The organism is Photobacterium jeanii (assembly GCF_001650345.1).
Classification (GTDB): Bacteria; Pseudomonadota; Gammaproteobacteria; order Enterobacterales; family Vibrionaceae; genus Photobacterium; species Photobacterium jeanii.
Map to the genome: position 1 here is coordinate 173,015 of NZ_LVHF01000025.1, position 115,343 is coordinate 288,357.

The window sequence follows — 115,343 nt, forward strand, 5'->3', positions numbered from 1 at the left end:
TGATGTATGACGTGTATTACAACCGTAGGATGGGCACCGAAATACACTTGTTAACGCCTGCTGAGCTGCAAGCTAAGTACTAGCCGTAGGCTGGGTTTGGTTACGCTTACTGACAATTTTGCACGGTAAGCGTATTCCGAACCCGAGTTCGCTTGGTATACTAGTTCGCTAGAACAAAGTGCCTACAATGAGGTTTACATGTCCAGCAATACTGAAACACCGGAGTTTACCGAGTGGCAACAGGTGATTGATCTGCTTCGTCAGGCATCACAACAACAAAAAGATGATGTACTGCTTAAATTACTGCTGACTCCCGATGAACGTGATTCGCTGCTATCACGAGTTAATATTCTGCATGAGTTGCTTAACGGTGATCGTAGCCAACGTAAAATCAGTGAACTGTTGGGCGTAGGGGTGGCAACCATCACCCGTGGCTCGAACGAGCTAAAACACCACGATCAAGATGTGAAAGTGTGGTTAGCGGATTTGCTGCAAAAACAGCTACCGTAAATTATTGTTGCTGTAACTCAGCGTAGAGACAGCAACATCGTTTTGCTTGCCAAGGTGCGGAACGATACAGAAGGCTAAACAATAAAGCCCATCGCTAAGGTTGAATAATCAATTTTAGCGATGGGCTTTTTACTTCTATGGAAACAGCGGCGCATTCATAAATGGGATCAAGGCTAAGATCAGTGCTTGCTCATACACCGAACTGCGGCTCAGTTTATGGTTGGTGAGCATCGCAATCGCGCCGCCTTTTTGCTTGATGTTGTGCTCGTTAAACATCTCATCCATCACATCACCGAGCTCGGCCCCTTGATGTAATTGTGCCAATGCTGCTGGTGGTAGTGGCAGTGATGCAGAGCGTGCTTCGCCACGTTTGCTTTGATCGTCACTGTTTTCTATTACCATCCACGCGAACGTGTGGTCGCCATCAATTCCCGCCTCTAATCCGACATAGAATGCCGCGTTCGCAACTTGTGCTTTGGCATTTTTTACCCGATTACGCGCACCTAACAAGGTTTCATCAGCCGTCATAGGCTGATCGCGCACTTCGCTGGCAACGCTGATCCCTTCAAAGACATAGTTGTGGTGAGGAAAGGCTTGGTTGAAGGCGTTTTCAACCGCAGAGATTTTGGCTGGGTTAGTTGAAGCGACAATAACAGTAGACATAGCGACCTATTTACAGATAACGCTCGTATCCGAGCTAGCAACAAGAGTACCGAGAGAGATAAGTTACGGTTTAGAAACCTATTCAACTGGGTATATGAGAGGCTCTATTGTACAAACTGGCACCGTGAAGTCACGTGTGCCAGTGAAAGTCTGTTGCTAGTGCGATGGTCGAGGGGCGAACATCGCGATGACCAGCTAGAGAGTGAGATGCACTCCAGCTTTAATTAACGGTCGTAAGCCCAGTCTGACTGAATGATGTAACCGTGAATTTGGAACTCATCGTTGTTCACAAACAGGTTAGGGAAGTCAGGTTGTGAGGTTGAGAACACCACACCGTCTGCCAGTTGGGTCATGTGGTAGAAATCAGGTTCGCTGCCACGTACCGATGCAAATACAGGTTGCTTAGGACGGTAGCTTGCCGTGCGGGTTGCTAGTGCGTAGCTACCGACAGGCGCACATTGCGAGATGTTTTCGTTATCTACGTATAGGCCTAGGCACTCTTCACGATCTAGGTGTGCTGGAATGGCGCGTTTGCTTACGACATCAACAGTGGCGCCTTGGCGAAAGGAAGTGAAGTCTTTACGGTGGATCACAGGAATGTAAGTTGCCGTTGAGCTTTGGTTCGCTTCACCATTAATCGTCGTAGTTGCTTGAGTACTTGTATCAACTTGGCCAGTTAATAGGTAGCTGATAGAAGTGTTCAGCGTGCTGGCAATGGTTTCAAGTTCGCGAACTTCGATACCATACTTACCAGATAGTTTACGGCTCATAGTACCTTGCTGAAGGCCTAATGCTTCACCGAGTTGCTTTTGGCTAATGCCTTGGATTTTAGCTAAGCGCTTAATTCTTTCTAAATATTCCATAATTTAGCTTCCTGCTCACAGTAAATATGAATGCAAAAGGCATTCTTAAAAGTCATAACTTATTTTACTGATAACAAAATCAAAGGAATTATTGACGCATGAAAAGTGCGATGGGTTTCGTTAAAGGAATATATTTGGAAAAACTTATGGGTAAAAAAAGGGACAAAATTCGAGTTGGCAAAAAAGCCTCGGTCAAAAAGGACTCAAAATCCGCATAATTTTTGGGACGAAAGTCATGCTTTGAGGGTGTTGTGGCACTTGAAAAACCAAACTAACGTGACTTATAACCAATAGGGTGCAAGCGAGTGAATACCTAACAGCTGCGGGTGTCTTGGCACTATAACAAAATCAACTTTCTTATAACGTATAAAAATGTAAGTTAAGAAAAAATACGTTTCTGGATGTGCAGTTAATTGGTTATTTAAGAGGCATTAATCGCGGTGATAACTAAGGCGTTATAAGATGAGTTACACATAATTGGTGTGACATTATACATCTTGATTGCCACTGCATGACCACTCCTTTATGATGCGACGAGCTTAATCACATTTTCTTCCTTATGTCTGCCACTCGCAATTTTTACGAACAACATGCTCATACCCTTTGTGAGCAATACAACGCCTTGGATTTTCAATCAGTTCACCGTAGTTGGCAGCCGTATTGGCCACATCAAGGTGATCGGGTATTGGATGTGGGGGCAGGAAGTGGGCGTGATGCTAAATGGATGGCAGAGCAAGAGTGTGAAGTGATTGCACTTGAGCCGTGCCAAGCCTTGCGTGATGCTGGACGTGAGTACACCGGTGCTAGCGTCAATTGGTTGGATGATAGTTTACCTGCGCTAAGTAAGACCGAGAACCTCGGTATGCGCTTTGATCTTATTTTAGTTAGTGCCGTATGGATGCACCTCGCGCCGAGTCACCGAGAGCGCGCTTTTCGTAAATTGTCTAATTTACTGGCTTCTAACGGCCGCTTGGTGATCACCTTACGTCATGGTGGTTTCGACGATGGACGCCAAGATTACGGTGTTTCTGTCGATGAAATTGAGCAGTTTGCTAAAAATAGCGCCCTGTTAGTTAAGCACATCAGCAATAGCACAGACTCTCTTAATCGGGGGGAAGTGCATTGGCAAACCGTGGTATTAAGCCTACCAGATGATGGTTCGGGTGATTTGAATCGTGTGCGCCATATCATTGTCAACGACAGCAAATCAGCCACCTATAAACTTGCCCTATTGCGTACTTTACTTCGGATCGCGGATGCTCATGCTGGGGCTGTTATCGACCGTAGCGATGGTAAAGTAGCGATCCCTGCTGGGCTGGTGGCGCTGTATTGGATGCGCCAATTTAAGCGTTTGATTGATATCGACATTGAAGGTTGTGGTGGTATTCAACAAAACTCAAATACCAGCAAAGGATTAGGTTTTGTCAAAGAGGACGGTTGGCAACAACTGAGACATCTGGCTGCGGATGATCTCACAGTGGGGGCTATGTTTCTTAGTGATGATGCGAAAGCGCTTCAAAAAGCATTAACACACGCGTTGGCGACGATAAAAAGTGGCCCAGTGACCTTCATTTATCAAGGCGATAAAACGAACCGTTTATTTGATATTCAGTCGCCTTCTCAACGTCGTAAGACCTTATCATCGTTTGTGATAGATACTGATTTTCTTACTAGCTACGGCAGCTTTGTGCTCGATGAAAGCTTGTGGGAATGTTTTCGTTTATATAACGCATGGATCGAACCTTTGGTGGTTAACCAATGGATTCTAGAAATGCAGCGCTTCGAGTTAAATAAAGCACGCAATATTGATTTGCAAACTTACCACAACTGTCTTGTGTGGATTGATGAAAAACATGATACCGCCGATATACGCAAGCGTGTGGCGCAACTTCAGCGGGAACATATCGATCTACACAGTGTGTGGAGCGGAAGTAAGCTCAAAGATGAATATCATATCGATCACTGCCTGCCCTTTGCTTATTGGCCGAACAACGATAAGTGGAATTTGCTACCCACAACGGCAAAAGAAAACTTGAACAAGAAAGATCGAGTGCCAACCGCTTATCGACTGCAAGCCTCAAAAAGCCGCATCCTAGACTGGTGGCAATTAGCCTGGGGTGAAGAAGTTCAGCAAAACCGCTTCTTCTCCGAAGCGGCGATGTCACTCCCCAACATTCCCCCACAATGCCACGATTTTGAACAAGTCTTCGAAGCCATGGGGCTCCAAGTACGCGGTGTGAAAAGCCGATTGTTGGTGGGGGAGTGGTAGTGGTGTTATTTGGACTAATCACTAACAATGTTTGAGTTTAGCTGTTCTGATTTGAACCATCAGTTAGGCGAGTAGTCGTTTTGCAAGAGTGGATATACACTAAATTGGGAATTAAAAGTAGAGTATCTAAAAAGCAAGGATATCTGAGGGGACGTTATTTTTAACAAGGTAAGTCTTTGGTTTATTGCAGATACAAAAACGGGACATCCGAAGATGTCCCGTTTCCAAACGTTTGGGCTGGCGTAAGTTGATCTGAGCTTTTAACTATATGTTTTAATTTGAATTATATTGATTTGATTTTTATTGATGTACCTTCCGGTGTACCCATTCGTTACGGTTACCCCCATTTTTCACCCAAATAGGGCGCAATTCCTCAGAATCTAACTCTCCCATCTATCTTAATGGTACAACTCCTGAGTTGTTCATAACATGATATACAATCTTAAAGTTGTTAGGTGGGCTTTTTACAACTAATATGTTGTAAAAAGTGGCTGGTACAACGATAGAGTTGTTTGAGGTGTGTGGTGAAGAATATTGATGAAATTGCAGCGCTGCTCATTGAGCAACGTAAAAAGCTGGGTATCGAGCAAAAAGATATGTACATGCGAATCGGCATGAAGCAGCAACAGTATCAACGCATTGAAGCGGGTAGTGACGTAAAACTGTCGACCTTGCTCAGAGTGCTGGAAGGGCTGGATTTAGAGCTTTCTATTGTTCCTAAGGGAGGTAAAGCGACCCCTTCCCTCGTCGAGAGGGAACCAGATAGCCAAAGTGAACTTGGCAAAGGTAAAGGTGCGCTAGAAGATGACTCTGATGATCTTGGTTTTTGGTTCAACTCAGAGGATAACTCATGAGCAAGCAAATCGAGAAAGTTGAAGGCTTAAACATCCAACTACACGGTATCGATGTCGCTGTCATTGCGCATTATGCTGGTGGGAAAAACATACTGACCTTCAATCCCGAATTTGTTGCGATGCCAGCTGAGAAACGGCCTGTTTTTACCTTGAGGCAACTGCGCGATCCTGGCTATTTAAGTAAGCCCCAGATTCGGACCGATAAGATCCCGCCTGTATTATCCAACCTGTTGCCAGAGGGGGCATTGAGAGAGCTGACAGCCAAAGCGCTCCAATGCCACGTAAACAATGAATTCTCAATCCTTGCCTATTTAGGCGCTAACTTGCCAGGAGCAGTAATCGCTAAGCCGATAAAAGCGGGTGATGTGCCCAACTGGGCGCTAGAGCAGCGATTATCGACAGAACCTCAACAAATCAATGTTAGACATGCTGATACCAAGTTTTCATTGGCAGGCGTACAGATGAAGTTTTCCTCGTCACATCTAGATGGCCGATACCATATCGACCAAGAGATTTCTGAGGATATGTGGATTATTAAGACCCCATCCACTGTTCACAAAGGTGTACCTGTCAATGAATATACCTGCATGAAACTGGCTGAGGCTGCGGGAGCAGATATTCCGGAAGTTCGGCTAATCGAGCTTAAAGAACTTGAGGGGCTACCCAGTATTAAATTACCGGATGAGCAATACGCCTATGGCATCAAGCGATTCGATCGTAGTGACGAAGGGCGTATTCATACTGAAGATTTTGCTCAAGTATTTGGCCTTTACCCTTCGGACAAATATCAACGGGTTAACTATGAGCAACTAGGTAACGTGCTCTATCAATCTAGCTCTGAACGATTGAAAGACATTCAGCAGATGGCAAGAAGGTTACTGATTAACATCTTGCTAGGAAACGGCGATGCACACCTTAAAAACTGGACGTTGATTTATAGCGATGCTTACTCCCCGCGCTTATCGCCCCTTTATGACGTGGTATTTACTTCTCCGTATATAGAAAATGACAGCCTTGCGCTAAACATGGTAGGAACCAAGCAATGGTTTGAAATCACCATGAAACACTTTGAAGTGTGGGCTGAGAAAGCCGGAGCACCGTGGGTTGCGATTAAGCCGCACCTGATTGACGTTATGAACTTAGCTAGAAAAAACTGGCCTGAACTGCTAAGAGAGCTTCCCATGGATGCTGAGCAAAAAGCGGCATTGAAGCAGCATTGGCAATCGCTACATGCGGACTTTTCAGTTTAGAGACTATAGAAAATATTAATGAGTAAGTTATTAAAATTGAGGGGCTTTGTTTCAGTAAATGAAGCTCAAGATTATTTGAGTAAAGCCATTGGAGAGAACGTATCGCTTGCGGAGATTTACCAGCTTGTTCTGAACCGAGATTTGGTGATTTCAGCTAGGTTCGATGCACATGAGCCTGCCTTACTGGGAAAATATATTCCTTTTACACCTGAACAGCACTCAGAGTGGTTGAAAAAAAGTCAGATTCCTGAAGAGTGGGATTGGGTTGATGCTGATTACATTTACTACGATGAATACAAAGAGCAACACTATGCGCTCAAACCGTCTTTAACAAATATAACAGGCTGTTGGGACTTCACTATGCTTGGTTCTGAGGCGAAAGTTATTGACCATAACTACCGTATGCAAGCAGCCAATAGTCTGGAAGGTGGCTTATTTGGGGTTGAGTTAAAGATACCAAGAGAGGACATTTTACTAACGGATGGAAAGCAACTAGCAAGATTGCAGCCAGAAAATGAATCTAAAAAGCATCTTATTTTCGACTATTTCCTGAATAAACTTGTAGTTAGAAAGCAAGAGTTGAATCGTTTGATTCAGGCTCTAGAAGATGAGTCCCCCGTACAAGAACAAGAAAAGCCATTGGCATCTAAGGAGCGTAACACGTTGTACAAGCTAATCGGAGCCTTGTGCAAACACGCAGATATTGATCCTTTGGCTAGAGGAGCAGCAACACCGTTAGAGAAAATCACTGAACTTGCGGGTACTCCTTTATCAAATGAAACTATCCGACAAATTCTCATTAAGATGAAGAAGTAGCGATGAAGTAAAATCCAATATTGGAATTCGCTTTTCCCTGACTGGAATATCGCTGTTCTCAGCTCTTTAACCTCTTGGTCATCTAATAAGTAACTAGGAGGTTTTTTTATGTCTCATCAAATTGTTCGTTTACCTGAAGTAATGAAGATGACTGGCCTATCTCGCAGCACTATCTACTTGCGTATGTCTAAGGGCAATTTTCCGCAGTCCATCTCACTCGGAGAACGTGCTGTTGGTTGGTTAGAAGCCGATGTTGAGCTGTGGCTTGATGCGTGCGTTGCTGCATCTAAGGCGGTTGACAATGACTAGGCGTAATTCCGCTAATCGCATAAAAAGAAATCGTAACTATACCGTTATTGATATTAGTGAAACGCTGGGAGTTCATCCTAAAACAGTGCGTAATTGGATTCGAGTGGGATTACCAGTTGTGGATAAAAAACGTCCACTTCTAATAAATGGTGCAGATTTGAAGGTTCACTTTAAACACAAACGTAAAGCGATTATGTTCGATTGTGATGAGCATGAGATGTGCTGTTTTCGATGTAAACAACCAATGAAACCAAGTATTGAGTCAGTGCTCTTTATTGCTAAACCCGCAGGAATGGCTCACATGAAAGGCGTGTGTGAAGAGTGCGGATGCCGAATGAATAAGTATGTTTCGTGGCGCAATGTGAATGACATCTGGCTAGAACTCAAGGGTAAATTACCGATAGCTGAAAAACACATAATCCTAAGAGGACAAAACCTCTTAAATTGTCCTTTCGGTGGAGTTTTTAGTGATGAAAAATAACAGTACAAATAATGCACGAATTATTTATGAATACACAACGTATTTGAAGGATGCTAAGCGTCAAGATGACTCGACCATTGATGGTGCGTTGAAGTCAATTAATCGCTATGAAGAGTGTACAGGGTATATCGATTTTAAGAAGTTTCGAGCAAAGCATGCTATCGCGTTTAAGAAGCACCTTATGGGGAAAAAGTCAGCTGTGACTGGGGATAAGCTGAGTAAGGCAACAGTGCTGACAGCAACTCGTCACTTGAAGGCGTTCTTCCAATATTTGGTTACGCAGAAGGGATACCGAGCAAAAATCAATTACAGTGATATTGAGTATTTTAACTTGTCAGAAAAAGATACTCGCATCGCCAATACAAAGCGCAAAAGAAATGTGGCCACGGTTGAACAGGTCATGCAAACCTTGGAAGGTATGCCTTGCTCGACGGTCATTGAAATGCGCGATAGAGCTTTAATAGCTTTCGTGATCTTAACTGGCGCACGAGACGGAGCGGTTGCCTCTGCAAAGATAAAGCATATTGATCTTGTTGAACAAAGCTTTTATCAGGATGCAAGGGATGTTAATACAAAATTCAGCAAAACATTCACAACATACTTTTTTCCTGTCGGTGAGCTGCCACTAAGGATTTTGACTGAGTGGATTGATTACTTGGTACAGGAGCTAGGTTTCAAGCAGAACTCGCCGTTGTTCCCTAAAACCAAACTGGCACATAACGCCAACCAACAGTTTGAAGCTGTCGGTCTGCTTGGAGAGCACTGGAGCAATGCTAATCCAATACGCAAAGCTTTTGCACAAGCCTTTGAAGCTGCGGGGTTACCTTATTTTAACCCTCACAGTTTTCGAAATACTTTAGTGCGATTGGGGGAACGACTTTGCCGAACACCTGAAGAGTTCAAAGCATGGAGCCAAAACCTAGGGCATGAAAGTGTACTGACCAGCTTTTATAGTTATGGTGATGTGCCTGATTACAAGCAAGCCGAGTTATTGCGGAAACTAGCCAAACCAGCAGAGGGGACATCTCCGGATATGGAAGAGCAGTTCAGGCAATTCATGCAGTTTCAACAAATGATGGGAAACAAGTAATACTCATCAAGTTGTTCTAACCAAGCTGGTATCAAAAAACATTCGTATATTGATACCAGCTTTTTTATATCACAACTGGTATCACAAACTTAGGGTTGCAAGTTTATGATACTATTAAGGTGTGATACCACTATTTTTGATACCAATTATAACCAGAGTAACCAATGCGTATTTTTTCCTATTGCCGTGTATCTACTACGGAGCAAACAACAGAAAACCAAATTATCGCCATACGCCAGAAAGGCTACGAGGTAAGTGACTCTCGAGTAATCAGCGAAACTGTCTCGGGCTCGGTTGAGGCTATGAAGCGTCAAAAGTTCAAGATGCTAATCAACCACCAGCTCGAAGCTGGGGACATGCTGGTGGTACTAAAGCTAGACCGTTTAGGCCGAGATAACATCGACGTACAAAATACAATCAATTTTCTTACTGACAAGGGTATCAAAGTTGTTTGTCTGGATTTGCCTGTCGTTGACCTGTCGAGTGCTGAGGGAAAATTAATGCTGCAAATGTTCTCGGCCTTTGCGGAATTTGAGCGCAATAGGATTCGCGAGCGCACGAAAGAGGGGATTGAGCGAGCCAAGGCTCAAGGGAAAAAACTAGGTAGGCCCGAAGCACACGGCACTACTCTTTCAGTTCAAGTAAAAAAGGCTGAAGGGTTATCTCAATCTCAAACGGCAGATGAGCTTGGCTTGGGAATCGCTACGGTAAAAAGGCACTGGAACAAGTCTAGCTGCAGTAATAAATAACACATTGTTTGAGATTGCAGAACATAATCAGTTCTAATTGTTATGCTTTGATCTGGCCTAATGAGCTAACGCAGATTATCCCAATAGTTTCATTCGAAATTCACCAGTAGACACCAATTGATGGCTATTCATCGATATGGAAAGTTGATTAAAGGCCATGAACGTAAGCCCAATGACCCATACTGTTTACTTGGAGAGCTGTGAAGGGTGTATACGTTTAGAAAAGAGATTGTTGTGGAGAAGAAGCCATAGATAATTTGTTCCATACCCAAGAATCAAATGCCCGTCTTGATATTGAAAGCAGATCTGCAGCTGAGCAAAAGACATTTCTCAGAAAATCATAGTCGTGATGCTCTAGTCCTGCTTCTTTTGCAAACGTTTTGATGTGACGATCCACAGCTATAGAGTCTATACCTACTAGGCACTTCATGTAATCAACAGTCTTTGGCCCAATGCCATCTATTCGTTGCAGTGATGTACAAAAACTGTCGTCCAGCAATCGTTCTTTTAACTCGCTTGCAGTTATGACTTGATTCTTCATCATGAAAGTTACAAGCTCTTCAAATCGGCTAAGCTTAGTTTGGTGCGACCAATTTAGAAGTTTTTCCAAGCCTTCTGAAGCAATCAAGTCAACTAGATCACTAACAGATTTTTTATCTGCATAACTAACAAGAATTGCTTCGACTCTTGGTTTGACTACGTTTCTGTAATTCATCCCTGCTTGCAATATGGAATCAGCTAGAATAGCCCCCATATGATCATATGTGGGGCGAGCATTATGAGACTCTGCCTCAAAGCCTTGCTCCTGAGCATAATTTGCGAGAATGCGAGCTGATTTGAGAATCTTAAAAGTTGCTTCTAATTCGGTATTTGCGTAGTTCATAACTAGTTAAGTTTTTCGAGTGCATTTAGTCGCTCAACACAGTTTGGGCAAGCACCACATGGAAAATTACTAGACGCCTGACAGGAATAAGTCCTGCCGATCGGTACTTTTAGTTTAACTGCGCTTTCTGCAACATCAGACTTGCTAGAAAAACGGAAAGGTGAATGAAACCTAACTGGGCCAATTGATTCAGTAAGTCCATCCAACTTGTTCATAAACTCTGAAGTACAATCAATCTCTTTAGCATGATTGCTGTTAATGAATCCAGTGAAGACATCTAGGATGCCTATAGTTTGTGCTCTTGCTGCTGCGGCCGCGAAAAATAGCATGGTTCTATAGGGAATGTACAGATCTTCATCAACAATATCGTCTTCCCAAAGGTTGGCCTCATCTATTAGTCTAGACTTAGAACCATTAAAAATGGAGCTTATATTAAGTCGTTCTGGAGGGTTACACTCTTTTGGAAGCACTTCATTCAACCTTGCCCATTCCATTTCGACACAATGTTGTCCGTAGTCAAAAAAAATAGGATATACATCCACTTTGTCTTCTAGTAATTGATAAACCACTGTTGTGGAGTCTAATCCGCCTGATGTTAGGACGATTGCCTTTTTCATTTAGTTGCTCCAAGTTTTGAAACTAAAGAGAAGAGCCCATTCAAGCATTCATCAATGTCTGATGAGTAAATGTTGCTACCTTGAATGACCATATTGTTGTCATTTTCACAATATGGATCATAAGTAATTACTGGCTTACCTTTCGCGATGGCAATTCCGATTTCGACTAATGTTCCAGGATCTTTGTTCAATGGGACTGCAATCATTAATTCACATTCATCGATCATTGCGCAGTCTTTTGAATAGACTAGTCGTCGTTCGAAATCAGTAGAATTTTCATTAAGTTCGCCATTTTCTATGATTGGTCGCCTTAATTTAAAGTTATGGTATTCCAAGCTTTTTATTAGTTTGTCTAATGCTTGTCTCTCTACATACGAAAAATCAGGTGCTGCAAGATATATGCTGTAACTAGGCCTGTCATGCCAAGTTAATGTTGCACCGCCAATGAGCTTATGATGTTGAAGGGGGACATCATTATTTCTTTTGACATCCCTCTTAAAATCATCAGGAAATGTTGTTTGAGAGTAAGCTGTGGCTGAGAGAGCCCCAAGCCATGCGGAGTCTTCCCAATCCATATGCAGTGATGATTTTTTTGAAACAGTAACGGCGCTATAGACATCTCCCACACCCACCGAGTTTACGGTTTTAGATAGGATTGCAGGAATGCATACTTCTTTGTCGCTAGTGAAGTCAAATACTCGACTACCACCTCTATTTTCTTTAAAAATCAGAGCTTCTGCTGATATAGAGGCTATTTGTTCAAGCAAAGGAGTTAGATCATTTTTTCCAAAAGTTAAAAAGAGCTCAGAAGAAGTAGATAGAAAGATTGCCCTTAACTGTCCCTTAAATGGGATTATTTCATTAACACTATCAATGTCATATGCAATATCTAAGCTGAATCTGGTGTCTAACCCAAACAACGCTTTGATACAAACTAGATCAAAGCCCCCAGGAAAGATAACAACTTCTTTATACCCTTTCAGTTTGTCACTTATATTGTCGTATAGGGATATTTGCTTCCTGTCTCTGAGAAGCTCTTCATAGCCTTGGTGCCCAATTTCTTTAGGGTCAGAAAAAGAAATTACATTGGGAGCACCAACAACTTCACCAATAAAAATGATTTCACTGCATCCGTGTGTTTCTAAATACTGCGTTATCTCCTTTTGAAGGTAGGTCGGGCAGATTACAGCAGCAGAATACTTAGTATCGTTTGCCCATAGCCCTCGAGCCGCATGTATAATCCCTCCCAATCTTAGCTTACAAGGTATCTCTTGGGTTGCGAGAGTGTAGTCTACTAATACTTCACCTAATATTAGCATTTAGTCACTTCCTTTATGATTTAGAAGGGCTTACATCAATTTCAACCAAAGGGTGGGGACCATCGTTCGAGTTAGTCACGATTCCAAAGTAGTTGTAATTGTCATTTAGACACTTTAGGAGGTAGTTATATTTTGTAGGTAAAGCTCCACAAGATAGATTTGTAGATATATCTACAGCGACAATTCTCGGAGCTTCAAACTGAATGATGACTTGTGCACCGACTTGCGGAACTTTGCCATGTGTGGAGTAGTAAGCGGATTGGGCTACCTCCTCTAAGATACAAGAAAATGCAAGCTCACATTGATCCTGCTGACTTGAGCCCCCTGTTTGAGCTCCTTCGTCACGATTACCTGTATAATCTGTAAATTTACCTGAGCCAGTACTACCCATAAATGCCTCCTAAGAAGAGTAGAATTTGAATTGCGGGTAGGATATGCAAGTGTGAGGGTGTGTTCCAGTGTGCATATGTGGTTTTGTGGTTCAAGTAAACTATTTGATAACCCTACATTAGAAGAGTGCTATGTCGCTCACTAATTGTGCCAGAGAGTTTAGTTTTGAAGAAGGCAGTCGCCATGACCATCATAGGTGGACAGCTTTTGTTTTAGGTGTGACAAATTGCAGTTGTTAATGAAGTGGCTTGTGAATGATTGTTTTTCGTATTCAATCAAAGTAGTGCTTTTATAGGCTGTTAGAGTGTTAGCTAGTAGCGTCGCTGCTTTGGGACCTAAAGAGGCAGCTTGCTTTCCATATATAGCTCTTAAGACTCTTACGAGAGAGCCTACTTTATTAGGATTTTCCTCTAAAATTATGTCAAGTTTGCGAGATATCAAGTTATCTAAGTAATTCTCTCTGACTATAAGTTTATTATCATTTATGCAATAAAGCACTGAATCCCATGTCATAAGAGTTGTATTTAACAAGCTACTAATATCATCAAATTGTACATGGCCTTTCTTTATGGCCCACGTGTCCTGCGCGCACCAGACATCTAATTCCCAGTGAAGACCCTGAATACGATACCCACCAAATTTGTTCTCATGGTAGTTAAGGCAATCTACTTTTCGTATCGCTTTAGCTAAAGAAGCTTTATTTCCGGAAAAGACAAGATCAATATCTGACTCGAATCCTTTGGTTCCAAATAAACCAATATCACGCAGCATACCACCAAAGACATAGGTATACGCGCTCTCGGTCAGTGAGGATATGACCTCACTGACTTCGGTTTGCTGATTTATCTCATTTCCGAAAAAATTCTCTATTCGGTCTTTAAGTTCAGTTTGAGTTCTTGCAGTTTGCATCGTGATAAAGTGCGTTCAGCTCATCATACAAAGAGATTAGATAACTATCGGTCATTCCTGAAACAGCGTCTGTTAGCAGTTGAGCTTCTCGGTAAGGTATTGGCATTTTATTGTTTTTATCTTCAAAAACTCTGCGATAGTTTTCTGATATTTTTTGGTACGCATATTTGCCAAACGGAGTCATGGAGTTTTCTGATTCAGACAGTCTACCATGAATACCCACCCACAACATACTCATTAGCCTGTGTATGTAATTGAAGCCTTCAAGTTCCAATTTTAGTACAGACTTATGTTGATATCCTCTAGTCTTATCAAACTTTTTAAGTGCTTTGCAAAGTTGAGCACCTTCACTAACCTTCATCAGAGATGTTATTTCGGTGTTTGGTGACTTTAACTCTGTAATTTTCTCTTTAAATGCGGATACAACTCCGTTGACTAGGTTGGCAATAGCATAAACTCTAAACATCTGCATGCTCATATCATTTAGCTCTGCAGGGGACAGCTTCTCTTTTTTATACTCAGCGTTTTTGTTTTTCGCGCTAGCCACCACGTTAGCGATTACATTGTCTTCCGGGCAGTGTTCTGCTTGCCAACACTCCAAGTGATCTAACAAGTCATAAAAGGATGCTAGCCCTTTTTTGACTGTATCTTCAGCATCTAGTACAGAATAAGCAATATCATCACAGGCCTCCATTACATAAGTTAGAGGGTGCCTTACACCTTTTTGTAACCCAGTCTGCTCCCATATATCATGAACTATTTCCTCTTCAGATAAGAAATATCCATGCTTATCCCAAATCGCATCATCTTTAGACTTAGAACAGACTGGGTACTTAAGTAAGGAAGCTAATGTAGCATACGTTAAATTTAAGCCAAATGAGTCGTTTAGAATCTGTAGCTTGGTTAATAGTCGGAATGTCTGAGAGTTTCCATCAAACTCGGTAAAGTCCTTAACATAGTCAGCATTTTTCTCAGTAAACACCTTATCACTATTGGTTTTAAACCAATGTCCTATTGCAGACTCACCTTGATGTCCAAATGGAGGATTACCAAGGTCATGGGCAAGGCCTATTGCAGCCAGTAATGCGGGCACATCCCTTTCAACACAAATATCTTTTGCTTCATCACCGAAGATATCCTCTTTGTACTCAAAAGCCAGCCGCATACCAATTCCACGGGCTAGATTGGCTACTTCATGTGAATGAGTAAGCCTTGTACGGACACTATCATTTTGTTCTAGAGGGAAAACCTGTGTTTTGTCAGCGAGCCTACGGGTCGGAGTAGCAAATAGTATGCGATCATAATCTCGTTCAATTTCCACACGACCAAAAGCGGTGTTGGTCGTTTGTTTTTGGCTTTCGGTACCCCACACTTCTTTTCTTCGCAGGGAGTTCAATAAATTGTTCCAGTTACTCATATCTCATCTCTGAATTATACTAAGTTCGTCTTATTGTCTCGTTTGTGAGGGGGTATGATATGCAACTTTGCGTTGTTTGTATTGTTTTATATTGAGGTGTTAGGATAATATGAAGTTGAGTCTTGTCGAGCAACTTAGCGGTACATGGTCTAGTTCTCGAGTCGTTTTCTAGATAGCGTGTGCAAAAAAGACGGCTCGCTAAAAGCTGGGAGCTGAGCTAGCAGAGCATCTCTACTTCAGCTAACTCAGTCATTATCAATTTAACAAAATGGGTAACACAGATATATTCCTAAATGTGTTAACTGTATTTGTCGCTAGCAGTAGTTAGTCTGGTGGCCCCACTCAACTAGATTGCTGACTTTAATGCTAGAGTACCTGTAACAGAGAGTTTTCCTTGGCTGGCTTCTTCAATATGCCCGCTCCACCAATACATCATCGGGCGGCGTCGTTCCAGGTAGTCGGTTCGGTTATAGGCGCTACGAACCTGATTATCATCAACGTGAGCTAAAGCTGATTCGATTAAGTCAGACTCAAAACCCTGCTCATTGAGTGTAGTACTTGCGAGGGAACGCAGACCATGGCTAACGAGTCTTCCGGCGAAACCCATACGCTTTAGTGCCATATTTGCTGTTTGGCTATTACATGGTTTCTTAGGATCTCTGTCAGAAGGGAATATAAATTCTCGATGTCCACTTATAGGTTTTATTACCTCAAGTAATTCAAGCATCTGTTCTGTTAGTGGGATACGGTGTTCTCTTCTTTTTTTCATTCGTTCAGCAGGGATGGTCCATACCTTCTCATGCCAATCAATTTCTACCCACTTAGCTCCAGATGCTTCACTTGGCCTTGTCATGGTATGAAGTTGCCACTCGATTAAGCATCGTGTCGTGCGCTTAATGCTGGCGTTAGCTATGGCACCCATAAGCTCTGGTAGCTCAGCTGGTTTGAGTGCTGCCATGTTCTCTTTTTTGGGTTTCTTGAAAGCGGCCTTGATACCAGTTAATGGGTTAGCCTGAACCAAGCCACAATTAGTTGCGAAGCTCATTATTTCATTGAGACGTTGAGCTAGGCGTTTTACGGTTTCTAGGCTGCCTTTGGCATCGATAGGCTTTAATAGTTCGATAACAAGGGGAGCACTGATTTCTTTGACTGGTGTATTGGATAGAGTCGGAAAGATATGCAGCTCAAGGGAACGCCAGATATCAACGGCGTAATCAGGGGGAATTAAATTTGTGTACTTTTCAGCGTACTCTAAAACGTTAAGTCTTTGGTTTGAATAGCAGATACAAAAACGGGACATCCGAAGATGTCCCGTTTCCAAACGTTTGGTGGAGCTGGCGGGAGTTGAACCCGCGTCCAAAACCAGTCTAACCAGAGGCGCTACATGCTTAGTCTGTCTTTATTCTCGTAAGTACACTGCGAACAGACACGCTATGCAAATACATACCAGAATTCATATTTCGCGGTTCATCTCTCTAGTCAAAGATTCCCTCGCTATCTTGTTTGGGTTTGAACCCCTGTGAGTCCCCGTCTTACAAGCGGAAGCTAGGGCAGGAGCGCTCTTAGCAGGTTATTAAGCTGCTAGTGCGTAGTTTTCGTCGTTTGCGACTATTTTTTTGCGGCTTTTTAACGAGGCCAACCGCACCTCGGCATGCTCCCAAAGCCTTCGTGATCCTGTCGAATCCTAAATCAGCCCCAGAGTTCGATCGATGTTATCAGAAAAACCGTAAGCGTCAATATAAAACCCTACCTCAGCTGCACTTATGGATGAAAATCCACCACTTAGCGAGGTAGAGTGATTAAATTAGCGCATGCTGTTCTTCATGATACGCGCTTTATCGCGCTGCCAATCACGATCTTTTGAATCGGCACGTTTGTCGTGCAGCTTCTTACCTTTTGCAGTACCTACTTTCAGTTTAACCCATGAACCTTTCCAGTACATGGTTAGTGCCACAATGGTTTCACCGTCGCGGTTAACTGCGCCAAGCAGTTTGTCGATTTCACGGCGGTTTAACAGTAGCTTACGGGTACGCGTTGGGTCAGCGACAACGTGGGTAGACGCTGCGTTTAGCGGGGTGATTTGAACCCCAGAAATAAAGGCTTCGCCGTTACGCAGGAAAACATAGCTCTCAGAGATGTTCACTTTGCCCGAACGGATGGCTTTTACTTCCCAACCTTGTAGCTCTAGGCCTGCTTCGTATTCGTCTGAAATCGCGAACTCAAAGCGCGCGGTTTTGTTTTTGGCAATGGTATTGCTACCTTGCTTGCTTGGTTTTTTCTTGGCCATAAATACTCTTTTTTTCTAGTGTCCCACCCTTGGGTGGTCGAAAGGTCTTAAGCCGATTTGCCTGTTAGTACCAGTGGTACTAGGGTTTCGTGCTTAATCCTCAATTTTGGCTGTTAGCGCACTAATGGTATCATTACTTTTGTCTACGGGTTAAGGAGAAACTATGCCTCAGATTACTCGCTCTGCGTTAGTTCCATTTAGCGCCAAGCAAATGTTTGATTTAGTTAATGATGTTGAGTCGTATCCTGCCTTTTTACCGGGCTGTGCGGGTTCGAAAATTATCGAGAGTTCCGATCAGCACATGATGGCAGCGGTGGATGTTGCGAAAGCCGGGATCAAGAAAACATTTGTGACCCGTAATCAGTTAACCAGCTTTCAAAATATTGAAATGCAGCTGGTGGAAGGTCCGTTTCAAAAGTTAGTGGGCGGCTGGAAATTTATTGAGTTGGATGCAGAGGCCTGTAAGGTTGAGCTGAATCTTGATTTTGAGTTTACCAATGCAATTGTTGAAATGGCATTTGGCAAAGTGTTTAAAGAGCTGACCAATAATATGGTGTCGGCTTTTACCCAACGAGCAAAAGAAATTTATGGCTTCTGATGAAAAGTTGATCCACGTTGAGGTGGTGTACGCGCTGCCTAGTGCTCAGCGTGTTATTAAGCTTGCGATTACGCCAGAGACTCAAGTTCAAGCCATTATTGAACAGTCGGGCGTGTTGGAGATGTACCCAGAAATCGATCTTAAAAAGAATAAGGTTGGGGTATATAGCCGCAATGTGAAGTTAGAGGCGACCGTGCGTGATGGTGATCGTATCGAGATCTACCGTCCGTTACTGGCTGATCCGAAAGAAATTCGTCGTAAGCGCGCTGAACAAGCCAAGCTTGATGCTGAAGCTAAAAAGACGGCAGAGGCGAAATAAGTTACTGACTGGTTTCAGTATTGCAGATACTAAAAAGCTCGCGATGTGCGAGCTTTTTTGATCGTGCGGTGTGGAAGAGGCTTAGTTAATGCCTTCCATAAATTTAGGGCCAGCTTGGTAGTCACCAGAGAGGCTGATCAAGCGGTTGTTCTGGTCGAAGCCCAATACCAAGTTTTTCTGTTCGGCTTTGTCGTGCCCTGGCTTGTGGTAGTAAACATAGTACCAAGTGTCAGGATGCCCTTGCTCAACCAGCATTGGCGAGCCCAGTACGTAGCGCACTTGTTCTTTGTTCATTCCAAATCGTAGCGTGTCGACATCTTTGGCTTCCAAGAAGTTTCCTTGGTTAATATCGATACGGTAAACCAAACGTTCTATTACTGAACAGCCACTTAGTAGACTCAGTGCTAACGTAACAGCGGCAATGTTTTTCCAACTCATAGCATCCCGGCGTATTCGCTTTAATTGCAGCGATAATAAACAAGCTCACTGCAGAAGTAAAAAGGTGATCAACAAAGCATCAAGCTTTTGATCTTGTAGCTAATAGCTATTGGTACTTGTGTCAGTTCAGAACGGACACGTGATAAGAGCGTGTTGCTCTAGCATAAAGACTGCCAATGCGCCGATAAGTTGCATGGCAGTCTGATTATTTTATCACGTTGTCGCGATGGCGTGAGATTTGATTTGTACTATTAGGCAGCGATCAACAACTCTTTGGCATTTGCCAAGGTGCGTTCGGTGATTTCACTGCCGCCAAGCAGGCGAGCCAACTCGGCAACGCGGTCGTCTTGGTTGAGCGGGCGCATGCTGGTTTCGGTTTGACCTTTGGTCGCACTCTTAGCAACAAACATCTGTTGATGACCACACCCTGCTACTTGCGGTAAGTGAGTCACACACATCACTTGGGTCGATTCGCCCAAGGTACGTAGCATTTTGCCTACAATCGCAGCGGTTGGACCACTGATACCCACATCGACTTCATCAAAAATCAGGCTTGGGGTTTCGACTTTCTGCGCGGTGATCACCTGAATGGCCAATGAGATACGAGATAACTCACCACCCGATGCAACCTTACCTAGCGGTTGCAGTGGTTGACCCGGGTTGGTTGATACCAAGAAAGTAATGGTATCGAAACCCAACGGGCTTAGCATACCGTTAGCATCGCTTTGGATATCAATTTTGAAGATACCGTGCTCCATGCTCAGTTGATGCATGCTGTCGGAGATCTTCTTATCAAGCTCTTTGGCGTAGCGCTGACGGCTCTTGCTGAGTTTCTCGGCGGCAGCCAAGAACAGTTGGCGCTTGGCTTCTACTTCTTCCGCTAGTCCTTCAAGGCGCTCATCACTGCAATCGAGATCCTCTAACTCTTTCAATAAGTCTTGGTGCTTTTGGAAAAGCTCGTTGGGCATCACGTAGTGTTTGCGTGCTAGCGACATGATTTTTGCTAACCGCTCTTCTAAATACACCAAACGTTGAGGGTCCATATCTAAACCATCAAGGTAGCCGCGGAGTTCTTGGCTTGTTTCTTGAACTTGGATAATGGCTTCTTCAAGCATTTGCGGCACAACACTGAGTTGGCTGTCGATTTCGCCCAAGGTACACACTTGATGACACGCCATTTGTAGCAGTTGCAAGGCATTGGCTTCATCGTTGTCGTACAGAATATCGAGCGCACTTTGGCTCGACATCGCGAGCTCACCTGAGTTCGATAAGCGTTTGTGCTCTTCTTCGATCTCTTGGTATTCGTCTTCACCAATGGCTAATTCATCCAACTCTTTTACTTGGTATTGGATCAATTGTTTTTGTGCTTCGTTTTCATCGCGGCTTTGGCTCAAGCGTTTTAGTTCATTACTGGCCTGACGCCATACTTGGTAGGCTTGGCGTGTTTTATCCATCAACAAATGGTGACCTGCGTATTGATCGAGCATTTGCTGTTGATGATCGGCACGCATCAGTTGTTGGTGTGCATGTTGACCGTGAATGTTGATCAGCAGTTGCCCTAATGCTTTTTGCTGTGAAGCGGGAACAGGGCTGCCGTTAATAAAGCCGCGAGAGCGACCTTCTTTGGTGATCACACGACGCAAAATACACTCGTCGCCATCGATCAGTTCATTGTCTTCTAACCAACGACGAGCCGCTTGGTTATTGGTTAATGAGAAAGCGGCTGAGATCTCGGCTTTATCTTCGTTTGGGCGCACCATGCAAGCTTCTGCACGATCGCCTAAGCATAAGCCCAGCGCATCAATAGCAATGGATTTACCGGCACCAGTTTCACCCGTGATGGTGGTCATTCCCGGTTTAAGTTCAAATTCAAGACTTTTGACAATAGCAAAGTTAGAGATCGTCATATGAGCGAGCATGTGTTCACCTGTTTAAATCAACACCTGTGTTTTCATACAGTATATACTGTATCTACATACAGTAAAGATAACTGTGCATATTTTTGTGATGAAAGTGCAGTGATGCTGCTTTTTTAGATAACTTGATGATAATTAGCGAAATATTTAATCGGTGACAGGGCTGTTGTTGGTCGGTTAGGAAAGCTGGAGTAATAAAAAGCCAGCACGATGGCTGGCTTAGCAATACTGATCATGCCCTGTATACAGGGGTTATTCGAGTGTGAAAAGCGTTGTAATGCGATTAAAACAACTTACTCGACCAACCCAATTTCCCCCGTAGCACTTGGTAGTAGCTGTAGTTTTTCGGGTGGATCAGGCGCAAGCACTCAGGGCTTTGATAAATGTGGATTTCATCACCAGGGCTGACGGGCAGAGAAACTTGACCGTCACAACTGACTTCTAAAGTGCTACCGTTTTCTGGTGAGACCAAGAGTTTGATCCGGCGATTACCATCAACCACCAATGGGCGGCTAGACAGAGTATGCGGGAACATTGGCACCAAAGTAATGGCGTTCAAGCTTGGTGACAAGATAGGACCGCCGCCAGAGAGCGAATAAGCCGTAGAGCCGGTTGGAGTGGCGATGATCAAACCGTCTGAGCGCTGAGAAAAAGCAAATGTCTCATCGATATAAACCTCAAACTCAATCATGTGCGCGACTTTACCCGGGTGAAGTACGGCTTCATTGAGTGAGGCGTTACGGCTTTTTATTTGACCGTGGCGATGCACTTCGGCTTCTAATAGGAAGCGTTCTTCGGTGACAAATTCGCCATTGAGCACAGCTTCAAGCTCGGTATCGAAATCATCTGGGTCAAGATCGGTCAAAAAACCAAGGTTGCCTCGGTTGACGCCAATCACAGAAATATCAAAGCGTGACAACACACGGGCAGCGCCAAGCATGTTGCCATCACCACCCACCACGATAGCCAAGTTGGCTTTATCGCCAATGGCGAGGAGATCGCAAAAACAGTCAGCGGGTAAATCAAGATCCGCCTCGAGGCGATGGTCAACCAGCACTTGGTAATCCTTCGCGGTCAGCCAGTCATACAAAGCTTTGTGAGTTTGTAAGGCATCTGGATTTCTTGGCTTACCGATTAACGCGATTGTTTGAAAAATGCGCTTCATGTCCTTGATCCGACAAATGATAGAGAGGGCAGTATAGCCTTTGGATGCGAAGAATGTCGCGCTTTGTGAGCGATATCGGCTTGAATCATAGAAGTTCATCCCCATAATATGCGCAAGACTGTTTTTTGAGTGAGGCAGATCCTCTCGATCTCACTCATAATTTGAACTCAATATCTTGGCGGAGAAGCGAAAGCATGAGCAACGAAGAGAAGAAAGTACAGGACGAGCAACTGCAACAGGAAGAAACTGTTGAAACAGCTGAGACTGTATCTGCTGAGGAAGAACAAGTTGTTGAAATGACGCTTGAAGAGCAGCAAGCAGCACGCATTGCAGAACTTGAAGCGGCATTGCTAACTAGCGAAGCAAAAGCAAAAGAAGCGGTAGACAACGCACTACGCGCTCGCGCTGAAGGTGAAAACGTACGTCGTCGTAGCGAACAAGAAATCGATAAAGCGCGTAAATTCGCACTGAACAAATTTGCTGAAGAGCTATTGCCAGTGATCGATAACATGGAACGTGCTATCGAAATGTCTGACAAGAACGACGAAGCGATCAAGCCAATGCTTGAAGGTGTTGAACTAACACTGAAAACCATGATGAGCACGGTTGAGAAGTTTGGCGTGAAGCAAATCGACCCAATGGGCGAAGCATTCAACCCTGAATTCCACCAAGCGATGAGCATTCAAGAAAGCACTGAGTTTGAACCAAACACAGTCATGATGGTAATGCAGAAAGGTTACGAGCTAAACGGTCGTGTTGTTCGTCCAGCAATGGTAATGGTTTCTAAAGCCGCTGCGGGTAATATCGATACCCAAGCGTAAGTGTTCGAGCCACGATAAAAAGCTCGCTTCGGCGGGCTTTTTATTTTTTTTGCACTTTTTTTCTTGGCTCCCCCTTGAAAAGCAGTTGGCAGACCTTATTTAGTAGTCATACGACATCGTAAACTAATTTTTCGGGGTGCGTCCCCAAGCTAGCTTCACATAGAGTGACAAGCTAGCTAGTACAACTAAACGAATTTCGGAGAAAGCCTGATGGGTAAAATCATTGGTATTGACTTGGGTACAACTAACTCTTGTGTAGCAGTACTTGATGGTGACAAACCACGTGTAATTGAGAACGCAGAAGGTGAGCGTACAACAGCATCTGTTATCGCTTACACTCAAGACGGTGAAACACTAGTAGGTCAACCTGCTAAGCGTCAGGCGGTAACAAACCCTGAGAACACTCTATTTGCTATCAAGCGTCTAATTGGTCGTCGCTTTGAAGACGAAGAAGTACAGCGTGATATCGAAATCATGCCGTTCAAAATCGTTAAAGCTGACAACGGTGATGCTTGGGTAGAAGCGAAAGGCCAAAAAATGGCTGCGCCACAAATCTCTGCAGAAGTTCTTAAGAAAATGAAGAAAACTGCTGAAGATTACCTAGGTGAAGAAGTAACTGGCGCTGTTGTTACAGTTCCTGCTTACTTCAACGATGCACAACGTCAAGCAACTAAAGATGCTGGCCGTATCGCAGGTCTAGACGTTAAGCGTATCATCAACGAACCAACAGCTGCTGCTCTAGCATACGGTCTAGACAAGCAAGGCGGTGACCGCACTATCGCTGTTTACGACCTTGGTGGTGGTACTTTCGATATTTCTATCATCGAAATCGACGAAGTTGAAGGCGAGAAAACGTTTGAAGTTCTAGCAACTAACGGTGACACACACCTTGGTGGTGAAGACTTCGATAACCGCATGATCAACTACCTAGTAGATGAATTCAATAAAGAGCAAGGCATCAACCTTAAGAACGATCCTCTTGCAATGCAGCGTGTTAAAGAAGCTGCTGAAAAAGCGAAAATCGAACTTTCTTCTGCACAGCAAACTGACGTAAACCTACCATACGTTACAGCTGACGCGACTGGTCCTAAGCACATGAACATCAAAGTGACTCGTGCGAAACTAGAATCTCTAGTTGAAGACCTAGTACAACGTTCTCTTGAGCCACTAAAAGTTGCTCTAGCTGACGCAGACCTATCTGTAGGCGACATCACTGACGTAATCCTAGTAGGTGGTCAGACTCGTATGCCTATGGTACAAGCGAAAGTTGCTGAGTTCTTCGGTAAAGAAGCTCGTAAAGACGTTAACCCTGATGAAGCAGTTGCAGTAGGTGCAGCGGTTCAAGGTGGTGTTCTAGCTGGTGACGTTAAAGACGTTCTACTACTAGACGTTACTCCTCTATCTTTCGGTATCGAAACGATGGGCGGCGTGATGACTAAGCTAATCGAGAAAAACACAACTATCCCAACAAAAGCGGATCAAGTGTTCTCTACAGCTGAAGATAACCAAAGCGCGGTAACTATCCACGTTCTTCAAGGTGAGCGTAAGCAAGCACAATTCAACAAGTCTCTAGGTCAATTCAACCTAGAAGGCATCCAAGCTGCGCCACGTGGTATGCCACAAATCGAAGTTTCTTTCGACCTTGATGCCGACGGTATCCTGAACGTGTCTGCTAAAGACAAGCAAACAGGTAAAGAGCAGAAGATCACTATCCAAGCATCTGGCGGTCTTTCTGAGGAAGAAATCGAGAAGATGGTACAAGAAGCAGAAGCTAACAAAGAAGCGGACAAAAAGTTCGAAGAGCTAGTAACTGCACGTAACCAAGCTGACCAAATGATCCACGGCACTCGCAAGCAAATCGAAGAAGCTGGTGAAGCTCTTCCTGCTGATGAGAAAGAGAAAATCGAAGCTGCAATCAAAGAGCTTGAAGAAGTGAAAACTGGCGAAGATAAAGAAGCTATCGACGCTAAAGTTCAAGCGCTAATGCAAGCTGCTCAGAAGCTAATGGAAATCGCTCAGCAACAAGCTCAAGCACAACAAGCACAAGCTGGTGGCGCTGAGCAAGCTCAACCTCAAGACGACAACGTAGTTGACGCTGAGTTTGAAGAAGTTAAAGACGAAAAAAAATAAGATAGTTAATTCATAATCTTATTTTAGTACGGGCGTTTGGGGATCACTCTTACGCCCGTAGCTGTATTAAAAGGCGGGTGACTTTTAAATATGTCAAAACGTGATTTTTACGAAGTTCTGGGCGTTGGTCGTGATGCTACAGAACGCGAAATTAAAAAGGCGTATAAGCGTCTTGCAATGAAATATCACCCTGACCGTAATCAGGGCGATGCAAATGCTGCTGAGCAATTTAAAGAAGTTAAAACGGCATACGAAGTTTTAACTGATCCTCAGAAGAAAGCAGCATACGATCAATACGGCCATGCAGCCTTTGAACAAGGTGGCATGGGTGGCGGCGGCGGCTTTGGTGGCGGCGCTGATTTTGGTGACATCTTCGGTGATGTGTTTGGCGATATCTTTGGTGGTGGCGGTCGTCGTCAGCAGCAACGTCAACAACGCGGTGCCGATCTTCGTTACAACATGGAACTGACGCTTGAAGAAGCGGTTCGTGGTTGTAGCAAAGAGATCCGTGTTCCTACGCTTGTGGCATGTGATACGTGTGACGGTAGTGGTGCGAAGAAAGGTTCTTCAGCTACTACTTGTGGTACTTGTCATGGTCAAGGCCAAGTACAGATGCGCCAAGGCTTCTTTGCGGTTCAGCAAACCTGTCCGCACTGTAATGGTCGCGGTAAGATCATCAAAGACCCTTGTGGTACTTGTCATGGTCACGGTCGTAAAGAAGAAACCAAGACACTGTCTGTGAAGATCCCGGCAGGCGTTGATACGGGTGACCGTATTCGTCTATCAGGTGAAGGTGAAGCTGGCGAGTTTGGTGCACCAGCAGGTGATTTGTACGTACAAGTACACGTAGCCGAGCACCACATCTTCGAGCGTGACGGTAACAATCTTTACTGCGAAGTACCTGTAAGCTTCACTATGGCTGCCCTTGGCGGTGAAGTAGAAGTACCGACTCTAGATGGTCGCGTAAACTTGAAAGTACCTTCAGAAACACAAACGGGCCGTATGTTCCGTATGCGTGGTAAAGGTGTGAAATCAGTACGTGGCGGCGCAACGGGTGACTTGATTTGTAAGCTAGTGGTTGAAACCCCTGTAAGCCTAAGCTCACGCCAAAAAGAGCTACTTCAAGAACTTGAAGACAGCTTTGGCGGTAAAGCAGCAAGCAAGCACAAGCCAAAATCAGAAGGTTTCTTCAACGGTGTGAAGAAGTTCTTCGATGATCTAACAGGCTAAGGGTTATTTCGTAACTAAGCCAAGTTAGTTGAAAATTCAAAGCCGCGGTGTGATGAGCACCGCGGCTTTTTTGTGTTTGTCGACTGGAAGAGAAGGAGGGATATAAATGACTATTTTTATCTGACGTGTGTATTACCAACAATTACTGCTTCCACTGGCACTACCCATGCCTGCTGCATTTAAAGATAGCGTGCCACAGGTATCTTTGTCTTGCCCTGATTTCTTTTGAGGAATAGCACTAACAATATATACATTCTGGCCTGAGCCTGTTTTATCTACTGAAAGCTGATAACGATTAGGATCTGATTCGCAAAAAGCACAGGTGCCATTTTTTACTATGCTTTTATTGTAATTTCCCGAGTTATTATATTCTTCCTCAAGTGTTAATTGGATCTTCATCATATCGGCCATGGCTTGGTTGCGATGAGACTTGAGTATATGGTCAGTATAAGAAGGGTAGGCAATTGCAGCTATAATTCCGATAACGGCAACAACGATCAATAACTCGATCATGGTCACACCACGTTGTTTGTTCATTTTCATTATTCTCAATTAAAGTTGGATGTGTCTCTAAATTAGCTTTCAATAAAATCTTTACTATTTTGCAATAGTGATAGCATAGCAATCAATGACAGCAATTAAATTTAAAATTTCCAATTATAGGAATGCGTTATGGATCGCGAATTAATGTTTATCTTGAGGTGAGCTATGCAAAATCACAAGCGTAATGTCGGGTTTACATTAATTGAATTGGTTACTGTGACTGCGGTTGTAATTATATTAATTGCTGCGGCAGCACCGTCATTTGCGAGCTTGATTGAAAAAGAAAAGCTGAAAAGATTAGCTGTGGAAATTGAGTGGTTGCTTGTTTTATCTAAATCAGAATCAGTTATGCGCGGTAATGATGTTATTGTGAATATTGAATCTGTTCCATCAAGTTTAGGTAATAATAAAACGTGGTCAATAACTGCAAAAGATAAAGTAACCAACCATATTGTGGCTGAAGTTAATGGACAAGATTTTAGTGGCGTTAATGTGTCGCAAACCTTCACCAAAACAAAAATAGATTTTGATTCACTTACTGGTAGGCCAAATATAAATGGTAGCTTTGTTTTCAATTCAAAGAGCAATAAAAACAATATTAAAGTGACAATTAGTAATATGACAGGTCGAATTTATACATGTTCAGAGCTTGGGGATTATGGTTATGGCAAATGCCCTAACAAAGCATAAGGGGTTTTCTTTAGTTGAGTTGATGGTTGCATCATCAATTAGTTTGATGGCACTCGCTGTCGTCTCTTCGGTTTTCCTCTCTGGCTATAGACTTAACTCACAACGCTCTCTCCAGTTAATGATGGCGCAAGACTTAAATGACGCCTTAAAAATGATGAAAGAAGATATTGTAAGGGCTGGTTACAATGAAGGAAAAGGCTCAAGCTTCGTGATCAGCGGTGCCGCTTCTTCTATGGTTGTACATCTAGAGCCACCGCCACCCGCTGTCGCTAACTGTATCTCATATGGTTATTCAGACGGGACACATAGCTACTATCGCTCTTACTATAAAAGTAATAATCGCCTAAATGTCTATACGACACAAAGTGCGAATGTAAGCGTATCTGATTTGTGTAAGAGTGGTCATTCAATTTTCGATTATGAAAAAATTGATGTTGATAAATTTGATGTGAATACGAATGTTATTAGCAAGGCAGGAGTTACCAGTAATTTAATAACTATAAATATAGGTATATCTAGTAAAGATAATACCTTTACTGATAATAAATCAATTAATGTTCAAACAAGAAATTGGGGTTAATAATGAAACAACGAGGTGCAATAACTTTGCTAGTGACAACAATGGTTGCTGTTGCATCATTATTATTCTCATTGGCTTCTTATAAAAATGTATTCTATCAAATTAAGCGTACGCAAAATGAGGTTTTGACATCACAAGCTCATTGGAAAGCCGAAGGTGGCCTAGAGTGTGGCTACACAACCATGAAAAACTCATCTAACCCTGAAAATGCAGATCTGCCAGTTTTTTTTCCTGCGGGATGTGATTCTGAGCTTGGGATAGATTTAAAAGCAACTAAAGAGCCGACAACAAGTAATATTATTTTGTCATCTTCATTTTCTGATAGAGCAAAAAAAATTATTGAAAGAACTGTGATTGTAAAATCGAATAATAACTCGTCTGGTGTGCTTCAGACTGGATCTAATATGTACACTCACTCTTCAATTGAGATAAAAAAACCCGATCCGGGAAAAGAGCAGTCGGTAGGTTGGGAATGTATTGCAGTTAAATATCGGGGCGTATTTTCACCGACAGGTTCAATTATCAATAAAGGTTTATCTCATATTAATAATGACTCATTTGATCGCAAAGGAAAGGATTGCTTATCAACGCACATGACAAATAGTGGTGGCGGTCAAAATCTTTTAAAGGATATAGTCAAAGATGAAAATATGAGCCCGTTCAAAGATTTCTTTGGTGTTAGTGATGCTGAACATAATAAGGCTCGTGATGATAAGTTCGATATTATTCTGACTGATACCAGTACTGGTGGCAAAGGAGAAAATCCATACAACGGTTTTGCTGGATGTGGACCAAAAATAGTGGAAGCAATGCAAAAAGGGCATGATGCGGTATGGGTGGAAGGTCATTGTGATATCAACGCCGCTGACTTTCAGAAGATAGTGACATTATCTCAAAAATTAGATGGAGCAATGTTGCTTGTTCATGATGGGCTATTTTCCATTTACCCAAACAGCAATGCCAATGCAGATAATAAGTTTCAAGGAATTATTTTTCATTACAATGTTGATTACAAAGTTAATTTTGCCGATTGGAATAAGAGCCAAGCTTATTCTCAGTTAAGTCATATTCCCTCTGTGTTTGGCGATAATGTTAAAGAGGCGAGTTACTTCCAGCGTGGTTCGCTCTGGGTTAGTGGTGGTCTTATTTTGGATGCTAAGCATCAGGAGAGTGGAAAGAATAAAGCGCAAAATGCTTTGTTAGATACATCGTCGGTTATTACCTATAACGGTAAACACTTTAAGAAATTCGGTGGTGGCGGTACTGAAATCAAATGGCTAGAGGGCTCGTGGAATGATTTCTAAGCAGCGAGGCGTGGGCTTGATTGAAGTATTGATGTCATTGCTGGTGATGTCGGTAGCCGTACTCGGTTTGATTAAGATGCAAGCCTATATGGAGGTAAGATCTGAAAATGCTCTGCATACCTTAGATGCCCTTCATTTTGCGGAAGAGAAAATGGAACTCTTCCGTACCCGAGCACAAAGTGCTGCTGGCGGTACTATTGCTTATGACTCCATTACGAATGGTCAAGATGAGGTTAAGCTTGGGAGTAAAACCGCCACTCGCACTGTGACGGTAAAAGACAATATACCTGCAGTAGGCATGAAGAAAGTCGAGGTTAAAGTTGCTTGGAAAGATCGTCGCCAAGCAACACAGGCTGTTAAGTTAGAAACCATTATTTCTCAGTACAGTGAGTTTGACTAACTGGTATCTAGCTAATGCTTCATCTTATGAAGCGCCTACAAAAAAGCTTTTGGGTTCCTGTGCTCCAAAAGCTGTACAGGCTGATCATGTTAATAATATCAAGTGTTTAGCTTTGTGTTGTGGTGTTACTTTTGCTGCCTGAAAATACGTTCAGCTTTTTGCTGGTTTTCGCTTTGTAAGCTGAACGCTATTGTTTCTCTGGTAAAAAGAGAAACGGCGTTAGCACCTAATCATGGTCTTTTGCTGGCTTGTATACCCTCTTGTACGTTTTCTTTACTCACAGCTTCCTTGTATGATTAGCGCTAACGTTCTGATTAGCAAAGCGAAGCCCTGCCATGACTACCACGCCTGTTGAACCGACTCATGTTGATAGCGATCTACTGACTGAGATTGCGATTGCTTATTACCAAGATGGTGCAACCCAAGAAGAGATCTCAAAAAAGTTTGGTATGTCTCGTGCCAAAGTCGGTCGTTTATTGCGTCGTGCTCGTGATGAAGGGGTGGTGGAAATTACCGTTAAATATCACCCGGTCTTTAGTGAAAAACTAGAGCAGCAGTTAGTTGAACGCTTTGGCTTAAAACGCGCTTTAATCGCGCTTGATCAGCCAGACGATGAAAGTCAGCGCCAACAAGTTGCTAGCTTAGTATCGAGTTACCTAGCTTCCATCTTAACGGATGACATGGTGGTGACTGTTGGTCAGGGGCGTAATATTGCCACGATTGCTAATCATGTTGGTGTGGTGCCGCACCGTAAGTGTCGTTTTGTGTGTGGTATTGGCGGTACTCACCGTTCGGGTAATGCGATCAACGCTGACCACATTTGCCGTCAGTTGGCGAAGAAATACGATGGCATCAGTGAAACCCTGTATGCCCCAGCCTATGTTGAAGACATCACGGTTAAAGAAGCCTTTATGAAAAACGGCACGGTTAAAGAAACCCTTGATCGTGCCCGTCGTGCTGATGTGGCTTTGGTGGGGGTCGGTGATATGAACGAGAATAGCCACATGGTGAAGTTGGGCTGGTTTACCCCACAAGAAATCGTCGAAGCGCGAATTCGTAAAGGCGTGGTTGGTGATATTGCTGGTTATGACTTTTTTGATAGCCAAGGTAACAAAGCTGACACCATGATGAGCGATCGCGTGATCGGCCTCAGTATGGAGGAGTTACGTCATATTCCTATTGTGGTGGTGACGGCTGCTGAGAACAGTAAAGCGTTAGCCCTTTTAGGGGCGCTGCGTTCTGGCGTGGTTGATGTGTTGGCAACGAGTGTGAGTAACGCGCTGACCATTTTGAACCTCGACCAACAAATGAAGTAACCCAATTTTCTTGCGTTGATATTTTTGAAGCTGCCTCGTGCAGCTTTTTTCTTCTCACTTTTTTGTGACTGCTATCATTAAAACTACCCACTTGGCTTAGCTAAGGAGAGCCGTCAGTGAAGTTTGTTAGCGTCTTTATCTTTTCGTTATTAGTCTCAAGCCTACCTGCCATAGCAAGCCCGTGGGAGAAAGTCACAGCACCCAGTAAAGGGGAGTCTGAAGCTATCGGTACTTATAGCAATGGCTGTATGGCTGGCGGCTCGGCGTTGCCTTTGCAAGGTGAAGGGTATCAGGTGATCCGCTCGCACCGTGGGCGGTATTATGGTCATCAAGAGATGATCATTTTTCTCGAACAGCTATCAAGTCAAGTCAAACAGCTAGAGTTGGGTAATTTGTTGGTGGGTGATATAGCGATGCCACGAGGCGGACGTTTTTCCTCTGGGCATGCCAGCCACCAAACGGGGCTCGATGCCGATATCTGGCTCAAGATGACAGATAAACCGCTTGATAAAGATGCTTTGGTTGAAGCGCAGCCATTGCCTATGGTGCATATCAAAGATTACAAAATTAACAAAGAAAACTGGAGTGATAAACAAGCGCTGTTGGTCCAACTGGCAGCGGTGGACGAACGGGTGGCGCGGATTTTTGTTCATCCGGTGATCAAAGAGCAATTATGTCAGCGAGAATGGAAAGACCGTGATTGGTTACGAAAGGTAAGGCCGTGGTGGGGGCATTATTATCACTTCCATGTTCGTTTGCATTGCCCTGAAGGGAGCAGTGAGTGTCAGCCACAGAAAGCGCCGCCCGCCGGTGATGGGTGTGGTGCCGAACTTGCCTCTTGGAAGCCAAAGCCTAAGTCCGAAAGCGAGAAGTCGGGAAATGCGAAGAAAACCGCTGCAGTGAAGAAGAAAAAGCCGAAGAAGATCCCGCCAGCACAGTGCATTGCCTTATTAACTCAAGGTTAGGGCAAGGTGGAAATAGCCAGATAAAAGAAAAGCGCCAATCGGCGCTTTTCTTTTTAATGTTTAGCAAGCTTGCAGGCAAGTTATGCTAACCCTTGTAGGGTTACAAACTTCTCTAGCAGCTCATCATCCGTTTCCACATGATTAGGATCGGTGATGATGCAGTTGGTGATTGGGCACACTGACTGACAAGTCGGCTTGTCGTAGTGACCTTTACACTCGGTGCAGCGATCAGGATCGATCTCGTAGATCGAGTCACCCATGACGATAGCTTCGTTAGGGCACTCAGGATCACACATGTCGCAGTTGATGCACTTTTGGGTGATTAATAACGCCATAACAGCTTAACCGTTTTGTTGAGCGTGTGGGTTACGTGTATTTTCACCAGTGTTTAGGTTACGCATCAGTAGACCGAAATCTAGATCCATATCAGCAGGAACAGGGATGAATACGAAGTGACCGTTACCTTTAGCATCATCAATGCTTTCAGACTTACGGTTTTCCATCATCTCTAGATTGAAGATCACGTTACCTTTTGGTGTCATTACTTCTAGGCTATCACCAACAACGAATTTGTTCTTCACTTCAACTTCAGCAAGGTCGCCACGGCGTTTACCTGTGAACTCACCAACGAATTGCTGTGAATCAGAGATTGAGTAACCATAGTCGTAGTTTTGGTACGCATCATGTGTGTGACGACGTAGGAAACCTTCGGTGTAACCACGGTGTGCAAGGCTTTCAAGCGTACCCATTAGGCTTGGGTCAAATGGCTTGCCAGCGACTGCATCATCAATTGCTTTACGGTAAACCTGCGCAGTACGTGCACAGTAGTAGAATGACTTAGTACGACCTTCGATTTTCAGTGAGTGAACACCCATCTTAGTCAAACGCTCGACGTGTTGAACGGCACGTAGATCTTTTGAGTTCATGATGTAAGTGCCGTGCTCGTCTTCAAACGCTGCCATTTTTTCTTCTGGACGGTGCGCTTCGCTTAGCAGTACCACGTCGTCAATTGGCTTACCACGACCGATAGTGGTTTCAGGACGCTCATCTTGCACTTCGATTGCTTGAGTGCTTTCAGGAGTGAACTCTTCAACGATTTGGCCAGCGTCGTTTTCAGCGCCTTTCTCAACTTTGTATTCCCAACGACATGCGTTAGTACATGTACCTTGGTTAGGGTCACGTTTGTTGATGTAGCCAGACAGTAAGCAACGGCCAGAGTACGCCATACATAGCGCGCCGTGTACGAATACTTCTAGTTCCGTTTCAGGACAGTGTTCGCGGATCTCTTCGATTTCTTCAAGTGATAGCTCACGAGAAACGATCACACGCTCAACGCCGTTGGCAGCCCAGAATTTCACGGTTGCCCAGTTTACTGCGTTCGCTTGAACAGATAGGTGGATCGGCATTTCTGGGAATGCTTCACGAACCATCATGATAAGACCAGGATCTGACATGATAAGTGCGTCAGGACCCATTTCTACCACAGGCTTAAGGTCGCGAATGAAGGTCTTTAGTTTTGAGTTATGCGGCTGAATGTTACATACCACGTACAGTTTTTTACCCTGTGCGTGTGCTTCATTGATACCGATTTGTAGGTTTTCGTGGTTGAACTCGTTGTTACGAACACGAAGGCTGTAACGTGGTTGGCCTGCGTAAACAGCATCTGCACCGTACGCGAACGCGTAGCGCATGTTTTTAAGACTACCAGCAGGGGATAACAATTCAGGTTTAAACATAGCTCTATAATTCTCAGTGTCTGATTGCAAATCAGGCCGCAATCACCTAGTGATGCGGAAGGGGAGGCGATTTTACTGTGAACTGCACCACAAAGGCAAATATGTGAGCAGGAACAAAAAAAGGCCACCGTATTCGGTAGCCTTGAGTATGGTTGAGTTAGTGCGTTTTACAACGCTTACTCTTTGGCTTCAAGGCCGCCTAACACTTCAAATAGGTTAGGCAGGAAGGCCGAGAACTCACCACACATTAGCGATAAATCAGCGTCGATGCGTTGTGCTACATCTTCGCGGTCGATATCGTCGTTTTCATCTTTTAGCTCATCGCTGAACTTTAAGCGTTTAACTGATAGGTCATCGCTCAGAACAAAGTCGATGCGATCTTGCCAGTTCAGCGCCAGCTTAGTTACCACTTTGTCAGCTTCGATGTGCGCAAGGATCTCATCACAGCTTAGGTCTTGCTGCTTACAACGGATCACACCGCCTTCTTCAAGCATGGCTTTGAATTCCGCTTCTTCACCAATGGTGAAACCCGTTGGGCTTTCGTTTGAGCGTACCCATTCGGTTAGCGTGAGCTCTGCTGGTTTTTCTGGCGTAACCGGAACCACTGGCAAGCTACCGATAGATTTACGTAACAGCGCCAGCATATCTTCAGCTTTTTTGAAGCTACCCGCATCAACCACTACATAACCTAGCTTTGGCATGATCAACGCGTAAGTTTGTGAATGACGGCTAAATGCGCGTGGTAGTAAGTCCATCACGATTTCGTCTTTGATGGTGTCTTTTTCTGTTTTCTTCAGTTTGCGACCAAGATCTTTTTCTTGCATCTCGATCTTGTTGTTCATCGATTCTTTGATCACAGAAGCCGGCAGCATTTTTTCTTCTTTGCGTGCACAAATCAGAATGTTGTCACCTGCAACGTGAGTGAACATGTCACCGTGCTTACCTAAAGCATGCGCCCAGCCAAATTTGTGCTGGTCTTGGCTTCCACAAGGGGTAAAGCGAAACTCTTCTAACTGCTTTTCCAGTTGATCGGGATTGAGGTCAATTTCGCGGGTAAAGCGGTAGGTCAGTATGTTTTTAAACCACATCATGGTTGCTACAAATCCTAGGTTGGGCATTAGGTTGCCAATCTTATTGTATTTCGGGCTCGATTGCTGCGGTTTTTTCGGTATCGCCTCTTTGTTATTAGGGGGAGTAGGTTAAAATCGAAGGCAGAAAATTTTAGGGTGATCCGTGAAACGACAAATGAAAATTCTCCATACCTCAGATTGGCATCTCGGCCATCAATTGCACGGCTACAGCCGTGATTTCGAGCACCAAGCTTTCCTTGATTGGCTTGCTGACACTTTAGAGCAACATCAGATTGATGCCTTGCTGGTGGCAGGAGATATTTTTGATACCGCTAACCCGCCTGCGAGTGCGTGGCGAATGCTGTATCGCTTCTTAGCTAGGATGGCGAAAAGCCTGCCGAAGCTGGATGTGGTCATGATTGGCGGTAACCACGACTCACCAAGTAAGCTCGATGCGCCGCATGAGCTGCTTAAAGCTTTTGATTTGCACATGGTTGGCGGTATTCACCGCGATGATAGCGGTGCATTGGATTGCGAGCGCATGCTCGTGCCTTTGACCAATAGCCAAGGTGAGCAAGCGGCATGGGTATTGGCAGTGCCGTTTTTGCGAAGCGCTGATTTGCGAACTGACAATTTGAGTGACGACGATGATCGCTTGATCAAGGGGGTCGAAACCCTGTACGCAGAAATGACAGCCACTGCCCGTGAACTTCAGGGTGATAACCAAGCTTTGATTGGTATGGGGCACGCGTACATGGCGTCAGGCAAGCTATCCGAGATGTCGGAGCGTCGAGTGCTTGGCGGCAATCAACACGCGCTACCCGCCTCAATTTTTGCCGATGATATAAACTATGTCGCTCTGGGTCACCTGCACTTGGCGCAGCGTGTGGCGAAACAAGAACATATTCGTTACAGCGGTTCACCACTGCCGCTGTCGATGTCTGAACGTGATTACAAACACCAAGTGGTGATCACCGAGCTTGATGGCAAAGCAGTAACAGAGATAGAGCAAATCTTTATTCCCCGTACTGTCGATATGCTTAAAGTGCCAACTAAGGCAGCACCGTTGGATCTCGTGTTAGCTGAGCTAAAAGCCCTTGAAGTCGAAGAGTTACCCCGAGAACAACAACCCTTCTTAGAAGTGCATGTGTTGCTCGATCAGCCACAAGCCTTACTGCGCGAAAAAGTGCTGCAAGCCATTGACGGTAAAGCGGTGCGCCTTGCCAAAATCACCCCGCATTATCAGCAAACCGAACAACAAAACCCGCTGAACCAACAGCGTTTGTCTGAGGTATCACCACAGCAAGTCTTTGCTCTGAGCTGGGCTAAGAAGTATGACGGTGAGCCGAATACGGCGATGGCAACGGCATTTGAAGAATTGCTGATCCATGTCGAAGAAAATGACGGACTAGAATCTTAAGGGTTGAACGAATCATGAAAATTTTAGCGCTACGTGGTGAGAACCTTGCCAGTCTTCAGTCTGGATTTGAGATTGATTTTGCTGATGGTCGTTTAGGCGAAAGTGGCTTGTTTGCCATTACCGGTAAAACAGGTTCGGGTAAGTCGACCCTGCTTGATGCTATTTGCTTGGCGTTATACGACCGCATTCCGCGTTTGCAGGCCAATAAGAAAAACGATGCCGAAATTGGCCGCGATAACGACAATAGCCGTATTAAGGCTAATGATGTCCGCAGTATTTTATCGCGCGGTAAAGCCGAAGGTTTTGCTGAAGTTGATTTCGTGGCGAACGATGGTAGTTACTGGCGTGCCCATTGGCATGTTCGCCGGGCGCGTGGTCGAGCGGAAGGGCGGATTCAAGCTTCTGAGCAATGGTTAGAGAACATTGAAACGGGTCAGCGCTTTGCGGGTAAGAAGCAAGAATTACAAACCGAAATTGAACGCCTTGTCGGATTAACCTTCGATCAATTTCGTCGTGCTGTGATGCTGCCGCAAGGTGAGTTCGCCGCCTTTTTAAAAGCAGGCGCTGATGAGCGTGCTGCGTTATTGGAACGAATGACGGGCGGTGAAATTTACGGTCGTTTGTCGGTAGCGGCTTACGAGCGGGCGCGTGAAGAAAAGCAACACTTGGATCAACTACAAGCCAAGTTGGGTGATATTGCGCTGCTGTCAGACGAAGAGAAACAAGCGCTCAACGAACAACTGACGACTCTCAAGCAAACGTTGCAGCAACTCAATGCCAACATTCAAGTGTTCAAGCAGCACCAGCAAGCAATGGTGACTGAGCAACAATTGTCCCAGCGTGTGAGTGCGACTAAAGATCAGCTCTCACAGGCAACCGAGCAGCAAGCCGCAGCCAAACCCCGTTATCTCCAATTAGAGCAAATCGAACAAGCACAGCCCGCTCGCGGTGATTTTGTATTACTTCAGCAAGTACAGCAGCGTATTAGCCACTTGATTGCGACCTTGCAGAATGCAGAGCAAGCGGTCAATGAGCAGCAGCGCCAAGCAACATCCGCGACCCGTGTTGTTGAGCAGGCGAAGCAATCAGTTAATGAGATTGAGCAAGCATGGCAAGCGCTTGAGCCGAAATTAAAGCAAGCCGCGAGTTTTGATCAACAGCTTGGCATGCACCGTGAGCAGCTGACTCAACAGCAGAGTGCCCAGCAAGCATTGCACCAACAAGTGAATGACCAGCAGCAAGCGGTTACTGCGAGTCAGCAACGCCAAGCGGAGCTTCAACACCAACAGCAGCAGTTGGCGATTTTCTTTGAACAACAGCAAACGACCAAAGCTGTATCGGCACAATATGAGGCGGTACAAAGTAGCCTCAGCCAATACCTTGCTGCGCATCGCCAGCTCAGTAGTTTGAGCAAAGAAAAACAGAAGATCGAATACGATCAACGCGATCAGCAAACACAACAAGCGTCGTTAGATAAGCAGTTGAGTGAGCTTTATCAGCAACGTCAAAGTGGCGAAAAGCAGCTTGCTGGTTTGGATTTTGATGCGTTGTCGACCCAACAAGTGAACGAGCAGCAGCAACTTCAGCAGCTGCAAACTCAGCTTGATAACTTGCGATCTGGCATGGCGGTTATCAAAGAAGCTCAAGGTTACATGACGCAAATTCTGGCGCGTCATGCTGATCACCAACAAGTCTTGAGCGATCAACAAGCCACAGAGCAACGTCTAGCTGCGTTAGCACCTGAGCTTGAGACATTGAAAGTGCGTCACCAAGAAGCCGAGGCAATGTTGCAGCAAAGCCGTGCGGTGCTGAGCTTGAATGATTACCGCGCAGAGTTGCAACCAGACCAAGCCTGTCCACTGTGTGGCTCGCACGATCACCCGTATGCAAGTGATGAGCCGCTGGTAGAGAGCGTTTTGACCGCGCAAATTCAACATGTTGAATCGCTGAGTAAGCAACTCCAGCAACTGGAAGCCGAAGCACATACCTTGCAAGCGCAGCAGCCTAAATTGCAGGCGCGATTGGATGACTTAATCACCGAGCTACGCCGTTTGCATCAGGCGTTTTGTACGCCGTTGGCAACCAATACCGCGTTACTGGACACATTGGCGGTTGAGCCGAGCGTGCTAGCACTGCAACAGCTCGATGTATTAACAACACCGCCGACGACTGATTCGCTAACGTCGCAGATCCAAGTTTGGCAGCAGCAGCTTACGCAGCAGCAAGACGCTTACCAAGCGACTCAGCGCAGTTTGAATGATCGCCAAGCGCAAATGGATCAAGTGCGTCAGCAACAGCAACTCCTGCAACGTTTACAACAGCAAGAAAGCACCTTGAAAGATGCGTTAAACCAGCACCAACAGCAGGCAACGCAATGGCAAGAACGCTTACATTCGCTTGAGCAGCAAAGTCAGGTTCAGCAACAAGTGCTGCAAGCACGTGACAGTGCGCTGAATGCGGTATTTGGTAGTGATGAGTGGTTACAGCAATTGCGTCAGCTTGGTGAGTCGCAGTATTTAGATCAACTGCAACAAGCGGTTGCCTTCTATCAGCAACAAAACCAAGTCCAAGAGCAGGTTGAGAAGCAGTTGACCGAACTCGCTCCTGTTTTGGCGACACAGCAACAAGCGTTACAACAAGCGCAAGCTGATAGCCAACAAGCCGAGCAAGCACTCGCGCAACTGAATCAAACCATCGAGCAAGTGTGGCAACAACGTTGTGCACTCATCGGTGAGCAAAGTATTGAAAACTTGGAAGCGAGCCATAAAGCATCACTTGTGACGAGCAAGCAAGGCTTGAGTGATGCCGAAACGCAATTACGCCAAGTGCACGATGCCCTAACGGCTGCAACCACCAATATCGCCAATATTAAGCAGCAACAGCAAGAGGCTGAGACTGAGTGCCAAACCCATCAAGCGACGTGGCAGCAATGGCAAGCGAAGTTGGGGCTTGATGAGGCGCAGTTAACTGAGCTACTGAACAAAGATGAAAATTGGCTTGGCCAAGAGCGCTCAGCATTAAAAGCCCTAGAGCAAGCGGTATCGGCAGCGCAAACCTTGCTGGTTGAGCGTGAGCAAGCATTGGTAGAGCATCAGCCTATAGTCGCTGCGGCGACAGCTTGGTTTAACGAACACGCCTTTACCGATGATCTTGAGCAGCAAAATGTGCAATTAACACAATGGGATGCGGACAAATCGAGCCAAGAAGAACAAGTGTTCCAGTTGCGTCAGCGTTTAACACAAGCCGAGCAAGCCCAACAGCAAGCAGGCGAGTTAACCGAGAAGTTAACCTCACAGCAGCAGCAAACCGAGCTGTGGCTGCAAATGAGCGAGCTGATTGGCTCGGCAACCGGTAATAAATTCCGCACCTTAGCGCAAGGCTTGACCCTGCAACAGCTGGTGGTGTTGGCGAATGAACATTTACACGATTTGGCGCCACGTTACGCATTGCAACCGGTGCCGAATAGCCCGCTGGCGTTGCAAGTGATTGACCATGATATGGGCGATGAGGTGCGTAGTGTCGAATCGCTATCGGGCGGTGAGAGTTTCTTGGTGTCTCTGGCGTTGGCATTGGCATTGGCGTCACTGGCGGCGGATACCCGTCAGTTGGGCTCACTGTTTATTGATGAAGGCTTTGGTACGCTCGATCCAGATAGCTTGGAAATGGCACTCGCTTGTTTGGATGCCTTGCAAGCCGATGGTCGTCAAATTGGGGTGATTTCTCACGTTGGCACCTTGGTTGAGCGGATCGGGGTTCAAGTGGCGGTCGAAGCGCAAGGTGGCGGACGCAGTAAAATCGCTATTCGCGGCTAGGGTGAAACCGATAAGCAGGCTAATTGACTGATTTGTATATAGCATTAGCCTGCTATCAAAGTGTGGTAAATGTCAGATTACTTTTTATGGTCACCATGACTTTTATTACACGAGGTCACAAAAGTGTCATAATTAACACTGATAATGTCGCCGACGACAGCAACGACAATTAGGTAAAAATCACTATGGTAAGACGGATTCTTGTAGTCGAAGACGAAGCACCAATCCGCGAAATGTTGTGTTTCGTACTTGAGCAAAAGGGATATCAAGCTATCGAAGCTGAGGATTACGACAGCGCGCTTGAAAAAATTTGCGAACCCTACCCAGAACTTATTCTGCTTGATTGGATGCTGCCAGGTGGCTCAGGCATCAATCTGATCAAACACCTAAAACGTGACGAAATGACCCGCCAAATTCCGGTGGTGATGTTAACGGCGCGTGGTGAAGAGGAAGATAAGGTTCGAGGGCTTGAAGTTGGCGCTGACGACTACATTACCAAGCCTTTCTCACCTAAAGAGTTAATGGCCCGCTTGAAAGCCGTGATGCGTCGCGTGTCGCCAACTTCGTTGGATGATGTGATTGATGTGCATGGCTTGAAGTTAGATCCGGTATCACACCGCGTGACATCCAATGAAGCGCCGCTCGATATGGGGCCTACCGAATTTAAAATGCTGCACTTCTTTATGACCCACCAAGAGCGTGTTTATAGCCGTGAACAGCTATTAAACAACGTGTGGGGTACCAATGTGTACGTTGAAGACCGTACCGTGGATGTGCATATTCGTCGCCTACGCAAAGCACTAGAGCCGGATGGTCACGATAAAATGGTGCAAACCGTGCGCGGTGCGGGTTACCGCTTCTCAACCCGAGTTTAGATTTAGCATATTGCCACCGACAAGCGCGACCCAATCGACCTTTGAGGTGGCTTAGAGGTCATCATGGTAGAACGCTTATCGTGGAAAAAACTGGTGTGGGAACTGCTGATCATTTATCTGCCTTGGGTTGTCTTGGGGCTGATTTTTGACTCTGTTCCTATGTCGTGGTTTCTGCTGGTGGGAACTTGGATCCAACTAGGTTGGCACTTCCATCACCAGTTAAAAATGTCGAACTGGTTATGGAAAGAGCGCAGCCTCACTCCACCTTCAGGCTCCGGTAGCTGGGAGCCGCTTTTCAATGGCATCTACCGCATGCAGCAACGCAACCGTCGTCGCCGCAAAGAGCTCGCCACCTTAATTCGCCGTTTCCGTAATGGTGCTGAATCCTTACCCGATGCAGTAGTCGTATTTCGCAGCGAAGGTAATATCGTTTGGTGTAACAAGCTCGCTCAGCACTTGTTGGGTTTCCGCTGGCCTGACGATGCCGGACAGCCGATCAGTAACCTGCTACGTAGCCCCGACTTTGTGCGCTACCTTGCCCGTAAAGACTTTGAGCAACCGCTCGAAATTACCGCTCCGTTTAATTACGACCGCACGCTTGAACTGCGGATCATGCGCTATACCGAAGGTGAGTACCTGATGGTGGTGCGTGATGTTTCGCAGGTGAAGCAGTTAGAAGGTATGCGTCGTAACTTCTTTGCGAACGTTTCTCACGAGCTACGTACTCCGATGACGGTACTGCAAGGCTACCTCGAAATGTCGAAAGACCCAGATATGCTGGTGGGACCTATGTGGGATAAAGCCCACGGGGTGATGACAGAGCAATTGCTGCGAATGAACTCTTTGGTTGAGCAACTCCTGACGCTCTCCAAGATTGAAGCTGCGCCAAATGTGGCGTTGGAAGAAAAAGTGGATGTGCCAGCGATGCTGGAGATTCTTGAAAAAGAAGCGGTATCACTGAGCGGTGAGCGCGGTCATGAGTTTACGTTTGAGGTCGATAAATCACTGCATGTGTTTGGTGATGACGATCAATTGCGCAGCGCGATTTCCAATTTGGTGTACAACGCGGTTAAGCATACTCCTGATCATGCTGCGATCACTGTACGTTGGTTCCAAGCTAATAATGGTCCACGATTAGAAGTGATCGACAGTGGTGATGGCATTGAGCAACAGCATATTCACCGTTTGACCGAGCGTTTTTATCGCGTTGATAAAGCGCGCTCTCGTGAAACGGGCGGCAGTGGTTTAGGCTTGGCAATTGTGAAACATGCGCTGAGTCATCACGATTCACAGTTGGAAATTAGCAGTGTGGTTGGTGAAGGCTCAACCTTTGCTTTTACGTTGCCAAACCGTTTGGTGTCCCGCGCGGCATAAGAGAAGGCATTGACCTGACTGTTTGAGTGTTGCATGTTAAGCGGTCGTGAGGCCGCTTTTTAGATTGTAAGGAAGTTCAGAGTGTTACCGACTGGCGCAAAATCTGTTGTTGATGTTTTAGCTACTGGCCGTACTTTATTTGCTCGTACAATGTTGGCTGGTGCTTTGATGGCAAGTGCCTTTTTTGCTGGAAACGTCGCAGCGTTAACTTCCTCAGACTCGAATATCAGTCTAAGCCCAAATGTTAGCCAAGCCGATGGCGTTGGCGAGCTACCGCCTTACCAACGTGTCACCGGTATTTCAGGGACCTTATCGTCGGTCGGTTCGGATACCCTTGCGAATCTGATGACTTATTGGGCAGAAGAGTTTAAACGCCGCTACCCTAATGTGACGATCCAAGTGCAAGCTGCAGGTTCATCAACCGCGCCCACTGCGTTGACAGAAGTCACCGCGCAACTGGGGCCAATGAGCCGTGTTATGAAAGCTCGTGAAGTGGAAGCTTTCGAGCAAGAATATGGTTATAAGCCCACCTCGATTCGGGTCGCCATTGATGCCTTAGCGGTGTTTGTTCATGAAGATAACCCGTTGCAAGGGATCAACTTTGCCCAACTTGATGCCATTTATTCGCGCACATTACGTTGTGGTGGACAAGCGCCGATTGAGCGTTGGGGCGATTTAGGGCTGAGCGGACGTTGGCAAGATCGCACGATCCAGTTGTTTGGTCGTAATTCGGTATCGGGTACTTACGGTTATTTCAAGAAACGTGCGCTGTGCAAAGGCGACTTTCGCAATAACGTTAACGAGCAACCGGGCTCAGCTTCCGTGGTGCAGTCGGTATCAACTTCGTTAAATGGTATTGGCTATTCAGGGATTGGTTATCAAACCACGGGGATCCGTGCTATTCCTGTTGCCCGTAAAGGCACTGACTATGTCGAAGCCACGCTTGAAAATTCTGCCTCAGGCGCGTACCCGTTAGCGCGTTATTTATATATTTACGTCAATAAGCATCCTACTCAGCCACTGTCGCCAATGGTTGCCGAGTTTTTCCGCTTTATTCTCTCTAGCGATGGTCAGAAAATCGTAGCCAAAGACGGTTATGTTCCCGTGCCAGCTAAAGTGGTAAAAGAAGATCTCGCCAAGCTGGATTTGCTATAACCGCCTTCAAGGCCTAGCCCTATTTTTTCGTTTCCATATAACAAAGCCTCATAGCCAAGAGTTATGAGGCTTTGTTGTTAGATGCTGTGATTTTTCAAGGTGGATCAGTCTGGTTCGTGTGGGCTAGGGTCAAGGTTGAGTTGCCAGCCAGCCTTATGCCAATACTCTTGCTCTTTGATCAAATCGGCCGCTAGTAGTTTGTTATCGTGTTGCCAATTGCTTGGTAGCGTTAGCGTCCATTCTTCTTTATTGGCTTTTACTTTTAGCTTAGGTAGCGGAGTGTCGGTGCGTTGTCCATTGAGCGCGACCGCTAATCGCATGGTGCGGATCAAAGGGTAGAGGTGCTTGCGCTTATAAATACTGAGAACCGGCATTTCTTCGAGCTTGAGCGATTTACGCTGGAAGCGTACCAAGGTGGCTAACACGGTTTGCTGTTCAAGGTTAAAGCCCGGCATGGTGCAGTGGCGCAATAGGTAGGCCGAATGACGATGAAAGCCCGGGTAGCTGATACTTAATCCGACTTCGTGTAGCAGAGCTCCCCAGCTTAATAGCGGCTGTAGCTCTGATTTCGCTAAACTGGGATGGGTTTCGATTTGAGCATAAATAGCTTCAGCTGTGGTGCGGACACGCTCGGCTTGGGCGGTATCAATGTGGTATTGCTGCGCCATGGCTTCAGCGGTACGGGTACGAATATCGCTGTGGCGAAAACGCTCTTCCATTTCATACAACAAGCCTTCACGTAGTGCCCCATCTGAGAAAATCATTTCTTTGATGGCGAGGGATTTAAACACGCCGCTGAGTATTGCGACCCCTGCGGCAAAGACAGGCTTGCGATCATCACTCAAACCATCAAGGGACAGTTCTTCGCTGTTTTTAAACGCTAGAATCTCTTCTTCTAACCATTGCAGCCGTTTGGCGGTGATCACCCCGTCACTGTGGCCTTTGGCGATCAGCACTTCACGAATGGCTTTAATGGTGCCCGATGAACCAATTGCCGTTTCCCAGCCACATTGTTGGTATTTACTGGCGATGCTCTCGATCTTTTGTTGGGCTGCTAATTGGGCGGCATTGAAGTTCTTTTTACTGATCTTCGCGTTTTTAAAATGTTCTTGATTGTAGCTCACGCATCCCATGTGTTTGCTGTAAGCCAGTTGTGGGTTGAAGTCATCGCCAATCACGAGTTCGGTACTACCGCCACCAATATCGACGATCAGCTTTTTACCGCTATCGGGTTGGGTGTGAGCAACCCCTAGGTAAATCAAGCGGGCTTCTTCGGTACCGGGAATGATTTCTATCGGATAGGGGATTAAACCTTCGGCGCGTTTAAGAAAAATATGAACATTGCGCGCTTGGCGTAAGGTGTAGGTTGCAGCAATACGGACATTTTCGGGCTCAAAACCTTGAAGGCGTTCGGCAAACATGGCCAAGCAATTCAAGCCGCGCTGAATCGCGGCTTGGTTGAGGTTTTGGTGCTCGTCTAATCCAGATGCCAAATGTACCCGCTGTTTATGGCGACTGATGATTTGCAGGCTTTGCCCTACGATGCGGGCAACCACCATATGAAAACTGTTCGAGCCAATATCAATGGCGGCGATTTCACGCGGTGATGGAGTGTTGATATCTGTCATGCTGAGCTATCGCTTTTTCTGCTTGTTTTTTTGATTGGCGTTCTTGGTGCTTTAAATAATCATAGATGGCGATTTGCGAACGTACCTTGCGGCGGTTACCACGGGCGACATAGTGATTGCTCATCTCTTTATCCAATACTCGTGCTTTGACGGTATCGGTCAGTTGGATATTGAGAATATCGATAATGGTTTTTTTGAGGTTCGGATCTTTGATGGGACAGCCCACTTCGATGCGATTGTCGATGTTGCGAGTCATCCAATCGGCGGATGAAATAATCACATCGGGGTCGCCGTTATTCGCAAACACCGCGACTCTAGGGTGCTCTAAGAAGCGGTCGATGATGCTGATCCCGCGAATATTGTCGCTGATCCCTTTGATCCCCGGCACCAAAGAACACATGCCGCGTACGATCAAATCGATCTCCACACCGGCATTACTGGCTTGATACAACATATTGATCAGCCCTTTATCAACCAGATTATTGACCTTAAGAATGATACTGGCTGGCAGGTTTTGTTTGGCATGGGCGATTTCGCGATCAATTAAGTCGTACAGCCGCATGCGCGAGTTATTGGGCGACACAATCAGGTGTTCAAATTCCACTGGACGGTACGGATTTTCAATGTATGAAAAGACTTGTTTTACTTCGTTGGTGATTGCTTCATCGCTAGTAAAGAGTGAAAAGTCGGTATAAATCCGGGCGGTTTTTTCGTGGAAATTACCAGTACCAATATGGGCATAGCGCACCAATTGGTTATCTTCTTTACGGGTGATCAAACACAGTTTGGAGTGAATTTTTAGCCCCGGGACACCAAATAAAACGTGAACGCCGGCTTCTCGAAGGCGACGTGCCCACTCAATATTAGCCTCTTCATCGAAACGCGCTTGCAGCTCGACCACAACGGTAACTCGCTTGCCGTTATTGGCGGCATCGATCATTGAGTCGATGATCCGTGAGTTTTTGGCGACGCGATAGATATTAATCTTGATGGTACGCACTTTGGGATCAAACGATGCTTGGCGGACAAACTCCGTCATGTGGTTGAACGTGTGGTACGGGTAATAGAGCAAGATGTCTTGCGCTTTAATGGCTTCGAAACTGTTTCGAGAGTGAGTGAAATGGTGGTTTTCGAGTGGTGGTAACGGTTTGTTTTCTAAATACTTGCGACCCACATTCGGAAAGCCGATAAAGTCTTTAAAGTTGTGGTAACGGCCACCGGGAATAATGCTGTCGAAATTAGAGACTTTAAGCAGGTTGCTTAGCACGTCGATCACTTCGCTTGGCATGTCGCGTTGATATACAAAGCGCACGGGCATTGCGGTCAGGCGTTGCTTTAACCCTTCCGACATTTGCTCTAATAGGCTTTGTTCTAGCTCTTGTCCTAAATCGTATTCAGCATCGCGGGTGATTTTCATCGAGTACGCCGATAGGCTTTGATATTCAAATAAGCCGCAGAAAATATCGTCTAGGCAAAAGCGAATGATGTTATCTAATAGAATAAGTGTTTTGCGGCGCTTGCCTTTGGGCTCTGGTAACTGAATGAAGCGAGGAAGCTGATCGGTTGGAATTTCCAACAGCGCGTAGCGTTTGCGGTTTAGCTGACGCATTTCGACCGTGAGGTAGGAGTATTCATCTTTTAGAAATTGCAGCAGGTCGGTATCTTCGTTCACCATGATCGGGGTGATATGCGGCAAAATATGGTGGCGAAAATAGCGGCGTAACCAGCGGCCTTGTTGCTCGTCGATTTGTTGTTCGCTGACTAAAAAAATGTGGCGCCGTGCCATCTCAAGTAAGAGGTCGCTGTAAAGGGCATCGAAATCTTGATTCATTTTGAGTGCGCGGCTTTGAATTTTACTCAACAGTTGCTTGGCACCATCATCGACGCCTTGGTCTTGGTTGATCAATATTCGCCGTTTAATTTCGGCAAACCGCACTTTATAGAACTCATCAGTGTTGCTGGAAAATATCCCCAGAAAGCGCACCCTTTCAATTAATGGAACTGATTTATCCGCCGCTTCCTGTAATACGCGTTCGTTAAAAGAAAGCCAGCTAAGTTCTTTATCAAGATAAAGGGTGTCCGTGGTCATAATCGTCCTTTGGCTGGGTTAGCTGGCAATGAGATCTTCATCAAAATCGACGTTCAAATCGTCGGCTAAGCTTTCTAGTTCTTCTTGTAGGGTTTCAAGCTCAAGGTTAGTCGGTAGCTCAAGTTCAAAATGGGCTGTAAAAATTGGGTAGCCCCAGTTTGGTGCGCTGTGTGCTTCGGTTTTTAACTTGTTGATATTGACGTTAAGTTGGCTAAGTAAGGTCGTGACCTCTTTGACAATACCGGGGCGATCGTTACCTGTGATACAGCAGGCATGAAGCGCTGAAACAGGGGGAGTGCTGTGTTGTTCTTCAACAATTTGAATTTGCAAAGCATCAATTTGCTCCAATGCTTTACGTAGCACCACGATATGTTGAGAAGCCACTTCAACGTGTAAGATCCCCGCGAACTGTCCGGCTAATTTACTCAAGCTGCTGCTGAGCCAGTTACCGTGATTTTGATAGATGGCTTCTGAGAGTTGCTCTACTAAGCCAGGGCGATCTTGGCCGATCACGGTAATAACGAGGTGCTTCATACGACTATCCTTTTTCGAGAGTGAGGGGGTATCACTTCATTATTAGAACTGTGGTTAACTTCTGTCCAGTTGATAGGATAGTAGAGAGGTGAGGGGCATCAAAAATCTCATTATTTGTTGGTATATTTTTAACGCTATGATGATGACGGGCGGCTAGTGACACACTATTGCAATTTTATGAATATAAGCTATTGAAAAAGGCAGACTTTATGCGAGATAACTTGACTTGTCACATAACTGTCATCTAAAAGAAATATTATTCTGTATCTGAGTATCATTTGGTTGCTGGCCGACGTTTCATCTCTCGCAGCAATACTGAGATTGCATGCAGTCAAGACACCCGAATTCACGACTTTTGGCCCCGACTAATTGAGGTAAAAATGGCAGACGCCAGCACATTGTTCATTGGAGAAAGCCGCAGCCGACGTTTGAAAGATAAGTTGGCGCGTATGGGCGTGATTGCTGGTGGGGTGTTTGTTTTACTGACGTTAGTGCTGATCTTCTTTTATCTCCTGTATGTCATTTTTCCTAGCTTTAAGCCTGTAACAGTCACGCCATTAACTCAACTTACCGTGGCAGCCACCGAACGTACGGTAGCGGTGGGGCTCGAAGAGCAAAATAGTTTAGCCTATCGCTTTACTGCGGGAGGTGAACTGAGCTTTGTGGCGTTAGATGACACCCCGATTGCAGATAGTCTGCCGACTATCCAAGTAATGGCTAACCCGAGCGTGTTTGCCGCGTCATTGCCACGCGATCAAATGTACGCTTACGGTGGCGATGATGGCAGCGTGGTGGTGGTACATCCAAATGTTAAAACCCAATTTGTCGGGCGAACCAAAACCTTAGCCGCAGCGGTGGATTACCCTGTTGGCACCGAGCCGTTACAACTTGATCCGCAAGGTCAGCCATTAACCCAACTTGCCTTCACCGCTCTGAGTGGTAAAGGGATCATGGTCGGCATCACCCAAGACCAACGCGTGGTCGGCATGACGATGACCGCGCAAGTAAACGCTTTTGGTGAGCGCACTGAGCAGTGGCGCTCTCAAGCCATGACCTTTACTCAGTTACCTGCCGATATAGAACGGCTAGCACTTACGCCAGATGGTCGCACCTTGTATGTTCAAACAGGGCAAAATGTGGTGGTGATGGCGATTGAAGGCAATCAGGTGACTGTTCGCGATCGCGTGACCGTGGCTCCGCAAGGTGTGGCGATCACCAATATCACCTTGCTATCTGGTGCTAACTCGTTATTAGTGGCGACCAGTGATGAGCAGGTGTCGCAATGGTTTGAAGTAATGGCTGAGGGGAAATGGTCACTGACCCATGTACGCGATTACAGCCTTTCAGCAAGCCCGTTAAATCAACTGGTGCCAGAGTCGTTTCGTAAAAGCTTCTTTACTTGGCAACAAGACGGCACCTTAGCGGCGTATTACGCAGCGTCTAACAAGCCAGTGTTTGAGATGGCGGATTTTGTCAACGACTTTGATCCGCAAACCACGGTATTAGCGATATCACCACGGGCTGATCGTTTAGTGGCAGTTGATGGTGAAAACTGGCAAGTGTTTAGCGTCGATAACCCTCACCCTGAAATTAGCTTTGCCTCGCTGTGGCAACAGGTGTGGTATGAAAGCTACCCAGAACCCGATTATGTGTGGCAGTCCACGTCAGCCAGTGATGAGTTCGAGCCTAAGTTAAGTTTGGTGCCAATCGTGTTTGGTACCTTGAAAGCGGCGATGTACGCGATGATTTTTGCGATCCCGCTGGCGATTGCTGGCGCGATTTATACCGCTTATTTCATGTCGTCGAAAATGCGCAGCATGGTCAAACCGACGGTTGAGATTATGGAAGCTTTACCAACCGTCATTTTGGGCTTTTTGGCTGGCATTTGGTTAGCACCCATTGTGGAGAATAACTTGGTCGGCATTGGCTTGAGCCTAGTGATGTTTCCGCTGATGATTTTCTTGGTAGGTGCTGTGTGGTCGGCTCTGCCGGGGCGTTGGTTACATGGTATTCCAAATGGCCTCCATATCATGTTGCTGATGCCGTTGATTGTATTGATGGTGTACGGCTGCTTTACAATCAGCCCTTGGTTGGAGCAATGGTGGTTTGGTGGTGACGTTCGTGTTTTCCTGACAAACGAATGGGGCATTGGTTACGACCAACGTAATGCCTTAGTGGTGGGGATTGCGATGGGCTTTGCGGTGATCCCAACTATTTTCTCGATTGCTGAAGACGCGATTTTTTCGGTGCCGAGTCACCTTGCCAGCGGTTCGTTAGCGTTAGGGGCAACGCACTGGCAAACCTTAACTCGGGTAGTGTTGCTAACGGCAAGCCCAGGTATTTTCTCTGCCATTATGATGGGGCTTGGCCGTGCGGTTGGCGAGACCATGATTGTGCTTATGGCTACTGGTAACACCCCAATTATGGACTGGAACGTACTGGAAGGGTTACGCACTTTATCGGCGACTATCGCGATTGAAATGCCAGAATCGGAAGTGGGCAGCTCGCATTATCGAGTGTTGTTCATTGCCGCGTTTGTGTTGTTTATTTTTACCTTTGTATTTAACACCATTGCGGAGCTGGTTCGTCAGCGTCTGCGTGAAAAATACAGCTCGTTATAACTGATGGCGTGAAAAGCATTAATGGGTAAATGGATTAAATCAGGCTCACCGTGGATTTGGCTGACGGCTGGGGCGGTGAGTTTGAGTCTGATTGCAGTATTAGGATTATTGTTATTGATAGGCTGGAAGGGGCTGAGCTACTTCTGGCCGGCACCTGTGTACCAGTTTGATATTGAGCAAAATGGTCAGTCACAAGTTGTGATTGGTGAAGTGTACGAACGTCAGATGATCCCGCTTACCCAATTAGCAGAAGCGGGTGTTGATGTCTCTATGATGGCGGGGCCAAAAGAGCCGCGTTATTTAATCAAGATAGGTAATCGTGAGCGCGTTGGGCTCGATTTCATGACGATCTTGGGGAGTCAAATTAAGCAAAAGCAACTGGCTGATGGCATCGCAGTGATTGATCGTGAGCAAAACGGCAAGTTTTACGGTTATCCGGTGAGTTATATCGATGATGACCAGCGTTATCCGGTCAGTGAGCTGCATGCGGGGCTAGAGCAAGCACAAGTGGTGCGCGATGAAATGGCGCGGATCAAACAAGAAGATTTTAGTGCTATCAATTGGCAGCTGGAAGAACTGCGTGTTGAAGAGCGCAGAAAGACATTAGCGCAAAGTTTAACGCCTGCCGAGCAAGCTGAATTTGCAGCTAAACGTGAGGCGCTTAATCAGCAATATTTAGCGTTAGAAAAACACTTGTTTGCCCTTCAGTCTCGTTTGGAACGCGATGCGTTTGTGGTGCGAGATATGACAGGTGAAGAAGTCCGTTTGCCTATCGAGCAGGTGCTGGATGTTTGGTATCCCAACAATCTAACTACCACTGAAAAGGTAATGCACTGGCTCAAGCAAGTGGGTAAGTTCTTGCGTGATGACCCTCGTGAAGCCAATACCGAAGGTGGTGTGTTCCCTGCTATTTTTGGCACCGTGTTCATGGTCATGCTAATGAGTGTCATCGTGACCCCGCTTGGAGTGCTGGCGGCCATTTATTTGCATGAATACGCCGGGCGTAACCGCTTTACCAAGCTGATCCGAGTCGCAGTGATCAACCTTGCTGGTGTACCGTCGATTGTATACGGGGTATTTGGTTTAGGCTTTTTCGTTTATATGGTTGGTGGCACGGTTGATGATTTATTCTTCTCAGCGCAGTTACCAGCGCCCACTTTTGGTACGCCGGGGATTTTGTGGTCGGCACTGACGCTGGCGATTTTGACGCTACCTGTGGTGATAGTGTCGACCGAAGAGGGGCTTGCGCGAGTACCAAGTTCGGTGCGACATGGCTCGTTGGCGCTTGGTGCAACCCAAGCTGAAACTCTGTGGCGCATAGTATTGCCAATGGCAAGCCCAGCCATCATGACAGGGCTTATTTTAGCGGTGGCACGTGCGGCGGGTGAAGTGGCACCTTTGATGTTAGTCGGGGTGGTGAAAATGGCGCCGACCTTACCGATTGATGGTAACTTTCCTTACATTCATTTGGATCGAAAGTTCATGCACTTAGGCTATCATATTTACGATGTTGGCTTTCAAAGCCCTAACGTTGAAGCCGCGCGTCCACTGGTGTATGCCACCTCTTTTTTATTGGTGACCGTGATTATCGGTTTGAACTTGACGGCAATTGGTATTCGTAATCACCTGCGGGAGAAATTCCGCTCTTTGGAACAATAGCGAGCGAGAGAGAGATGTTATCTGTGAACCCGAGCATTGGTTTATTTGAGCCTGTAGATTTGGCCTCGTTACCCGAAGAGCAAACCGCGTTGTCGATTGAAAATCTCAATTTGCATTACGGTCAAACCCAAGCGCTGTTCAATATTAATATGCGCATTGCTAAAGGGCAGGTGACTTCATTTATCGGCCCGTCGGGGTGCGGTAAATCGACCTTGCTACGCTGTATCAACCGAATGAACGATTTGGTTGAAGGGTGCCAAGTGGATGGCAAAATCATGCTCCACAACCATAATATTTATGATAACCGTATCGATGTGGCGTCGTTGCGTCGTCGAGTCGGGATGGTGTTTCAGCGTCCGAACCCGTTCCCGAAATCCATTTATGAAAATGTGATTTATGGTTTGCGGTTGCAAGGGGTGAAAGACCGCCGCATGCTCGATGATGCAGTAGAAAACTCACTTCGTGGTGCAGCACTGTGGGATGAAGTCAAAGATCGTCTCCACGAAAATGCCTTTGGTTTATCGGGTGGTCAGCAACAGCGGTTGGTGATTGCTCGTGCGATTGCGATTGAGCCAGAAGTACTGTTGTTGGATGAGCCAACCTCAGCGCTAGACCCGATCTCAACCCTGACGATTGAAGAGCTGATCAACGAGCTAAAAACTAAATACACAGTCATTATCGTGACCCATAACATGCAGCAGGCGGCGCGGGTGTCGGATCAAACGGCCTTCATGCATATGGGGGAGCTGGTGGAATACGCGAACACTAACGATATTTTCACTACCCCTAAAGAAAAAAGTACCGAAGATTACATTACGGGACGCTACGGTTAAGGAGACCACATGTTAGACAATATTAGCCTTGGCCGTCATATTTCCGGTCAATTCAATGCTGAGCTAGAAAGCATTCGTACCCATGTTTTAGCCATGGGTGGGTTGGTAGAGCAACAACTGGCTGATTCTTTAAAAGCCTTACATAAACAAGATGTTGAGCTGGCGAAACGCGTGATCCGCGATGATCACAAAGTTAACTCAATGGAAGTGGCAATCGATGAAGCTTGTACTCGCATCATTGCAAAGCGTCAGCCAACGGCGAGTGATTTACGCCTGGTGATTGCGATCATCAAAACCATTACCGATTTAGAGCGTATTGGCGACGTGGCGGAAAGCATTGCCAAAGTTGCGCTCGAGAATTTCACCAATAAGCAGTACAACTTACTGGTATCGCTTGAAGCGCTAGGGCAGCACGCAGTGCGAATGCTACACGAAGTGCTGGATGCCTTTGCTCGCATGGATGTTAAAGCGGCGATTGAAGTGTACCAAGTCGATGATCGTATCGACCGTGAATATGAAGCTGTGGTTCGTCAGTTAATGACTTACATGATGGAAGACCCACGCTCGATTCCAAACGTGTTGCAAGTGATGTGGTCAGCACGCTCGATTGAACGGGTGGGTGACCGTTGCCAAAATATCTGTGAGTACATTATTTACTTTGTAAAAGGTAAAGACGTTCGCCACACCTCACCAGAAGAGCTTGAGCATATTTTGCGCTAAGCATCATTTTGTATTAGACGTCAGTTTGAAATTACTAATGCCAGTACCTTGAGGTGCTGGCATTTTTGTATGTGGATTAGTAGCTTACAAGGTGGCTGATTGGCCGTCACTTTACCTGTAAAGCTAATCGTCACTGTTAGAATTGAATCTATCAGGGACAAAGGTTTGTTGATCGAGCGGTGAGCGAATATAGCCTTCTTTGTTCACTTCGGGTAACTCAATACTTGGGTATTCCAAGGCTTGATAGGGGATGTGTGACAGCAGGTGTGAGATACAGTTGATACGCGCTTTTTTCTTGCTATCGGCATCGACAACCCACCACGGGCATTGTTTGGTATCTGTGTAGGCAAACATGCGATCTTTGGCTGCGGAGTAGGCAGCCCAGCGATTGCGGGATTCAAGATCCATCGGGCTGAACTTCCAGCGTTTGATGGGGGTGTTGATCCGTTCGAGGAAGCGGCGTTCTTGCTCTTCGTCTGAAACTGAAAACCAGTATTTGAGTAAGATGATCCCCGAACGTTGCAACATGCGCTCAAATTCAGGACAGGAGCGTAAAAACTCCTCGTATTCTTCTTCGCTACAAAAGCCCATGACTTTTTCGACCCCAGCACGGTTGTACCAACTGCGATCAAATAGCACCATTTCCCCAGCTGCGGGTAAATGGGCGACATAGCGTTGGAAGTACCACTGCGTTTTTTCTTTTTCGGTTGGTTTGGGAAGGGCGACGATGCGGCAAATACGAGGGTTGAGCTTTTCGGTGATCCGCTTGATGACGCCGCCTTTGCCTGCGGCGTCACGACCTTCAAACAGCACCACAACTTTTAACCCTGTATGTCTGATCCACTCTTGCAGCTTGACCAATTCGATTTGGAGCCGCTCGAGCTCGGCTTCATAATCTTTCTTTTTGAGTGTATTGGTGCTGTTTGATTCACTATCCATAACTCCTCCTTGGCGTTATGGTTTAGTTTAGTTACTAAACAGTTGTGCTACCGCTTGGATTTTTTCAGCTGAAGTCACAGGAATAGCAAAATCATCAACATCACTGTTGCCCATGTGAGCAGTAGCAGCAATGTGCGCCATGTGGCTTGGGCGTGTAGTTTTGCCAGACAGATGAATTTCGCGCACGCCCGTTTGTGTCACGATATCGAGCGCATTGCTCGCGTTGACACCAGCGCCCGCCATAATGCTAAGGCGATCGCCGCAGTGGTTGACCATTTGTTTGAGCATGGCAATACCGTCTTCGGCATTAGCAGCCAGACCAGAAGTTAGCACTCGCTCACATCCAGCATACATAATGGCATCAAGCGCGGCAAAAGGGTCTGCGCATTGGTCAATGGCGCGGTGGTAGGTTACCCCTAGTGTGCCCGCTTCTTTGGTGAGCGCAGTTAAAATATCACCGTCAATATGTCCATCGGCTTGCAACGCACCAATCACCACACCGTGTAGCTTCGCTTGTTTGGCGGCGTGAATATCAGCCAGCATGATTTCAACATCTTGATCTGAGAATAAGAAGTCGCCTTGGCGCGGACGGATCATGGCATACACTGGAATTAGACTGTGTTTTGCGGCCAGTTGCATCAAGCCAGCATTCGGGGTTAAGCCACCGAGTGATAATGACGAGCACAGTTCGATACGGGTTGCACCGCCTTGTTGGGCGCAGTGAAGGGATTCGATATTGTCGATACAGACTTCAATTTGCATAGCGTTCTATCAGCTAAAGGTTGGAAGTCAGTAGAGTCTATTACAAATCGTAGATGGGTGCTGAACAGAAGAAATGTTTTGTGGGGCCAGAACGAAAAAGGGCCCGGTGTGTCCGGGCCTCATTCTATTTTTGCCTATTGGCTGACTTTGGCTTTACGCTATAGCGTTCGTTGCCGAGTTAACACCGTGAGCATGGTGCTAACGGTAAGTAATTACTTACCTAGGTCAGAAGTGTGCTCAGATAGGTAGTCAGCAACACCTTTTGGAGATGCGTCCATACCTGCTTTACCTTCTTCCCATTGTGCTGGACAAACTTCACCGTTCTTCTGGTGGAAGTTTAGTGCGTCAACCATGCGTAGCATTTCGTCGATGTTACGGCCTAGTGGTAGGTCGTTAACTACTTGGTGACGTACAGTACCTTCTTCATCGATTAGGAAAGAACCACGGAAAGCAACGCCTGCTTCTGGGTGCTCAACGTCGTAAGCTTTACAGATTTCGTGCTTAACGTCAGCGATTAGTGGGTACTTAACTTGACCGATGCCGCCATCTTCGATAGCAGTGTTGCGCCATGCGTTGTGAGAGAACTGAGAATCGATAGAAACACCGATTACTTCAACGCCTTTCGCTTGGAAGTCTTCGAAACGCTTGTCGAAAGCGATTAGTTCAGAAGGACATACGAAAGTGAAGTCTAGTGGGTAGAAGAAAACTACCGCTTTTTTACCTTTAGTGAATTCTGCAAAGTTGAAGTTTTCAACGATTTCGCCGTTACCTAGAACAGCTGCAGCAGTAAAATCTGGTGCTTGACGACCTACTAGTACCATTTTGGCGCTCCTAAAAAATTCGTGTTGGTGCCAATCTTTCGTTTGGCTCCCTGTTTGGACGAGACAAACTATAGCTAAACTGGTAGATTCAAAAAAGCGGAATAAATAGATTGATGTAATCGAAAAATACGATGACGAAGTTTCCTTCTCTTAAACAACTTAACTATATAGTTACTTTGTTTGAAACCCGCCATTTTGGCGAAGCTGCTAAGCAGTGTTATGTCAGCCAATCCACACTAAGTTCTGGTATTCAAAATCTTGAAGAGTTATTAGGTTGTCAGTTGATCGAACGTGATAACCGATCCTTTGTTTTCACCTCTATGGGTGAAGAGGTTGTGACTCGCGCTAAAGAGATGCTCGCCAGCTCCCGTGATCTGCTTGAACTTTCAAACTGTGTTGGTGACAGCATGGAAGGGCAGTTACGCATTGGCTGTATCCCAACCATCGCGCCTTTCTTATTGTGTGATTTGGTACAGGAAGTGAATCTACGCTTTCCGAAACTGGATTTACTGCTACGTGAAGACACCACGGCAAACCTACTTACTGCGCTCCGTAATGGTGAAATGGATGTGTTGATCCTAGCCCTGCCGATGGAAATCAACGGCATGCACAGTAAGGTTGTTGGTCGCGATGCCTTTAAAATGGTATTGAGCACTAAGCAAGCCAACACCGTTCGGGTACCAATTTGTTATGATGAATTGCCGGATGCATCGGTTTTCTTGTTAGAAAAAGAGCACTGTTTGACGGATCACGCGGTTTCTGCGTGTCAGTTAACCACGCGCGAGAAGATCAACCCGTTTACCGCAACCAGTTTGCATACCTTAGTGCAGATGGTCGCGAATGGTTTGGGAATGACCTTCATTCCTCAAATGGCGATTGATCATGGTTTGCTCGATAACCAAAACCTAGTTGTGGTAGAGCCGCCGGGTCAAGAAGCGTACCGTGAGATTGGTCTGGTATGGCGACCAACGTCAAGCCGCCTGCAAACGTTTAATAAGTTAGCGGAAGTGGTTGAAGGGTTGCTTTAGCCTTGGCGGTTTTAAGCACTGCGCTTTCCTAACCAAAAGCAGCTATTGCGATAACGCATGGCTGCTTTTTTGTTTCTTGTGCTGTCAATTAGCGCCAATCCCCCATGTTTTCGTTATTTTTCCTGCGTAAAAATCTGAACACCATTCTATCTTGCCGTTATCACACTTCACTTTTTTCCTTTCAATGGCGGCAAATTCCCTTCTTTTTATGATTTTCTGTATAGCGATGCGATAACAATCAATATTTCAGCATATCTATCTAAAACCAATTCAGAATTTAGCATGACAACTAACTCGTATAAGACGGTAATTTGTTGCTTTTTGTAGGTATTTTCTGTTTCGAGTTAGAAATAAATGAAACCTAGTGAGTATTGGGTCATGCGCATAGCGTATGAATTGATGCGAGAGATGATAGATAAGTGTTTAAAATTTAATCGCTTTGTTGGTGGTTAAGTTTTGAGTGGTGTTTAAAACGGTTTTTGAGCTCTAAAAATTTGCCACAAAATATGTAATTTAATTACGTAAGTTTTAGCAAAAAATGCATTTTGATACAGGCGAGACAATTACCGAGTTTTTGACCAGAAAATGTTTTAATTTAGTGTTTTGAGTTAAAACTCTATTGGGGTTAACTTTTTGATTTTATTATGTTTGATGTTTGTTTGTTGTGAGGGTGGTTGACCAATAAATTTGCAATTCTCTGTTTGTTACTGCAACGTAAATAGGGCGTTAATCAATTTGATTGCCGAAAACCCTATTGTGGTCATCATTGATAAAAGTGGTGATAAAGTTACAAATGGAATTGTAGGAGAAAGCCATGTCGATTCAGAATAGCCATTCCTCTCATCACGTAAAACTTTCACTGCAAAAAGTGCTCACGCCTGAGCAGCAAGAGATCGTCAGTGATGATGCCTTGGCGTTCTTGGAGCGCTTGGTCGAGCGTTTTGCCTCTCGCGTTCCTAGTCTTTTAACAGCGCGTGAAGCACGTCAGCAAGAGATCGATAACGGTAAATTACCTGACTTCTTACCTGATACCGCCAATATCCGTGAAGATAATTGGACAATTCAAAACATCCCTGCCGATTTGCAAGATCGCCGCGTTGAAATTACTGGGCCTGTCGAGCGCAAAATGGTGATCAATGCACTCAATGCTAATGTAAAAGTATTTATGGCGGATTTTGAAGATTCATTTTCGCCAGCGTGGGATGAAGTGGTCGCTGGGCAGCGCAATTTGCGTGATGCCGTGAACGGCACCATTAGTTATACCAATCCCGATAACGGCAAACACTATGCATTAGCGGATGATCCTGCGGTTTTGATCTGTCGTGTACGTGGCTTGCACCTGCCTGAAAAGCATTTGTTATGGCAAGGTGAGCCTATTCCCGGTGCCTTGTTCGATTTTGCGCTGTATTTCTTCCATAACTACAAGCAGCTGTTAGAAAAAGGCAGCGGTCCTTATTTTTACCTGCCTAAACTGCAGACTCATCAAGAAGCAGCGTGGTGGAGCGATGTGTTTAGCTACGCGGAAGATGAAATGGGGTTAGCTCGCGGCACAATTAAAGCGACGGTGCTGATTGAAACCCTTCCGGCAGTATTTGAGATGGATGAAATCCTCTACAGCTTGCAAGAGCACATTGTGGGCTTGAACTGTGGACGTTGGGATTACATCTTCAGCTATATCAAAACCCTACGAAATTACCCAGACCGTATTTTGCCTGACCGCCAAGTAGTGACGATGGAGAAGCCGTTCTTGAACGCCTACTCGCGTTTATTAGTGCGTACTTGTCACCGCCGTGGTGCGTTTGCCATGGGCGGGATGGCTGCCTTTATCCCATCGAAAGACCCAGAGCAAAATGCTTGGGTACTCAACAAAATCCAAACTGATAAGTCGCTGGAAGCAAACAATGGTCACGACGGCACTTGGGTGGCACACCCTGGTTTAGCCGATACGGCGTGTGAAGTGTTTAACCAAGTGTTAGGTGAGCGCAGTAATCAACTCGATATTAGCCGGGCTGACGATGCGCCTATTACTGCCGAAGAGCTGCTAGCCCCTTGTGACGGAGAGCGTACAGAAGAAGGGATGCGTCACAATATTCGGGTCGCGGTGCAATACATCGAAGCGTGGATCTCGGGTAACGGTTGTGTGCCGATTTACGGCTTGATGGAAGATGCCGCCACCGCTGAAATTTCGCGCGCTTCGATTTGGCAATGGATCAAACACGGCAAGGATCTTAGCAATGGCAAGGTTGTCACCGCTGAGCTCTTTGAGTCCATGCTTGCCGAAGAAATGGATGTATTAGCGCAAGAGCTAGGCAGCGAGCGCTTTAACTCGGGTCAGTACCAAGAAGCAGCAACGCTGATGGCACGACTCACGACCAGTGAGGAGTTGGTGAACTTCCTCACACTACCTGGCTATGAATATTTGCCTTAGAGCCAAATTTTATCCATAACCAAAAGTAACTGGAAGCAATTACAAACGATTACAACAGCATATTAATTTTCGCCAATAATCACGAGGGACATCACCATGACACTGACTCGTCAACAACAAATCGAAGCATTAGAGAAAGATTGGGCAGAGAATCCACGTTGGAAAAACGTAAAACGTACTTACAGCGCAGAAGAAGTCATCAACCTCCGTGGCTCTTTTGCACCTGCAAATACTATCGCTCAGCGCGGTGCGGATAAACTGTGGGAGCTGGTGAATGGCTCGGCGAAGAAAGGGTATGTCAATTGTTTGGGGGCGTTAACGGGGGGTCAAGCCGTGCAACAAGCCAAAGCAGGTATTGAAGCGATTTACCTATCAGGCTGGCAGGTAGCTGCGGATAACAACACCGCGTCATCGATGTACCCAGACCAATCTTTGTATCCGGTTGATTCGGTGCCAGCGGTGGTGAAACGTATCAATAACTCGTTCCGTCGTGCCGATCAAATCCAATGGTCAAACGGCAGTAACCCTGAAGAGGGTATCGATTACTTCCTACCGATTGTGGCGGATGCCGAAGCCGGTTTTGGTGGGGTACTGAATGCTTACGAACTAATGCGTAACATGATTGATGCTGGTGCGGCAGGTGTTCACTTTGAAGATCAGCTCGCGTCGGTGAAAAAATGTGGTCACATGGGCGGTAAGGTGCTTGTTCCAACCCAAGAAGCGGTGCAAAAACTGGTAGCGGCACGTTTGGCTGCCGATGTGGCTGGCACGACGACCTTGGTAATTGCGCGTACCGATGCTAACGCGGCAGATTTGCTCACTTCCGACTGTGACCCATACGATCGTGACTTCATTGAAGGTGAACGTACTGCTGAAGGTTTCTACCGTGTGAAAGCCGGTATCGATCAGGCGATTTCTCGTGGCTTGGCTTATGCGCCATACGCAGATTTGATCTGGTGTGAAACGGCCACCCCTTGTTTGGAAGAAGCGCGTAAGTTTGCAGAAGCGATTCATGCTCAGTACCCAGATCAGCTATTAGCTTACAACTGCTCACCATCGTTCAACTGGGAGAAAAACTTGGATGCCGAAACTATTGCTAAGTTCCAACAAGAGCTGTCGGATATGGGTTACAAATACCAGTTCATCACTCTAGCGGGTATCCATAACATGTGGTTCAACATGTTTGAGTTGGCACATTCTTATGCTCAAGGTGAAGGTATGCGCCACTATGTTGAGAAAGTGCAGCGCCCTGAGTTTGAAGCGGCAGAGAAGGGTTATACCTTCGTGGCGCACCAACAAGAGGTAGGTACAGGTTACTTCGATAAGATGACCAACACGATCCAAGGTGGTAACTCTTCGGTGACAGCACTGACGGGTTCAACCGAGGAAGATCAATTCTGATCAACTGGATCACGATGAAGCGGCGAGGGCTGCTTCATCACTCTCCCCCCCAGAGTTAAACGTAAATAGTAATACCCTGAGTAGTAAAACCTTGTTTGTTATATCCATTTGTTATCGCGGAGCACCTAGTGCTCCTTTTTTTTGCTTTATTAATTGTGGGTGATCGTTACTTGTCGTTGTGGATCGGTTGCAGTGGCGGCTGAAAGCCTTGAGCGGCTTGTTGCAATTGCGGATAAATAACATGGAAACTTTGCTCAAGCCTCTCGTAGTGCTGAAAGATATCGTGTGGGGTATTAGCCAGCTGGTATAGACGAGGTCGTCGCTCCGCCATACGTGTTAAAGCGCGCTCGAGGGTGGTTTTTTCTTGGTATTGCAATAGCCACTCTTGTTGCCACATCCGCTCACTCATCAAACGATAAGCATCGGGTAAGTTGTGCTGATAGGCTTGAACTTGCGGTTGAATTAGGCGCACAAAATCGACCAAGGGTTCTTGGTGATACAGTTGCCAGTGACGAGCGAGAAAGTGATCCCATGCCATATCGAGGGCAATACCGCTGACACGCCGTGTTTCTTGCCGAAAGACGGTTTGGCATTGTTTGACTTCAGGCATCGCATCGACATAGCTGTCGATAAAGCGATGAAGTTTGATCCCATCAGCCACTGCTTTGGGGTGCTGTTTATACGGATCGCCGCGCACAAAATCAGCCATCAGGTTGCCTGCCAAGTGGCTTTGGCATAAGTGTGCCAGATCTAAATGCGCGAGATAATTCACAGCGTTGCACTAACCATTTCAAACAAGTGAGATAGTTAATTCTATACCAACCATAGTCGCATTCTGAGTCATTTATGCCGCCAGTGATGGTATACGCTTTTTATGTCTCTCTTGCAGTGCCTTTATGATCAGGCATCGCTCTCCATTGGCTCTACTTCCTCTTGGATTTCAAGCAAGGTGACAGCAATCGAAACAAAGTCGCTATCGGTAATGATCCCAACTAAGACTTTTTCTTCGACCACAGGCAAGCAGCCAATTTTGTGTTTTTGCATGTAGAGTGCAGCTTCTTTCAACCCCGCATGGCAATCCACACTCATCAGCGAGCGATTCATGCATTTGTGAAGTTGAATGTCGAGTGCCGACATAAAGTTGCTTTGGGTGATTAGCTCTAAGCTCGACTCTTGTGCTGATAGCACATCACGTTGAGTGACAAGTCCGAGTAAGTGGCGGTTTTCATCTACGATAGGTACGTGACGAATACCGTGTTGCTCCATTAAATCTTTCGCATCGGCCAGAGTGTGTGTCGGGCTTAGTGCGTATGGATTTGATGTCATCATATCAGCGACGGTGAACATACCAGCCTCCCTTATGCAGGTAACGTAAAAGTAATACCAGTCTGACCAACTACTTAATCAAAGTGGTACAACGAATCCCTGTAATTTCAATGTAGCGAAGATCCCACTAACTACCTATGACCATTGTCAAAATTTCACACTATTGTGTGCTGAATCATTGCTGATGAGATCCACTTCGCCAGCACTGAATAAAGGTCTAAAAAGGTCTTGAAATTTATGCAATTTGTGCAGTTGTCACTATCGCGCATTCTTCGGTCAATTTGGGAAATGTGTCATATAATCAATGTACCCATATGCTTAATTAGCATTTGTTAATCCTATAAATATGCAGATGGATTATTGCGTAAATCACAAAAGGTAGCGATATGGCTAGGTTTTTAGTGTTACTCCTGATGTGCTTCACCAGTTTACCTTTATTGGCATCGACCCCTTCTGTTTCTCCCCGAATTATTGGTGGTATCACCACGCAAAATGATGAAATTCCTTGGCAGGTCTACTTGAACATTTCGTTTCCCAATGATGGTACTTATGTTTGTGGTGGGGTGCTGGTGGCGCAAGATGTGGTGTTAACCGCAGCGCACTGTTTGCAAAATGGCGGTACTCGTGCGAGTGCTGACAATATTAAAGTGTGGGCGGGGATCAACAGCATCTTTAGCACCACATCAAGTAATGCCATTAGCGTGACCGCAGCGCTTCAAAACAGTAGTTACAATGCCTCACGTTTTTCTAACGATATTGCGATCCTCAAGTTGGCGCAGCCCGCGCCAGCGAATGCCAAGCCGATTCTGATTGCAACCTCAGACCAGCAGCGCCGTGCCAATAGCGAATTCAGTAATGGCTACAATGCGGGTGGCACCAGCCCTGAGAACCTGTTGGTTTCTGGCTGGGGCAGTACCAGTGCGACTGGCTCATCAAGTGCCACTAATTTACAACAAACCTTGCTAACTGGAGTGCCTGATAACACTTGTAGTGCGCAATGGGGCTCGGGTGTGAATGACAGTGAAGCCGATATTTTTGTTTGTGCTATCACCCCTTCACCATCCGTGGTGCGCGATAGTTGCTTTGGTGACTCAGGTGGGCCGTTAGTGTGGCAAGACCCGCAACGCGCTGGTGATGCTGACTTTGGTTTGCGTTTAGTGGGCTTAGTGAGTTTTGGTGATGGTTGTGCCAGCTCATTACCCGGTGTTTATACCGAAGTTCAAGGCTTTGTGAGTTGGATTAATCAGCAGACCAATAACAGCTTGACCAAAGTGGCGACGCCAACCTTATCTTTTAATCCGTTCGAGAGAGATTACAGCGACGCTGGCAAAGGTGTCGCACCCAACAACGATACCGCGCCTTCCAGTGATGGCGGTAGTGGTGGGGCGATGGGTTATATCTCTATGGTGAGCTTAGTGCTGGTGGCGTTATTTAAGCGTCGCCGCCTCTATTCGTAACACAGCCTATAACGGAGTGGATTTCGGCTTCGAATATCGCATCTACACGAACATTCCTTGATATTGCAGGAGGGCAGCCTATACTAGCTGCCTCTGTTTTTTGAGGCGCGATAAGATGCAAGTTTCTGATTTCCATTTTGACCTACCTGATGAGCTGATTGCTCGTTACCCACAACCTGAGCGTACCGCTAGCCGTTTGCTTCAACTGACTGGCAATACTGGCGAGCTGCAGCATAAAGGCTTTAAAGATATGCTGGATGCGGTAGAGCCGGGTGATCTGTTGGTGTTCAACAATACCCGTGTTATTCCTGCACGTGTGTTTGGTCGTAAAGAATCAGGCGGCAAAATCGAAGTGCTTGTAGAGCGTATGCTAGATGATAAAAGCATTCTTGCTCACGTTCGTGCTTCTAAGTCACCAAAACCGGGTAATGTATTATTCCTTGGTGATGGCGATGAGCACCAAGCTGAAATGGTTGCGCGTCACGATACCTTGTTTGAAATCCGCTTTACTGGCGATAAAACCGTACTGGAAGTGTTGGAAGAAGTGGGTCACATGCCACTACCTCCTTATATTGATCGTCCAGATGAAGATGCTGATAAAGAGCGTTACCAAACGGTTTATAACGAAAAACCGGGTGCGGTTGCTGCGCCAACTGCAGGTCTTCACTTTGATGAGACTTTACTAGAAGCGATCAAAGCGAAAGGGGTAAACCTGGCGTTTGTGACTTTGCACGTAGGTGCGGGCACGTTCCAACCAGTTCGTGTTGACGATATCAATGATCACCACATGCACTCTGAGTACGTTGAAGTAACTCAAGAGGTGGTAGATGCAATCAACGAAACCAAAGCCAATGGCGGTCGCGTGATTGCGGTGGGGACGACATCAGTACGTTCACTTGAGTCTGCAGCACAAGATGCGCTGAAAAAAGGCACACCATTAGCGCCGTTCTTTGGTGATACCGATATCTTTATTTACCCAGGTGGCTACGAATTCCAAGTGATCGATGCGTTGGTGACTAACTTCCACCTACCTGAATCGACCTTGATCATGCTAGTGAGTGCATTTGCAGGTTATGAGCACACGATGAACGCATACAAAGTGGCGGTAGAAGAGAAGTACCGTTTCTTTAGTTATGGTGATGCAATGTTTATTACGCGTCGTACTGCCGACTAATAAATAACCATATTTGCAGTGAAGTGTATTAATTCGTTACCAACAATGAACAAACACCCACTCAGATAGGTCTAATTTGCGACTTACTCAGTTAAGTCAGTGTCATGTAAGGCTGCTTTTGTTAAAATTGCAGCCTTTCTTGCGCTTGGCGCAGATGAATTTTTACCATGCGGTTTACGCCGTATGGTGTGGGTTTGCCCATGAGCTGAAATGGTTTAGCGCGTGGGGAAATCGAGTCATTAAAATACATCAGGCATTCTGCCTAATTGTATTTTCTCCGTGAGTGACCACACTGAAGGGTGGGCTTGCGAGCGGATCACTTTGTCAGATTGTTTCTCTGGCTTTTGGAGGTTGTGTGAAATTTGAATTAGATAAATCCCAAGGTCGCGCACGTCGCGGACGCTTGAAGTTTGAACGCGGTACGGTAGAAACCCCTGCATTTATGCCTGTGGGTACTTACGGTACGGTTAAAGGTATGACACCAGAAGAAGTGAAAGATACTGGTGCTCAAATCCTACTGGGTAATACCTTCCACCTATGGCTACGCCCAGGTCAAGAAGTAATGAAGTTGCACGGTGATCTGCACGACTTCATGCAATGGCAAGGTCCTATCCTGACTGATTCAGGCGGTTTCCAAGTATTTAGCCTTGGCGCAATGCGTAAAATCACCGAAGAAGGTGTACATTTCCGCAACCCAGTAAACGGCGACAAAATTTTCATGGATGCAGAAAAGTCGATGGAAATTCAATACGACCTTGGTTCAGACATCGTAATGATTTTCGATGAATGTACGCCATACCCAGCGACTCACGATGAAGCGAAGAAGTCGATGGAAATGTCACTGCGTTGGGCGCAGCGCAGCCGTAACCACTTCGACAAACAAGAAAACCCGAACGCACTATTTGGTATCGTTCAGGGCGGTGTGTACGAAGATCTGCGTGATGTATCGGTTGAAGGTCTGACTAAGATCGGTTTCGACGGTTACGCTGTCGGTGGTCTAGCTGTTGGTGAGCCAAAAGAAGACATGCACCGTATTCTTGAGCACACATGTCCACAACTACCTGAAGATAAACCACGCTACCTAATGGGCGTGGGTAAACCAGAAGACTTGGTTGAAGGTGTGCGTCGTGGTATCGACATGTTCGACTGCGTAATGCCAACGCGAAATGCCCGAAATGGTCACCTATTTGTGACTGGCGGTGTGATCAAGATCCGTAATGCGAAACATAAAACTGACACAACGCCATTAGATCCGCATTGTGACTGTTACACTTGTCGTAATTATTCTAAAGCGTACCTGTACCACTTGGATAAATGTAATGAAATCCTTGGTGCACGCTTGAACACTATTCACAACTTGCGTTACTACCAACGTTTGATGGAAAGTATTCGTAAGGCGATTGACGAAGATCGCTTTGATGCGTTTGTAGAAGAGTTCTACGCGCGTCGTGACCGTGAAGTTCCACCATTAAAAAATGCTTAACAATTAACGAGGACGTTATTAAATGAGTCTTTTCATTTCTCAGGCACATGCCGCAGCTGAAGGTGCCCCACAGGGCGGTGGCATGCAACTTTTCATCATGCTGGGTCTGTTCGCAGTTATTTTCTACTTCATGATCTATCGTCCACAGGCTAAGCGTGCGAAAGAACATAAAGATCTTATGTCTTCAATGGGCAAAGGTGACGAAGTACTAACTAACGGTGGCCTACTAGGTAAAATCACTAAAGTGTCTGAAGAAAGCGACTACATCGTTATCGCATTGAACGACAGCACTGAAGTGACCATCAAGAAAGACTTTGTGACTGCAGTTCTGCCAAAAGGCACAATGAAGTCTCTATAATTTTTTCGCTGAAGGATCATAGCAGTGCTAAACCGTTATCCATTGTGGAAGAACCTGATGGTGGTGTTTACACTCATCATCGGTCTGCTTTACGCACTTCCCAACATTTACGGTGAAGATCCAGCGATTCAAATCTCCGGGGCGCGTGGCGCCTCGGTAGATATGTCTGCTCTGGATGTTGTCACCGAAGACTTAAAAAATAGTCAAATCTCCTACAAATCTATCGCTTTCGAGAACGGTGCTGTACTGGTCCGCTTCAACGACACTGATACACAAATCAGTGCTCGCGATACGCTAAATGATCAACTGGGTGAAGAGTACGTTGTTGCCCTTAACCTAGCGCCTGCAACCCCAAGTTGGCTTGAGTCGATTGGTGCATCACCAATGAAGCTCGGTCTTGACCTGCGTGGTGGTGTTCACTTCCTAATGGAAGTGGATATGGATGCAGCAATGGAAAAATTGCTGGGTCAGCAGGAAGAAACTTTCCGTACTGAACTACGTGAAGCGAAGATTCGCTACCGTGGGATCAGCAAAACCGACACTGCGGTTGAAGTGCGTCTTCGTGATGCAGAACAACTAGCCAGCGCCAAACGTGAGCTAGCAAAACTTCACCCTGATATGGTATTTGCAGAAAACGATAGCAATGGCCGTTTTGTTTTAAGTGCTACTTTCTCAGAAGAACGCTTAAAAGAAATCCGTAATTACGCGGTGGATCAAAACATCACTATTCTTCGTAATCGTGTGAATGAGTTGGGTGTTGCTGAGCCATTGGTACAGCGTCAAGGTGCTAACCGTATCGTTGTTGAGCTACCAGGTGTTCAAGACACAGCTCGTGCGAAAGAAATCTTGGGTGCAACAGCAACCCTAGAATTCCGCGAAGTTGATAGCAAAGCAGACCCATCAGCGGCATTAGCAGGTCGTGTACCTGCGGGTAGCGAGTTGAAGATGACACGTGATGGCCGCCCTGCGGTACTGAAAAAACGTGTGATCCTAACTGGTTCTCATATCACAGATGCAAGCTCAAGTGCTGATGAATACGGTCGCCCACAAGTTAACATCTCGCTAGATAGCGAAGGTGGTAGCAAGATGACAGCCTTCTCACGTAACAACGTGGGCAAGCTAATGGCAACCATGTTCACCGAGTACAAAGACAGCGGTGAGCGTGATGAAAACGGCAAAGTGATTCTGGAAAAACACGAAGAAGTGATCAACCAAGCAACGATTCAAACTGCGCTTGGCCGTAACTTCCGTATTACCGGTATCGACTCTGCTGCTGAAGCACACAACCTAGCGCTACTTCTACGTGCTGGTGCTCTGATTGCACCAATTTCAATCGTAGAAGAACGTACCATTGGTCCATCTATGGGTCAGCAAAACATCGACATGGGTATTCAAGCGTGCCTATGGGGTATGTTAGCGGTAATGCTGTTTACGCTACTTTACTACCGTAAGTTCGGTTTCATCGCCAACCTTGCGTTGATGATGAACTTGGTGATGATTATCGGTGTGATGTCGATGATCCCAGGTGCAACCATGACCCTACCGGGTATTGCAGGTATCGTACTAACTGTTGGTATGGCGGTCGATGCGAACGTACTGATCTTCGAACGTATCCGTGAGGAATTACGTGAAGGTCGTAGTCCGCAGCACGCAATCCAACAAGGTTATGCGAACGCATTTAGCACCATTGCCGATGCGAACTTAACAACGCTAATCACGGCAATCATCTTGTTTGCAGTGGGTACAGGCGCAATCAAAGGTTTCGCAGTAACGCTATCGATTGGTATCTTGACCTCAATGTTTACAGCCATTGTAGGTACTCGTGCCGTGGTTAACTTTATCTACGGCGGTAAGCGCGTAGATAAACTGTCGATCTAAGGAGACGCTGACATGTATCAATTAATGAAAGCGAATAAAGTGATCGACTTTATGCGTTGGTCCAAGTTTGCGTTTGTCGCTTCAATCATCATGATTGTGGCAGCTATCGCGACCGTAGCGACCAATAAGCTGAACTGGGGTCTGGACTTTACTGGCGGTACGCTGATTGAAGTAGGTTTTGAACAACCTGCTGATCTGAGCGTGATCCGTGAGTCACTGGAAGCTGCCGGCTTCGGTGATGCTATCGTGCAGAACTTTGGTACCGCGCGTGACGTATTGGTGCGTTTGCAGCCTCGCGAAACCCTAAAAGGTGAGCAACTCGGTCTGCAAATCATTGATGCGCTAAAAGTCGGTACAGAGCAAAACGTTGAAATGCGCCGTATTGAGTTCGTTGGTCCTAACGTGGGTGATGAGCTAGCGGAAGCGGGTGGTCTGGCGATCATCGCTTCACTACTGTGTATTTTGCTGTACGTATCGATTCGTTTTGAATGGCGTCTGGCGGCAGGTGCGGTAATGGCACTGGCGCACGATATCATCATCACTATTGGTATCTTCTCGTTCCTACAAATCGAAGTTGACCTAACCATCGTGGCAGCTTTGTTAACGGTTGTGGGTTACTCGTTGAACGATACCATCGTAGTATTCGACCGTATCCGTGAAAACTTCCGTAAGATGCGTAAAGGTGATTCTGCGGACGTGATGAACAACTCGATCACTCAAACACTAAGCCGTACTTTGATCACTTCGGGTACAACTTTGTTCGTGGTTATCGCGCTGTTCTTGAAAGGCGGTACTATGATCCACGGCTTTGCGACTGCATTGCTGATTGGTATCGTGGTAGGTACCTACTCATCTATCTATGTGGCATCTGCACTGGCTCTGAAACTGGGCATCGTGCGTGAACACTTAATGCCACCTCAGGTAGAGAAAGAAGGCGAAGAGTTTGAATCTATGCCTTAATCGGCGATAGATGCTTGCTAAAATGCGATTTGCTAATAAAAACGGTGCCCAGTGGCACCGTTTTTTTATATCCGAATATAGCAGCTTGTTATCGCAACTATTTTTTACGCCATTCCGCTGCAGGACGTTGTTTACCGCCATTCATCTTATTACCTTGCTCTTGCAGGGTGGTCAGTTGGGTATTGTGAGTTAAGTTCAGCGCAGTCAGCTCATTATTCATCACGTTAAGTAAGGTGAGATTCGGTGCTTTACTCACATCTAGCGTTGTTAGCTCGTTTGATTGCAGTGCCAGTTTCTCAAGTTTGTTGTGCTTTTTGCCTAGCGTCATGCTTTCTAACTGGTTTTGGTGAGCGAACACTTTCTCCAGTTTGGCGTTATTGCTGATATCTAAGCTTTCTAGCTCGTTGTTACTAACGATCAGGGTGCGAAGCTGTTCGTTCTCGCTGATGTCTAGGCTCTGGATTTCGTTGTCATCCAAATTTAGTTCACGCAACGATGGGTTATTGCTGATATCAATTTCGGTTAGGAAGTTATCTTTTAGCGATAGCTCACGCAGGTTTTCGAAGTATTGCAGTTCAGCTACTGACTTGATGTCTTTGCTGTCGCAATCTAGCTCGGTAATATCTTCAACGTACTGCTCGTCGGCATCAAGAACACAGGCGCGAAATTGTTGATCAGCAAATGGGATTTCGCTGACGAGTTCATAGCTTTTGCTACAACCGCCAAGCAGGCTAGTAGTGATCAGCGCGAGAGCCGAGAAAGTCAGTGGAGTGCGAATTTTTGAATGCATATGAAAACCTAGCTTTAAAAGAAGTGCGAAGGTAAAGCACTGAAAGTGAGTTATTACGGCTAACTATCAAGATTAAGGCTTAGCTGAGTTCCACCTTAGTTAATTGATATAAGCGCATGAATTATGACGCTATTGTAACTAATAGGTATAGCGTTTTATAAGAGCTAGATCATAGCGCATGCAATGTATTGTTAATAAACAAGAAGAGGAATAGTAACTGGGCGAGTGTAAACAAAAAGGCTGGGTACAAAAAAAGCCCTGCTCAAAGAGCAGGGCTTCGAATCATGTCGTAATCGTGAGATTACTTAGCTAGCGCGTCGCTACCGTGTTCACGGATTTTTGCTAGCATTGGCTTCACTACGCGTGCGTTACCAGCAACGATGTTGCCAGATGCGATGTAGTTAGTGTTGCCAGTAAAGTCAGTACAGATAGCACCAGCTTCGCGAGCGATTAGTTCGCCAGCAGCAATTTCCCATGGTTTTAGACCAAGCTTGAATACACCGTCAACGCGGCCAGCAGCTAGGTAACATAGGTCTAGAGCGCTTGAACCCATTTGACGCATATCGTCACACTCTACAAATAGAGCGTTTTGGATTTTCATGTAGCTTTCAGCGTGTTGCTTAGCAGCGAAAGGCAGACCTGTTGCTAGGATAGTACCAGCAAGGTTGCGAGGCTGAGAAGCACGGATACGTTGGCTGTTTAGCTGAGCACCAGCACCGCGTGTTGCAGTGAATAGCTCGTTACGAGCAGGATCGTAAACTGCAGCAACTTCAGTACGGCCACGCATGCGTAGGGCGATAGAAATAGCGTAGTGTGGGAAACCACGTGCGAAGTTTTTAGTGCCATCCACTGGGTCAATGATCCATTGACATTCTTTGTCGCGGCCTTCTTTGTTACCACTTTCTGCACCAATGATGCAGTGCTCAGGGTAAGACTTAAGAATAGTGTCGATGATGATAGCTTCAGCTTCATGATCGATGTTGGTAACAACATCATTACCTTTGCTAGCAACTTCAATTGCTTGCGATTTTTCTAGTGATTTAATGACATGGTCACCCGCCTTTCGTGCAGCACGAATGGCGATGTTTAGCATCGGATGCATAGGATCTTCCCAACGGATGTTAAAGAACTAAAAAGCGGCGGCGAGTATAACAGAGCCGTGAGAAAATGGAAGTGGTTATTTTTTGCCCGTCTGAATTTATCCTTGTGCAAGTCATTCCTTATAGCAATAGGTGGAATGGATATTCATTCTTATGCTGTAAATAGTTCTCACTCGCGCAGAAAATAGTCATAAGAGCATCAGAGATCCGAATAATGTGGATTGAGGCTATATGTTTTCCCCACTTTCAATATGGCTGTGCTAAAATCCTTCGGCTTTATAGGAATCGTTGGAAACACTAGTTCGCCATGTTAGATCAAATCAGTGTTGTATTAATTGGTACATCTCACCCAGGTAACATCGGCTCGGCAGCACGAGCAATGAAAGTGATGGGGCTAACCAATCTTGTGCTTGTAGATCCTGCTTGTGAAATTGACGAAAAGTCGATCGCATTGGCAGCAGGCGCGGCAGATATTGTCGAGAATGCCAGAATTGTTGATACATTAGATGAAGCCATCGCTGATTGTGGCTTGGTGATTGGTTCGAGTGCTCGTTCGCGTACGCTGGAATGGCCTCAACTAGATCCGCGTGAGTCTGGGATCAAAACTATTGCAGAAGCGCACTCTCACCCTGTGGCGATCTTGTTCGGCCGTGAACGTACCGGCTTGACCAACGAAGAACTCCAAAAATGTCATTGTCATGTCTACATTCCTGCCAATCCAGAGTACAGCTCGCTTAACCTAGCAATGGCGGTTCAGACCATTAGTTACGAAGTACGTATGGCGTACCTTGAAGAACAAAAATACCAAGGTGAAACGCAAGAAGTGGAATACCCACGTGCGAAAGAGCTAGAAATGTTTTACGAGCACCTTGAAAAAGTGACCCGCCAGACCCGATTTATTAATAAGAACCATCCAGGCATGGTTATGAATAAATTGCGTCGCCTATTTAGCCGTGCTCGCCCTGAGCAACAAGAGCTAAATATTCTGCGTGGCATCCTTTCTTCGGTAGAAAAGTCTTTGGAATCCACCAAGAAATAGACGCATAAAGTAAAGGGTTAAAAGCCTGACTAAATTAGTCAGGTATATACTTGACCGTTTTAGTCAGGTATGCGACACTCGTTGCCATATACATGAGTGGGTAGCGGTGTTATGAGATTGACTTCAAAAGGAAGATATGCAGTTACAGCGATGCTTGATGTCGCTTTGCATTCTCAAGACGGCCCTGTGCCTTTGGCTGATATTTCAGAACGCCAAGGCATCTCGCTGTCATATTTAGAGCAACTTTTTTCACGGTTGCGTAAAGCCGGTTTGGTTGCAAGTGTGCGTGGTCCGGGTGGTGGTTACCGCCTAGGGGAAGAAGCACAAAATATTGCAATTGGCATGGTGATCGCAGCTGTCGATGAGTCAGTAGACGCAACTAAGTGTCACGGAAAAGGTGGTTGTCAGGGCGGTGCCCGTTGCTTAACCCATACCTTGTGGCATGACTTAAGTTCACGCATCAGTGGCTTCTTGAACAACATCACCCTTGGTGAGTTGATGCAAGACAACGATGTTCAAGCGATCTCTGACCGTCAAGATCAGTATTTACAAAACAGTGTCGCTAAGTCGAACTTAGTTAATAAAAAACAACACGATAACGCCACCATTGGTGTCGATGTCCGCTCCTAGAGCTAGAGCAGTCCGTGTTTTCGGAGATGAAAATGAAATTGCCTATATATTTAGATTATTCCGCTACTTGCCCAGTAGACCCGCGCGTTGCCGAAAAAATGATGCAGTTCATGACGATGGATGGCTGCTTTGGTAACCCAGCTTCTCGCTCTCACCGTTTCGGTTGGCAAGCAGAAGAAGCCGTGGATACAGCACGTGAGCAAATTGCTGATCTTCTAAATGCCGATCCTCGTGAAATCGTGATCACTTCAGGCGCAACTGAATCAGACAACCTTGCGATCAAAGGTGTGGCGCACTTCTACAACAAGAAAGGCAAGCACATCATCACTTCAAAAACTGAGCACAAAGCGGTACTGGATCCATGCCGTCAGCTTGAGCGCGAAGGTTACGAAGTGACTTACCTTGAGCCAGAAGAAAATGGCTTAATCGACATGGCTAAACTGCGTGACGCTATCCGCGAAGACACCATCCTTGTGTCTATCATGCACGTGAACAATGAAATCGGCGTGATTCAAGACATCACAGCGATTGGCGAACTATGTCGTGAAAACAAAATCATCTTCCACGTTGATGCAGCACAATCTGCTGGCAAACTGCCAATCGACGTACAGGAAATGAAAGTTGACCTAATTTCTATGTCGGCGCACAAAATGTACGGCCCGAAAGGTATCGGTGCCCTGTACGTACGTCGTAAACCACGTATCCGCCTAGAAGCGCAAATGCACGGTGGTGGTCATGAACGTGGTATGCGTTCTGGTACGCTAGCAACTCACCAAATCGTGGGTATGGGCGAAGCGTGTCGTATCGCAAAAGAAGAGATGGAACAAGATCGAGCACACGCAGCGGCAATGCGTCAGCGTCTGCTTGACGGCATCAAAGACATCGAAGCAATCACTATCAATGGTGATTTAGAGCAACGTGTTGCAAACAACCTAAACGTAAGTTTTGCATTCGTTGAAGGTGAATCATTGCTTATGGCACTGAAAGACCTAGCGGTTTCATCTGGTTCTGCATGTACTTCTGCAAGCCTTGAGCCATCGTACGTACTACGTGCACTTGGCCTAAACGATGAGCTAGCACACAGTTCAATTCGCTTTTCTTTCGGTCGTTTTACTACTGAAGAAGAAATTGATTACGCAATTAACCAAATCAGCACCGCAGTTGAAAAACTTCGCGAAATGTCTCCACTATGGGACATGTTCAAAGAAGGTGTAGATTTAGATACTGTTGAGTGGGCACACCACTAATCTTTGCGGTCATATAGCATTCGAGGAAATTATCATGGCATACAGTGAAAAAGTCATCGATCATTATGAGAACCCGCGTAACGTGGGCTCATTTGACAAAAACGATAAGAGCGTTGGTAGCGGCATGGTGGGTGCACCTGCTTGTGGCGACGTAATGAAGTTACAAATCAAAGTAACTGAAGAAGGCATCATTGAAGATGCAAAATTCAAAACATACGGCTGTGGTTCAGCTATCGCGTCTAGCTCACTGATCACCGAGTGGGTGAAAGGCAAGACACTAGACGAAGCTGCATCAATCAAGAACTCAGCAATCGCTGAAGAACTTGAATTGCCACCTGTAAAAGTTCACTGCTCAATCCTTGCAGAAGATGCAATTAAAGCAGCAGTAAGCGATTACAAAAAGAAACACGAAGAAAACTAATTCCGTTGAGGGTTGCTGTACATGGCCATAACAATTACTGAAGCGGCAGCAAGTCGCGTCGCTACTTTCTTAGAAAACCGTGGTAAAGGCTTAGGTCTTCGTCTCGGTGTCCGCACTTCAGGATGTTCAGGAATGGCCTATGTGCTTGAGTTTGTTGACGAGCTAGACGAAGGCGATCAAGTGTTTGAACAACAAGGCGTGAAGATCATTATCGATCCGAAAAGTCTGGTTTACCTTGATGGCACTGAGTTAGATTTCGCGAAAGAAGGCTTGAACGAAGGCTTCAAATTCAACAACCCTAACGTATCGAGCGAGTGTGGTTGCGGCGAAAGCTTCAACGTATAATCGCCTTTTCTATGCGTAGTAAAAAGCGTGAGTTATCGCGTTTTTTACTGCGCATTTTACTGATACCAGATGCGATATGAATCATTTTGAATTATTTGGGCTACCTTTCCAATTTGAACTGGATGGTAGCCTTCTTTCAAACCAGTTCCGTGAACTACAACGTCGTTTCCACCCTGATAACTTCGCAACAGCTTCTGAGCGTGATCGCTTAATGGCGGTACAAAAAGCCGCACAAATTAACGATGCATTCCAAACGCTAAAGCACCCAATTTCTCGTGCTGAATACATGTTGTCTGAACATGGTGTAGACATTCGTGGCGAGCAGCAAACCCTACAAGATCCGATGTTTTTGATGCAGCAAATGGAGCTGCGTGAAGAGTTGGAAGAGATTGCTGATGCCAAAGACGAAGACGCACTGTTTGATTTTGAAGGCAAAACCAAGCAGTTGCTAAAAGCTCAGCTAACAGAGCTAAAATCGTTATTAGAAGGCGAGAACTGGAACCAAGCGGCGGATGCCGTGCGTAAGCTCAAGTTTATTGATAAGCTGCGTGATGAAGTTGAGCGTCTGGAAGAGACGTTACTAGATTAAGAACAGGAATCACCATGGCACTGTTACAGATTGCTGAACCGGGTCAAAGTGCTGCACCGCACCAACATCGTCTTGCGGTGGGTATTGATCTGGGTACTACAAATTCATTGGTTGCGGCTGTTCGCAGCGGTGAGCCAAACACCTTGGCGGATGAACATAATCAGGCGTTATTGCCATCAATTGTGCACTACGGTGAGCAAGGGATTGTGGTTGGTCAGGCAGCGAAAGCACTGGCACAACAAGACCCTGAAAATACCATCATTTCGGTAAAACGTATGATGGGACGTTCGTTGGCCGATATCCAACAACGTTATCCTCATCTGCCTTATCAGTTCACGGCAACCGACAACGGCCTACCGCAACTGGTAACACGCCATGGTAGCATGAACCCGATCCAAGTCTCGGCGGAAATCCTAAAAGCCCTGACCGAGCGTGCAACCCAAACCTTGGGTGGTGACTTGGAAGGTGTGGTGATTACCGTACCTGCATACTTTGATGATGCGCAGCGTGCAGGCACCAAAGATGCAGCGCAGCTAGCAGGCTTAAATGTATTGCGTCTATTGAACGAGCCGACGGCAGCAGCGATTGCTTATGGCTTAGATTCTGGTCAAGAAGGTGTGATCGCCGTTTATGATCTTGGTGGTGGTACGTTTGATATTTCGATTCTACGCCTGTCAAAAGGTGTGTTTGAAGTATTAGCGACGGGTGGTGATTCTGCCCTTGGTGGTGATGACTTTGACCACGTGCTCGCTGACTGGATTGTTGACCAAGCCCAACTTGGCGATGAGCTAACGGCTTCACAACGTCGTGCGCTGCAAATGGCAGCTACCGATATCAAAGTGGCGCTATCTGATAACGATACGGCAGAGATCGACGTGCTAGGCTGGCAAGGCCAGGTAACGCGTGCGCAGTTTGATGCGCTAATTCAACCACTGGTGAAGAAAACGCTGATGGCATGTCGTCGCGCACTGCGTGATGCAGATGTTGATAGCGAAGACGTGCTTGAGACCGTAATGGTTGGTGGCTCTACCCGTGTACCATTGGTGCGTGAAATGGTGGGTGACTACTTTGGTAAAACACCGCTAACCTCCATCGATCCAGATAAAGTGGTTGCGATTGGTGCGTCGATCCAAGCAGATATCTTGGTAGGTAACAAACCAGACAGCGACATGTTGCTGTTAGATGTTATTCCTCTATCGCTTGGTATCGAAACCATGGGTGGCATGGTTGAGAAAATCATCCCACGTAACACCACGATTCCTGTGGCGCGTGCACAAGAGTTTACCACCTTCAAAGATGGTCAAACCGCGATGTCAGTGCACACGGTACAAGGTGAGCGTGAGATGGTATCGGATTGTCGTTCACTGGCACGCTTTACGTTGCGCGGTATTCCAGCGATGGCGGCGGGTGCAGCACACATTCGTGTGACTTACCAAGTTGATGCCGATGGTCTGTTGTCAGTAACGGCAATGGAAAAGAGCAGCGGTGTGCAATCGTCTATTCAGGTGAAACCGTCGTACGGTTTGAGTGACGATGAAGTCGCGACTATGATTCGCGATTCAATGACATACGCACAAGACGATAAAGACGCTCGTGCATTGGCTGAGCAGCAAGTGGAAGCCGATCGCGTACTTGAAGGTCTAATCACGGCATTAGCGCAAGATGGTGATACTTTGCTATCGAAGGAAGAGCGCGACGAGCTGGAAGCTGTAATGATGGAATTGGTTCAATTGCGTCAAGGTACAGATGTACGCGCAATTGAAGATGGTATTAAGAAAACAGACAAAGCGAGCCAAGAGTTTGCCTCTCGTCGAATGGATCAGTCTATTCGTCAGGCACTGGCTGGTCAGTCAATTGATGAGGTTTAGGCATGCCTAAAATTGTTGTATTACCCCACGAAGATCTTTGCCCTGAAGGCGCAGTACTTGAAGCTGAAGAAGGCCAAACGGTACTGGATGTGGCACTAAAGAACGGTATTGCGATTGAACACGCTTGTGAAAAATCGTGTGCTTGTACTACTTGTCACGTGATTGTTCGTGAAGGTTTCGACTCATTGGAAGAGAGTGATGAGCTAGAAGACGACATGCTTGATAAAGCATGGGGTCTTGAGCCTGAGTCACGCTTAGGCTGTCAGGCGAAAGTTGCCGATGAAGACCTAGTGGTTGAAATTCCGAAGTACACGCTAAACTTGGCTTCAGAACAACATTAATCTCAGGTTCTGCCTCAGGCAGAAATAATGAGAATTAAGATAGCTTTCCTGTTAACTATTGCACAGCAATAGCTTGATAGGAGAGCTATATTTTTATGTGGGATAGTAAAGATACAAGGAATAGCTATGAGCTTAAAATGGATAGACTCACTGGAGCTGGCGTTGGCCTTGATTGAGCAGCATCCAGACGTTGATCCCCATACCCTACGTTTTACCGAACTGCGCGATTGGATCATGGCGTTAGACGAGTTTGACGATGACCCCACCCATTGTAACGAACGTATCTTAGAAGCGGTGCAAATGCACTGGATTGAAGAAGCAGACTAATGTCTCTTTTATCAATGATTTCAATAACCAAGCATTCATCTGCTATTTAGTCTTTCGAGGGCGATCTTGGTCTTACTTTGTTGTAAATAACTTGTTTAAAGCTATGAGACAGGGCAAAGTATCGTCAAACACGATGAAATGCTAATTTGAATATTTCTTTGATCGCTTAGCTGGTTAAATTCACTGTAATTACCAGTAGATAGCAGGCTAATTTTCGCCTTCTACTCTCGACCAAAAATCCAAACAGGTTGGTATAAAGCGGGCACTTGGTCCGCTTTGTCGTATTTACATTTTATTCACCTTGCAAACCCGCGGCCTTATCCCCATAACACATGGTATGGCGATCCCGCGCCGCCTTGAGTGCGCAAATCATCGAATTGGAATCGAACCCAAGGAGTAATTCATGTCTGCAAATATGCTTGTCTTCCTATCTCAAGAGCCCGCTGACGCGAAGTGGGGCGGTAACGCTCTTATTTCTTATGATGCAGAAGGCACGGTTGTTCACCTTACCGACGACAACCCGCTAATGGCGATTCAACGTGCTGGTCGTAAGTTAGATGCACAAGGTATCAAGCAGGTTGAACTGTCTGGTGAAGGATGGGAACTGGAGAGCATTTGGGCCTTTATTCAAGGCCACCGTAATTCTAAACCTGGTAATGAAGTTGTTTGGCCTGAGCTATCAGCACCAGAGCAAGCTGAACTCGAAGCGCGCCTACAAGCGACAAACTGGGTACGTGAAGTGATCAACCAATCGGCAGAGATTGTACGTCCATCACAATTGGCAGCACGTGCGGGTGAATTCATTAAATCACTAGCGCCGGATCACGTGAGCTACAAAATCGTTAAAGGTAACGATCTGATCGACGAAGGTTGGATGGGGACACACACGGTAGGTCGCGGCTCTGAACGCTCACCTGCGATGCTACGTCTAGACTACAACCCAACTGGCGATACCAATGCCCCTGTCCACACTTGCTTGGTGGGTAAAGGGATTACATTTGACTCGGGCGGCTACAGCCTAAAACCATCTGCGGGTATGTCAGCGATGAAAGCTGACATGGGCGGCGCAGCAATGGCAACAGGCGGTCTGGCACTGGCGATTGCGCGTGGTACTAAGAAACGTATCAAGCTGATCCTTTGCTGTGCGGAAAACATGGTATCGGGTCGTGCTTTCAAACTGGGCGATGTGATCACTTATAAAAACGGTAAAACCGTTGAAATTCTAAACACGGATGCGGAAGGTCGTTTAGTGCTGGCGGATGGTCTGATTTACGCAAGTTCACAGAACCCTGAGATGATCATCGACTGTGCCACCCTAACTGGTGCGGCGAAGAATGCATTAGGTAATGATTACCACGCACTATTTAGTTTTGACCACGATCTTGCTCAGCGCGCATTAATGGCTGCAAGTGAAGAACTTGAAGGGCTATGGCCTCTACCATTAGCAGAAATGCACCGTGCGATGATGCCATCGAACTTTGCAGATCTGTCTAACGTTTCACAAGGTGACTTCCTACCTGGTGCAAGTACAGCCGCTGCTTTCCTATCTTACTTCGTGGAAGACTACCATAACGGTTGGATGCATATTGACTGTAGTGGTACTTACCGTAAGAGCGCCAACGATAAGTGGAGCGCTGGTGCGACCGGTATGGGTGTACGTACACTGGCGAACATTCTAGCTGAAGAAGCAGCCGAGTAGTTTGTCTGCCAAGCTTCGCTCACGGTTTGAGTGAGTGAAGTTTATAAGTTAAGGTCATACGACCTTGATGTAAGCGAGGTAGCTTTGGGTTACCTCGCTGCATAAAACAATAGAAAGTAGAGATAGCACAATATGTTACGGATTACATTATCTTCAGAAGCCTACACAGGAGCGTGGGGCGATAATTCTTTAGTTGCGTTTCAAAACGACGGCGCGACTCTTCACTACGCTGGCGACTACCCATTACGTCGCATTCAACAAGCCGCACGCACGATCCAAGCTCAAGGCGCGACCCAAGTTTCACTCGAAGGAGAAGGGTGGAGTTATGAGCGTCAGTGGGCATTTTACTGTGGCTTTGCGGCAACCAATAAAGCGGTTGAAATTAAATGGGCATCCATCGACGAAGATGAATTAGAACTGCTCAATGCTCGTCGTCGCAGCGCAGACTGGGTACGCAAGGTAGTGAATGCAACCCCTGAAGATATGTACCCAGAAAAACTGGCGCACGATGCGATTGCGTTTTTAAACCAAATTGATGGCGACAACATTAGCCACGAACTGGTGGTAGGTGATGCGCTACTAGAACAAGGTTGGATTGGTACGCACAGTGTTGGCCGTGCGAGTAGTCGTCCACCTGTGATGTTAACCATTGATTTTAACCCGACCGCTGATCCGAATGCGCCAGTCGCGGCGTGTTTAGTGGGTAAAGGTATCACTTTCGATTCGGGTGGTTACAGCATTAAGCCAAGTGCTGGTATGGTAACCATGAAGTGCGATATGGGCGGTGCTGCTACAGTAACAGCGGCTCTGGGCTACGCAATTGAACAAGGTTTAAGTCAACGTGTGAAGTTGATCTTGTGTTGTGCGGAAAACTTAATTGCTGGCAATGCCTATAAGCTTGGCGATGTGTTAACGTACAAAAACGGGGTGAGCGTTGAAGTGGTTAACACTGATGCTGAAGGTCGTCTAGTTTTGGCTGATGGCTTGATTGCCGCAAGTGAAACCAAAGCGCCACTGATCATCGATGCCGCAACCTTAACTGGGGCCGCGATGATGGCGGTGGGTAGCGACTACAACGCGATCTTTGGTCTTGATAAAGCACTGTTGCAAAAAGCGCAGCAGTTGTCTGAGTTAGTGAATGAGCCAGCATGGCCACTGCCATTAGAGAAATGGCATCAAGGTCAGTGTCCATCCCACTACGCTGATACGGCAAATAGCCGAGTGCAAAAAGGTGGCGGTATGGGCGGTGCATCCAATGCGGCAGGGTTCTTATCTCGCTTTGTTGAGACAGAAACCGCAAGCTGGATCCACTTCGATTTAGCGGCCTGTTTTAACGACAGTCCGAATGCGCGCTGGGCCGCTGGCGCAACGGGTTTAGGGGTGGCGAACATTGCAGCTTTGTTGCTGTAAACGCTAATTAAAGACGATAGTAAAGAGTCAAAAGGAAGGAAGAATAATAATGACAATCCAAAGAACATTTTCAATTGTTAAACCTGATGCAGTTAAGCGTAATTTGATCGGTGCGATTTATAACCGCATTGAAAAAGCTGGGTTTAAAATTGTTGCTGCAAAAATGCTGCACCTAACAGAAGAGCAAGCGCAAGGCTTTTACGCTGAGCACCAAGAAAAACCCTTCTTTGGTGAGCTAGTGGCATTCATGACTTCTGGTCCTGTGATGGTACAAGTGCTGGAAGGTGAGCAAGCGGTAGAGCGTTACCGTGAGCTAATGGGTAAAACTAACCCTGAAGATGCTGCATGCGGTACAATTCGTGCCGACTATGCATTGAGCCTACGTCATAACTCGATTCACGGTGCCGACAGTCCTGAGTCTGCAGCACGCGAAATTGCTTACTTCTTTGCAGAAGACGAGTTATGCGCTCGCGACTAACCGGATAGCGGTAAGCAAACACCTACCACGGGAGGCGATTATGCCTCCCGTTTTTTATGCCTTCAGCCTATTGAGTGGAAACCCTCTAACAAAGTCTGTACAATTTCGCGCCTTAAACAATGTCCTGTCGCATACCGTATCTATACTGTGTGCTTAAGGCGCAGAATTCGTCATGTATTAAATTGAGGTTACAACCGATGACAACTGTTAAAACCAATCTACTGGATTTTGATCGCAAGGGTTTACGTAAATACTTTGCTGAAGAGCTAGGTGAAAAAGCGTTCCGTGCTGATCAGGTAATGAAGTGGATGTACCATTTCGGTTGTGATGATTTCGATGATATGACGAACATCAACAAGAAGCTGCGTGAAAAACTAAAAGCCGTGGCTGAAGTTCGCGCGCCTGTTGTCTCTGAAGCGCAACATTCAAGCGATGGCACCATCAAGTGGGCGATGCGCGTGGGTGATCAAGACGTTGAAACCGTATATATCCCAGATGAAGATCGTGCAACTCTGTGTGTGTCTTCTCAAGTAGGCTGTGCTCTGGAATGCAAGTTCTGTTCAACTGCGCAACAAGGTTTCAACCGTAACCTACGTGTTTCTGAAATTATCGGTCAGGTATGGCGTGCAGCGAAAGAGATCGGCGTTGAGAAAGAGACTGGTCGTCGTCCAATTACCAACGTCGTAATGATGGGTATGGGTGAGCCGCTACTGAACATGAAAAACCTGATCCCAGCACTGGAAATCATGTTGGATGATTTGGGCTTTGGTCTATCTAAGCGTCGTGTAACGGTATCGACTTCTGGTGTTGTTTCAGGCCTGGATCAGATGACAGGCAAAATTGACGTAGCGTTGGCGATCTCTTTACACGCGCCAACCGATGATCTGCGTTCAGAAATCATGCCGATCAACGATCGCTACAACATCGAAACCTTCCTAGATTCTGTAAACCGCTACATTGAATCTTCAAATGCCAACCGTGGTCGCGTAACTGTTGAGTACGTGCTATTGGATCATGTTAACGATGATATGGATCATGCACGCCAACTGGCACACACGCTACGTAATACGCCAGCGAAAGTTAACCTGATCCCATTCAACCCATACCCGGGTTCACCGTACAAAAAGCCAAGTAACTCACGTATCGATCGCTTCATGAAGACGTTGATGGAATATGATTTCACCGTAACGGTTCGTAAGACCCGTGGTGATGATATCGATGCGGCATGTGGTCAGTTAGTAGGCGATGTGATCGACCGCACAAAACGTACCCAAGCCAAAGAGCAAAAAGGTGAACAAATTCCAGTAAAAGCAGTCTAAGACTGTAATCTCGTGTGCTAATCGAGCCAAGTTAGATACCATCTGCTGATAGCAGTTATCGCTTGATACTTATGGCTTTTATTCAATTGTGGAATGAAGCCATAAGTTAAGAACCAGCCCCCTGCTGGTCTCTTATATTGCGATCAACAAGGACGTAAGTAGGATGATATTATGGCTCGATTCGCATTAGTGCTCGCATTCTTGGGGTGGTTGACTGGTTGCGTCACCGTTGACCCTAAAACAACCGACAGTAAACAAGCCTTTGATAGTACCGAAGCTGCTGAAGCGCGTATTGCGCTAGGGCTTGGGTATTTAGAATCTGGTCAATGGCAACGTGCTCGCCAAAACCTTGAAAAGGCATTGGCACTGACGCCTCGTTACTATCGAGCCCAAAATGCGATGGCCTTCTATTACCAAAAAGTCGATGAAGGCGAAAAAGCCGAGGCCATGTACAAGCAAGCTCTTAAAGATTCACCAAAAAATGGCGATGTTCGCAATAACTATGGTGTATTCTTGTGTGGAGAGGGACGTTACGATGAGGCCATTGCTGCATTTGAACATGCCATCAAACAACCTTATTATTATTTAACGTCAGCAAGTTATGAAAATGCGGGTTTGTGTCGCTTAAAGCAAGGTGAAAACGAAGACGCGAAGTTTTACTTTGAACGAGCGTTAGCACACGACCCACAACGACCAAGATCATTACTACAACTCGCGCAGCTACATATCGAAGCCAAGAACTACAAAGACGCGCGGGTGTTGTTATTTAGGTTTAACAAGAGATACGGGTACAAAGCCGATAGCTTATCGTTACTCATTCAGTTAGAGACCCAGTCGGGAAGGCTGACTCAAGCTGAAAAATATGCCGATTTGCTACAAGAGCAGTTTCCTGACTCTCAGCAAAATCAGAATTATCTAGCCAATGAAGACTGAACAGAACGAAACGCAAAATAATGAAGAAGTGATGCGTCCGGGGGATGTACTGCGTCAGGCTCGTGAGCAACAAGGTTACTCACAAAAAGATATCGCGAGCCGTCTGCGTCTACGCCAGTCGGTGATTGATGATATCGAAAACAATCAATTTGATACAGCCGGTCCTTCTGCCACGTTTACTCGTGGCTATATCCGATCTTACGCCAAATTTGTTGGCGCTGATGAAAATGCCTTACTAGGGCAGCTTGATCAACTCGGCCATGCTCAACCTCAAGAGCAAGAAATGCAGAGCTTTTCGCGCCGTACCAAGCGAGAAAAACACGATAACCGCATCATGACCTTAACTTGGGTGCTTGGCGCGGTATTTGTAGGTTTAACTGCATGGTGGTGGTGGCAAAGCCAGCAAATTAGTCAAGAAGCCGAGATCGTATCAGTCACCTCGGAAGCCCAAGCTTTAGATGAATCACTCGCCAATGCAAATGCATTAGCGCCAGCCGATTTAACGCCTGCTTCTGCCGATGTTGCAGCGGCCAACAACAGTGCGGTGATCGCGCAACCTGAAACGCCAGCGGTAGAGCCGGTGACGGATGCGACGCCATTACCTGATTTAGCTGCAACCTTTACCCCTGACACGCCAGCAACCACGGAAAGCGAAGACGAAGTGGTGCTGGAAGAAGTGACGTTAGACGAAGAGACAACCCCTGATTCAGCTGTGATCACTGCTGATTTAGCCTTGGCATTTAGCGGTGACTGTTGGATTGATATTCGTGATGCAAGCGGTAAACGTTTAGACACCGGGATCAAAAAAGCCGGCGATAACCTGAATTTGAATGGCACTGCGCCATATAAGATCGTGCTAGGAGCGCCTGGTGTTGTTAAAATGCACTACAAAGGCGAGCTGGTGGACCTGAGCAGTTACCCAGCCGGAAAAGTTGCACGATTGAAACTGCCGCAGTAATAGAGTAAGAGCAATGCATAACGAATCTCCGATTAAACGTCGTCAGTCTACGCGTATCTACGTAGGTGATGTGCCAATTGGCGACGGCGCACCAATCGCTGTTCAGTCAATGACGAACACCCGCACCACAGATGTCGAAGCGACAGTTGCCCAAATTAAAGAACTTGAAAATGTCGGTGCTGATATCGTCCGTGTATCAGTACCAACAATGGATGCAGCAGAAGCATTCAAAGTGATCAAGCAGCAAGTGAATGTACCGCTAGTGGCGGATATTCACTTCGATTACCGTATTGCCCTGAAAGTGGCGGAGTACGGGGTAGACTGTTTGCGTATTAACCCAGGTAACATCGGTAATGAAGACCGTATTCGTGCCGTGGTTGATTGCGCTCGTGACAAGAATATTCCAATCCGTATCGGTATCAACGGCGGCTCGCTGGAAAAAGATATTCAGCAAAAATACGGTGAACCAACGCCTGACGCTTTAGTTGAATCAGCAATGCGTCACGTAGATATTCTTGATCGCCTTAACTTCGACCAATTTAAAGTGAGTGTGAAGGCATCGGATGTATTCCTTGCCGTCGACTCTTACCGCAAGCTTGCCCAACAAATTAAACAACCGCTGCACTTAGGTATTACCGAAGCTGGTGGGGCGCGTGCGGGTTCTGTGAAATCGGCTGTTGGTCTAGGTATGCTACTGGCGGAAGGTATCGGTGATACGTTGCGTATTTCTTTGGCTGCGAACCCAGTTGAAGAAGTGAAAGTAGGCTTTGATATCCTAAAGTCTCTACGTATTCGCTCTCGCGGTATTAACTTTATCGCTTGTCCTACTTGTTCACGCCAAGAATTCGATGTGATTGGTACGGTGAATGAGCTAGAGCAACGTTTAGAAGACATCACAGTTCCTATGGATGTCTCAGTAATTGGCTGTGTGGTTAACGGCCCAGGTGAAGCGGAAGTTTCACACCTTGGTATCGCGGGTAGTAACCGTAAGAGCGCATTTTATGATGACGGTGTACGCCAAAAAGAGCGTTTCGATAATGACAATATTATCGATCAGCTAGAAACCAAGATCCGCGCTAAAGCGGCAATTTTGGACGTTAATAACCGCATTAACGTTCAAGAAGTAGAGAAATAAGCAAAAACGCCTGCTGTATGCCAGCAGGCGGTTCCCTATTTCCTTCATAACCTATATATTCGATTCAATTCCCCATCGGTTAACGAGAACAAACGTGGCGAAACAAATTCAAGCAATTCGAGGCATGAACGACTGCCTACCAACACAATCTCCGCTTTGGCACAAAGTGGAAGACACGATTAAACGCGTAGTAAGTGCATACGGTTACAACGAAATCCGCATGCCGATCGTAGAACCGACGCATCTGTTTAAGCGTGCTATCGGTGAAGTGACCGACGTTGTTGAAAAAGAAATGTACACTTTTGATGACCGTAATGGCGATAGCCTAACACTGCGTCCAGAAGGTACTGCGGGTTGTGTACGTGCGGGTATCCAAAATGGTCTGCTTTACAACCAAGAACAACGTCTGTGGTACACAGGTCCAATGTTCCGCCACGAGCGTCCACAAAAAGGTCGTTACCGTCAATTCCACCAATTTGGTGTGGAAGTATTTGGTCTAAACGGTCCGGATATTGATGCTGAGTTAATTTTCATGATGGCGCGTTTCTGGCGTGAGTTAGGTATTTTCGAGCACGTACGTCTTGAGCTGAACTCTATTGGTTCGGTTGAAGCGCGCGCTGAATACCGCACTGCGCTAGTGGCATTCCTTGAACAACACGTTGAGGTGTTAGATGACGATTGTAAGCGTCGTATGCACTCTAACCCACTACGTGTATTGGATACTAAGAACCCAGCGGTTCAAGAGATCCTAGTGGATGCGCCTAAGCTGTCTGAGTACCTAGACCAAGAATCAAAAGAACATTTTGCTGGTTTATGTGAACTATTAGACGCTGCTGGTATCGAATACCAAGTAAATGAGCGACTTGTACGCGGTTTGGATTATTATAACCGTACCGTATTTGAGTGGGTAACCGAAAGCCTAGGTGCACAGGGTACTGTGTGTGCGGGTGGTCGTTACGATGGTCTTGTTGAGCAATTGGGTGGCAAAGCAACGCCAGCCGTTGGTTTCGCAATGGGTATCGAGCGTCTAGTACTGCTGATGGAAACACTAGAGCTAACTGACGTTCGTCGTTCAGTTGATGCTTACGTTGTAACTATGGGTGAAGGTACTCGCTTAGCAGGTATGATGCTTGCAGAAAAACTACGTGAAGACGTGGCTGACTTGCGTGTAATGACGCACTTTGGCGGCGGTAACTTCAAGAAACAATTTAAGCGTGCTGACAACGTTGGCGCGGCGGTAGCACTTGTGCTTGGCGAAGATGAAATGACCAACAACACTGTCGTAGTGAAGGATCTACGCGGTGGTGAGCAACAAACACTGGCACAGAGTGAAGTGGCTGCCAAGCTTGCAGAACTGATTTAAGAGAGGACAGGAAGTGGACGTCTACGAGACCGAAGAACAACAGGTTGAAGCGATTAAATCGTGGTGGAAAGAAAACGGTAAAGCCGTTGTTCTAGGTGCTGTGATTGGTCTGGGTGGTCTTTACGGCTGGCGTTTTTACCAAGGCGAAATTCAAGCGGGTAAAGAGCAAGCATCTAACGCATACACCCAAGCGATTACAGCATTGGAAAGTGGTAATGAATCAGCCGTTGCTGATGTTAAAGCGTTCATTGCTGGTCACGAAAGTAGCCAATATGCGGTGCTGGCTTCGCTACAACTAGCGAAAGCACAAGTACAACAAGGCGATCTTGATGCGGCGGCAGAGCAGTTAAGCTGGGCCATCGCTAACACCAAAGATGAAGCGATCCTGCCTTTGGCTCAAACACGTTTGGCACGCATCTTCGCAGAGCAGCAAAAATTCGCGGAAGCGACAGCTGAGCTAGATAAAGTGACTGCGGAAAGCTGGAAAGCCAAAGTGGCTGAGCTACGCGGTGACATTCTGCTACAACAAGGTGACTCAACAGGTGCGCGTGAAGCTTACGTTCAAGCGCAGCAATTGGGTGCATCACCAGTTGTTCAGATGAAACTTGACGATCTAGCGCAGTAATAAGGCGGAAGAGTATGCAGAAGGTGTTCAAGCAAGCTGTCACAATTGCTCTTACCCTTGGGGTGTTAGCTGGCTGTGCTGGTGAAGAAGAGTCAATTCAAAAAGCGCCGCTTCCTGTTGTTGAAAGTAATTTCACACCAGTAAAAGGCTGGAGCCATAAAGTAGGTAGCGGTGTGGGGCAATACTTCTCCAACCTGTCTCCTGCAATGGGCTACGGAAAGCTTTATGTGGCTGATCGTGATGGCATTGTGCAAGCACTCGACCCAGAAACGGGGAAAGTGATTTGGACACAGGATCTGGAGTCTGACGTAACGGCTAAGCTATCTGGTGGCTTGACCCTTTCGTACGGCAAAGTATTCATTGGTACTGAAAACGCAGAAGTCATTGCGTTAGATGAAGAAACCGGTGAAGAAGTTTGGCGTAGCAAAGTGGAAGGTGAAGTGCTGGCAGCACCTTTGGTTGACGAAGGATTAGTGATTGTGAACACCAGTCGTGGTGTTCTACAAGCGCTGGATGCAGATAACGGCGAAGATAAATGGCGTCTAAGCGGCGACGTACCAACCCTAACACTACGTGGTGACAGTGCTCCTGTCTCAATTTCTGGTGGTGTATTCTGGGGTCAAGCGAACGGTCGTTTGGCGGGGGCGTTAATCAATACTGGTCAAATGCTGTGGCAACAACCAATTGGTTCGCCAAAAGGCTCAACCGAGATTGACCGCTTGGTGGATGTGGATGCTCAACCTGTGATTTCAGGCGAGCGTCTGTATGCTGTGGGTTACAACGGTAACCTCGTGGCGATTGATCTTCGAACAGGTCAGCCGGTTTGGAAACGCAGTTACTCTTCAGCGAATAACTTTATTGTTGCTGGTAGTCAGGTTTACCTGATCACAGATAAAGACCATATCGTTGCGGTTGATGCACGAAGCGGCACTGAAATCTGGCAGAACAAAGAGCTAGAGTACCGCTTACTGACATCGCCAGTTGTGATCAACGGCAATATCGTTGTCGGTGATAGTGAAGGTTACCTTCACTGGCTAGACCCATATACTGGTGAGTTCACTGCCCAACAATTGGTTGATGATAGCGGCATTGCCGTACCACCACTCAGCGTGGACGACGGCTATTTGATCATGACACGTGATGGTCAGATCAATAAAATGCAAATGCCGTAAGCTTTGCTATAATACCGCGTAATATTAAGTCGGCTCCTGCTGTTTTTTACAGTCAGGAGCCGTTATTTATAGTAATTCACCTTAAACTGAAAGAAGCAGTATTAAGCTGAATTCGTTCCTAGATTATTGTCGCTGAGAGATAAAAATATAGGAATTAGTATGATTAAGACTATGAAAAGTAAGAGGTAGTTATGATTCCTGTTGTTGCCCTTGTCGGGCGCCCTAACGTGGGTAAATCGACGCTATTTAACCGTCTTACCCGCACAAGGGATGCGCTGGTAGCCGATTTTCCTGGCTTAACAAGGGATCGTAAATACGGTAGAGCTCAACTTGAAGAGCACGAATTCATTGTTATCGATACCGGCGGTATCGATGGCACCGAAGAAGGTGTAGAAACCAAAATGGCTGAACAATCGCTAGCAGCGATTGAAGAAGCTGACGTAGTGCTATTCATGGTAGATGGTCGTGCGGGCCTAACATCTGCCGATGAAGCGATTGCTGAGCACCTACGTAGCCGTGAAAAGCCAACCTTCTTGGTAGTAAACAAAATTGATGGTATTGATGCAGACAGTGCTTGTGCTGAGTTCTGGAAACTTGGTGTTGATGCAATGTACCAAATCGCTGCGGCGCAAAACCGTGGTGTAACTGCATTGATGGAGCGTGCACTGTCGCCGTTCGTTGAAGAGTTTACTGCTGCAGAATCTGACGATGACGTGGTTGATCTGACTGAGCTTAACTCAGCAGAAGAAATCGAAAACGCCAACCTATCGGAAGCCGATGCAGAAGCCGCGTATAAGCGCCTGCAAGAGCAGCCGATCAAAATGGCGATCATTGGTCGTCCAAACGTAGGTAAATCAACGCTAACTAACCGTATTTTGGGTGAAGAGCGTGTGGTTGTTTACGATATGCCAGGTACAACGCGTGACTCTATTTACATTCCAATGGAACGTGATGGTCAAGAGTACGTATTGATCGATACTGCGGGTGTTCGTCGTCGTAAGAACATGAACCTAGCGGTTGAAAAATTCTCTGTAATTCAAACGCTGAAAGCGATTGAAGATGCGAACGTAGTGCTATTGGTTATCGATGCTCGCGAAAACATCTCAGATCAAGACTTAAGCCTACTTGGCTTTGCACTTAATGCGGGTCGTTCACTGGTTATCGCAGTGAACAAGTGGGATGGTTTGGATAATGACGTGAAAGAGCGTGTTAAATCTGAACTTGACCGTCGTCTAGGCTTCGTTGACTTTGCGCGTATTCACTTTATTTCTGCACTGCACGGTACGGGTGTTGGTCACTTGTACGAGTCTGTAAAAGAAGCGTACCAATCAGCAACGAAACGTATCAGTACTTCAATGCTAACGCGCATCATGCAGATGGCGCAAGACGATCACCAGCCACCAATGATCCGTGGTCGCCGTGTGAAACTGAAGTATGCTCACGCCGGTGGTTATAACCCACCAATCGTGGTGATCCACGGTAACTTGGTGAACGAGCTTCCTGGTTCATACAAGCGTTACCTAATGAACTACTACCGTAAGTCATTAGAGCTAATGGGTACGCCAATTCGCATCTTGTTCCAAAGCAGCGATAACCCATTTGAAGGTAAGAAGCAGAAGTTGACTATCTCACAAGAGCGTCAACGTAAGCGTCTAACCACTGCGTTGAAAAACCGTGATCGTGACTAAGTCGACCTTAACGTCATAAAATAGAAACCCAGCCTAAGTGCTGGGTTTTTCTTTATCGTAATGTGAGCAGTATTCCTATGATCGAACCTACCAAAGTGCTGTTTCCAACACAGCAAACGCAAGCCACAGCGACAGTCATGTTATGCCAAGCTACCGAGCAAGGTGGTACATGGCTGGTAACAGACCAAACGCCGTTTCACCCAGTTAGCCACATTTGGCCAGATCACCCTGCCGATCAAGGACAGGTTGAGATTGCGGGTAACCTTCACCCTGTGGTGGCGTGCCTTGTTGGTGCGGTGGAATTGGCAACCCAAACCTTATATGTCGATCAAGCCATTCCAGTAAAGCGTGATACTGAAGGTTGGGCATTTGTAGTGGTTCATCAGCTTGAGGAAAACGTCTTAGTTGCCGCTGGCGAGCCAGTGACATTAACTGTCGATGCCGATCATCAGCAAGCGTTGAGCCGTGGTCATAGTGGGGGGCACTTATCTTCGCTCGCATTGAATAAGGTGCTGCATCATGATTTTTGGCGCAAAGTGCCGAGCCGTGTCGATGAGCTGGGTTACTATGATTTTCACAGTTACGCCCAAACAGAGAGCCGTGTAACGCCTGATCGCAGCACAGATACCTACCGTTTAGGAAAAACACTGCGTAAACGTGGTCTTAATAGTGCTGACATGGTGGCGCAGCTTGAAGCAATTGCAGCGCGTATCAATGAGCAACTTGAGCTATGGCGTCAAAGCGGTACGCAAGTCATGATGCGCATTGAAGGGCCAGCATTGACCGACTCTCGTTACTGGCAGTGTGATTTGGGAGAAGAAGCGGGTTTGATTGAAATCCCATGCGGCGGAACGCATATTCGTTCTTTAGCGGAATACGCTCGAATTGCTGTGCGGTTTGAGTTAGTGTCAGAGCAAGAACTCGTGATGGTGACGGATATCACACCAGCGTGATTGTTATACTAAAAATGATGCTGTTTTAATCAAATAAAGGTGACTATTGGTGAAGATCCTGATTTCTAATCAATGGGATCTTGGCAAATAAGCTAACCTTCTTAGATTTATATATCGTTTAAAATCCAAAAACAGAACATGTAACTTATGCTTTCGGGATGTGTATTGATAAATGTTCTTTTGAGGGGTGATCGCTGATCAAGACGGCTTTTGGCTGCGATCACCATAAAGATCAATGATCATCTGCAATGATCGCAACCTAAATTGATGAAAATATCATCGATATTATCGCGTAAAGCTCACTGTTTTACGGAAGCATGAAAAATTTGGCTAATTTACATCGCCCGCGGCGTTGGAGATTAGTGACAAAGGGTTAAAAATCGTCATGGAGAGAAAAATGACCGTTGAAAATACTTGCCCAAGTTGCCAGCAGGCGCTGATTTGGCAGGACAATCAATATTATTGCCAAGATTGTAGTCATTATTTAGTGAAAAATGCTGCTTGTCCCGATTGCGAGGCGCAGATGGAAAAATTACAGGCGTGCGGTTCTGCAAGCTACTTTTGCCATACCTGTAACGAGTTAAAGTCTAAATCACGTGCTCGTATTTCCTTCTCCATCGTGACGAACTAACTCTCTTATTCAAGTTATTGATCGCCCAATACTTCCTCATGGGCGATTATTCTCTAGCCATTTATCTATCGCGTGTGTTACCTATTTTTTAGTGTATTGTTGTTTATTGGTGAAAATGGGCAGCAAAATTTGCTAGTGCTTTATCGTTAACTGTGATAATAATTATCAATTGCAATCATTGTTACTGATAAGGATATTAGTATGGCAGAGCAACATCCACTTCTCGAAGTCTGTAATTTGTCGGTGTCATTTCAAATGGAAGCTGAATGCTTCGATGCGGTGAAAGGGATCTCTTTCACGCTTGAAAAAGGACAAACACTGGCGTTAGTTGGTGAATCAGGTTCGGGGAAATCTGTCTCTTCTAGTAGCGTTATGGGGCTACTTCCTCCCAATGCCCGTATTGGTCAGCAAAGTGAAATACGCTTCCAAGGCCAAGATCTGCTGGGCATGAGTGAAAAAAACTTTCGCTCTATTCGTGGTGACCGTATCGCGATGATCTTCCAAGAACCGATGACGTCACTCAATCCTTATATGCCTGTGGGTGAGCAGGTTGCAGAAGCGATTATTCATCACCGTAAAGTCTCGAAACGTGAGGCAATGGAGAGCACGTTAGAGTTGTTCGAGAAAGTCCATTTGCCAGAGCCGCGTAAGCGCTTGAATCACTATCCGCACGAATTTTCTGGCGGTCAGCTACAACGCATTATGATTGCGATGGCATTGGCAAATACCCCTGATATTTTGGTTGCTGATGAACCTACCACTGCACTTGATGTAACGGTTCAAGCTGAAGTGCTTAACCTATTGAAAGAAATTCAGGCCGATATGGGAATGGCAATCCTATTCATTACCCACGACTTAGGTGTGGTGCGTCATTTTGCTGATGATGTTGTGGTGATGTGCCAAGGTGAAGTAGTGGAAACGGGCACGGTTGAAGCGGTCTTTACCGAGCCAAAACACGATTACACCAAAATGCTGCTCAATGCAGAGCCAAAACCAGGTGATTTACAACACGATCAACATGCCGCGAATATTTTGGAAGTACGCGATCTGAAAGTGAATTATATCCTCAAAAATAACTGGTTAGGGCAACCTACCGAGTGGCTGCAAGCGGTGAAGGGGATTGATTTAACGCTAAAAGAAGGACAAACCGTTGGTATTGTGGGTGAGTCAGGCTCAGGTAAATCCACGATGGGGCGCGCTATCATGCAGTTGTTAGAGTCTGAAGGGGAGATCAGTTTCCAAGGTAAGCGCTTCGATCAGCTTACTTCTCAGCAACGATTTGAGCTCAAGCGCAATATGCAGATGGTGTTCCAAGACCCATTTGGCTCGCTATCACCACGAATGACGATCGGAGAAATTATCACTGAGCCGCTAACCGTGTTTACCGATTTGTCGCAGCGTGAACGGTTAGATAAAGCACGAAAAGCGCTAGAGGAAGTGCGCCTTGATCCTAGCAGTATTAACCGCTATCCACATGAGTTCTCTGGTGGGCAGCGTCAGCGAATTGCGATTGCGCGTGCTTTGATTTTAGAGCCGCAGTTTATTTTGCTGGATGAGCCAACGTCAGCACTCGATCGTTCTGTGCAATTAACTGTATTGGAATTACTAAAAGATATTCAAAAACGTCGTAACATTGCTTACTTGTTCATTAGTCACGATTTGTCAGTAGTTAGGGCTATTTCAGATGAAGTGATCGTGATGCAAAAAGGAGCAGTGGTTGAGCGGGGTACGCCTGAGCAAATCTTTGATAATCCGCAGGAAGTTTATACTCAGCGTTTGATCAAAGCTTGTATGTTGATTGATGAAGATGGCGTAGCTGCCTAATACATTGAACGAACTACGAGAGTTAGCATATAAAAAGAGTGGCTTTTGCCACTCTTTTTCGTTTGAAGTAATGGTAGCTCAATCTGACGTTTTGCCTTGATTAGCTATCGGATGACGGTGATGGTGAGACAACCGAGTGAATATCACCGTTGGCGATTTTGGTGGTGATGCTGTCGCCTTGCTTCACTTGATCAGCACTGCGGATCACCTTGCCTTTGCTATCACGGGTGATTGAATAACCACGTCCTAGTGTCGCCAGTGGGCTTACTGTTTCTAGTTTTTCTGCTGCCATGGCAAGCTGATGGCGAGCGGTCAGTAAGCGACGATCCATCGCGTCATGCAAGCGGTTATGAACACGCTCTAAGCGGTTGGCTTGTTGCTCTAACTTGTGGACTGGTGAGTGTAGCGCTAGCTTGTGTTCGTTACGATTTAGGTGCTGGCGATGTTGATTGAGATAGTTGTCCATCGCGCGGTGAAGACGGCTGCTAACATCATCTAATCGTTGGCTTTGTTGGTTTAAACGTAGCTGCGGATGTTGACGCTCTAAACGGTGCTCGAGCAGAGTCAGTTGACGACGACGTTCACTGAAATAAGTGCGTAAACTATGGCTAAGTTGCTGCTTTTTCTGCTGGATTTTTTGAGTTTGATGGCTGTTATCACGGCTCACAAGCTCAGCTGCCGCTGATGGCGTTGGCGCGCGCATATCAGCAACAAAATCCGCAATAGTGACATCCACTTCGTGACCCACGGCACTGATGATCGGAATTTGGCTGGCAGCGATAGTACGCGCCACAATTTCTTCGTTAAATGCCCACAGATCTTCTAAAGAACCACCACCACGACCCACAATCAACACATCACATTCTTGGCGTGCATTGGCACGGCCAATAGCTTGGGCAATCGAAATAGCTGCACCTTCCCCTTGTACCATCGTCGGGTAAATCACCACAGGTAAGCTTGGGTCACGGCGTTGTAATACGTTAAGGATATCGTGCAGCGCAGCCCCGGTTTTCGAGGTCACAACCCCGACGCGTTTTGGCTGCACCGGGAGGGGCTTTTTCAGCGTTTGAGCAAACAGCCCTTCCGCAGCCAAGTTCATTTTAAGCTGCTCGAACTGTTGTTGTAGGCGGCCATCCCCTTCTGGCTGCATACTTTCAATGATGAGCTGATAATCACCACGCGGTTCGTATAGTGATAATCGTGCTTTGACTAATACTTGAGTGCCATTTGCTGGCTTAAAGGTGACACGGCGGTTGTTACCACGGAACATGGCACATTTTACTTGGGCGCGTGAATCTTTAAGGGTGAAGTACCAGTGACCGGAAACCGGCATTGAAAGGTTAGACAGCTCGCCAACCAACCAGACAATTCCCATTTCATTTTCAAGCAATAACCGAACTTGGGCATTAAGGCTTGAAACAGTAAAGATGCGATCGTTGGATTGGGTTTGGGCAAATAATGTCACGAGGTGGGGTACCTGTCGTCGAGAGCGAAGGTGTGCAGAAGCATAAGAATCGTACAGGCAGATCTATAGACGGATCTTGAGTAGGAATGCTAGACCGCAGCACCGGAAACTTAACCGAAATATATTACGTATCAAGAGAAAAGTGTCAATAAAAAAATATAATTTTTTTGTAGCCAAACGATTGCACCATACGTATAATTCGTTCGCAATATTTTATCCTTCTTTCATTTTTAACCTGGTGTGAGATATTGCAATGCTACGTATCAAACAAGAAGCTCTAACTTTTGATGATGTTCTGCTGGTTCCAGCACACTCTACTGTTCTTCCGAACACTGCCGATCTGCGCACCCAACTAACGAAAAAAATTACGCTAAACATTCCTATGGTTTCTGCTGCAATGGACACAGTTACTGAAGGTCGTTTTGCTATTGCGTTAGCACAAGAAGGTGGCATTGGCTTCATCCACAAAAACATGTCTATCGAACAACAAGCGAATGAAGTTCGCATGGTGAAAAAGTTCGAAGCTGGTGTGGTATCTGAGCCTGTAACGGTGAAACCATCAGCAACGATTGCTGACGTAAAAGAATTAACGATTAAAAACGGTTTTGCTGGTTACCCAGTAGTGACTGACAACAACGAACTTGTTGGCATCATCACTGGCCGCGATGTGCGTTTCGTGACTGACCTTTCTAAGAAAGTCGAAGATGTTATGACGCCAAAAACGAAATTGGCGGCAGCGAAAGAAGGCGCTTCTCGCGAAGAAGTTGAAGCTATCATGCAAGAGCACCGTGTAGAAAAAGTGCTACTTGTGAATGATGACTTCCAACTAAAAGGCATGATCACCGCAAAAGACTTCCAAAAAGCTGAGCGTAAACCAAACGCATGTAAAGATGAGCTTGGTCGTCTGCGTGTTGGTGCGGCAGTTGGTGCGGGCGCTGGTAACGAAGAGCGTGTAAAAGCGCTAGTTGAAGCTGGTGTTGACGTACTACTTATCGATTCATCTCACGGTCACTCGGAAGGTGTTCTTGAGCGTATCCGTGAAACTCGTGCAGCATTCCCTGACCTACAAATCATTGGTGGTAACGTTGCGACAGCTGAAGGCGCTCGTGCTCTAATCGAAGCGGGTGTTGATGCTGTTAAAGTGGGTATCGGCCCTGGCTCTATTTGTACGACTCGTATCGTAACAGGTGTTGGTGTTCCTCAACTTACTGCTATTGCGAATGCGGTATCAGCTGCTGCTGAGTTCGGTGTACCAGTTATCGCTGATGGTGGTATCCGTTTCTCTGGCGATATGTGTAAAGCGATTGTGGCGGGTGCATCATGTGTAATGGTGGGTTCAATGTTCGCTGGTACTGAAGAAGCACCGGGTGAAGTTGAGCTATACCAAGGTCGTGCTTACAAATCTTACCGTGGCATGGGCTCTCTAGGCGCGATGTCTCAAGGTTCATCTGACCGTTACTTCCAGTCTGATAACGCAGCTGACAAGCTAGTACCTGAAGGTATCGAAGGCCGCGTTGCTTACAAAGGTCACCTAAAAGAAATCGTTCACCAGCAAATGGGCGGTCTACGCTCAAGCATGGGTCTAACAGGTTCTGCTACCATCGAAGTTCTACGTACAAAAGCTGAGTTTGTACGTATCTCTGGTGCGGGTATTCAAGAGTCACACGTTCACGATGTGACTATTACCAAAGAAGCACCAAACTACCGTCTAGGCTAATTACCTATTGCGGTAATCAATTAGGCGAAAACGTTTGCCTAATGATGAAACTTGTATAAGATGCGGGGGCATTCAACGTCCCCTATTATGATTATCATTTATTTTTGAGACTGCTCGATAATGACTACACCAACCAATATTCATGACCAACGAATCCTAATTCTGGACTTTGGTTCTCAATATACTCAGCTAATCGCCCGTCGTATCCGTGAAATCGGTGTTTACTGTGAGTTGTGGAGCTGGGATGTTGATGAAGCTGACATTCGTGAGTTTAATCCGAACGGCATCATCCTATCTGGTGGTCCTGAGAGTGTGACAGAAGCTGGCTCGCCTCGCGCACCTGAGTACGTATTCAATGCTGGTGTACCAGTATTTGGTGTGTGTTACGGCATGCAAACTATGTCTGAGCAGCTTGGTGGTAAAGTTGCAGGTTCAGACGAACGTGAATTCGGCTACGCACAAGTTAAGGTAGTTAACGAGTGTGCGCTATTCAAAAACATCGAAGATGCGATTGCTGAAGACGGCAAGGCACTACTTGATGTATGGATGAGCCACGGCGATAAAGTGGTAGAAATCCCATCTGACTTCGCGAAAGTTGCTGAGACGGATACATGTCCGTTTGCTGCAATGGCGAACGAAGAAAAACGTTTTTACGGTGTTCAGTTCCACCCAGAAGTAACGCACACTCGCCAAGGTATGCGTATGCTGGAGAACTTTGTACTGAACATCTGTGGTTGTGAAAAACTATGGACTTCACAATCTATCATCGAAGATGCTGTTGCGCGTATTAAAGAGCAAGTGGGTGATGATGAAGTGATCCTTGGCCTATCAGGCGGTGTGGATTCTTCTGTTGTTGCTATGCTGGTTCACCGCGCAATTGGTGACAAGCTGACCTGTGTATTCGTTGATAACGGTCTACTACGTTTGAACGAAGCTGATCAAGTTCTGGAAATGTTCGGTGATCACTTCGGCCTGAACATTGTTCACGTTGATGCTGAAGAGCGCTTCCTAACAGCGCTAGAAGGCAAGTCTGATCCAGAAGACAAGCGTAAGACAATTGGTCACGTATTCGTAGACGTCTTCGATGAAGAGTCGAAGAAACTAGAAAACGCGAAGTGGCTAGCACAAGGTACTATTTACCCAGACGTAATCGAATCAGCAGCGTCGAAAACAGGTAAAGCACACGTAATCAAATCGCACCACAATGTGGGCGGTCTGCCAGATGACATGGAAATGGGTCTGGTTGAACCACTACGTGAACTGTTTAAAGATGAAGTACGTAAGATTGGTCTAGAGCTAGGTCTTCCTTACAACATGCTTTACCGCCACCCATTCCCAGGTCCGGGTCTAGGTGTTCGTGTACTGGGTGAAATCAAGAAAGAATACTGTGATCTACTGCGCCGCGCTGATGCAATCTTCATTGAAGAGCTTCACAAAGCGGATCTTTACAACAAAGTATCGCAAGCATTCACTGTATTCCTACCAGTTCGCTCTGTTGGTGTGATGGGCGATGGTCGTAAATACGATTGGGTTGTGTCACTGCGTGCAGTTGAAACTATCGACTTCATGACAGCGCACTGGGCGCACCTACCATACGACTTCCTAGGTAAGGTTTCTAACCGTATCATTAACGAAGTTGACGGTATTTCTCGCGTGGTTTACGACATTTCTGGTAAGCCGCCAGCAACTATCGAGTGGGAATAATCTTTCCCTCTATCGTTAGATTGTAAGTAGCAAAAAGGTACCTCAGGGTACCTTTTTTCTATTTGGGAATTGTTATCAACTTGATACCAATCTTCCAATCGGATTTTCCTTTGTCTACCTTTTATATCCTAATGGTATCGATCCTCTTCCTTTACTGATCCCTTTCATTATTAACATTGCAACTTTGTGCTTGGCTTCACAGCAGTGAACTACAATTGGTTATCAAAAAGGATCTAATTTATGTCTTTTTTGTAAGTGCAATGTTTTCTATTAATCTCTGTTTACAATATAAATTAACGCAATTCGTTTAAGTATTGGTCTAACACGCTTTTTATGTTGTCGATTACATTACAATTTATTGAAAGTTATCTCAGGGTTTGAGACAAACTGAACTGGTGCGATAAGTACATGAAAATAATTCGCCGCAAACCAACATTACATTCAATGGAGTTGCAATGAGTAACGAAGCAACAAAGCCAACACCAGAGGCGTCGTCTGGTGCTATGAATAAGTTTTTAAACTTTATCGAGCGTGCAGGTAACAAGATCCCAGATCCTGCATTGCTATTCTTCTGGGGCCTGATCATCGTTTGGGTACTGTCAGCCCTATTATCTCAAGTCGATTTTGGCTTCATTCATCCGGTTACTGGACAAGCGGTTGAAGTTAAGAACTTGCTAACTGGTGAGTCGTTTGCCAATTTCCTTGCCACTATGGTGAAAAACTTCACCGGTTTTGCTCCTCTGGGTATCGTATTAGTGGCGATGCTTGGTGTAGGTGTGGCTGAAGCATCTGGCTTTATTAATACTGGCCTGAAAAAGATGCTTAACTTCACGCCAGCGAAACTGCTAACGCCAATGCTGATTTTGGTGGCGATTGTTTCGCACACCGCAGCAGACGCAGGTTACGTACTGGTTATTCCACTGGGTGGTATTATCTTCCACGCTGCTGGTCGTCACCCGCTAGCGGGTATCGCTGCGGCCTTTGCCGGTGTTTCAGGTGGTTTCTCTGCTAACTTTATTCCTTCAGGTATCGATCCACTTCTAGCGGGCTTCACTCAGTCTGCCGCGCAAATTTTAGATCCTGACTACATTGTTAACCCACTGTCGAACCTAATGTTCACTGGTCTATCTTCAATTCTTGTGATTGGTGTGGGCTGGTATGTGACCGAGCGAATTATCGAACCACGTTTAGCAAGTACGCCAGTTGATGAAGATGCTGAAGAAGCGCCGGATATGGGCTCGTTCACCGAGCTAGAAAGTAAAGCTTTCTCGCGCGCTGGTTGGGCAATGGTTGCGGGTATCGTGGTGTTGGTGGCTTCGGTATTCCCTGAAAGCTCTCCACTGCGTTCACCTGAAGGTGAGATCACCGCTTTTGGCGCACCGCTAATGCAGTCGATTGTACCGCTGATCTTCATTTTGTTTGTGATCCCTGGTGTGGTTTATGGCCGCGTGGCAGGAACATTCAAGTCAAGTGATGACGTGATTAAAGCGATGTCAGCGACCATGAGCAGCATGGGTAGCTTCATGGTAATGGCGTTCTTTATCGCGCAATTCCTAGTGGCTTTCACTCAATCTAACCTAGGTACGCTATTGGCGCTATCGGGCGCGGAAATGCTTCACGCGATGAACCTACCAGGTCAGGTAACGATTGTGGGTATGATCCTGCTAACAGCGTTTGTTAACCTGTTGGTCGGTTCGGCATCGGCGAAGTGGGCACTGATCGGTCCTATCCTAGTACCTATGCTAATGGCTGTTGGTATTTCTCCTGAGCTAACCCAAGCGGCTTACCGTGTTGGTGACTCAGTATCGAATATCATTTCGCCAATGATGGTGTTCTTCCCGCTAGTTGTGGTTTACATGCAGCGTTACGTGAAGAGTTCTGGTATCGGCTCATTGGCTTCGATGATGATGCCATACTCGATTGCGATGCTGATTGGCTGGACTGCCTTCTTGTTGGTGTACTGGGCACTGGGTATCCCACTAGGTATTCAAGCACCATACACTTACTCAATGTAAGTCAATTACCACTAAAACTAGTGTTTTATGCTAAAGCCCTGCCAGAGCAGGGCTTTTTTTATGGCTGGGATTTTACATATATGCTTCATATTGAAACTTCGCCAATAGGAGGCTAGAGAGAGAGTAAACACTTTTCAATCGCTTGCTGTATCTGGCGATGATCATTATTTAACGTGTTTAACTTAATGATATTTCAGATGAATAGTTAATGTTTTGTGCATGATTTATAGCTTATAGCGATAATTGTAAAAAAATTGAAATTTAATGCTAAAGTTTTTTGCTCTGATATCTCTTTTGTGTTTAGAGGAAGTATCTGTTTGAGTGGTTCGTTATGGCTGTATTAACTTTCAGCCTGAGTGGTGATGGATATTCCCCCTGTTAAAGCCATATTGGTGGTGTTTTACTCTGAAAAATCACTTTGTTACTGTGCCAGCACAACATCACAAAATAACTCAATCGATAAATATAGGAAGTACGATTATGAGTGAGACTTTCAGTCCTCCCCCGAGACAGGGCGGTATCATTGGCTTTATTGAGCGCGCCGGTAAGAAGATCCCCGATCCTGTTATCATCTTCATGTTTCTTTTCGTTTTCTCTCTTGCTTTAACAGCGATCTTCGGCGGCCTTACGTTCCAAACTATGGCCTCTGATGGTGGTGTCGCTAACTACACTTTGAAGAACATGACTCAAGCCGAACACCTTCGTTGGATGTTTGATAACGCGCTATTACAAAACTGGCTAGCATTTGGTCACGGTGTATTGGGTATCATCCTGATCGTGATGTTAGGTGTCGGTATCGCAGAAAATTCTGGCTTATTGACTGCGGTGATCAAAAAAGTCGGTCTGAGTATCAGTGACCGTTGGTTACCACTACTGGTTGTTTTCTTGGGTATCATGAGCTCGATTGCGACTGATGCTGGTTACCTTGTATTAATTCCTTTGGCGGGCTTACTGTATGCTGGTTTGGGTAAAAACCCATTGATCGGTATGGCGGCTGCGTTTGCCGGGGTATCGGCAGGCTTTAGTGCTAACTTGATCCCAGCAACACCGGTTGATGTGGTATTGGGTGCTAACGCACGTATTTTCGCTGAAGCGCAAGGTGTTCCTTTTGAGACTGCAAAAGGTGAGCCTTTAAACCCTGCGACCATGCACTACTACTTCATTTTTGTATCGACTTTCTTGCTTGCAGGTCTGGGCGCTTGGGTAACAAAACGTTTTGTCGCACCACGTTTAGAAAAGATGTCATACGTGCTGCCAGAAGACATGAACTTGGATGATTTCCAAGTGACCGATAAAGAAAAGAAAGGTCTTCGTTGGGCGGGTGTTGGTTTGGTTGTGGCACTGCTTGCAGTATACGGCTTAGCGACAGGGCCACTTGCGCCATACACCAATGATGCGGGTCGTGTAGTCACGCCTTACCTTGATAATGTGATTTTACTGATTGCGATGGTCTTTGCGATTGTTGGTATCAGTTTTGGTTACGCGACAGGTAAATTCAAAAAAGTACAAGACGTAGTTAAAGCGATGGTGAAGCAAATGAACACCATGGGCTACATCTTGGTACTGACTTTCTTCTGTTACAACTTCTTAGCGCTACTAAGCTACTCGGGTTTAGGGACTTACATTACTTACCTTGGTGCGACGCTACTTGAATCGTTGAGCCTACAGAAGTTTCCAATCGGTTTGATCATTGGTTTTGTATTGACAACAGCACTGATCAACTTGTTCGTGGGTGGTCTAACATCGAAATGGATGCTACTGGGTCCTATCTTTGTACCTATGTTGTACCAAGTAAACCCGAACATGACACCAGATCTTGTTGCTGCGGCATACCGTATTGCTGATTCATCAACGAACATCATCACCCCGATGATGAGCTACGCGGGTGTTATTCTTGCCTTCATGCGTAAGTACAAACCAGAGCTAACGTTTGGTGATGTGATTGCGATGATGGTGCCATACTCGCTTGCTTTCCTATCGGTATGGACAACAGTATTGGTATGTTTCTTCGCGTTTGAAATCCCACTGGGTTTCTAAACTGCTAACGTGCTTCTCTTACTGTAAAGAAACAAAGCCCAGCAATGGGCTTTGTTGTATCTGTCTGTTGCCTCGTTCAGCGTGAACGGGTGTTAACGGACAAGGTGCTCTGCATGGAAGCGTAAGTGCTCCTCAATAAAGCTGGCAATGAAGTAATAGCTGTGATCATAGCCTTCTTGCAAACGCAGGGTGATAGGGTAGTTCGCCTGCTCGGCGGCAGCAATCAGAGCATCAGGTTTTAGCTGCTCGCTTAAGAAGTTATCTTGAGTACCTTGATCAACCAGAATCGGTAATTGTTGCTCGGCTTTGGCGATCAGCGCACAGCTATCGTATTCCAACCATGTTTGTTGATCAGTGCCTAAGTAGCCAGTAAGGGCTTTTTGTCCCCACGGACAGTTTACTGGATTGGTGATCGGGCTAAAGGCTGAAATCGAGCGGTAACGATCTGGATTTTTCAAACCAATGGTAAGGGCGCCGTGTCCACCCATAGAGTGACCACTGATTGCACGCTCTGTGGTGACAGGGAAATTCGCTTCGATCAGAGCAGGGAGTTCGCTCACCACATAGTCATACATTTGGTAATGACGTTGCCAAGGCGCTTGGGTCGCATTGACATAAAAGCCGGCGCCAAGACCAAAGTCATAGCTACCTTCAGCATCATCGGGGACATCGTCGCCACGCGGGCTGGTATCTGGTGCCACGATCGCAATGCCTAGCTCAGCCGCTAAACGCTGCGCTCCGGCTTTTTGCATGAAGTTTTCATCGGTACAGGTTAAGCCCGATAGCCAGTACAGCACTGGGACGGATTGACCGCTAGCGATTTGCGGTGGTAGAAAAATCGCAAAGCGCATCTGGCAGTTTAAGCTGGTGGAGTGGTGAGTGTATTGCTTGTGCCAGCCGCCAAAACTTTTGTTGGCACTGATGTTTTCTAAGGTCATTGTCGGCTCTCAATCTTAAACAAGATAACAAACAGCACTGCTAATGCAGTGCTGAATGAAATGCGGGAACGGATAGGGGATTATTTATCGTAGTGAATAACGCTACGGATACTCTTACCTTCATGCATGAGATCAAACGCGTGGTTGATATCTTCCAGACCCATGGTGTGAGTGATGAAGTCGTTCAGGGCAAACTCACCCGCCATGTAGCGTTCAACGATTTCTGGTAGCTCAGAGCGACCTTTCACACCACCAAACGCAGAGCCACGCCATACTCGACCTGTCACTAATTGGAATGGACGAGTTGAGATCTCTTGACCTGCACCAGCAACACCGATGATCACAGACTCACCCCAACCTTTGTGACAACACTCAAGTGCTGAGCGCATCACGTTTACGTTACCGATACACTCGAACGAGAAATCAACACCGCCATCGGTCATTTCAACAATCACATCTTGGATTGGTTTATCGTAATCGTTCGGGTTGATACAGTCGGTCGCACCCAGTTTTTTCGCCAGTTCGTATTTGCTTTCATTGATATCAACACCAATGATACGGCTTGCGCCCGCCATGGTTGCACCAATGATAGCTGAAAGACCGATCCCGCCTAGACCAAAGATGGCTACGGTATCGCCTTTTTGTACGTCAGCCGTTTTTAGTACCGCACCCATACCGGTAGTAACACCACAACCTAATAGGCAAACCTCTTCTAGCGGCGCGTCTTTGCTTACTTTCGCCAGTGAAATCTCAGGTAGTACTGTGTACTCAGAGAAAGTCGAACAGCCCATGTAGTGGAAAATAGGTTCGCCATCTTTGTAGAAACGGGTTGTACCGTCAGGCATTAGACCTTTACCTTGGGTTTCTCGAATCTTCTGACACAGGTTAGTTTTACCTGATTTACAGAACTTACACTCGCCACACTCTGGAGTGTAAAGAGGGATCACGTGATCGCCCACTTGTACGCTGGTCACGCCTTCGCCCACTTTCTCAACGATACCGCCACCTTCATGACCTAATACCGCAGGGAAGATACCTTCTGGATCGTCACCAGATAGGGTGAAAGCATCGGTATGACAAACACCGGTTGCAATGATGCGTACTAATACTTCACCAGCACGCGGTAGCATTACATCAATTTCTTCAACCGAAAGTGGTTGGTTTGGACCCCAAGCGATAGCGGCTTTTGATTTAATAAATTGGTCAGTCATCTTTGATTCTCTCTGCTGCGGTCAAAGACCGATTAATAACAAGACGCATGCGTTGCTAATTGGTGTTTAGCAATCTTTGTTCGCAATGGCTTTTAACTGTTGTGCTATAGGCTTTAACAGTAGAAGACAAAGTGATAAACGACGAGTTCTGATGGTGTATTTGAACTCGTTATCACGAAACTTGCTGTTACTGTGCGTCGATGGGGAGTATTGTATTTATTTCAGAATGAATGATAATTACCTTAATTATTAAATTACTTTTACTCAGGTGTAATAATGTTGCTGTGGGAAGGGGTGATGGAGTTTGTTGCCGTTGCCGAACGTGAGAGCTTTACCAGTGCGGCTAAGCAATTGGGCATTTCTACCGCGCAAGTGAGCCGTCAGATCAGTGCGCTGGAAACGCGGTTAAGTACCAAACTGTTCTACCGAACAACGCGAAAAGTGTCGTTGACCGAAGAAGGGCAGATTTATTATCGCCACTGTCGCCAAGTGATCGATGGTTTGGAAGAAGCCGAGCGGGCGATCACCAGTCTGCGTGATAAACCACAAGGTTTAGTCAAGCTTACCGCGCCTGTGACCTATGGTGAGCAATTCATTATGCCGCTGCTCAACGACTTCCAACTCCAATATCCAGAAGTTGCGATCAGCGTTGATCTCACCAACCAGCAAGTGGACTTGGTAGAAGCAGGATATGATTTGGCGATCCGTTTGGGCCATTTATCAAGTTCAAGCATGATGGCGAAAAAGCTAACTTCGCGAACGCAATATGTGTGTGCCTCGCCTCAGTATCTCGCGACATATGGCACTCCCCATTCGTTGTCTGAATTGAGCCAACATAACTGCTTACTCGGAAATCACGATCACTGGCGCTTCCAAGAAAGTGATAAAGCTAAATCGGTCAAAGTTGGTGGTAGTCTTCGTTGTAATAGTGGTTATGGATTATTAGACGCCGCGCTTAAAGGACTCGGTTTAGTGCAACTGCCAGACTATTATGTTTCTGAGGCGTTAGCGTCAGGACGATTGGTGGCTGTGCTGACCCAGTATCAAGAGCCCGAAGAGGGGATTTGGGCGCTGTATCCTCATAACCGTCACTTGTCACCCAAAGTACGGATGCTGGTGGATTATCTCGCTCAAGGGCTCGATAATTCGCTATAATCGCGACCCCAAAATTGAACAATCGAGATGAGAGATAGCGTGACAGAACAAACCATCGATAATCCGCAGCATGAAATCTTTATGCGCCGCGCGATGGAATTAGCGGGCAAAGCCGAAGCGGAAGGTGAAGTGCCGGTTGGCGCAGTGGTGGTGCTGGATGGTCGTGTGATTGGTGAAGGCTGGAATCGCTCGATTGGTCAGCACGATGCCACAGCACATGCCGAGATCATGGCCCTGCGACAAGCGGGGAAAGTGGTGCAAAATTACCGTTTGCTCGATGCTGTGATGTACGTGACGTTAGAGCCGTGCCCGATGTGTGCGGGTGCTATGGTTCATAGCCGGATTGGTAAAGTGGTGTACGGGGCGCCCGATCTGAAAACGGGGGCGGCGGGTAGCATTATGAATTTGCTGAGCTACGAGCAAGTGAATCATCATGTTCTCGTCGAAAAAGGCTTACTTGAAGATGAGTGCCGTGCCCAGTTACAAGCCTTTTTTAAGCGTCGCCGCGCTGAAATTAAAGCGGCGAAGCAAGCGCGAAAAGCGCAGCAATAGCTGTAAAGATAACGATAAATAGGATCGCCATGTCATCGAATTTCAAACAACAGCAGATTGGTAACGTTGCGTTAGTGGTTGAAAACTACGACGACGCCATTGCGTTTTATACCCAGAAATTGGGCTTTGAGTTGGTTGAAGATACCGATCTTGGTGGTGGTAAGCGCTGGGTACAGGTGACGCCACCCAATTCCAACGGCACCAACTTACTGTTGGCGCAAGCAAGCACTGATGAGCAGCGCCACAGCATAGGTAATCAAACTGGCGGTCGGGTATTTTTATTCCTGCAAACCGATGACTTTTGGCGTGATTACCATGCCATGAAGCAGCAAGGGGTGACTTTTAATGAAGAGCCTCGAATTGAAGAGTACGGCACTGTGGTGGTATTCCAAGATTTGTACGGTAATAAATGGGATTTGTTGCAGCTAACCGCGAAGTCCTAGTTTTCTCTCGCTGGTTTGTTGAACGTCATTTCTATTCGCACTGACTCTTGAGTGAGCACTCAGTCAAATCGCAAAAAGCTCGCCTTATTTGGCGAGCTTTTTTATTGGTGATGAGCCTCGCTAGCGACTCGCGCTAGGAGCTTTAGCTGGTTTATGCCGCTTCATTAAGAATTGAAATGGCAAACCCACGCTGGCGCCATAAAATTTTACGGCGGATGATGGTGCTTTGGCGTTTACGGCGAGTTGCCGCTGACGTCATGCGTTTTTTGAAAGAGGAATTGGCTGATTTTCTTTTAAATAATTTCATTCATCCTCCTAGTCTCGGAGTAAATATCTATAGGGTTAATTTTACTGACTTGTACGAGCGTGAGAATGATGAAGATCGAAAATTACCGTACTGGATCTCATTATTCGCGTTATCGAGCGTGACCTGAACCTCAAAATGCGCGAATGATTGCGAATGAACAAAAAAAAGACCTGCTCAGTGGCAGGTCTTTTTGATGCTGGTTACGGTTATTGTGCCGCAGTGGCTGCGCTGGTCGTCTCGGTGGCAACCGCTCCGCTGACTACGTTAGCTTGTTTGGCGGGCGCTTGAATGGTTTGCAGGCCATCGACACTTGCCACGCTCTGCTCTTGTACTGGTTGGCTATGGGCTTGTTCATAACCAATGATGCTCTGATAGTAGCGACGAATGTTTTCCACATAGTTTAGTGCTTCGTCACCACGCGCGTAACCGTAGCGAGTTTGCTTGTAGTATTTACGTTGGCGCAGTAGCGGTAAACGCTGTTTTACATCACTCCACGCATCAGGGTTACCGCCTTGCTTTTTGGTTAAGCGACGGGCATCCATCATATGACCAAAGCCGACATTGTATGAGGCCAGGGCGAACCACACTTTCTCATGCTCTGCGATACTGTCTGGCACGCGGGCGATCATCTTGCTCAGGTAAGCACTACCGCCACGGATACTTTGCTCAGGATCGAGGCGGTTTTTCACTCCGACCGATTTTGCCGTCGGCAGTGTTAGCATCATCATACCGCGCACACCAGTAGGTGATACCGCACGCGGATTCCAGTGTGATTCTTGGTACGACAGCGCCGCCAATAAACGCCAGTCAAATTCGTTGGCATACTGTTTAAACAAGGCTTCCCAACGTGGTAGTTTTTTCTCAATCGCACGTAAGAAGGCACGGGTATCGACGTAGTCGAAAGAATCGACATGACCGAAGTATTTCTCTTCAAGGGCGACAAGTTCGCCACTTTGCTGGATCTCACCAAAGAACTCGATCAACAAGGCATACAAGCTATCGTTGTTGGCTTCATTAACAAACCAAGCGATTGGCTCATCTTCGGTTAACTCCATTGCAATCGCGATATCAGGGTGGATGCGCTGCAAAAGGGCGACATCAACAGAGTCTGCAACGGTGAAATCTAGCTCGCCAGTAGACACTAAACGCAGTAGCTCGTCGCTATCGGTATCGTCAGCGGTTTGCCATTCTAGTTCTGGATAAAGCTCTTTCAGTTGGCGTAGGCGTTTCTCGTGGCTAGAGCCTTTTATCACCTCTAGACTACCTTTGTTCAGTGCAAGGTCGCTGGGCTTACGAGGGCGCCAGTTGCCTTTTTTGTACACCACAACTTGGCTAGCAAAGTAATACGCCGGGGCAGCTTTAAAATGGGCAATACGATCAGGAGTGATGGTTAAGCCTGCCGCGATCATATCGACATCGCCACGTTTGAGTGCTGGAAATAACCCTGAGAGGGTAAACATTGGTTGCATTTCCAGTTTCACACCCAGTTTTTTGGCAAAGCGCTGCGCTAACTCATAATCTAGCCCGGTAGGGCCATCGTTTCCTATGTAGTAAGAAAGCTGATTATTCAGCGTACCAACACGTAATACACCGCTTTCACGGATACGTTCTAAGTCGGTTTGGTTTTGGCTTTGCCATTTACAACCACTCAACCCTAGGCAAGTTAATAAGATCAGAACCCAAGTGTTGAGGCGATTAATGAATGAATGACTGTTCAAAAACACATGCTCATCGTTATAGTTTGGTGTTCTTTATACCAAAGCTGGAATGATCCTCAAAGTAAGTGGCTAGCAAATACTTGATTTCATGTTTTGTACCGCTAGTGGTGTAGTTGCATATCGACGGTGGTGTTTTTGGTGCGTAATGGGTTAAAAGGGGAGGAAACAGGCTTTTTTTCACTGAAATTACGACTGATTGAAAAAAAACACGCAAACGGTTGCGTCAGGTGTTACGTCGCCAAACAATTTGCCTTATACTACGCCCGAACATGAGACCTACCCCTCGGTATTGAGTGGTGTTAAGGCTGAAAAAGGTGACATTGATGTAATAAAACAGAGTGTTTGTTAGATCAATTTCACCTTCATTCAACTGCTAATCGAGAGTCGTCACACATGGAAATTTTGCGTGGTTCACCCGCACTATCTGAGTTTCGCGTTAATAAGCTACTTGAGCGTTGTCGCGAATTAGGTCTGCCTGTGACTGGCATCTATGCCGAGTTCATGCACTTTGCTGATGTTTCAGCGCCTCTAAATGCTGACGAGCAGAGCAAGCTAGCAAGTCTACTTACTTACGGTCCAACGATTGCCGAGCACGAACCAGTGGGCACTTTGTTACTGGTTACTCCGCGTCCCGGCACTATTTCGCCGTGGTCTTCTAAATCTACCGATATCGCCCACAACTGTGGTCTAAGCCAAGTGAAGCGCTTAGAGCGTGGTACTGCGTATTACATTGAATCATCTTCTGATCTAACCGCTGAGCAAATCACAGACGTGAAAGCGCTGATCCATGATCGCATGATGGAAGTGGTTTTCGCTGAAATGGACGCAGCGGCGGCACTCTTTACCGTGGCTGAGCCTGCGCCTGTGGCACAAGTTGATATCCTTGCTGGCGGTCGTGCTGCGCTTGAAGACGCAAACGTTTCACTTGGTTTGGCGTTAGCAGAAGACGAGATCGACTACCTAGTTGAGAACTTTACAAAACTGGGTCGTAACCCGAACGACATCGAGCTAATGATGTTCGCACAGGCGAACTCTGAGCACTGTCGTCATAAAATCTTTAATGCAGACTGGACTATCGATGGCGTAGACCAAGAGAAGTCGCTGTTTAAGATGATCAAAAACACATTCGAGACCACACCTGATCACGTGCTGTCTGCGTACAAAGATAACGCAGCGGTAATGACAGGCTCGAAAGTGGGTCGTTTCTTCCCGAACCCAGAAACGCGCCAATACAACTACCACCAAGAAGATGCACACATCTTAATGAAGGTGGAAACCCACAACCACCCAACGGCTATCTCGCCATGGCCGGGCGCTTCAACGGGCTCTGGCGGCGAAATTCGTGATGAAGGCGCGACCGGTATCGGTGGTAAGCCAAAAGCAGGTTTGGTTGGTTTCACTACCTCTAACCTACGTATTCCAGGCTTTGAGCAGCCATGGGAAACGGACTTCGGTAAGCCAGGTCGCATCGTTAATGCACTGGATATTATGACTGAAGGCCCTCTTGGTGGCGCGGCATTCAACAACGAATTTGGTCGTCCAAACCTATTAGGTTACTTCCGTACTTACGAAGAAAAAGTGACTTCCCACGCAGGTGAAGAAGTACGTGGTTACCACAAGCCAATCATGATCGCTGGTGGTATGGGTAACATCCGTGACGAGCATGTTCAGAAGAAAGAGATCCCAGTGGGTGCGAAGCTTATCGTACTGGGTGGTCCTGCAATGAACATCGGTCTTGGTGGCGGTGCAGCGTCTTCGATGGCGTCTGGCCAATCGGCAGAAGATCTCGATTTTGCTTCTGTACAGCGTGAAAACCCAGAGATGGAACGTCGTTGTCAAGAAGTTATCGACCGTTGTTGGCAGCTAGGTGATGCAAACCCAATCGCATTTATCCACGATGTGGGCGCGGGTGGTATCTCTAACGCATTGCCAGAGCTAGTTGATGATGGCGAGCGTGGCGGTAAGTTCCAGTTACGTGATGTACCAAACGACGAACTCAGCATGAGCCCACTTGAGATCTGGTGTAACGAATCTCAAGAGCGCTACGTTATGGCGGTGGCGCCAGAGAATATGGAAACCTTCGATGCGATCTGTAAGCGTGAGCGTGCACCTTATGCTGTAGTGGGTGAAGCAACGGAAGAGCGTCATCTAACGCTAGAAGATTCACACTTCGACAATACGCCAATTGATATGCCGATGGATATCCTGCTTGGTAAAACGCCGAAGATGCACCGTGATGCGAAGACACTAAAAGTGGATAGCCCAGCCATTAATCGTGACGGCATCGAGATGAACGAAGCGGTTGACCGTGTTCTTCGTCTCCCAACGGTTGCAGAGAAAACGTTCCTTATCACTATCGGTGACCGCTCAGTAACCGGTCTTGTTGCGCGTGACCAAATGGTTGGTCCTTGGCAGGTACCGGTAGCGAACTGTGCGGTAACAGCGGCAAGTTACGATTCTTACCATGGTGAAGCAATGTCGATGGGGGAGCGTACGCCAGTTGCTCTTCTAGACTTTGGCGCTTCAGCGCGTCTAGCGGTAGGTGAGTCACTCACTAACATCGCAGGTTCTGATATTGGTGATATCAAGCGCATCAAGCTTTCTGCAAACTGGATGTCTCCAGCAGGTCATCCGGGTGAAGACGCAGGTCTTTACGAAGCGGTGAAAGCGGTAGGTGAAGAGCTATGTCCAGCGCTGGGTCTGACTATCCCAGTGGGTAAAGACTCAATGTCGATGAAGACCAAGTGGAACGAGAACGGTGAAGAGAAAGAAGTCACTTCTCCACTATCTCTTGTTATCACAGCGTTTGGCCGTGTTGAAGATGTACGTAAGACGGTAACTCCTCAGCTTCGTACTGATCTTGGCGAGAGCTCTCTAGTTCTTGTTGACCTAGGTAACGGTAAGAACCGTCTAGGTGCAACGGCACTAGCACAGGTTTACAAGCAACTGGGTGACAAGCCAGCTGACGTTGATAACGCAGAGCAGCTAAAAGGCTTCTTTGATGCAATGCAGACACTTGTTCGTGATGACAAGCTAGTGGCTTACCACGATAAGGGTGATGGCGGTTTATTGGTAACATTGGCAGAGATGGCATTTGCTGGTCACTGTGGTGTGAAAGTCGATATCGCGGCATTAGGCGAAGATACGTTAGCGGCGCTATTTAACGAAGAGCTAGGTGCCGTGGTTCAAGTTAAGAACCAAGACCTAGACGCAGTTAATGCAGTACTGGCAGCGAACGGTCTAGCAGCATGTTCTCACGTCATCGGTTCTGTAGAAGCATCTGATGAGCTAGTGGTCACATCTGGTGAGCAGGTGGTTATCGAGCGTAACCGTACTGAACTACGTACTATCTGGGCTGAGACTACGCACAAGATGCAGTCATTACGTGACAACCCAGCGTGTGCAAACCAAGAGCACGAAGCGAAGAAAGACAACTCTGACCCAGGTCTGAACGTTAAGTTAAGCTTCGACGTAAACGAAGATGTGGCAGCGCCATTCATCGCTGGCTCAATGGTTAACACAGGTGCTAAGCCTAAGATGGCTATCCTACGTGAGCAGGGTGTTAACTCACACGTAGAAATGGCAGCAGCGTTTGACCGTGCAGGCTTTGACGCAGTCGACGTTCACATGAGCGACATCCTAACGGGTCAAGCAGTACTAGAAGAATACAACGGTCTTGTGGCTTGTGGTGGCTTCTCTTACGGTGACGTACTCGGTGCGGGTGAAGGTTGGGCGAAGTCAGTGTTATTCAACGCACAGGCACGTGACCAATTTGAGAACTTCTTCAAGCGTGAAGATACCTTCTCGTTAGGTGTATGTAACGGTTGTCAGATGCTGTCGAACCTACGTGACCTGATCCCAGGTGCTGACCTGTGGCCACGTTTCGTACGTAACGAATCTGAGCGTTTTGAAGCGCGCTTTAGCCTAGTAGAAGTACAGAAGTCTGACTCTGTATTCTTCAACGGCATGGAAGGTTCACGTATGCCAATCGCAGTCTCTCACGGTGAAGGCCGCGTCGAGGTTCGCAACAATGAACACTTAAGCGCTATCGAGAATTCAGGCACAGTGGCACTACGTTACGTAGACAACCACGGTAACCCAACGCAGCAGTATCCGAACAACCCGAACGGTTCGCCAAACGCAATCACGGGTCTAACGACGACTGATGGCCGTGTCACTATCATGATGCCTCACCCAGAGCGTGTATTCCGTACCGTTGCTAACTCTTGGCACCCAGATAGTTGGGGTGAGAACGGTGCTTGGATGCGTATGTTCCAAAATGCACGTAAAAACCTTGGCTAATTGTCCATACAGTTAATCATGTCGTGATTAACTGAGCTAAAAACCGACATCGCGCTGACTTATTGCACGATGTCGGTTTTTTTATGTTTGTTTGTCTTTTTATTCATCAAATTAATAATCACCTCCGACCTCTCCGCTAGGCTCAATCTGTATAATCGCGCCCCTTTCGTTAGAAGCACATTTGTATAACTATTCAGTCATTGCCATATCAATACTAATTCGTGCTGAATGAGTATTCGAAGGGCGAATTTGACGCTCCATTTTTCTGCGTTGACGTGATCCACTGTAGCTCACCTCGCCATCTGTGCTTCTTCCTTTTCTTTAGTCTCACCATCGAATTGACATGATCTCGGTGCCAAGTTGCTCCGGATTGTTATTGACGTGTTTTGGTGTGAGATCTGTATCGATTTATGCGTATAAAAAATATTGGTGTCTAGTGTTTGGTAATTCATTTCAATCTATAAACCGACCTCACCGCCTTTCTTGGAAAGGCAGTTTAGTGATTTTGACCTTGAGTGCGTCTGTAACAGGCTGTTTTGATGACTCATCTTCTGATTCTTCTGAGGCGGGGTCTTATCATGCAGGTATGCGACCACATGTTGTGTTCGCACCGCAGAGTCAACAAATGGATTTGGTGAATGACTTACGTTTTGGCTCTCGCTTTGCTGCTGGGGTAAATGTCCACACGGCAGATGACGGTGTTGTTAGTATTAATGGCAAGCGTGGACTGACGTTGGCGGATAGCGAGGGCTTTTCGACCACTGCGCAGTTTGATGTTGCATTTAGTCAGCCGTTAGATCCCGCTAGCGTATCTTTTACAGGCCCTAACCAAAATGTGTTTGTGCTACCACTGCAATCTAACGGCGATGATCCTGTGTCGTTGGCAAGCTTTCAAGGCAATGGCAGTAAGTTGGTTGATCGCAGCAAATTAGCGCAGCAACAATTTCGCGCCAATGTTGTGGTGCTTGATGGTGAGGCTAGCGTGCTGCGTATTAGTCCGTTGGCACCACTCGCACCACAAACTAAATATTTGGTGATTTTGACGAATACCCTGCGTGACACCCAAGGTCAGGTGATCGTACCAGCCGATGAGTATCACCTATATCGCCAAACGGATGCTCTGACCGCCAATTTACCGCTAGGCGGTGTGGTGTCTCGTTGGCATAACATGGCAAGCGATGCATTGGTTGCGATTGCGGGGGGCTTTGCTGAAAAAGGACAAACCAGTTATTTGTCGCAAGATCGCCAAGCAGCAAGCCAGC

General features: G+C 46.3%; 103 protein-coding genes and 1 other RNA gene (2 of these 104 running past the window's edge). 71 read left to right on the forward strand and 33 right to left on the reverse strand.

The window, feature by feature from the left end:
• A protein-coding gene (sltY, locus tag A3K86_RS11585) for a murein transglycosylase (RefSeq protein ID WP_415860035.1) crosses the window boundary here: on the forward strand, positions 1-83 show its final stretch. It extends 1,789 nt beyond the left edge of the window; only the last 83 of its 1,872 coding nucleotides appear in the window; its start codon lies beyond the left edge, outside the window; it ends in the stop codon at positions 81-83.
• A gap of 115 nt (positions 84-198) precedes the next feature.
• Positions 199-510: a trp operon repressor gene (trpR, locus tag A3K86_RS11590; RefSeq protein WP_068331090.1), complete on the forward strand. Its 312-nt coding sequence runs from the start codon at positions 199-201 to the stop codon at positions 508-510.
• 135 nt (positions 511-645) lie between these two features.
• Here the strand turns inward: trpR and yjjX are convergent, their stop codons facing one another.
• Both yjjX and A3K86_RS11600 read right to left on the reverse strand, forming a co-directional pair.
• Positions 646-1,173 (reverse strand): inosine/xanthosine triphosphatase, encoded by a 528-nt coding sequence (yjjX, locus tag A3K86_RS11595; protein WP_068331092.1) that lies wholly within the window; start codon positions 1,171-1,173, stop codon positions 646-648.
• Positions 1,174-1,397: 224 nt separating this feature from the next.
• Positions 1,398-2,036: a helix-turn-helix domain-containing protein gene (locus A3K86_RS11600; protein WP_068331094.1), complete on the reverse strand. Its 639-nt coding sequence runs from the start codon at positions 2,034-2,036 to the stop codon at positions 1,398-1,400.
• Positions 2,037-2,595: 559 nt separating this feature from the next.
• Here A3K86_RS11600 and A3K86_RS11605 point away from each other — a divergent pair.
• The 8 genes from A3K86_RS11605 to A3K86_RS11640 all read left to right on the forward strand — a co-directional run bounded on the left by A3K86_RS11605 (position 2,596) and on the right by A3K86_RS11640 (position 9,854).
• Entirely contained in the window at positions 2,596-4,305 is a 1,710-nt protein-coding gene (locus tag A3K86_RS11605) for a class I SAM-dependent methyltransferase (RefSeq protein ID WP_068331096.1), read from the forward strand.
• A gap of 524 nt (positions 4,306-4,829) precedes the next feature.
• Positions 4,830-5,159: a helix-turn-helix domain-containing protein gene (locus A3K86_RS11610; protein ID WP_068331324.1), complete on the forward strand. Its 330-nt coding sequence runs from the start codon at positions 4,830-4,832 to the stop codon at positions 5,157-5,159.
• Positions 5,156-6,409, forward strand: a complete 1,254-nt coding sequence (locus A3K86_RS11615; RefSeq protein WP_068331098.1) for a type II toxin-antitoxin system HipA family toxin — start codon at positions 5,156-5,158, stop codon at positions 6,407-6,409. Before A3K86_RS11610 ends, A3K86_RS11615 begins: the two co-directional genes overlap by 4 nt.
• A gap of 18 nt (positions 6,410-6,427) precedes the next feature.
• Positions 6,428-7,225 carry a hypothetical protein gene (locus A3K86_RS11620; protein WP_068331100.1) on the forward strand — a complete coding sequence of 266 codons (798 nt, stop codon included), beginning with the start codon at positions 6,428-6,430 and terminating at the stop codon, positions 7,223-7,225.
• Between the two features lie 108 nt (positions 7,226-7,333).
• A complete protein-coding gene (locus tag A3K86_RS11625) occupies positions 7,334-7,534 on the forward strand; it encodes a helix-turn-helix transcriptional regulator (protein WP_068331102.1) in 201 nt (66 codons plus the stop codon).
• Positions 7,527-8,015 carry a helix-turn-helix domain-containing protein gene (locus tag A3K86_RS11630; protein ID WP_068331104.1) on the forward strand — a complete coding sequence of 163 codons (489 nt, stop codon included), beginning with the start codon at positions 7,527-7,529 and terminating at the stop codon, positions 8,013-8,015. Before A3K86_RS11625 ends, A3K86_RS11630 begins: the two co-directional genes overlap by 8 nt.
• Positions 8,005-9,105 (forward strand): tyrosine-type recombinase/integrase, encoded by a 1,101-nt coding sequence (locus A3K86_RS11635; RefSeq protein WP_068331106.1) that lies wholly within the window; start codon positions 8,005-8,007, stop codon positions 9,103-9,105. The genes A3K86_RS11630 and A3K86_RS11635 overlap by 11 nt, the downstream gene beginning before the upstream one ends.
• 164 nt (positions 9,106-9,269) lie before the next feature.
• Positions 9,270-9,854 carry a recombinase family protein gene (locus A3K86_RS11640; protein WP_068331108.1) on the forward strand — a complete coding sequence of 195 codons (585 nt, stop codon included), beginning with the start codon at positions 9,270-9,272 and terminating at the stop codon, positions 9,852-9,854.
• A 217-nt stretch (positions 9,855-10,071) separates the two neighbouring features.
• Here the strand turns inward: A3K86_RS11640 and A3K86_RS11645 are convergent, their stop codons facing one another.
• From A3K86_RS11645 to smpB, 9 genes are all read right to left on the reverse strand, one after another.
• The gene (locus A3K86_RS11645) at positions 10,072-10,737 is read right to left on the reverse strand and encodes an HhH-GDP family DNA glycosylase (protein ID WP_068331110.1); all 666 of its coding nucleotides are present in this window, start codon (positions 10,735-10,737) and stop codon (positions 10,072-10,074) included.
• 2 nt (positions 10,738-10,739) lie between these two features.
• The gene (locus tag A3K86_RS11650) at positions 10,740-11,354 is read right to left on the reverse strand and encodes a 7-cyano-7-deazaguanine synthase (RefSeq protein ID WP_068331111.1); all 615 of its coding nucleotides are present in this window, start codon (positions 11,352-11,354) and stop codon (positions 10,740-10,742) included.
• Positions 11,351-12,673 (reverse strand): nucleoside 2-deoxyribosyltransferase, encoded by a 1,323-nt coding sequence (locus tag A3K86_RS11655; protein ID WP_068331113.1) that lies wholly within the window; start codon positions 12,671-12,673, stop codon positions 11,351-11,353. The genes A3K86_RS11650 and A3K86_RS11655 overlap by 4 nt, the downstream gene beginning before the upstream one ends.
• A gap of 13 nt (positions 12,674-12,686) precedes the next feature.
• A complete protein-coding gene (locus tag A3K86_RS11660; RefSeq protein ID WP_080524694.1) occupies positions 12,687-13,064 on the reverse strand; it encodes a hypothetical protein in 378 nt (125 codons plus the stop codon).
• 158 nt (positions 13,065-13,222) lie between these two features.
• A complete protein-coding gene (locus tag A3K86_RS11665) occupies positions 13,223-13,972 on the reverse strand; it encodes a hypothetical protein (RefSeq protein WP_068331115.1) in 750 nt (249 codons plus the stop codon).
• Positions 13,947-15,389 carry a deoxyguanosinetriphosphate triphosphohydrolase family protein gene (locus A3K86_RS11670; RefSeq protein ID WP_068331117.1) on the reverse strand — a complete coding sequence of 481 codons (1,443 nt, stop codon included), beginning with the start codon at positions 15,387-15,389 and terminating at the stop codon, positions 13,947-13,949. Before A3K86_RS11670 ends, A3K86_RS11665 begins: the two co-directional genes overlap by 26 nt.
• A gap of 346 nt (positions 15,390-15,735) precedes the next feature.
• On the reverse strand, positions 15,736-16,689 hold the full coding sequence (locus A3K86_RS11675) for a tyrosine-type recombinase/integrase (protein ID WP_232321971.1): 954 nt from the start codon (positions 16,687-16,689) through the stop codon (positions 15,736-15,738).
• Positions 16,690-16,715: 26 nt separating this feature from the next.
• Positions 16,716-17,086, reverse strand: a transfer-messenger RNA (tmRNA) gene (ssrA, locus tag A3K86_RS11680).
• Between the two features lie 107 nt (positions 17,087-17,193).
• Entirely contained in the window at positions 17,194-17,676 is a 483-nt protein-coding gene (gene smpB, locus A3K86_RS11685) for an SsrA-binding protein SmpB (RefSeq protein ID WP_068331119.1), read from the reverse strand.
• A gap of 163 nt (positions 17,677-17,839) precedes the next feature.
• On the opposite strand from smpB, the gene A3K86_RS11690 reads away from it, so the two are divergent.
• Together A3K86_RS11690 and A3K86_RS11695 are read left to right on the forward strand one after the other, a co-directional pair.
• A complete protein-coding gene (locus A3K86_RS11690; protein ID WP_068331120.1) occupies positions 17,840-18,274 on the forward strand; it encodes an SRPBCC family protein in 435 nt (144 codons plus the stop codon).
• Positions 18,264-18,593 (forward strand): RnfH family protein, encoded by a 330-nt coding sequence (locus A3K86_RS11695; RefSeq protein ID WP_068331122.1) that lies wholly within the window; start codon positions 18,264-18,266, stop codon positions 18,591-18,593. Before A3K86_RS11690 ends, A3K86_RS11695 begins: the two co-directional genes overlap by 11 nt.
• Before the next feature lie 81 nt (positions 18,594-18,674).
• Here A3K86_RS11695 and bamE read toward each other — a convergent pair whose 3' ends face one another.
• The 3 genes from bamE to nadK all read right to left on the reverse strand — a co-directional run bounded on the left by bamE (position 18,675) and on the right by nadK (position 22,121).
• A complete protein-coding gene (gene bamE, locus A3K86_RS11700) occupies positions 18,675-19,031 on the reverse strand; it encodes an outer membrane protein assembly factor BamE (RefSeq protein ID WP_068331124.1) in 357 nt (118 codons plus the stop codon).
• Positions 19,032-19,282: 251 nt separating this feature from the next.
• On the reverse strand, positions 19,283-20,950 hold the full coding sequence (recN, locus tag A3K86_RS11705) for a DNA repair protein RecN (protein WP_068331126.1): 1,668 nt from the start codon (positions 20,948-20,950) through the stop codon (positions 19,283-19,285).
• 280 nt (positions 20,951-21,230) lie between these two features.
• Entirely contained in the window at positions 21,231-22,121 is an 891-nt protein-coding gene (nadK, locus tag A3K86_RS11710; protein WP_198160424.1) for an NAD(+) kinase, read from the reverse strand.
• Positions 22,122-22,306: 185 nt separating this feature from the next.
• On the opposite strand from nadK, the gene grpE reads away from it, so the two are divergent.
• The 3 genes from grpE (at position 22,307) to dnaJ (ending at position 26,293) form a co-directional block, all read left to right on the forward strand.
• On the forward strand, positions 22,307-22,933 hold the full coding sequence (gene grpE / locus A3K86_RS11715) for a nucleotide exchange factor GrpE (RefSeq protein ID WP_068331129.1): 627 nt from the start codon (positions 22,307-22,309) through the stop codon (positions 22,931-22,933).
• 210 nt (positions 22,934-23,143) lie between these two features.
• Positions 23,144-25,063, forward strand: coding sequence for a molecular chaperone DnaK (dnaK, locus tag A3K86_RS11720; protein ID WP_068331131.1), 1,920 nt, complete (start codon positions 23,144-23,146; stop codon positions 25,061-25,063).
• A gap of 90 nt (positions 25,064-25,153) precedes the next feature.
• Positions 25,154-26,293, forward strand: a complete 1,140-nt coding sequence (dnaJ, locus tag A3K86_RS11725; protein WP_068331133.1) for a molecular chaperone DnaJ — start codon at positions 25,154-25,156, stop codon at positions 26,291-26,293.
• A gap of 132 nt (positions 26,294-26,425) precedes the next feature.
• Here dnaJ and A3K86_RS11730 read toward each other — a convergent pair whose 3' ends face one another.
• Positions 26,426-26,830 (reverse strand): type IV pilin protein, encoded by a 405-nt coding sequence (locus A3K86_RS11730; RefSeq protein WP_068331328.1) that lies wholly within the window; start codon positions 26,828-26,830, stop codon positions 26,426-26,428.
• A gap of 171 nt (positions 26,831-27,001) precedes the next feature.
• Here A3K86_RS11730 and A3K86_RS11735 point away from each other — a divergent pair, with 171 nt between their 5' ends.
• The 6 genes from A3K86_RS11735 to mepA all read left to right on the forward strand — a co-directional run bounded on the left by A3K86_RS11735 (position 27,002) and on the right by mepA (position 32,091).
• Positions 27,002-27,526, forward strand: coding sequence for a GspH/FimT family pseudopilin (locus tag A3K86_RS11735; RefSeq protein ID WP_068331135.1), 525 nt, complete (start codon positions 27,002-27,004; stop codon positions 27,524-27,526).
• Positions 27,501-28,106 carry a PilW family protein gene (locus A3K86_RS11740; RefSeq protein ID WP_068331137.1) on the forward strand — a complete coding sequence of 202 codons (606 nt, stop codon included), beginning with the start codon at positions 27,501-27,503 and terminating at the stop codon, positions 28,104-28,106. The genes A3K86_RS11735 and A3K86_RS11740 overlap by 26 nt, the downstream gene beginning before the upstream one ends.
• Positions 28,107-28,108: 2 nt before the next feature.
• Complete coding sequence (locus tag A3K86_RS11745; protein ID WP_068331140.1) at positions 28,109-29,410, forward strand: hypothetical protein; 1,302 nt, start codon at positions 28,109-28,111, stop codon at positions 29,408-29,410.
• The gene (locus A3K86_RS11750; RefSeq protein WP_068331142.1) at positions 29,400-29,810 is read left to right on the forward strand and encodes a type IV pilus modification PilV family protein; all 411 of its coding nucleotides are present in this window, start codon (positions 29,400-29,402) and stop codon (positions 29,808-29,810) included. The genes A3K86_RS11745 and A3K86_RS11750 overlap by 11 nt, the downstream gene beginning before the upstream one ends.
• A 335-nt stretch (positions 29,811-30,145) precedes the next feature.
• The gene (locus A3K86_RS11755; protein WP_068331144.1) at positions 30,146-31,126 is read left to right on the forward strand and encodes a sugar-binding transcriptional regulator; all 981 of its coding nucleotides are present in this window, start codon (positions 30,146-30,148) and stop codon (positions 31,124-31,126) included.
• A 116-nt stretch (positions 31,127-31,242) separates the two neighbouring features.
• Positions 31,243-32,091 carry a penicillin-insensitive murein endopeptidase gene (gene mepA / locus A3K86_RS11760; protein ID WP_068331145.1) on the forward strand — a complete coding sequence of 283 codons (849 nt, stop codon included), beginning with the start codon at positions 31,243-31,245 and terminating at the stop codon, positions 32,089-32,091.
• A gap of 80 nt (positions 32,092-32,171) precedes the next feature.
• Here mepA and A3K86_RS11765 read toward each other — a convergent pair whose 3' ends face one another.
• From A3K86_RS11765 to rdgC, 3 genes are all read right to left on the reverse strand, one after another.
• Positions 32,172-32,426: a YfhL family 4Fe-4S dicluster ferredoxin gene (locus A3K86_RS11765; protein WP_068331147.1), complete on the reverse strand. Its 255-nt coding sequence runs from the start codon at positions 32,424-32,426 to the stop codon at positions 32,172-32,174.
• Positions 32,427-32,432: 6 nt separating this feature from the next.
• On the reverse strand, positions 32,433-33,827 hold the full coding sequence (gene trhP, locus A3K86_RS11770) for a prephenate-dependent tRNA uridine(34) hydroxylase TrhP (RefSeq protein ID WP_068331149.1): 1,395 nt from the start codon (positions 33,825-33,827) through the stop codon (positions 32,433-32,435).
• Positions 33,828-34,003: 176 nt separating this feature from the next.
• Positions 34,004-34,915 (reverse strand): recombination-associated protein RdgC, encoded by a 912-nt coding sequence (rdgC, locus tag A3K86_RS11775; RefSeq protein ID WP_198160425.1) that lies wholly within the window; start codon positions 34,913-34,915, stop codon positions 34,004-34,006.
• A gap of 157 nt (positions 34,916-35,072) precedes the next feature.
• On the opposite strand from rdgC, the gene A3K86_RS11780 reads away from it, so the two are divergent.
• The 5 genes from A3K86_RS11780 (at position 35,073) to A3K86_RS11800 (ending at position 43,533) form a co-directional block, all read left to right on the forward strand.
• Positions 35,073-36,317 (forward strand): exonuclease SbcCD subunit D C-terminal domain-containing protein, encoded by a 1,245-nt coding sequence (locus A3K86_RS11780; RefSeq protein WP_068331152.1) that lies wholly within the window; start codon positions 35,073-35,075, stop codon positions 36,315-36,317.
• A 14-nt stretch (positions 36,318-36,331) separates the two neighbouring features.
• Positions 36,332-40,129 (forward strand): AAA family ATPase, encoded by a 3,798-nt coding sequence (locus A3K86_RS11785; RefSeq protein WP_068331154.1) that lies wholly within the window; start codon positions 36,332-36,334, stop codon positions 40,127-40,129.
• 185 nt (positions 40,130-40,314) lie between these two features.
• Positions 40,315-41,004, forward strand: coding sequence for a phosphate regulon transcriptional regulator PhoB (phoB, locus tag A3K86_RS11790; RefSeq protein WP_068331156.1), 690 nt, complete (start codon positions 40,315-40,317; stop codon positions 41,002-41,004).
• A gap of 63 nt (positions 41,005-41,067) precedes the next feature.
• Positions 41,068-42,378 carry a phosphate regulon sensor histidine kinase PhoR gene (gene phoR, locus A3K86_RS11795; RefSeq protein WP_068331159.1) on the forward strand — a complete coding sequence of 437 codons (1,311 nt, stop codon included), beginning with the start codon at positions 41,068-41,070 and terminating at the stop codon, positions 42,376-42,378.
• A 168-nt stretch (positions 42,379-42,546) separates the two neighbouring features.
• Entirely contained in the window at positions 42,547-43,533 is a 987-nt protein-coding gene (locus tag A3K86_RS11800; RefSeq protein WP_084406591.1) for a PstS family phosphate ABC transporter substrate-binding protein, read from the forward strand.
• A 104-nt stretch (positions 43,534-43,637) separates the two neighbouring features.
• Here A3K86_RS11800 and ppx read toward each other — a convergent pair whose 3' ends face one another.
• The 3 genes from ppx to A3K86_RS11815 are packed head-to-tail and all read right to left on the reverse strand — an operon-like array spanning position 43,638 to position 47,784.
• Positions 43,638-45,161 carry an exopolyphosphatase gene (gene ppx / locus A3K86_RS11805; RefSeq protein WP_068331161.1) on the reverse strand — a complete coding sequence of 508 codons (1,524 nt, stop codon included), beginning with the start codon at positions 45,159-45,161 and terminating at the stop codon, positions 43,638-43,640.
• Positions 45,130-47,250: a polyphosphate kinase 1 gene (gene ppk1, locus A3K86_RS11810; RefSeq protein WP_068331163.1), complete on the reverse strand. Its 2,121-nt coding sequence runs from the start codon at positions 47,248-47,250 to the stop codon at positions 45,130-45,132. The genes ppx and ppk1 overlap by 32 nt, the downstream gene beginning before the upstream one ends.
• Before the next feature lie 18 nt (positions 47,251-47,268).
• Positions 47,269-47,784 carry a glycine cleavage system transcriptional repressor gene (locus A3K86_RS11815; protein ID WP_068331164.1) on the reverse strand — a complete coding sequence of 172 codons (516 nt, stop codon included), beginning with the start codon at positions 47,782-47,784 and terminating at the stop codon, positions 47,269-47,271.
• A 380-nt stretch (positions 47,785-48,164) separates the two neighbouring features.
• Between A3K86_RS11815 and A3K86_RS11820 the strand changes: the two genes are divergently transcribed.
• From A3K86_RS11820 to phoU, 4 genes are read left to right on the forward strand one after another with little or no spacing between them, the layout of a single operon-like run.
• Positions 48,165-50,405 carry an ABC transporter permease subunit gene (locus A3K86_RS11820; protein ID WP_068331166.1) on the forward strand — a complete coding sequence of 747 codons (2,241 nt, stop codon included), beginning with the start codon at positions 48,165-48,167 and terminating at the stop codon, positions 50,403-50,405.
• A 21-nt stretch (positions 50,406-50,426) separates the two neighbouring features.
• Positions 50,427-52,064: a phosphate ABC transporter permease PstA gene (gene pstA / locus A3K86_RS11825; protein ID WP_068331168.1), complete on the forward strand. Its 1,638-nt coding sequence runs from the start codon at positions 50,427-50,429 to the stop codon at positions 52,062-52,064.
• Positions 52,065-52,078: 14 nt separating this feature from the next.
• Positions 52,079-52,897, forward strand: coding sequence for a phosphate ABC transporter ATP-binding protein PstB (pstB, locus tag A3K86_RS11830; RefSeq protein WP_068331170.1), 819 nt, complete (start codon positions 52,079-52,081; stop codon positions 52,895-52,897).
• A gap of 9 nt (positions 52,898-52,906) precedes the next feature.
• Positions 52,907-53,617: a phosphate signaling complex protein PhoU gene (gene phoU, locus A3K86_RS11835; RefSeq protein WP_068331172.1), complete on the forward strand. Its 711-nt coding sequence runs from the start codon at positions 52,907-52,909 to the stop codon at positions 53,615-53,617.
• A gap of 123 nt (positions 53,618-53,740) precedes the next feature.
• On the opposite strand, the gene ppk2 is transcribed toward phoU, so the two are convergent.
• The 3 genes from ppk2 to A3K86_RS11850 all read right to left on the reverse strand — a co-directional run bounded on the left by ppk2 (position 53,741) and on the right by A3K86_RS11850 (position 56,139).
• Positions 53,741-54,556 carry a polyphosphate kinase 2 gene (ppk2, locus tag A3K86_RS11840; protein WP_068331174.1) on the reverse strand — a complete coding sequence of 272 codons (816 nt, stop codon included), beginning with the start codon at positions 54,554-54,556 and terminating at the stop codon, positions 53,741-53,743.
• A 27-nt stretch (positions 54,557-54,583) separates the two neighbouring features.
• Positions 54,584-55,318, reverse strand: a complete 735-nt coding sequence (locus A3K86_RS11845) for a copper homeostasis protein CutC (RefSeq protein ID WP_068331177.1) — start codon at positions 55,316-55,318, stop codon at positions 54,584-54,586.
• Positions 55,319-55,530: 212 nt separating this feature from the next.
• Positions 55,531-56,139: a peroxiredoxin C gene (locus A3K86_RS11850; protein WP_068331179.1), complete on the reverse strand. Its 609-nt coding sequence runs from the start codon at positions 56,137-56,139 to the stop codon at positions 55,531-55,533.
• A 131-nt stretch (positions 56,140-56,270) separates the two neighbouring features.
• Between A3K86_RS11850 and A3K86_RS11855 the strand changes: the two genes are divergently transcribed.
• The 3 genes from A3K86_RS11855 to aceA all read left to right on the forward strand — a co-directional run bounded on the left by A3K86_RS11855 (position 56,271) and on the right by aceA (position 60,996).
• The gene (locus tag A3K86_RS11855; protein WP_068331181.1) at positions 56,271-57,167 is read left to right on the forward strand and encodes a hydrogen peroxide-inducible genes activator; all 897 of its coding nucleotides are present in this window, start codon (positions 56,271-56,273) and stop codon (positions 57,165-57,167) included.
• An 814-nt stretch (positions 57,168-57,981) separates the two neighbouring features.
• The gene (aceB, locus tag A3K86_RS11860) at positions 57,982-59,595 is read left to right on the forward strand and encodes a malate synthase A (protein ID WP_068331182.1); all 1,614 of its coding nucleotides are present in this window, start codon (positions 57,982-57,984) and stop codon (positions 59,593-59,595) included.
• Positions 59,596-59,691: 96 nt separating this feature from the next.
• Positions 59,692-60,996, forward strand: a complete 1,305-nt coding sequence (gene aceA, locus A3K86_RS11865; RefSeq protein ID WP_068331184.1) for an isocitrate lyase — start codon at positions 59,692-59,694, stop codon at positions 60,994-60,996.
• 166 nt (positions 60,997-61,162) lie between these two features.
• Here aceA and A3K86_RS11870 read toward each other — a convergent pair whose 3' ends face one another.
• Positions 61,163-61,768: an acyl carrier protein phosphodiesterase gene (locus A3K86_RS11870; protein WP_068331186.1), complete on the reverse strand. Its 606-nt coding sequence runs from the start codon at positions 61,766-61,768 to the stop codon at positions 61,163-61,165.
• Positions 61,769-61,896: 128 nt separating this feature from the next.
• Entirely contained in the window at positions 61,897-62,343 is a 447-nt protein-coding gene (locus tag A3K86_RS11875) for a CBS domain-containing protein (RefSeq protein ID WP_068331188.1), read from the reverse strand.
• 365 nt (positions 62,344-62,708) lie between these two features.
• Here A3K86_RS11875 and A3K86_RS11880 point away from each other — a divergent pair, with 365 nt between their 5' ends.
• The 6 genes from A3K86_RS11880 (at position 62,709) to secF (ending at position 69,632) form a co-directional block, all read left to right on the forward strand.
• Positions 62,709-63,779 carry a S1 family serine peptidase gene (locus tag A3K86_RS11880; protein WP_084406586.1) on the forward strand — a complete coding sequence of 357 codons (1,071 nt, stop codon included), beginning with the start codon at positions 62,709-62,711 and terminating at the stop codon, positions 63,777-63,779.
• A 115-nt stretch (positions 63,780-63,894) separates the two neighbouring features.
• Positions 63,895-64,953 carry a tRNA preQ1(34) S-adenosylmethionine ribosyltransferase-isomerase QueA gene (queA, locus tag A3K86_RS11885; protein ID WP_068331191.1) on the forward strand — a complete coding sequence of 353 codons (1,059 nt, stop codon included), beginning with the start codon at positions 63,895-63,897 and terminating at the stop codon, positions 64,951-64,953.
• A 355-nt stretch (positions 64,954-65,308) separates the two neighbouring features.
• Positions 65,309-66,436 carry a tRNA guanosine(34) transglycosylase Tgt gene (gene tgt / locus A3K86_RS11890; protein WP_068331193.1) on the forward strand — a complete coding sequence of 376 codons (1,128 nt, stop codon included), beginning with the start codon at positions 65,309-65,311 and terminating at the stop codon, positions 66,434-66,436.
• 22 nt (positions 66,437-66,458) lie between these two features.
• Positions 66,459-66,794 (forward strand): preprotein translocase subunit YajC, encoded by a 336-nt coding sequence (yajC, locus tag A3K86_RS11895; protein WP_068331195.1) that lies wholly within the window; start codon positions 66,459-66,461, stop codon positions 66,792-66,794.
• Between the two features lie 24 nt (positions 66,795-66,818).
• Positions 66,819-68,672, forward strand: a complete 1,854-nt coding sequence (gene secD, locus A3K86_RS11900; RefSeq protein WP_068331196.1) for a protein translocase subunit SecD — start codon at positions 66,819-66,821, stop codon at positions 68,670-68,672.
• Positions 68,673-68,684: 12 nt separating this feature from the next.
• Entirely contained in the window at positions 68,685-69,632 is a 948-nt protein-coding gene (secF, locus tag A3K86_RS11905; protein WP_068331198.1) for a protein translocase subunit SecF, read from the forward strand.
• 97 nt (positions 69,633-69,729) lie between these two features.
• Here the strand turns inward: secF and A3K86_RS11910 are convergent, their stop codons facing one another.
• Together A3K86_RS11910 and suhB are read right to left on the reverse strand one after the other, a co-directional pair.
• Positions 69,730-70,422 carry a leucine-rich repeat domain-containing protein gene (locus tag A3K86_RS11910; protein ID WP_068331201.1) on the reverse strand — a complete coding sequence of 231 codons (693 nt, stop codon included), beginning with the start codon at positions 70,420-70,422 and terminating at the stop codon, positions 69,730-69,732.
• Between the two features lie 301 nt (positions 70,423-70,723).
• Positions 70,724-71,524 (reverse strand): inositol-1-monophosphatase, encoded by an 801-nt coding sequence (gene suhB / locus A3K86_RS11915; protein WP_068331203.1) that lies wholly within the window; start codon positions 71,522-71,524, stop codon positions 70,724-70,726.
• Positions 71,525-71,829: 305 nt separating this feature from the next.
• On the opposite strand from suhB, the gene trmJ reads away from it, so the two are divergent.
• The 23 genes from trmJ to A3K86_RS12025 all read left to right on the forward strand — a co-directional run bounded on the left by trmJ (position 71,830) and on the right by A3K86_RS12025 (position 94,517).
• The gene (trmJ, locus tag A3K86_RS11920) at positions 71,830-72,561 is read left to right on the forward strand and encodes a tRNA (cytosine(32)/uridine(32)-2'-O)-methyltransferase TrmJ (protein WP_068331205.1); all 732 of its coding nucleotides are present in this window, start codon (positions 71,830-71,832) and stop codon (positions 72,559-72,561) included.
• Between the two features lie 111 nt (positions 72,562-72,672).
• Entirely contained in the window at positions 72,673-73,191 is a 519-nt protein-coding gene (gene iscR / locus A3K86_RS11925) for a Fe-S cluster assembly transcriptional regulator IscR (protein WP_068331207.1), read from the forward strand.
• 32 nt (positions 73,192-73,223) lie between these two features.
• Entirely contained in the window at positions 73,224-74,438 is a 1,215-nt protein-coding gene (locus tag A3K86_RS11930; protein WP_068331209.1) for an IscS subfamily cysteine desulfurase, read from the forward strand.
• Positions 74,439-74,472: 34 nt separating this feature from the next.
• Positions 74,473-74,859, forward strand: a complete 387-nt coding sequence (iscU, locus tag A3K86_RS11935) for a Fe-S cluster assembly scaffold IscU (RefSeq protein WP_068331211.1) — start codon at positions 74,473-74,475, stop codon at positions 74,857-74,859.
• A gap of 21 nt (positions 74,860-74,880) precedes the next feature.
• The gene (gene iscA / locus A3K86_RS11940) at positions 74,881-75,204 is read left to right on the forward strand and encodes an iron-sulfur cluster assembly protein IscA (RefSeq protein WP_068331212.1); all 324 of its coding nucleotides are present in this window, start codon (positions 74,881-74,883) and stop codon (positions 75,202-75,204) included.
• Between the two features lie 76 nt (positions 75,205-75,280).
• Positions 75,281-75,793, forward strand: coding sequence for a co-chaperone HscB (gene hscB / locus A3K86_RS11945; RefSeq protein ID WP_068331213.1), 513 nt, complete (start codon positions 75,281-75,283; stop codon positions 75,791-75,793).
• Positions 75,794-75,807: 14 nt separating this feature from the next.
• The gene (gene hscA, locus A3K86_RS11950) at positions 75,808-77,661 is read left to right on the forward strand and encodes a Fe-S protein assembly chaperone HscA (RefSeq protein WP_068331214.1); all 1,854 of its coding nucleotides are present in this window, start codon (positions 75,808-75,810) and stop codon (positions 77,659-77,661) included.
• A gap of 2 nt (positions 77,662-77,663) precedes the next feature.
• Complete coding sequence (fdx, locus tag A3K86_RS11955; RefSeq protein WP_068331215.1) at positions 77,664-78,002, forward strand: ISC system 2Fe-2S type ferredoxin; 339 nt, start codon at positions 77,664-77,666, stop codon at positions 78,000-78,002.
• 126 nt (positions 78,003-78,128) lie between these two features.
• Complete coding sequence (gene iscX, locus A3K86_RS11960) at positions 78,129-78,329, forward strand: Fe-S cluster assembly protein IscX (RefSeq protein WP_068331216.1); 201 nt, start codon at positions 78,129-78,131, stop codon at positions 78,327-78,329.
• Between the two features lie 403 nt (positions 78,330-78,732).
• The gene (gene pepB / locus A3K86_RS11965) at positions 78,733-80,028 is read left to right on the forward strand and encodes an aminopeptidase PepB (RefSeq protein WP_068331218.1); all 1,296 of its coding nucleotides are present in this window, start codon (positions 78,733-78,735) and stop codon (positions 80,026-80,028) included.
• A gap of 132 nt (positions 80,029-80,160) precedes the next feature.
• Complete coding sequence (pepB, locus tag A3K86_RS11970; RefSeq protein ID WP_068331220.1) at positions 80,161-81,438, forward strand: aminopeptidase PepB; 1,278 nt, start codon at positions 80,161-80,163, stop codon at positions 81,436-81,438.
• Between the two features lie 49 nt (positions 81,439-81,487).
• Complete coding sequence (gene ndk / locus A3K86_RS11975; protein WP_068331222.1) at positions 81,488-81,916, forward strand: nucleoside-diphosphate kinase; 429 nt, start codon at positions 81,488-81,490, stop codon at positions 81,914-81,916.
• A 197-nt stretch (positions 81,917-82,113) separates the two neighbouring features.
• Positions 82,114-83,235 carry a dual-specificity RNA methyltransferase RlmN gene (gene rlmN, locus A3K86_RS11980; RefSeq protein ID WP_068331224.1) on the forward strand — a complete coding sequence of 374 codons (1,122 nt, stop codon included), beginning with the start codon at positions 82,114-82,116 and terminating at the stop codon, positions 83,233-83,235.
• A gap of 171 nt (positions 83,236-83,406) precedes the next feature.
• Positions 83,407-84,168, forward strand: a complete 762-nt coding sequence (gene pilW, locus A3K86_RS11985; protein WP_068331226.1) for a type IV pilus biogenesis/stability protein PilW — start codon at positions 83,407-83,409, stop codon at positions 84,166-84,168.
• Positions 84,158-85,126 (forward strand): cytoskeleton protein RodZ, encoded by a 969-nt coding sequence (rodZ, locus tag A3K86_RS11990; protein WP_068331228.1) that lies wholly within the window; start codon positions 84,158-84,160, stop codon positions 85,124-85,126. The genes pilW and rodZ overlap by 11 nt, the downstream gene beginning before the upstream one ends.
• A 13-nt stretch (positions 85,127-85,139) precedes the next feature.
• Entirely contained in the window at positions 85,140-86,261 is a 1,122-nt protein-coding gene (gene ispG, locus A3K86_RS11995) for a flavodoxin-dependent (E)-4-hydroxy-3-methylbut-2-enyl-diphosphate synthase (protein ID WP_068331230.1), read from the forward strand.
• Positions 86,262-86,355: 94 nt separating this feature from the next.
• The gene (hisS, locus tag A3K86_RS12000; RefSeq protein WP_068331232.1) at positions 86,356-87,624 is read left to right on the forward strand and encodes a histidine--tRNA ligase; all 1,269 of its coding nucleotides are present in this window, start codon (positions 86,356-86,358) and stop codon (positions 87,622-87,624) included.
• Positions 87,625-87,637: 13 nt separating this feature from the next.
• Positions 87,638-88,249 (forward strand): YfgM family protein, encoded by a 612-nt coding sequence (locus A3K86_RS12005; RefSeq protein ID WP_068331234.1) that lies wholly within the window; start codon positions 87,638-87,640, stop codon positions 88,247-88,249.
• Between the two features lie 14 nt (positions 88,250-88,263).
• Complete coding sequence (gene bamB / locus A3K86_RS12010) at positions 88,264-89,421, forward strand: outer membrane protein assembly factor BamB (RefSeq protein ID WP_068331236.1); 1,158 nt, start codon at positions 88,264-88,266, stop codon at positions 89,419-89,421.
• Between the two features lie 191 nt (positions 89,422-89,612).
• Positions 89,613-91,109, forward strand: coding sequence for a ribosome biogenesis GTPase Der (gene der / locus A3K86_RS12015; protein ID WP_068331237.1), 1,497 nt, complete (start codon positions 89,613-89,615; stop codon positions 91,107-91,109).
• Positions 91,110-91,186: 77 nt separating this feature from the next.
• Entirely contained in the window at positions 91,187-92,062 is an 876-nt protein-coding gene (locus tag A3K86_RS12020) for an alanyl-tRNA editing protein (protein ID WP_068331239.1), read from the forward strand.
• 397 nt (positions 92,063-92,459) lie between these two features.
• Complete coding sequence (locus tag A3K86_RS22495) at positions 92,460-92,693, forward strand: zinc ribbon domain-containing protein (protein ID WP_232321977.1); 234 nt, start codon at positions 92,460-92,462, stop codon at positions 92,691-92,693.
• A 201-nt stretch (positions 92,694-92,894) separates the two neighbouring features.
• Entirely contained in the window at positions 92,895-94,517 is a 1,623-nt protein-coding gene (locus A3K86_RS12025; protein WP_068331241.1) for an ABC transporter ATP-binding protein, read from the forward strand.
• A 100-nt stretch (positions 94,518-94,617) separates the two neighbouring features.
• On the opposite strand, the gene xseA is transcribed toward A3K86_RS12025, so the two are convergent.
• The gene (gene xseA, locus A3K86_RS12030; RefSeq protein WP_068331243.1) at positions 94,618-95,982 is read right to left on the reverse strand and encodes an exodeoxyribonuclease VII large subunit; all 1,365 of its coding nucleotides are present in this window, start codon (positions 95,980-95,982) and stop codon (positions 94,618-94,620) included.
• A 253-nt stretch (positions 95,983-96,235) separates the two neighbouring features.
• Here xseA and guaB point away from each other — a divergent pair, with 253 nt between their 5' ends.
• The 4 genes from guaB to A3K86_RS12050 all read left to right on the forward strand — a co-directional run bounded on the left by guaB (position 96,236) and on the right by A3K86_RS12050 (position 103,455).
• Positions 96,236-97,699: an IMP dehydrogenase gene (gene guaB, locus A3K86_RS12035; RefSeq protein ID WP_068331245.1), complete on the forward strand. Its 1,464-nt coding sequence runs from the start codon at positions 96,236-96,238 to the stop codon at positions 97,697-97,699.
• 120 nt (positions 97,700-97,819) lie between these two features.
• The gene (gene guaA / locus A3K86_RS12040) at positions 97,820-99,403 is read left to right on the forward strand and encodes a glutamine-hydrolyzing GMP synthase (RefSeq protein ID WP_068331247.1); all 1,584 of its coding nucleotides are present in this window, start codon (positions 97,820-97,822) and stop codon (positions 99,401-99,403) included.
• 455 nt (positions 99,404-99,858) lie between these two features.
• Positions 99,859-101,418, forward strand: coding sequence for an AbgT family transporter (locus A3K86_RS12045; protein ID WP_068331249.1), 1,560 nt, complete (start codon positions 99,859-99,861; stop codon positions 101,416-101,418).
• A 480-nt stretch (positions 101,419-101,898) separates the two neighbouring features.
• The gene (locus A3K86_RS12050) at positions 101,899-103,455 is read left to right on the forward strand and encodes an AbgT family transporter (RefSeq protein ID WP_068331250.1); all 1,557 of its coding nucleotides are present in this window, start codon (positions 101,899-101,901) and stop codon (positions 103,453-103,455) included.
• Positions 103,456-103,547: 92 nt separating this feature from the next.
• On the opposite strand, the gene fghA is transcribed toward A3K86_RS12050, so the two are convergent.
• Together fghA and A3K86_RS12060 are read right to left on the reverse strand one after the other, a co-directional pair.
• Positions 103,548-104,393: an S-formylglutathione hydrolase gene (gene fghA, locus A3K86_RS12055; RefSeq protein WP_068331253.1), complete on the reverse strand. Its 846-nt coding sequence runs from the start codon at positions 104,391-104,393 to the stop codon at positions 103,548-103,550.
• 80 nt (positions 104,394-104,473) lie between these two features.
• Positions 104,474-105,604, reverse strand: a complete 1,131-nt coding sequence (locus A3K86_RS12060; protein WP_068331255.1) for an S-(hydroxymethyl)glutathione dehydrogenase/class III alcohol dehydrogenase — start codon at positions 105,602-105,604, stop codon at positions 104,474-104,476.
• Positions 105,605-105,880: 276 nt separating this feature from the next.
• Here A3K86_RS12060 and A3K86_RS12065 point away from each other — a divergent pair, with 276 nt between their 5' ends.
• Genes A3K86_RS12065 through A3K86_RS12075 form a run of 3 tightly spaced genes read left to right on the forward strand, consistent with a single transcriptional unit; the run spans position 105,881 to position 107,754 of the window.
• Positions 105,881-106,759 (forward strand): LysR family transcriptional regulator, encoded by an 879-nt coding sequence (locus A3K86_RS12065; RefSeq protein ID WP_068331257.1) that lies wholly within the window; start codon positions 105,881-105,883, stop codon positions 106,757-106,759.
• Positions 106,760-106,786: 27 nt separating this feature from the next.
• On the forward strand, positions 106,787-107,311 hold the full coding sequence (gene tadA, locus A3K86_RS12070; RefSeq protein ID WP_068331259.1) for a tRNA adenosine(34) deaminase TadA: 525 nt from the start codon (positions 106,787-106,789) through the stop codon (positions 107,309-107,311).
• Positions 107,312-107,340: 29 nt separating this feature from the next.
• Positions 107,341-107,754, forward strand: coding sequence for a VOC family protein (locus A3K86_RS12075; RefSeq protein ID WP_068331261.1), 414 nt, complete (start codon positions 107,341-107,343; stop codon positions 107,752-107,754).
• Positions 107,755-107,905: 151 nt separating this feature from the next.
• Here A3K86_RS12075 and A3K86_RS22665 read toward each other — a convergent pair whose 3' ends face one another.
• Together A3K86_RS22665 and mltF are read right to left on the reverse strand one after the other, a co-directional pair.
• The gene (locus A3K86_RS22665) at positions 107,906-108,061 is read right to left on the reverse strand and encodes a hypothetical protein (RefSeq protein WP_157599465.1); all 156 of its coding nucleotides are present in this window, start codon (positions 108,059-108,061) and stop codon (positions 107,906-107,908) included.
• 206 nt (positions 108,062-108,267) lie between these two features.
• A complete protein-coding gene (gene mltF, locus A3K86_RS12080; RefSeq protein ID WP_084406593.1) occupies positions 108,268-109,779 on the reverse strand; it encodes a membrane-bound lytic murein transglycosylase MltF in 1,512 nt (503 codons plus the stop codon).
• Positions 109,780-110,172: 393 nt separating this feature from the next.
• Between mltF and purL the strand changes: the two genes are divergently transcribed.
• Together purL and A3K86_RS12090 are read left to right on the forward strand one after the other, a co-directional pair.
• Positions 110,173-114,081 carry a phosphoribosylformylglycinamidine synthase gene (purL, locus tag A3K86_RS12085; protein ID WP_068331263.1) on the forward strand — a complete coding sequence of 1,303 codons (3,909 nt, stop codon included), beginning with the start codon at positions 110,173-110,175 and terminating at the stop codon, positions 114,079-114,081.
• 499 nt (positions 114,082-114,580) lie between these two features.
• Positions 114,581-115,343, forward strand: the 5' end (the start) of a protein-coding gene (locus tag A3K86_RS12090; protein WP_068331265.1) for a golvesin C-terminal-like domain-containing protein. The gene runs 3,380 nt beyond the window's last position; 763 of the gene's 4,143 nt are visible here — the first part of the coding sequence; the start codon lies at positions 114,581-114,583; its stop codon lies off the right edge, out of view.

Coding starts and splice junctions, on each gene's coding strand:
- trpR (WP_068331090.1), top strand. CDS start 199: ATGTCCAGCAATACTGAAACACCGGAGTTTACCGAGTGGCAACAGGTG.
- yjjX (WP_068331092.1), bottom strand. CDS start 1,173: ATGTCTACTGTTATTGTCGCTTCAACTAACCCAGCCAAAATCTCTGCG.
- A3K86_RS11600 (WP_068331094.1), bottom strand. CDS start 2,036: ATGGAATATTTAGAAAGAATTAAGCGCTTAGCTAAAATCCAAGGCATT.
- A3K86_RS11605 (WP_068331096.1), top strand. CDS start 2,596: ATGTCTGCCACTCGCAATTTTTACGAACAACATGCTCATACCCTTTGT.
- A3K86_RS11615 (WP_068331098.1), top strand. CDS start 5,156: ATGAGCAAGCAAATCGAGAAAGTTGAAGGCTTAAACATCCAACTACAC.
- A3K86_RS11620 (WP_068331100.1), top strand. CDS start 6,428: ATGAGTAAGTTATTAAAATTGAGGGGCTTTGTTTCAGTAAATGAAGCT.
- A3K86_RS11625 (WP_068331102.1), top strand. CDS start 7,334: ATGTCTCATCAAATTGTTCGTTTACCTGAAGTAATGAAGATGACTGGC.
- A3K86_RS11630 (WP_068331104.1), top strand. CDS start 7,527: ATGACTAGGCGTAATTCCGCTAATCGCATAAAAAGAAATCGTAACTAT.
- A3K86_RS11635 (WP_068331106.1), top strand. CDS start 8,005: ATGAAAAATAACAGTACAAATAATGCACGAATTATTTATGAATACACA.
- A3K86_RS11640 (WP_068331108.1), top strand. CDS start 9,270: ATGCGTATTTTTTCCTATTGCCGTGTATCTACTACGGAGCAAACAACA.
- A3K86_RS11645 (WP_068331110.1), bottom strand. CDS start 10,737: ATGAACTACGCAAATACCGAATTAGAAGCAACTTTTAAGATTCTCAAA.
- A3K86_RS11650 (WP_068331111.1), bottom strand. CDS start 11,354: ATGAAAAAGGCAATCGTCCTAACATCAGGCGGATTAGACTCCACAACA.
- A3K86_RS11655 (WP_068331113.1), bottom strand. CDS start 12,673: ATGCTAATATTAGGTGAAGTATTAGTAGACTACACTCTCGCAACCCAA.
- A3K86_RS11660 (WP_080524694.1), bottom strand. CDS start 13,064: ATGGGTAGTACTGGCTCAGGTAAATTTACAGATTATACAGGTAATCGT.
- A3K86_RS11665 (WP_068331115.1), bottom strand. CDS start 13,972: ATGCAAACTGCAAGAACTCAAACTGAACTTAAAGACCGAATAGAGAAT.
- A3K86_RS11670 (WP_068331117.1), bottom strand. CDS start 15,389: ATGAGTAACTGGAACAATTTATTGAACTCCCTGCGAAGAAAAGAAGTG.
- A3K86_RS11675 (WP_232321971.1), bottom strand. CDS start 16,689: ATGTCCCGTTTTTGTATCTGCTATTCAAACCAAAGACTTAACGTTTTA.
- smpB (WP_068331119.1), bottom strand. CDS start 17,676: ATGGCCAAGAAAAAACCAAGCAAGCAAGGTAGCAATACCATTGCCAAA.
- A3K86_RS11690 (WP_068331120.1), top strand. CDS start 17,840: ATGCCTCAGATTACTCGCTCTGCGTTAGTTCCATTTAGCGCCAAGCAA.
- A3K86_RS11695 (WP_068331122.1), top strand. CDS start 18,264: ATGGCTTCTGATGAAAAGTTGATCCACGTTGAGGTGGTGTACGCGCTG.
- bamE (WP_068331124.1), bottom strand. CDS start 19,031: ATGAGTTGGAAAAACATTGCCGCTGTTACGTTAGCACTGAGTCTACTA.
- recN (WP_068331126.1), bottom strand. CDS start 20,950: ATGCTCGCTCATATGACGATCTCTAACTTTGCTATTGTCAAAAGTCTT.
- grpE (WP_068331129.1), top strand. CDS start 22,307: ATGAGCAACGAAGAGAAGAAAGTACAGGACGAGCAACTGCAACAGGAA.
- dnaK (WP_068331131.1), top strand. CDS start 23,144: ATGGGTAAAATCATTGGTATTGACTTGGGTACAACTAACTCTTGTGTA.
- dnaJ (WP_068331133.1), top strand. CDS start 25,154: ATGTCAAAACGTGATTTTTACGAAGTTCTGGGCGTTGGTCGTGATGCT.
- A3K86_RS11730 (WP_068331328.1), bottom strand. CDS start 26,830: ATGAACAAACAACGTGGTGTGACCATGATCGAGTTATTGATCGTTGTT.
- A3K86_RS11735 (WP_068331135.1), top strand. CDS start 27,002: ATGCAAAATCACAAGCGTAATGTCGGGTTTACATTAATTGAATTGGTT.
- A3K86_RS11740 (WP_068331137.1), top strand. CDS start 27,501: ATGGCAAATGCCCTAACAAAGCATAAGGGGTTTTCTTTAGTTGAGTTG.
- A3K86_RS11745 (WP_068331140.1), top strand. CDS start 28,109: ATGAAACAACGAGGTGCAATAACTTTGCTAGTGACAACAATGGTTGCT.
- A3K86_RS11750 (WP_068331142.1), top strand. CDS start 29,400: ATGATTTCTAAGCAGCGAGGCGTGGGCTTGATTGAAGTATTGATGTCA.
- A3K86_RS11755 (WP_068331144.1), top strand. CDS start 30,146: ATGACTACCACGCCTGTTGAACCGACTCATGTTGATAGCGATCTACTG.
- A3K86_RS11765 (WP_068331147.1), bottom strand. CDS start 32,426: ATGGCGTTATTAATCACCCAAAAGTGCATCAACTGCGACATGTGTGAT.
- trhP (WP_068331149.1), bottom strand. CDS start 33,827: ATGTTTAAACCTGAATTGTTATCCCCTGCTGGTAGTCTTAAAAACATG.
- rdgC (WP_198160425.1), bottom strand. CDS start 34,915: ATGTGGTTTAAAAACATACTGACCTACCGCTTTACCCGCGAAATTGAC.
- A3K86_RS11780 (WP_068331152.1), top strand. CDS start 35,073: ATGAAAATTCTCCATACCTCAGATTGGCATCTCGGCCATCAATTGCAC.
- A3K86_RS11785 (WP_068331154.1), top strand. CDS start 36,332: ATGAAAATTTTAGCGCTACGTGGTGAGAACCTTGCCAGTCTTCAGTCT.
- phoB (WP_068331156.1), top strand. CDS start 40,315: ATGGTAAGACGGATTCTTGTAGTCGAAGACGAAGCACCAATCCGCGAA.
- phoR (WP_068331159.1), top strand. CDS start 41,068: ATGGTAGAACGCTTATCGTGGAAAAAACTGGTGTGGGAACTGCTGATC.
- A3K86_RS11800 (WP_084406591.1), top strand. CDS start 42,547: ATGGCAAGTGCCTTTTTTGCTGGAAACGTCGCAGCGTTAACTTCCTCA.
- ppx (WP_068331161.1), bottom strand. CDS start 45,161: ATGACAGATATCAACACTCCATCACCGCGTGAAATCGCCGCCATTGAT.
- ppk1 (WP_068331163.1), bottom strand. CDS start 47,250: ATGACCACGGACACCCTTTATCTTGATAAAGAACTTAGCTGGCTTTCT.
- A3K86_RS11815 (WP_068331164.1), bottom strand. CDS start 47,784: ATGAAGCACCTCGTTATTACCGTGATCGGCCAAGATCGCCCTGGCTTA.
- A3K86_RS11820 (WP_068331166.1), top strand. CDS start 48,165: ATGGCAGACGCCAGCACATTGTTCATTGGAGAAAGCCGCAGCCGACGT.
- pstA (WP_068331168.1), top strand. CDS start 50,427: ATGGGTAAATGGATTAAATCAGGCTCACCGTGGATTTGGCTGACGGCT.
- pstB (WP_068331170.1), top strand. CDS start 52,079: ATGTTATCTGTGAACCCGAGCATTGGTTTATTTGAGCCTGTAGATTTG.
- phoU (WP_068331172.1), top strand. CDS start 52,907: ATGTTAGACAATATTAGCCTTGGCCGTCATATTTCCGGTCAATTCAAT.
- ppk2 (WP_068331174.1), bottom strand. CDS start 54,556: ATGGATAGTGAATCAAACAGCACCAATACACTCAAAAAGAAAGATTAT.
- A3K86_RS11845 (WP_068331177.1), bottom strand. CDS start 55,318: ATGCAAATTGAAGTCTGTATCGACAATATCGAATCCCTTCACTGCGCC.
- A3K86_RS11850 (WP_068331179.1), bottom strand. CDS start 56,139: ATGGTACTAGTAGGTCGTCAAGCACCAGATTTTACTGCTGCAGCTGTT.
- A3K86_RS11855 (WP_068331181.1), top strand. CDS start 56,271: ATGACGAAGTTTCCTTCTCTTAAACAACTTAACTATATAGTTACTTTG.
- aceB (WP_068331182.1), top strand. CDS start 57,982: ATGTCGATTCAGAATAGCCATTCCTCTCATCACGTAAAACTTTCACTG.
- aceA (WP_068331184.1), top strand. CDS start 59,692: ATGACACTGACTCGTCAACAACAAATCGAAGCATTAGAGAAAGATTGG.
- A3K86_RS11875 (WP_068331188.1), bottom strand. CDS start 62,343: ATGTTCACCGTCGCTGATATGATGACATCAAATCCATACGCACTAAGC.
- A3K86_RS11880 (WP_084406586.1), top strand. CDS start 62,709: ATGGCTAGGTTTTTAGTGTTACTCCTGATGTGCTTCACCAGTTTACCT.
- queA (WP_068331191.1), top strand. CDS start 63,895: ATGCAAGTTTCTGATTTCCATTTTGACCTACCTGATGAGCTGATTGCT.
- yajC (WP_068331195.1), top strand. CDS start 66,459: ATGAGTCTTTTCATTTCTCAGGCACATGCCGCAGCTGAAGGTGCCCCA.
- secF (WP_068331198.1), top strand. CDS start 68,685: ATGTATCAATTAATGAAAGCGAATAAAGTGATCGACTTTATGCGTTGG.
- A3K86_RS11910 (WP_068331201.1), bottom strand. CDS start 70,422: ATGCATTCAAAAATTCGCACTCCACTGACTTTCTCGGCTCTCGCGCTG.
- suhB (WP_068331203.1), bottom strand. CDS start 71,524: ATGCATCCGATGCTAAACATCGCCATTCGTGCTGCACGAAAGGCGGGT.
- trmJ (WP_068331205.1), top strand. CDS start 71,830: ATGTTAGATCAAATCAGTGTTGTATTAATTGGTACATCTCACCCAGGT.
- iscR (WP_068331207.1), top strand. CDS start 72,673: ATGAGATTGACTTCAAAAGGAAGATATGCAGTTACAGCGATGCTTGAT.
- A3K86_RS11930 (WP_068331209.1), top strand. CDS start 73,224: ATGAAATTGCCTATATATTTAGATTATTCCGCTACTTGCCCAGTAGAC.
- iscU (WP_068331211.1), top strand. CDS start 74,473: ATGGCATACAGTGAAAAAGTCATCGATCATTATGAGAACCCGCGTAAC.
- iscA (WP_068331212.1), top strand. CDS start 74,881: ATGGCCATAACAATTACTGAAGCGGCAGCAAGTCGCGTCGCTACTTTC.
- hscB (WP_068331213.1), top strand. CDS start 75,281: ATGAATCATTTTGAATTATTTGGGCTACCTTTCCAATTTGAACTGGAT.
- hscA (WP_068331214.1), top strand. CDS start 75,808: ATGGCACTGTTACAGATTGCTGAACCGGGTCAAAGTGCTGCACCGCAC.
- fdx (WP_068331215.1), top strand. CDS start 77,664: ATGCCTAAAATTGTTGTATTACCCCACGAAGATCTTTGCCCTGAAGGC.
- iscX (WP_068331216.1), top strand. CDS start 78,129: ATGAGCTTAAAATGGATAGACTCACTGGAGCTGGCGTTGGCCTTGATT.
- pepB (WP_068331218.1), top strand. CDS start 78,733: ATGTCTGCAAATATGCTTGTCTTCCTATCTCAAGAGCCCGCTGACGCG.
- pepB (WP_068331220.1), top strand. CDS start 80,161: ATGTTACGGATTACATTATCTTCAGAAGCCTACACAGGAGCGTGGGGC.
- ndk (WP_068331222.1), top strand. CDS start 81,488: ATGACAATCCAAAGAACATTTTCAATTGTTAAACCTGATGCAGTTAAG.
- rlmN (WP_068331224.1), top strand. CDS start 82,114: ATGACAACTGTTAAAACCAATCTACTGGATTTTGATCGCAAGGGTTTA.
- pilW (WP_068331226.1), top strand. CDS start 83,407: ATGGCTCGATTCGCATTAGTGCTCGCATTCTTGGGGTGGTTGACTGGT.
- rodZ (WP_068331228.1), top strand. CDS start 84,158: ATGAAGACTGAACAGAACGAAACGCAAAATAATGAAGAAGTGATGCGT.
- ispG (WP_068331230.1), top strand. CDS start 85,140: ATGCATAACGAATCTCCGATTAAACGTCGTCAGTCTACGCGTATCTAC.
- bamB (WP_068331236.1), top strand. CDS start 88,264: ATGCAGAAGGTGTTCAAGCAAGCTGTCACAATTGCTCTTACCCTTGGG.
- der (WP_068331237.1), top strand. CDS start 89,613: ATGATTCCTGTTGTTGCCCTTGTCGGGCGCCCTAACGTGGGTAAATCG.
- A3K86_RS12020 (WP_068331239.1), top strand. CDS start 91,187: ATGATCGAACCTACCAAAGTGCTGTTTCCAACACAGCAAACGCAAGCC.
- A3K86_RS22495 (WP_232321977.1), top strand. CDS start 92,460: ATGACCGTTGAAAATACTTGCCCAAGTTGCCAGCAGGCGCTGATTTGG.
- A3K86_RS12025 (WP_068331241.1), top strand. CDS start 92,895: ATGGCAGAGCAACATCCACTTCTCGAAGTCTGTAATTTGTCGGTGTCA.
- guaB (WP_068331245.1), top strand. CDS start 96,236: ATGCTACGTATCAAACAAGAAGCTCTAACTTTTGATGATGTTCTGCTG.
- guaA (WP_068331247.1), top strand. CDS start 97,820: ATGACTACACCAACCAATATTCATGACCAACGAATCCTAATTCTGGAC.
- A3K86_RS12045 (WP_068331249.1), top strand. CDS start 99,859: ATGAGTAACGAAGCAACAAAGCCAACACCAGAGGCGTCGTCTGGTGCT.
- A3K86_RS12050 (WP_068331250.1), top strand. CDS start 101,899: ATGAGTGAGACTTTCAGTCCTCCCCCGAGACAGGGCGGTATCATTGGC.
- fghA (WP_068331253.1), bottom strand. CDS start 104,393: ATGACCTTAGAAAACATCAGTGCCAACAAAAGTTTTGGCGGCTGGCAC.
- A3K86_RS12060 (WP_068331255.1), bottom strand. CDS start 105,604: ATGACTGACCAATTTATTAAATCAAAAGCCGCTATCGCTTGGGGTCCA.
- A3K86_RS12065 (WP_068331257.1), top strand. CDS start 105,881: ATGTTGCTGTGGGAAGGGGTGATGGAGTTTGTTGCCGTTGCCGAACGT.
- tadA (WP_068331259.1), top strand. CDS start 106,787: ATGAGAGATAGCGTGACAGAACAAACCATCGATAATCCGCAGCATGAA.
- A3K86_RS12075 (WP_068331261.1), top strand. CDS start 107,341: ATGTCATCGAATTTCAAACAACAGCAGATTGGTAACGTTGCGTTAGTG.
- A3K86_RS22665 (WP_157599465.1), bottom strand. CDS start 108,061: ATGAAATTATTTAAAAGAAAATCAGCCAATTCCTCTTTCAAAAAACGC.
- purL (WP_068331263.1), top strand. CDS start 110,173: ATGGAAATTTTGCGTGGTTCACCCGCACTATCTGAGTTTCGCGTTAAT.